Raw genomic sequence first — 115343 nt, forward strand, 5'->3', positions numbered from 1 at the left:
CAGGCAGAGTTTGCCGCTGTGCCAGGATGGGGCATAGCTTCGCAGCGCGCCCAAGGTCTCTGCCCTGGCGTTCATGGTAGAAAAGCGTTTGACGCCGGGCTGCATTTTGGACTTGGGTATCATGCTGTAGGCACCCAGCAGTGCCTGACGATTGCCATCGGTATCATGCACGATGATGGGGGCGTCGTAGTCTTGCCATACCTCTGTACTCCAAGGGCCTATTCCCTTGTCTTTGGCTTTGAAGTGGCTCATGCGTTCTTGCGGCGTGGAAGTGAAATTGATGCACATGTTGATTGATTGTTGATGTCACTGGCTTGATGATGGTCTTATTCTCTCACAACATCTGACATGGTAAAAATCATCACCGATTACCACAGACAAACACTTGCACACTCCATCCAAGTCTGGTTATAGTCCTGTCTTCTTATTATTCAAAAAACAAAACTGGAGACCAAGAGATGACTCTTCATAAGCAAACCAGCCCCCTGCTGTCCAGAACATTGGCAAGCCTGCTCTTGCTTAGTTCATTCACGGCATTCATTGCATCAGATGCCAGCGCGCAAGCCAGATTCAGCATGACGGCCAGCAACCCTGCGCTGTCGGGTGACCCTTTGGGTATTACGCTCAGCGGTTTGCAGCCTGGCCAAACGATCAACATCCTTGCCGAGCGTCGTTTTGCGCCCAATGCGCCCATCCATATGTCAAATGCAGAAATGCGTGCCGATGCGCATGGCAATATCGCGCTGGCCAGCACCCCATCGCTAGCTGGCAGGTATACCGGTGTAGATGCAGCAGGTCTGTTCTGGTCTATGGAGACCAGCAACAAAGTCGACACAGAATGGCAGAAAGCCGAAGTACGCCTGAGTGCCGTTTCAGGTGAGCAAATCCTGGCGCAAATGACATTTGCCCTGCGCAGTTCCAACGTCAGTATCAAGACTGAACCGGTCACCGGGCACACTGGCGCCAAAATCTACCTGCCTGCAGATGCCCCCAAAGACAGCAAATTACCAGTGGTGATCTTGCTGAGCGGCTCTGAGGGTGGTGATGCTGCAGGCCGCCGTTTTGGGCCCAAACTGGCAGCGCGTGGCTTTGCCGCCGTCAGTTACCCCTACTACTCACCGAATACCCCGCGCGGGCAGGAAGTGCCAGGTTTGCCCAAAGACTTTATCGACATCCCCGTTGATGGGCTGGATGCCTTGTACCAGACCCTCGCCAAACGTGATGACATAGACAGCAAGCGCATTGCCCTCATGGGTGGTTCAAAAGGAGCCGAAATGGCCCTGCTGTCAGCCAGCCTGTTCCCATGGGTCAAATCTGTCGTCGCCATTGCCCCCAGTGACCTGGTGTGGGAAGGCTTCGCCATGGACAGGCTGCTTGAAGCAGGTCGCTACGGCAGCTTCAGCTACCAGGGCAAGACTTTGCCCTTTACACCCAATGCCGGGCTGGACAAAGCCTTTGCCACTACCCCGCCCGTGCTGGCCCATATCTACGTAGAAGGCCGCAAGGTCTACCCGGAACGCGCCAAAGCTGCCCGCATCGCGGTAGAAAACTTCAAGGGCAAACTATTGCTGATCGCTGGCGGTGACGACCAGATGTGGCCCTCCGCCGGGATGGCCAGCAACATCGTCGCCAGCCGCAAGGCCGCCGGGCTGGAAACTGAATTGCTGTCCTTCCCCAAGGCCGGGCACCTGGTCGGTGGTGATGGCTATAGTCCCAATGATTACAGCGCACCATTTGCCATGGGCGGCAATGCCAAAGAAGACGGGCAAGCGCAGACCATAGCCTGGCCTGCGACCGTGGGATTCTTGAAGAAGACTTTGCAGGGCGCGAAGTAATGACTATGGTAACAGCGGTGGCCCGGCCCATTAGTCATGTGAATGAAGCCGTGAGTCAGCTTCCGGCTTCTCACCTCACCGCTCTGCACCTATGTCTTCCAGCCTGAAAGCCCTGCTTGTCCTTCTTGTTTTGGGTGCTGGCATGTTCCTGATTGACAGCCTGCTTCCAGCGGAAGAAATCACGACGACCATCGCCCGAAGCGAGGCAGACAGCCTGACTTATAACGTGCCGGATAGTGGCGGTGGCGAGGCTGTCTGCTCACCGTGGAAAAAGGACATTCTCCCATTAGCTGCCCAGACTTGGGTTGCAATACAAAAATCCGCAATATTCGGTTTCTGCATCAGTGTCAAACCCGTTCCGGTCGAAGTGCTTGCCTGCCGCAGCAAGCAGGCAGAGCGTATCTACTGGCAAGCTGTAGAATTTGAAAAACAGCACGCACGGGCGCAAGCCCATGATCACTATGCCGCCGTCTGTTTTTTACACCAACCCCAACCCGGGCAGGAAGACCCCTGCCGCGCAAGCCTGAGACTCTATAAGAGAACGCAAGAAGCATATACTGCCACACTCGCCGCACTGGAAAAATTCAAATCAAGAACAGGGCATTATCCCGAATCACTGTCTGCAGTACAGGCAGACTTGACACCCGTCATGCAAGAGGTAGCGCAAGATTTCAGTTACTGTAAAAAGGACCATCCTGGCGACAGGACTGCACCGTGTTCTGATGGAGGGGAATCTTTCGCCGATAGCGAAATCACAGTTGGCACTGGCCTTAACAGATATCTGCGGGTGCTAGAAAAAAGTTTGTCCATATCGCAGTTTTACCACTGCCGGATTGCTAATACTGCAAAATAATATCGTCTGCATCTTCTCAACAAGATAAGCAATTGAGTTTACATGGATACAAAATACTGGTTTCGATCCGAGCTTTTTAATATCCAGCCCGATGAAGATGGAGAGTCCAATCCGGGGTGTTACGGAAAAGAGCTTGGTCAGTGGCTCTGCCAGAAATTTATTGCACTAGGCTACGAAAATGTCGAACTGATTGCAGAAGACTGGGGCTGGTGCGTCATGTGCAAGCGTGACAGCTATTTGCTTTGGGCAGGCTGCGGCTCCATACTCACCGAAACATCATCTGAAAATCTCGACCCTGCCCTACCCCCGGACAATTCAGAAATAGTCTGGCATGTCTTTACAGAAGTGGAAGTACCTTTTTTCTTTTTCAAATCAAACTTTTTACGAATGCTGGGCAAGCTCGATACCAAGACTGCCTACGAAAAATTAAATCGCGATCTGAAACAAATTCTGGAGCAAGAACCAGGCATATGTCTTTGCGAAGAAGCGTAATTAAAATTGACTTTACTTCCCCCTTACCTTCAATGAAAGAAGGTTCAAGAAAACAAAGCGCAGGTATGCAGTTTGGCAAACGACTCTGACTCCAAACCTGGTCCCAGAGTCGATTGCTATCCCCTCTTAAAAGTTCTAACTCAAGGTTGCGGCGTCAATAAAAATGCCCGCTGCACGCCATTGATTTTGCCTGTGCCAGCCAGTTGGCCTGCGTCGTTGATGCGCAGGCTGGTGTAGTCGATGTCACTCAGGCCGCCAGCGAGGCTGGTGACGTCGGCAATCACACCCTCATTGTAAAAAAAGGCACGGCGTACCTTATTGGGATCACTATTGAGTGTGTAATAACCAATCACCTGGCCCTTGCTATTAATGGCGCGGGCATAACTATTGCCTGCGGCACTAGCGGGCATGCCCAGGTTGCGCATGCCGCCTGCGGCATATAAAAAGGCCCGGTTGTCACCGTTGGCAATATTGGCTGTGCCTGTGACCTGACCCAGGTCATTGATGCCAATGGCTGTACTGGTGTTGCCCCCAAGAGTGCCGAGATCATAAAACTGGCGGCCGTCATATAAAAAAGCATGCGTCGCCTGGCCATTATTTGAACCACCCACGATCATGCCAGAAGAGTTGATCGCCGTTGGCACACAACTGCCATTGGCTGACAATGCCCCTATGTCTGTCAAACCACCGCCATAAGACAAGGCACAACGAGTTTGTCCCTTCACATTACTGGCACTGGCAACAATTGCACCTGCATTATTGATTGCCACCGCCCTGCTGAAGCGACCACCCAGAGTGCCAAGATCAACCAGCCCGGCTGTGGTGGCGACAAAGGCGTGCTCGTTATAATTAGAAAAGACGCCGTAACCTACAACCTGGCCATTATCATTGATGCCGTTGATTTCGACGTAGCCACCACCAAAGCCACCTAGCGGTATCGTGTTGTTGCCGCTGAAGATGCCAAGCTCTATACGCAAACCATCAGCACTGGTGATACGGCCTGCTGCGAGGCCGTTTTTGTTGGCGACCAGCACCACGCCTGTGGTGCTACCTATAGGAGCAAGCTGGCCTGCCTGGCTCAGGAATGGATAAGGCAAGCCATCGGCCCTTGCTGACAAGCCACCAACGCGGCCATCCGCCGTCAAGGCATAGCCGCCGCTGGTACCCGATTCAAAGGCCCCAAGATCAGTCAATTGCCAGCCTGCTGCCTGGCTTGTCCCGCTTATGGCCAGCAACAAGCTGAAACCGCCGAGATATTTTTTCAGATGTAGTTTTTTCATAAAGTCTGGTGTAAGTCCGGCGCACTGGCCGGAGCGGCATTGTGTAAAACATCAGCAACACAATCTGGTGGGAGCCTGCACACCCCTGTTTTATCCACCGTTCATCAAAGCTTGCGACCATGCACAAGCGGATCTGCCTGATGCCGGAAAAACCGTTCATGGCATCAGCGCATGCATGAAACGATAGCAATCGAAGTGGGGTGATGCAAGTAGAATGACGTGCATGTTTACTGAGGCTCAGTGTTGAACTGACCAAGCGTAGCGTCGTAAGTCTGACGCACTTATTGCAGCCATGTACATGGCATGACAGTCGTCACCTGAACAGCAATGTACCAGGAATGAAGCGGCTACTTCAAGGTTGCCTGGCACTGGTGCCTGACATCTGGTCTATACCATGACATCAATACGCCATGCACACCACGAGCAGTGTGCATGGCGTATCTTTAGTCACGCAAAGTTTTGCCTGATTGGGGTTTAAGCACGCAGGCTGGCGCTCAACTGGATTGCATAGGCAGTGGCAGTGCCCGGTGACACATTACCTTCCATGTCGGAGTTATATTCAGACCAGGTCTGCGCAGACGAAGGGGCATTACTCTGGACCAGGTTACCCATTCCTTTGACATTGCTGACGCTGACACCACCACCTGCAATCGCAGTGACTGCTTTTGCCACGGCATTGCCATGCTGGACGTTATAGATTGGTTGATTAGTAATTTGCGATGTGATGCTCAGATATTCTGAATACACGCCAATTGCATATACCGTCAGCGGCACGTTACGGGCTGCAGATCCATAGTCATGGATCATGCCTGTCCAGGATTTGGCGCTGACATCACCATTCGGGTAGCTTTGCATCAGGAATTTGCATTCACCCTCGGTCCAGTTGGCTTTTGCACCGCCGCCTGTCAGGATGAAGCTATCAACGATTGCAGCCGTGGCAGTGTCGCCCCCAACACCTGGATTAGTGCCGCTGGCGCTAGCGAGGCTGACCTTGAGCAAGTTGCTTGGGTCATAGATGGCAACTGCATAGGACGTCAATGTCTGGGATCCAGGGTCGGCAGGGAAACTATGATCATGCGAAGCTGCTGTCCAGCCCGTGATGTTATTGTTTTGGTCAAGGCTGGGGTAGCAACCCAACAAATAGTTGGGGCTGCCCGTCGTTACCGAAACACCGCCAGATATGATTTTGTAGTCTTGGCCAACAGTGACTTCCACCAGATTTTCCTGGCGAGGCTGGACACTGATCGTGCTGGAGAAGTAGGATGGATAATTGATACTCTGCATCAAGACTTTCAATTGCACATAGAGCTGCAGGAATTTTTGCGCGGTGCTGCCAGCGGTTGCCAATTCCCAGAATTCCTTACTCTGACTGACGCCTGATACCGTACTGGCAGTGCATGTTTCAGCCCAGGCAGCATAGGTTTTGGGATCATTCACATCCAGATTGGCGGCAACAGCGCTGCTGCCGCCTATGGCTTTAACCTCAGAATGATATTGATCGGTTTTATAAGTGCTCTCAAGACTGCTGGTGACCTTTGCCGTCGCCGTTACACTGGCGACGCTTTTATACTGTGCAGTAACCGCCAGTTCCATACTGGTTTTGCTGCTTTCACTGGTGGTATTGGCAGAGATGCTGACAAAGAGTGCGCCACCGAGGTAGACACCCAGGACGAGGTGCGTGCCGTAATGATCGGTGAATTTGGCAGCGCTCGCCAAAGAGTTTATACCTTCCAAGTCTGCGAGCAACTCACTGGTCAAATAGCTTTTGATCACTTTCACATCGCTGCTGTGATTGAAATAAACGCTGCCGCAACTAAGTATGGCTCCGAAACCAAAATTGAATGCGGTAGATGATTGGTAAGTTTCCTTGTTGAAGTTAGCTTGCACAGAACCGCTGAAGAAACTGTAGCTGCCTTCTATACCAACGGAGACAGCGAAGCTCGATTTTGTTTCAATAGATGAATTAGTCTTGTCGGTCTGCGAAAGAAATTGTTGTTGGCTGGTTTGCTCGGTAATCTGTGCCGAATCTATCACCTTGCCCCGGTAGTCTTGCAGAAAATTGAGGATATTGTTGGGCGACTGTGCAATATTATTATTGAAGACATTGTAAGACTGCAGGATAAAACTCGCCGGTGTGGATGCTGCTGAGCTCATATTGGTTTCCTTGGAATGCTGCCGTGGACAGATCAATTGACACTCGCTTGACGCAATGAGCATATGGCGCAGCCATTCGTCCATGTCAAACAAGTGACTACGCGCTCTAAGGATATAAAAGCCGTGGGTGCCGTCACCAGGGTAGTTCACACCGCGACCGTTTGTCCGTCTTGATCAGCCTGTTTATTGACAAACCTGGGCCGAACAACAAGCTCTGACAGCATGAGGCATAAGTATACTTATTAACAATATCAAAAAGATAATTTCACCTGCATATTCTTTACATATTTTTATGATTTTCCTTTGCGAGAGTTTTATTGACTGACAGGGGCATTGCTGCAAACAGCGGAGAACCAGATTGCATTAACAGCAGGTTGGGCAGCGCAAGGCCGGCCCAACCTGCGCGTTACTCCCTAACTCTGAAACGAAAAATTAATCTGCCCTGTCAAGGTAGCACTGCCATCCGTAGGCACATACACAGCCTGTATCGCATAACCAACTGAAGCCGCATTTGACGTGACGCTGGTGGATGCCCCCGTCGCATCCGCATTGGCATTCGTGCTCATGGTCACCGTTGTCGGGTTGAACAAGGCTATCGTGGTCCCCGGCGGGATGCCGGTGCCAGTCAGCACTTGCCCCGGTGTCAGGTTATTGGTGCTGCTGACATTCTCGATCAGGTTATTGCCGTTGGCGACGACGCCTGTAAAACTGAGCACATTGGCCGGGATATCAAACGGGATGACATTGGTGACGCTGCTGACGGTGGTAGCAGCGACGCTGGCAGCAATGTTTTGCAGGGAGTCCAGCAGGTTCAGTGCCAGCGTGCCTGCCACGGTCGTCAAAGGCAGCACGACGGTGACGCTGACGTTGGTACCGACCGGGAATTGCGGCGGGTTCAGGCTGACGGCAAAGTCCCCGCTGGGGCCAATCAACTGCACCGTGCTGCTGGCCACGGCAGGCTGGTAATTGGCATCGCCCGAATACACTGCCGTGAGTGTGTAGCTGTGGGTATAAGCACCATCGGGTAAAGGAGGCACGCTGAAGCTGCTCTGCGCTGCCTGGCCTGCTACCAGTGGCACAACGGTAGAACTGCCAGCCACATCCGTCATGACACAGCCATCAATAAAATAACTGATACTGCCAGTTGGTGCTGTACTGCTGCTGCCTCCAGAAACGCTTGCCGCCAGTTGCAGGCTGCCACCTTGCGTGCCGCTGTTGGGTGCTGTCAGTGTCACGGTGGGCATGGGCGTGCTGCCCCAGGTGCTGAGGGTGATGCTGATATTGCCGACACTGCTCTGCTGGATATTGGTGCTGCTGCCAAACTTGTCATCGTACGGAAAGGCATAGGCCAGGCCGTTTTCGGTCAGGCCATTCTGGTGCCAGTATTTGACCCAGTAATTGAAAGGCTGAGCATCGGGATACCAGGTCGTGCTGTCCCCCCAGGTGGATGGGTCATTGAGGATGATGCCACGGTTGAAGGCGGCAGAAATCGAGTTCTCCAGATCGCCCTGCACGGCCAGTGCAGTACCGCTCAAACCACGCAGGGTATTGTCGGCAAATACCGCATCGCAGGCAAAGATCATTTGCGAAGCAGATTCCTTGGCCATGGCGGCGCTGATCCATGAAGGCGGCGCAGCGAGGGGGAAAGCAGGCGTATACGCTACCGGCGTATTTTGTGTCGAGAATGGATAATAAATCGTATAGGTACTGCTGTCAGTGTTGCTGGCATCTGCCAGTTGCAATGCATAGTTGCCGTCTGCCTGCAACACCACACTGCCGCTATAAGTTAATGGTTGGCCATAGGCAGATGACTGCAGACTGAAGGTGTTGCCGCCACCATTCGCAGGCACACCCGCGCCTGCCTGCGCAGGGCTGGTGAAATAACTCAAGAAAAAGTTATCGACCTGGGCATTGAAATAATTGTTCAAAGGGTCAGTGGCGGCGATGGAGGGGTTTTCACAAATGTCTTTCGGCGACACGATGCGCATCGGCACCGCAGCCAGGCATTCAAGAAACAGGCTGGCATTGGTTTTATTGCTTTGCTCCTTGATAAAGGTCGCAAAATTGCTCATGTCTGTGCCGTTGAAAATATCATCGCGCACACCGACCACGCCGACAGGCCCGGCCAGGACGGCAGTGAGCGCTGCGCCGCTGGCAGTAGCCGTGGCTGGCAGGTTCAGCGTCATGCTGGCGGGGTTGGCACCCGTTGGCACACTGACCACCGCACTACCCGCCGCAATGCCGCTGCCAGTCACAGGCACACCCTGGCCCAGGCCAGTGCTGTTACCCAGGCCGGTGACCTGTTCGCTGCCTGTGGTGGTGTCACCCGTGAAATTGTCATTGTAAGTCTGCGTGGCCGCAGCATCCTTGAAGAACTGCAATTGCATGGGCAAGCCAAAGGCATCAACCTGCGAGGTATCGATATCGACATTGATGCTGTCATTGGAATTCGACGCGACGGTAAACTCCAGAAAATCATAGAACGTGCCAGTGCTTGGGTCTTGCGCGCTGGCCGGGCTGGGCGACGATACCGAGGCCGGTGTTGATGTGAACGACACCTGGGCCTGCGCGGGCGCGCCGACGGAAATCAGAATGCGTCCCGAATATTGCTGGTTATTATTACCGTTCGCATCACCCGTATAGGTGGGCGCAGGCAGGCTCAGGTTGTTGCCCCATTGCGTGAGTGTATAACTGGGCAGGATGACGCCATCTGGCGAATTAGGCCCTGGCGGCGACAGATCAGTCACGGCAGTCGGCACCACTTGCGTCTGCCCTGCTGCTGGCGGCACCAGATAATAATTGGTGCCCTGTGCCGGGGTCTGGTTATTGCCGGGGTTGATGATGAGGCTACCATATACCGTCACCCAGACATTGTCGTTATTGGCAGGCGAATTATTGATGATGGTGATGGGTGCAGAAGACTGGATGGGAAAAGAAGACATGGGGACGCTCCTTGAGGGTGATGACATCGTAGAAAGGTAAGCCACAGCGGCTTGCACGGTTGATGCAATATCCTTGCCTATTCTACATGATCAAAACACAATCAAAACGCCTGTCTTAACTTATGGTCAGCAATTGTCTGCTGTAGTCTGTTACAGGTGTGCAATACTGGTTTTAGCTTTACTCCTGCCCCAACGGCAACATGCCAGATGGGATGGATGGGGTTTGCGTTGAACTTGAGCATCTTGCTGCTTTGCCGCTCCTACCCACAGAACGGCGGCGATCATACTGCCAACATCTTAAGCGATGATATAGCTGGTTCCTTTGAAACGAATGCTTCCATCCTGGTATCTGGCAAACGTCATCCACTTGACATAAGAAAAATCCCGGGTCAGAACCGCGCGGTAGCATTGCACAGGCTTATTAAAGGGCCAGATGCGATCCCAATCGTCCAGACATTTCTCCGCGGCTACCGCATGTACGGCCTCTATATGCAGCCTGGATTGATCTTCGAAGTTGCGGCTATAACGCTCCCACGGCAAACCGGCCTTGCGCAAGAGAGCTACTCCGTTGAGTTCCGCCAGATTCTTGATCTCCATGGAAGCTTCCAGCGTTATGTCCGGATAGATTTCTGTCCATTGCTGGCCGGGGTAAAACTGCTCACGATAATCCAGGGAAGGGCATTGCCCTTTGCTATTGATGCGGGCTGCATATTTTTTGTTTTCGCTTTCGCGGAAATGCCAGGCCCGGTCTTCCCATTTGAGACTCACCTCGTCAAACACGCAAGCCTTGCCTTGCACAATGGCAGGTTTGCTGACCACAAACGCTTCCGGCTTGGCAAGACAGCGCACCAGCGTCATGCCGTTTTCCAATTTGAAGCTGGACTGCGCCATGATCTTGACGCTCAGCACTTGCTCAACAGGCGCGATGTCACAGGAAAAATTGGGGACTTCATAAACAATGATGGGTAGCATTACTTTCTCCAAAAATCCCAGATGCTGCGAGGGTGCTTCTTGTCAGGCTGGCTATTTGCGTTATGCTTCACAAGTATTCAAAAAAGATAATCTATCATAACAAACGAAACTATTTTTGATCATGTTACGGTACACCTCAATATTGGTGGATGAACGCCGTACACGAAGCGAGCAGGTTTCTTATATGCATGTCAGGCAGAAAAACTGATTCATGTCCATCATCAACGCACTATTATCATAATGCAGCCGGATTATTCACATAAAGCGTTTCTAATGCATTAATTTTGAGCATCACCAGAAACTACCTTGTGTGCCAGAAAGTAGCTCTGCCATACCTGTTTCATTCTGCTGCAACCCAACATTCCCAGACGCATACTGCCATCAAGAACTACTCCAGCGGACAAGCACATTCTCGTTCTACAACAATGCAAAGCTGTTTCAAGTTGAAACAAAATTTAAATAAATGACGACTCAGAACTAGACTGAACGATACCGTTGTGTGTTTTGTGTCCGAACTCTTCACCTAATTTTTTTAAATCATGATTACGTCCATCGCTCATCTGCAAAAGCAACTGCAAATCAACATGTGCTTTTCTTTTCGACAGAAAAGCATGACATGAATCAACAATCAAAGAGGCATCAAAATGAAAAATTCATTATGGAAACTGTCCTTGCCAGGCATCATACTGGTGACAAGCTTGCTGGCAAGCTGTGGTGGTGGCGGTGGTGGCGACGCAGTCGTATCCACATCAATAGGTGGCCTCCAGAACACAACAGGTACATTGCGGGTGTCGCTGACAGATGCACCGTCTTGCGGCTTTGACGCAGTCAATATCACTGTTGCCAAAGTAAGAGTTCACCAAAGCGCCACTGCCAGCGAAAATGATGCCAACTGGACCGATATCACCCTCACCCCCGCCAGAAAAATCAATCTGCTGAAACTCACCAATGGTGCGCTTGAAGACTTGGGCCAAACGCCGCTGGCAGCAGGTCATTATTCACAAATCCGGCTGGTGCTGGATGCCAATACAGGCAACGCACTGGCCAATTCCGTCATCCCTGCTGGCAGCATTACAGAAGTTTCGCTTGATACTCCCAGCGCAGTACAAAGCGGCATCAAGCTGATCAATGAATTTGATGTCATGCAGGGCCAGCGTGCTGATGTCGTATTGGATTTTGATGCCTGCAAATCCATCGTCGCCAAAGGTAACGGCAAGTTTGCACTAAAACCGGTAGTCAAAGTAGTGCCTACCATCCTCAACGGGATAGACGGGTACGTCAATACTGCACTGTTATTGAGCAATGTCGCCGTTACGGCACAACAAAACGGCAACGTGATCAGCGCCACCGTGCCCAATGCAACTACTGGTGAATTCTACCTGGCACGCCTGGCACCCGGTATCTACGATGTCGTCATTACAGCTGATGGCCGTGCCGCAAGCATCATTACCGGCGTACCGGTTGCCAGCACCAGCAGTACGGTCGTGGTCAGCAGCAGTTCTGCACCGATCAATTTATTGCCCAATGTCGGGCCACAGGCAAGCATCAGCGGCACGGCAACTCTGTCGCCAGCCAGCGCCACAGAAGTCGCTTATGTCGCTGCCAAACAAAGCTTCATACCGGGGCCTACCGTGACCATCAAGTACCAGGGCGCAGACATCCTGAGCGGCGCATATACGCTCTCCAATTTACCAACTTCTGCGCCCCAGCTGGGCACCTACAGCGCCATTTTGCCCATCATCTTCGCAACGCCGGTTGTTGTCGTGCCTGATGTTGGCAAATACAGGGTAGAAGCTGCAGCAACCGGCTATACCAGCAAAGTGATACTGTCAGTCGACGTATCGGCAGCGAATCAATCTGGCGTCAATTTTGTACTGACGCCCTGACCATAAACCGGCGCATGTGAATATGCATCCATGCGCCGGTTATCATCACACTTCTGGTGCCGACACATGCCCCACTTCATAAACCTGCACATCCACTGGCGAACTGGTACCTCGCATTGCAGCTTTTGCCGCCGCCGCATCACGCCATAAAGTAAAGCGCACCAGTGTCCATTCATTGGGATCAAAAGCCGTCAGCGTTGCCAGCACGCCGTCTTGCTGACTCAGTTTTTTTGCGGTGTCGATTTCATGTTCACGCAAGGCACCCAGTACGGTATACGGTGCGATAGGGCTGACCTGGCGTGTGGCAAATTTCGCGCTGCACACCTGCGCATCAACATGGTTATGCCATACCGACCATTGCTTGACCGCAGGCCAGCCAAAGGCTTGCGAGACAGCTTTGAAGCCATCGCCACAGAGGAAATTATTCATGCCTTCGTTATCGCTCCAGAGGTAGAAAGGGGCGTAAACATTCTGGCTGGATGCTGTGGTTTCGCTGCTTTTTCTGGCATGCAGATAGGCCTTGAAAGCCAGGCCAGGGAAGTTGTCGAGCATGTGGCCCTTGCTGGCGATGCGCTGGCGGACGATGTCCATGTCGTAGTCGGCAGGGAGGGTGAAGTTGTATTGCATGGCGATCATGTTGGGTGTCCTCTTGGGATTGGATAGACAGGAAAATTTTTCTCATAAATTGCAAGGATCGTAGGTTGGGCCGGGCCTCGCCAGGCTGATACCTCGTAGTCTGTAGGTTGGGCCGGGCCTCGCTAGGCTACGGTTTATCAACCCAACACTGGGCCTCTGCAAACGTATACGTTATTTAAACGCCGAGTGTTGGGCTGATACCCCGTAGCCCAACCTACAATGCGTAGCCTGGCGAGGCCCGGCCCAAGCTATGTAATTGCAACGACCTCACTCATACCGCGCCACCCCGTCATACATCACCCCACTGCTAAACGACCAATCCTCTGCCGCCGTGGTATTGATGATGACCATCACATCCTCTGCCCGCAAACCAGGTGATTCTCCCAGCAGTTCAACCAGCCGCTGGTAAAACGCCTGCTTGGTGGCAGCACTGCGCTGGCGGCCAGCGGTGATCTGTATCAACACAAAATCATCCGACCTTGGCTTACCCTGATGACTGAGATAGTCGCGGTCAAACACCAGCTCATTCGCTTCATGCTGCTGGATGACCTGGAAACGGTCCTTGAATGGCACTTCATAGGCATCGACCAGCGCCTGATGCAAGGCATCAGACAAGGCTTGCAGGTATTCAGGTGATTTTCCCTTTAACAGGGATACGCGGCTCATGGGCATGATTTACTCCTTTGACTTTGACGTAGTTTGGTTGGCAGCCAATTGACGTAGCACACTGATGGCAGAGGCAGCCGTTGGCCAGCCCGAGTAAAACGCCAGGTGGGTGATGACTTCCACCAGCTCAGCCTGCGTGATGCCATTGTCCAGCGCCCTTTGCATATGGAAGGGCAATTGCTCGCTGCGGTTCAACGCGATGAGTGCGGCGACGGTGATCAGGCTGCGGTCACGCGGTGGCAGGCCCGGTCTTTGCCAGATGTCGTCAAACAAGACCTGGTCGGTCAGCTCGGCAAATTTGGGGGCGATGTCGCCCATCAGTTCGCGGGCGATGGTGCTGGGGATTTGCATGGTGCGACTCCAAAAGCGTTGTTGACAAGTACAAGATACCCTACTATCTTCATCCATAAAATCAGATAATTTCAAACCAATCATTCCAAAAAACGGGATGGATAAAAAAGAAACAAAACACAAGGAGTGTTCCAGTGAGCAAGATCACCTTCGACCTCGACGTCATGCGCACCTTTGTGACTGGCATAGAACTGGGCAGCTTTGCCAAGGCGGCGGACAGGCTGGGTCGCTCTACCTCTGCCGTCAGCGCCCAGCTCAAGAAGCTGGAGGAGCAGGTCGGCAGCCCCATCCTGCGCAAATCAGGGCGGGGCATGCTGCCCACCGCAGCAGGCGAGACCCTGCTGGCCTATGGCCGCCGCCTGCTGGAACTCAATGACGAAGCTGCTGCCGCCGTGCGCGGTGTTGATCTCGAAGGCTGGATCAGGCTGGGCATACCTGAGGACTTTGGCGAACGCATACTCACCGACGTACTGGGCCGCTTTGCCCGCGCCCACCCCAGGGTCAGGATAGAAGCCAAGATCGCCCGCAACGCCACCCTGTTCGACCTCATCACCGCAGGCCAGTTGGACCTGGCGCTGACCTGGGACGCCAACATCACCACCCCGCACAGCGAACACCTGCGCAACTTTGCCATGCACTGGATAGGCGCGGCAGACCCGCAACTGCAAGCAGTGCATACTGCTGACGATCCGCTGCCTCTGGTCGCCTTCGAAGCCCCCTGCCTCATGCGCAGTTGCGCCACCAGCGCACTGGACCGCGCCAACATCCCCTGGCGCCTGTCCTTCACCAGCCCCAGCCTCAGCGGCATCTGGGCCGCCGTCGCCGCGGGCCTGGGCGTGACAGTGCGCACAGCAGCTGGCCTACCACTGCATCTACGCATCATCAACAACCCCGCCCTGCCCGCCCTACCCATGCTGGGTCTGACTTTGCACCGCATGGATGCCGAGCCGGACATGGCAGTGCAGAGATTGCGGGAGATTATTCTGGAGACGCTGATGGGGGAGGATTTAGGGCAATAGCTCAAGGCAGCGTGATGGTTTGATGATTTTGATGACTAGCCCGCGCCGCCCCCTCCTCTGCGATCTGGTACGGCAGTTTGCGCGGCACTAAGGGGTCAGGTAATATCTGTGATCTGTGGCGAATGACCAGTCACATCAATTATTTCTACTTCAATCGATATCTTCCAGGAGGCAATATGAAACGTGTTGTTGGCATAGGCGGCGTGTTTTTTAAAGCGAAAGATCCCAAAACCCTGAGCGCATGGTACAAAGATCATCTTGGTTTTGACCTGAGCGAATGGGGTGGCGCAGTATTCGAGGCCAATGGTGCCAACAACGATGCCAAGACAGCCTGGTCATTATTCCCTGCCGACTCCACCTACTTTGCGCCCAGCCCCCAGCCCTTCATGATCAATTACCGCGTCGATGATTTACACGCCCTGCTCGCAGCCTTGCGTGAGGAAGGATGTGATGTCGATGCCAAGGTGGACGATTCGGAATATGGCAAATTTGGCTGGGTGATGGACCCTGAGGGTAACCGGGTTGAGTTGTGGGAACCGCCGAAAAGCTGATTCATATTACTCCTATACAAGCACACGCCATCATTGAAAGCTGATGGCGTCGAAGTTCAATGAGCTTTTTTGTGATCGATCTACGCAAATAATACCTTTATTCCATCGACTGATTAAGCAGCATAGGGAATTGGAGGGATATCTCGTTTTAACAGGGAATATCTCGAACAATCTCGTCAGCAGAGAACCAGTTCCGCTCCAACACAAAGTCATGGACTTGCTGCGGATTTTTTGAATATGCTACTAACGCTAGGCTTTTTCGTGCGCGGCTACATGTTACATAAAACAATCGGCGAGTATTCTCTACGATCCTCTCCCCTTTAGATTTCCCTCCAAATAAATCTCCGTAATTGAATAGAAAACCACGTGCTTCGTCATCATCCATGATTACCATCACTCGCTCAAATTCCAATCCCTTTACACCTTGGTGAGTATCGAAATGAGCCTTGCCTAAGATATAGTTTGCAAACGGTTCGAGTTGCGAAAATGGCGCAGTGAGGAAAGTAGCAATTGCCATGCTTCGTTCATCTTCAACGTCGCTCTGTTGAGTTTGAGTCTCAATGCGCGGGTCAGTATTGACTTTGGTAGACGACATATGATCTAGCAATATGTCGGGGGCGACGAGAAGTTTGTTATTCACAATGCATTGCAGGACATCTTTCAAAGATGGATCAGCTTGATTTTTCCATAATTCCATCAAATTTAAGAGCGAAGACGATATGTTTCTTAAGTGATTTTTTATATCGTCCGCATTACGAAGTGCCTCTGAAGCCAAAAGTGGCGATCCCGCTTTCAATAAGCGTGTCACTGCGAGATCGTCTTCTGCAATTTTTGCCTTCACAAGTGGTAGTACGTCCTCAGTAAAAAAACGGGATACTGACAGTGTGCCGTTCAAAAAACTCGTGCGCCAACTATTTACTTCATATAGAGGAACGAACATTTCCAAAAATCCCATTCTAGACGCCGCCATTCGATGCTCCAGCGTAAGATTTTTGCAAAATTGTGGTTCCTTCCAAGCTTGATCATTCGTAACGCTAAACATATGAATAGCAATCGCATGCTCTACTTCGAACTTATTAGGTGTATCACTTGGCAAAATGAATAACCGAACTGTGCCTTCAATTGCATCTGATCTCCAGCGCTGTTGCTGCTTGTCCGTATCATCTCTAATTTTGTTAATCAATTTAACCACGCGCTCGGGGCAGCGATGATTTAATTTCTTTCCAGGAGTCGCCCAATCGTCTGGCAAATTCTCGCCCAAACCCTCTTTGCCATCGTTATAAATGCGCTGCATCATGTCACCAAGTAAACCAAGTGCAAATTGATGCTTTTGTTCTTTCTGAACTAGAAAAAGTGCATCAATTAAATACTTGTTTGTATCCTGACTCTCATCAATAAGAAGAATCGGGTAACGACCAACTAGAATGCTTTGCATTGTTGGTTTACTGCTTAAAAATTTCGCAGTAAGCTGAAGTACTTCAGTGTGATTTAAAGCGTCTCTGCCTCGATTATCTCCAGTCGGGCTGTAGACAAAACGCTTTATGCTATCAAGATTCTGCAGTCGCTTTGTTTTTGATTCTATTTTGGCTAAACGTTCTAAAGATGCTTTAGTGCCTTTCCTGCCTTTTCTTTCATCAAGATCAACTTGCGCAATATCGTCTTTTAACTCAACACGTAGCCATTCCCTAATATCATTATTGAGTCCATCTATAAGCGACCAAACAAAACTATGAATCGTTCTTACATCTATTAATGGATCAAATTGTAAGCGACGCTTGATTTCATCACTAGCAGCATTTGTATAAGTGATGACACCAATCTTCTGGCCTCTCCTCCTTAGCCTATCACCAAAATTACGTTGCACATTCACTAGAGTATTTACAAGTGACCTGGTTTTTCCAGATCCTGCTCCAGCAAACAAAAAAAAGCTCCGCAATGAATCTAAATTCAGACAATTAATCATTTCTGCATCAGCAGGCGCATCAATGTCATTATCTTGTTTATAATCAGCAGCATTCATATTTCACTTCCAATCGCATTGCCTGTTACCTTTTCTTCTTTTCGCTTGAGCTGATTTGCAAACCACAACAAGCCCTTGTGAATGTATTCTGGTACAACCAATTTCTCAATATCATCACTCAGTAAAAGATCAAGAGAAAATTCAGCTTTACTTCCATTTTTAAGATCATCACGAATTGATTTTGCCAATTGAGTAATGTCTTTAGATTTAGTAAGTGCCGTTCTAAATTTTTGAATAAGGCCACTGCCTTGAAGCTTCGCGAAGAGATCAGTATTCTGGTATACAAGTGCATCTTCGAAAGTATAGGCAAGTACCTCAACATTTTTAGCAGATTTAAAATTAATCATAATCGGCTGCTGATATGCCACTCTGATTGCGTATCCAGACTTATCATCTACAACTAGATCATCCTCCTTCATATCGAGCGCTGAATCTAAACCCTCTTGCCCTGGCACCCATGACTTTATCGTTTCATTGCGAGTCGTTTGTCCTACTCCGCGCTTAGGATTCGCATTACTCCCGGTGGCAGGATCCTTTGCATCAATATCCGTGATAATCAAAGCGTTTATACCAAGGTGTTCAATAAGTGGCCTCAATCGATGTGCATGACTTCCACCAATTTCAAGCCAAGAAATATAGCATCGCCGGAGATAAGCATATTCATTGCGTGACTCAATGAGATGGGGAATCAGAATACGCTCAGCGGGCCCCTCCACAAGAATAGCGCCATCCGCAAAGAATAGATCGCAATGCGTTGCCTTCAAGTAGCGTTTTACGAATTTTTTAGTTGGATCTGCTCCACCAAAAATCTCTGATAAGTTAACTACGGAAGAGAATGGCACAGACCCAACAGCATGAGGTGCAGGAAGTCTACGGAAATATCGTAATGAGGAAAAATCAGCGGCATGAGCTAGATGACTCGAATGAGTACTCACTATTAGCTGAGTATGAAGTATTTTCGACTCTTTTAGCATCTCATGCTTCCGTAGTATTTCATAAGCCTGCTTGATGAAGACTTGTTGAACTTGAGCATGTAAGTGCGCTTCTGGTTCCTCAATTAAAACTAAATGCAGTGGAGGAATATGATCTCCATACGCAGAAATGCTCAACCCGGCTTTACCAACTTTCATCCACTTATCACGGAAGCTCATAAGCTCAAAAACCATTGACACTAAATTTTGATATCCCAGCCCATTTGAATCTTCAGGGAGACTATGTGATTTTCCTTTCTCTGCTTCATATGTTGGAATCTCATACTTAACGGCCGAGCTGTGATTCAAGCTATCCACTGGCCGAATGTTTGCAGACACTGTAAGCTTGGGATCTGTCACACCTGGATAACCAAGATCCTCAAGCTCCTTTAACGCGTTGAAAAAACTTGCTTCAAGTTTTGTTCCAAATGCGGTTTGTGCATCATGCAGCGCTTGCAATGCTTGAATATCCTTGACCTCCGGGTTATTAAATGGATCGAGATGTTCTGCATAGTATGAGCGAAGTTGCTTAGACAATTTTTTTCCACTACGCTGACTCTCCTGTTCATCACCTAAATTATCACTACGTAATTTCGTTGACGTAGAAATTCCAAATCCTCTTTGTGCATCAATTTCATCAATTTGAATGAGGCCATAAAATGGATCTCCATCTACAGGTTCGCTTCCAACATTCAGATTTTGTGGTATTGCAATTCCATTTTTTGGGGAAACAAGTTTAATCGGGTCCAACAAGTAAGCACGCACTTCAAACATAGTGCGCAATCGACGCGATAAAAAATCGACCAATGAACTTGGCCAAAGTGTGAACGGGGATGTATTCTTTTCCTGCTTTAATCGCGCGGAATCTACATCCCCATTGTCAAGCACCGGCACGGGTTCGGTCGCCCCTACCGCTTTTTCCATTACGGCAACAGCTGCTCTTCTTGCTGCAAGATATTCTTGTTGAATGTCTCCAACTTTTTTCGGTTCATAACGTAACCTGACACCGATACTCTCGCCATTCCAGTCTAGGGAAGGTAACAATTTTTGAACGTAATGCAATTCGTTCATAGGCACCTGAAGCCACACATCAAGGAAAGGAATAACATCGCCCCATTCGAACGACTCTAATTTATCTTCTAGATTGCTGCTTTCCCATTTAGCACCAATCTCATCAATCTTACGCCAATGCGTCAAAGTGAAATCGTTAATTGTGAAATTTCCACGATCAACTAAGAAGCGTCGTAAAGCGATCATCGCGGCGGTTTTTCCGCTGTTATTCGCACCAACAAAAAGAGTTGTTGTCTCAGCGAAATCTATGCGAACAGCTTGAAGTTTTCTGAAATTTCCAATTTCAATTTGTTGAATTTGCATTTCAATCCCCAGAATTTACAAGCATTAATTATTTCCAACGGACACTATCTTTACAAAATTCCTGCATTGGTCATTACCGCATTGGCCCCCAAGTCCAAATTCATGAAAAAAGTACATTAACCTCTTAGTCACTAACAATAGCAATGAACAAACTCCGCCTGCAACTCGTGCAAACCTCGAATTCTTTGTTGTCCCTCACCAGCTTCGCAACACCTTGAATACACCATGCTCAACATCCACGGCAAGCAGTTGCCCTCCGTGCCTACCGTGATGTTGGCCGGGGTGAAAACTTATCTTGCCGAATCCGGGAATCGTAAAATCCCTGAGCTGGTTCAGTTGCTGCAGCAGTTCAGCGCGGCCTAGCTGGCGGCCACTGCGTTTGAGTGCTTCTATGAGTACCATGCCTGCGGCATAGGCGGCGTCGCTGTAGGCGGTGGGCAGGTCAAACACCGGGCTGCTGGTGCGCCAAGGCAAAAGCAGGCGCAGGCGGGATGCTTGTGCGGGTGGCAGTTGCTGGCTGGCCGGGCCGATGTGGATGGCGCTGGCATATACCAGGCTATCACCGCTTGCCGCAAGCACAGCACTCAGATGAGCAGGGCTGCCAAGATAAATCACTGCTTCGCCCGGCTTGCGGACTTTGGCTGACCATATTTGCTCGCGCAGTGACTGGTGATTTGCCCGCGCCTGCTCGCGCAACTCTTTGAGCAATGCATGCAAGGCCGGATCATTGCCAAGATCATGGATCAGGGTCAGTTGTAGTGTCGCTTTATTGCCAAGAACATTGCCGGAAGCAGCGCCAGCATTGCCACGAGCATCAAGCACAGCCTGAGTCAGCAAAGCGCTGGCTTGTTCGCGTATGGAGGGCAAGAGGTGGAAACTGTTTGGTGCAGACGGGTCAGAAAAATTGGCAAGCCCAGGCATGGGTAAGGTGCCGATGACAGCCAGCTTGTTAGCTTCAGTTGCGGAATTGGACGCAATTTGCAGCCCGGTTTGCAAGCTACTTTGTAAACTGGCGACCTCGACAAATACCTCGTCCGGCGCAGAATTGACGAGCAGTTCCAGCTTTCGCCCATACACTTGCTGATCAAAAGCCTTGTTCAAGCCTGCCTGTATGGCGGCACCGTAGACACTGTCAGGCAAAGAGACGCCGACACGCAGTACGGTGTCAGTGAGGCCCGGGGTATCCTTGCCGATGACGCTCAGGTAAGCGAGCAGATCATTGAGGCTTGTTGCGTCGATTTGATAGCGTGGCATGAGCGGATGCAGGCTCTGGCCATTGCTGCCTATACCCTCTGCCAAGGCGCGTTGCAAATGCTGACTGTCTGGTTTGCCTGCGATGGCCGGTGCACGCAAGCCGCCCTCTTCGCGTCCCTGACCTTGATTGCCATGGCAGCGCACGCAGGCGGCCTGGCCGTTCCAGCCTTTGTGGTACATGGTCTGGCCACGTTGCCAGGCTTGATCATCGGCGGCGTTGGCAATGTCAGCACAGAACAGCCAGAGCAAAACGCAAAGTGCAGTCCAAAACCTTGACATCATCTTGCTGGCAACAGCTTTCCTACGGCCAGGGCAATATCTTCTGGTTTTGCTGTCGCATAGATTTTTTTCCAGTCACCGGTCTGTACATTGCCTGCCAATAAAATGCCGCTGTGGGCGTCTTTGTCTTCACCACTGCCACCGAGTTTTTTGGCGACAGCGCTGATGTTTTCTGAACTGCCAGTCAAAAATAACCAGCCTGGGCGCACCTTGAATTTGCTGGCAAAGTCTTTCAAGACCTTGGGGGTATCGGTGTCGGGGTCTACCGTGATGCTGACCATCTGCACGCGCGGGTCTAGCAGGGGCTGTACCCTGGCAAGGTTGGCCGTCATGGGTGAACAGATACCGGGGCAAGTGGTGAAGATGAAATTGATGAGTACGACTTTGTCTTTCATGACGTCATCAAAGAAATGCACGGTTTTGCCATCTTGCGTTTGCAAAGGCAAATTGGGGAAGTAGCGGCCATTGGCGGCCTGCATGGCGGGGTCAGGCCCTGCCACTTGTTCTACAGTGCTCTGGATCAGTTTGGCCTCTGGCATGCTGGCGAGTTGTTGCCAGGCCTGTTTTTTTTCATTGATGACCAGCACAAGGCCACTGTGATTGCTGATGTCGCTGACACCGGCATTGAGGGATCGCAATAATTTGTCGACAACAGATTTATTACCCGTCAAAAACTGCCAGCCCGGGCCAGCCTCAAACTGCTGTGCAAAGGCTTTGAGGCGTGCGGGTTTGTCAGTGTTGGGGTCTATGCTGACGGATATGAAAACCACGTCACGCCCTACCCGTGTGCCCAGGTCGCGCTGTACCTGGCGCAAGGTGGCGGTTTGAGTGGGGCAGATCATGGTGCAGGAAGTGAAGATGAAATTGACAACGGCTGTTTTGCCCTGCACCAGGTCACGGTAGAAGGCGACGTTCTTGCCATCCTGGTTGATGAGCTGGGCTTCAGGAATCGCACGCATGGCAGCTTGCGCAGATGGCATTGCCAGGAACAAGACGCTGTACACCATAAGTAGCATAGACAGCAGCGCTTTGTTCATCATGCCTGATACGTGTTTCATCACTTGCTTCATATTGATCCCACAATAAGTCTTTATTTCACCGTCAATACCAGTCGTGCCGATTGATTCCAGCTCATGCCCAGCGATGCCGCCTGGAAGTAGACATAGTAATGCCCGCTGACGGCTGGTGCAAAGCTGATGCCATAGTCACCGTTTTTTTGTTCCTGCGCATCCAGTTGCAGTTGTTGATTACCCGTTGTATTGAACAGCAAGACCTGCAAGTCAGGGATGCCAGACATAACCTGTCCGCTAACCACATCGCGGATGACGAATTGCAGGTTCTGGTTTTCACCTTTGCTTAAGGTGGGCGTAGCTCCCGCCAGTGTCACAGCATAAGGTGTTACAGGTGGCTTGGCTGGATCAGCCTGTACGGTGATCGGAAAACAATGCAGCATTTTGGGTGAATCGAGATAAAACACTACCTGGTAATTGCCTGCCTTGGGCAAGCGGGCACTGGCCTGGTACATACCGGGCTGGCGTTCTTGCAGGCTGTGGTCCAGCACCAGCACGGCGCGCGGCTCGTGGCCATAATTGCGGAAGCTGCCTGCGGGTGCGCTCATGCCTTCCTGGTAGTAATAGATGGTGCGGTCAGCAGGATTGGCCAGCAGAGCGGCTGCGCCATTAGGCACCATCACCGTGGTGTCTGCCAGGCTGCCTGCGCTGCGCCCCTTATCCAAGGCTTTTTGACCATTGCTGACCGATGCCAGCGCCAGTGGCTGCCCGGCCTGTATATTATGTGCAATTGCATCGAGCGGCACCAGTTGCATGATTTCACTGTGACGTCGCCGGATATAGGCCATGCGGTCAGAAAACGTAACCTGGTCCGGGCCATGCGTGATGTCTGCCCCTTGCACGATCTGGTTGGTGGCTGCGTCGAGCAAATCGAGTTTGTTTTTTTGCGGGTTGAGGATAAAACCATAGCGGCCATCGAGTGTAAAACGGATAGTGGATATGCCGGGCAGCGCCTTGATACTTGCCGCCTGCTTGCCTGCCACATCAAAGGCAATAATCTGGCCATCGCCTTCATGCGCAACATACAGCAGTTGTGCCTTGGATGACCATGCCATGGCGACAGGCTTGCTACCACTGGCAAGCTCAGCGCTTTTCCTGAGGCTGCCTGCGTCGATGAGGCTGATGCTGTTGTCTGCAGCATTGCTGACAAATGCGCTCTTGCCGTTGTCACTGAAGGCGATGGTGTGGCTGCCCTTCCCTGTCTTGATGTTTGCCAGCACCTGGCCATTGGATGATGAGAGAACCGTCACACCATCATCAGTCAATACCCATAATTGCTGCGCGCCGGGTCGCAAGGCTATTTGTCCCGGATGGCCAGGCACGGATACATGGGTTCTGACTTGCCAGTTGCGGGTATCTACCAGCGCCACTTCATGCACCTGCGGCTGGCTGACCCAAAGGTTTTGTTCAGGCGTCAGCAACCAGTCTTGCCCTGTGCCATGCAGTATCACCATGGTCAGCAATTTGGAACCACCAAAACCGGTTTGTGGATTGATGACGGAGATGGAATTATCTTCATTCAGGGCCAGCACATAATAGGCATTCAAACTGAGTGCTGGCGCATGCAGCAAATCGCCACCGATAAAGGTGGCAACCTTGCGGCGGCAAGCCTGTTCACTGCTTTCTTCTCCCTGGGTTTGTCCGTCGTGCCCATCAACCCAGGCGATAGGTCGCGCATTGCGGATGGGGCTAGCACTGGCGGCATCACGCAGGCTCAGGCTGAAGCGGGCTTCTGCGCCTTCTTGCATGGGCTGCGACATGTCCAGTTGCAAGGAGACGCCATCCTTGATCACTTGATTTGGCGTGGGCTTGAGTTCTGCTATCGATGCTGCCCCCACGCTACCAGCAAAAACAGTCGCCAGCACCAGTCCGGTAAAGGCTTGATGCCAGCAATTGCGTACATTGACTTGCCTGCTAAGTATGGTTTCCCGCATTAACGCTTCCGTCGCTCTATTTTTTTCAATGGCAACACTGGTGGTTCGGCCTGTTTGTCTATCGCCTCGATTGCATTAGTAGCCGTGAGGATGGCCGCTACCGGTCTGTGCTGTGCCAGGCCACCAAAAGAAGATCGCACTTCCAGCATGCTGGGCATTACGGCACTGGCATTGGCCTTGAATTGCCAGCGCCCGGTCTGGTCAACTGCAACCTTGCCCAGTTCTTTGCCGTCGGCCACGATGGTGACAGAGTCCGCCTGCTCCCATTGCACACTGCCGGGGCGCATCGTGACACTACCGCTGACCTCAAGAATACCCTCTATGGACACGACTTTGTCAATCACGACGATATCGGCGAACACTTCCTGTACTGCTGCTGTGACTGCTGTAGCTCCGGCAGCACGAGTTTGAGCAGGACTGACGCGGAACACGCCCCAGCCACCGGTGCTATATTGGCCATTGGGCCAACTGCGGTACAAGTAATCGCCCGGTACCGAGAATGTGCCGCCAGCCTTATCGACAACAACGTCAAAATGTGATGTCGTGCCATAGCCGGACTGCGTGCCCGTTGATAGTGATGCCGGGTTACTGTCTATCCTTCTGGAGTTATCGGCATACGGTTCAAACTGCCATTGATGGCCAGTCAGTTCAAACACATTCTGGTTATCCGCCAGCCCCGGTGGGCCAAACAGGCGGAAGCGTACTGGCGTGCCTGCATTGGCACGGAAGACCGGTGTTTGAGGATCTCTGCCTATGAGGGTGTTTGATACTTCAGCCGTAGTATCGGTGCTTGGCAGTACTTCATTGATATTGCTGCCAATATTACTCAGGTCAGCAGCCTGCAGATTGTTCCAGTTGGGGATGGGCAACTTGTTTTGCGTGAACCCTGGATTTAGCTGTGTGCCAAAGCGATAGAAGAAAGGCTCGGTACGGTAATTGACTGCCATTAATGGCATACCTGCGCCGTACAGTGAATTACCCCCTAACTGCATGGCGATATCGGTTTGCATGAAGACCGCAAAATCACGGAAAGGCTTGCCCACCGCAGGCGACACCGTGCTGGAGACATGCGTGCCTGGATCGTCTTGCCATTTCGCGCCCAACGGCTCGATGATCATGCCGCCAAACAGGCCATGGTAAGCCTGCATCAGCGGGTCGGCAGGTGCCAGGTTGAGGGCACCAAATTCTACCGGTGTGGCGCGGGTGACGCCGTTCTCGTTTTGCAGCGTGCCGGCATACCAGGTGTAGATGGTGGATGGTGGCGTGCCTGTGCAAGGCGCGGGGTTGCAGGCAGCCACGGTTTGTACTGGATTGTTACCGACGTTCATGCCATCGGCATTGCTGACATCCATCGCCAGCAATTGCGGGTGCAAGCCTGCTTGGGTGGAAGGCAGCAGCTTGATATTGGCGTAGGCATCGGTAAAGCCCAGCGTTGGCCGTGCGGCAGATTCAGGCGTGGTAAATACAGGCGCCCTGGCATTGACACGGTTGGTCAACTGCAGCCGGATGACATCGCCAGCAGCGGCGCGCAGGGCCAGTGGTTCAATAGTGAGCCCGGCTTTCAAAGTGCCGTTGGGGTTCAAGTCCTGGTCTTGCACATACACGATGGCATTGGGGTCGTTCAGGGTTTGATCCGAAAACTTGCCATTCGTCAGTTTGGCACCACGGCTGTTGTACAGCAACGGGCTATTGGAACCCAGCAGTTGTTGTATGGTCGTGGCCGATACCTTGAACTGGCGCACACAAGGGCCGCGCGCAGTGCAATCGGTGGGCAGGTTGGGCATGGTGGTGGCAACCGGCCTGATGCTGGAATTGCCAGGCAAAGGTGACAGCCATGACACCTGGTTGTTATAGCTGCGCATCAGGCTCCAGGCACCGCTGACATTGCCGTCATAGGCATTGCTGGTGTTGACCAGATAATCCAGCGACTGCGCCTTGCCGGTTTGCGGGATGGTGAACAGGGTTTCAAAATGCTCGGACAAGCTCATGGTCTGGCTGTCGCGGTAGCCAGAGTTGGTGTTGAAGGGCTCGAACAACCATTTATTGCCATTCACAGTGACAGTATGGTTACCCACCAGTGCACCATCAATGACGCGCAATTGCACGGGGTCATTTTCATAGACATGCAAGATCGGCGTGAAAGGATCAGTGCCGCCCATCTGTGCACTGACAGGCTGTTTGGGGAAGGTGAAGCAATTATTGGTCGCAGTTTTTACGCAACGCGGATTGATGTTCGCACCACCTGCAGGCTGCACGTTCAGTTGTGCATCATTACGCAAAATGGAACTGTAAGAACGTGCCAGATCCGTGCCTGAATTGACTGTGCCACTATTTGCAGCCACCCGCAAAGCCAGCGACTCATTGCGGTAATTGAGCACAGAGACACCGACACCAAAACCACCAATGATACTGGGCGTGGTCGTTGGTGGCGTAACTGGATTGACTGGATTGCTGATCGGCACCGGCAAGCAGCCAACGCAGTTGATGCCGTTAAGCGGATCAGCCCAGCCGGTGTAAGTGCCATTCACACTGCGTTTGCAACCGCTGTATATCGGATCTTGCCCAGGATAGCAATCAAAGCTGGTACGGCTGGCTGGCAGATAGGCAAATTGTGAGTCTGCAACAGAAAGCGCAAATTCACGATAGGCTTTGCCCTGGCGCGGCACGATGTTGGCGGCATAGCTGGTGGGGCCGCCATCACTGCGGTTGCCAAACAGGGTTTTGCCATCAGCCGAAGTCCAGCGCGAATCTGTGGGTTCTACCACCAGCCCGGCATACAGGCCCACCATCTGATGAGTAGACGGGCCAAAATGGTCATGCGTGAATACTGTCAGCAAGGTGCGGTCGGCTTTTTGTTTGTCCATCACAGGGTCAACCCACCAGCGCTGCACTGTGGCCTGCGCGCCCACCCACTGCATGCTGCCGGGTGTAGGGCCATTGCCAAAGCTAGGTATGGCTTTGGGGGTCAGCCTGACTTGCTTGCCATTCACCGCAATACCGCCAGCCTGGTTGATGCCATTGATGCGGGCGCGCACTTCATCCGGGCTGAAGGTGCCGTCTTCATAGTTGAAGCCATTGGCTGCGCCATCAGAGGCAAGCACATCAAACTTCACCAGGTGGATATGCTGGCCGATGATGTCGGTCGGCGTGCGCACCTGGAAATCATCCAGCTCATAATAACTCGGTACCAGATTGGTGTGCCAGTATTCAACCACGTCATTGCTGTTGGCGCGGAAGAACAGGGGTTCTGGTGGCTTGTCACCATTCAGTATCGGTTTCACATCCTGCCACAAGGCCAGTATGCGTTGCTGCGGGAAGTGCCAGCCTTTTTTGTTGAGCACAACGTCAGTCTGCATGGCGGCACCCTTGTAGATGCGCACTGGCGGCGTGACGGTAGCACCCCGGGCGGGGTTGGCAAACGGTGCGCCGGGCGCACGCTGCAAGCCATTCATGGCGAATTGTGCGAGGCTGCCGTCGGGCATTCTGGTGGCGACAGATTTTTGTTCATGCATGGTCATGGCCGCCTGTTCTGTGGCGGTGCCCTGCTCTGGTAATTCTATGGCGTTGATACGGCCCATTTCTTTGGTAAAGTCAGTCTGCGTGTATTTATCAATGGAAATCGTGCCACCGGTAATCAGATGGCGTGGCAAGCCGCCATTCAATGCCACACCATTTTCCACCGCAAAATCATTCGGCGGATGAGGCGCACGGTGCCCGGCGATGCCGGGGACAAAGAAGGGGTAGCCTGGGTTGCCAGCACCTGTCACCTTGACCTGGCCTTTGTCAATTTGCACTGCTGCGGGCAATGGTGCCATGGCACGGGTTGGCAGGGGCACTAAACCAGGAATGGGTGTACCGGCCAGAATCTCGGCATCCGGCAAGGCCCGTGAACCGGCCCTGGGCTTGCCATCTGCACCAAGAGGCGTGCCCAGTTCCAGCACATCATGCACGCGGAACAAAGCCCACATGCCGCTGGCAAAATGGGGGTAGAAATGGCAATGGAAGATAGAGTCACCCGGCGTCAGGTTGCGGTTACCGCTGCCGTCATAGACAAGGTCCATGGTATAGGATGAACCAGGGCCTATGGTCTGGCTGTCGAGATAGCTGCTGGTATCACTGTCTGGCGAATACAACCACTGGTGGGCATGGTGATGATGCACGTGGAAGATACCCTGCCCCGCATGCAAGACACGGAAGCGCGCACGGTCACCCTGGTAAGTGTGATACACATTGGATGGATCATCCGGATAAAAGGCCTTGGTAGCCTTGGGCGGCGTGCAAGGTTGGGGCGAGCATGGCAGGTTGGCCGGATTATCAACCACCATGGCAGGGTCACCACCCGCCCAGGAGCTCAGGAAAAATTCTTCAAATTTGCATTCAGGGCAATCAGCAGTCGGCCCGACCTTGAGCCGGTTGGCGAGAATTTCAGCAGAAATGCCTGCTGAACCATAATTGATGGAAAACGCATCATTGGCACCACTGAGCACATTAGTTTGATCGGCCAGCTGAGGAAATGCCTGCACCAGCGTGAAAGACTCGTGGTACATCACCGTCACTTCACGGTATGGTGATTCTGGATTGGGGTAAGACGGATTGCGTGTGCCACTGACAGTGAAGGGGCCATGGTTAGGCCCGGTGATGATGGCCGTCAGGTCGCTATGGACGATATTATTTCTTGCATCCAGCATTTTCAGCACTGGCTTGCTGCTGTTTGGTAGCAGCGCATCATAATTAATTACTGGGTAACCCGTAGCACCAGTAACCGACGCCTGTTGCATTTCAGCCTGCGTAACCTGGCTGCGATACCATTCTGAACCGCGTGGCTGCACATTGACAGAACCAAACAGCCCATACGTCAACTGCTCTTGCCCTGCCATGCTATACAGTAAAAAACTGCCCTCTTCTGCCGCGAACAGGCGGTAGCTGATGGCTTTGCCCGGTGCGATGATGCCGCTGTCAGTGCCACTTGCCGAGACCGCATTATTGCCTGCAAAGCTGCCATCATCCCTGATGGATGACACCAGCTCCATGCCAGCGACATGGACAGAGGCATTTTTTGTCACCGGTTTAGGATTGACAGAAGCAGGCTTGAGCCAGTTCTGGAAATTGACCATCAGGCAATCACCCACATTCGCCCGCAAGACCATGGGCCGCGGACGTTTTCCTGGCCGCAATTGCGCATTGCCCGGCCCTGGCGTGTTGCCGCTGACAGCAACCACATCACCCCGCAGCGCATACACCATGCCACCCGGTTGCGCCGTGCCCAGGCGATTAATCATCATGGCCTGGTCTATCGCCACCACATCTGCAGTAATGAAGCGCTCACAACGCGCAGCGGCTAAATTATCCGGGGCAGCCTGGGCTTGAGCCTGAGCAGCGAGCATGAGTAGCATGGGAGCGAGGCTACCGCCTATCATAGAAAGGATTTTCATCTCTGTTCCATTTCAAGAAAGTGGGGGTGTGATAAAGCTTGGCGTAGCCATGCAGGCTTGCTGGCCGTTTATATTTTTGAATGTATTTTTTATAATACAAAGTCCACTATACTCCTGATTCTTAAGTTTTTAACAATCAGGGGAAATATTTTAGTGATGCTTGAAATGACGTTGTGTTTTTAATACAGGTTGGGTAGCGGTGGCGGCGATACGTAGGTTGGGCCGGGCCTCGCCAGGCTACGGGTATCAGCCCAACACTGGGCCTAAGCAAACGTATACCTTGTTTAAACGCCGAGTGTTGGGCTGATAAACGTAGCCCAACCTACGAGGCTAAATGTTCTCGGCTAAAGCTACTCCTACAAAACACATGATCAAAGGTGCGGGCGTCAATCTCACTCAGCAAACCCAAACACCAAACACAAAATTCCCACCGGCAAACCCAGCGCAAAAAATCCTGCATACGTATACGCAAATGCCCCGCCCACTGCCCCCACGCCAAAGGCCAGCACCGGCCACAAGAATTTCCACAGTCGCGCCTTGGTACCTGCCACCGCACTGCCCCTGAGAATATCAACCAGGTCAATCACAATCTGGGTGACGTTGCCCGTCATCACGGTGGTAGGTGCCAGCTCTGTCCACACCAGGCGGCTGGCGGCGTTTTGCACGCCCATGGCGGCGGCACCGGCTATGCCTGCGACCAGCGGCAAGATGGCATCAGTGCTTTGCACGGGAGTAGATAAACAGCCCAGCACCATAAACACCAGCAAAAACAATAACTGCATGCCAGTCAGTGCACGCGCTGCAGATTTGCCGCTGGCCTCAAGCTTGACGGCGACGATGCGTGCCAGTGCCACTGCGAAGATAAACGCAGGAAAAGCCAGGAACTTGATCAGCACACCATGGCTGGGATGAGCCAGCTCGCTGCCGATAAGCACAAAGTTGCCGGTGACATGGGCGGTGAACAAGCCAAACAGGGCAACAAAACCCACGGTATCGACATAGCCTGCGGTAAAACCCAGGGCAATGCCCAATATGTGTTTGCTCGTCATGCGATAGCACCCTTGCTCAATAGATTTGCATCACGCCCATGCAACGCGATGCTGTTGAAAACAAACTGCGTCAGCAATAGCGCCGACGGCTCAATGCTGCAATGCTGATATTGCTTCGCTTTAAAACGCAAAACAACTGCAACCCAGCGCACCCCAGAATCCAGAAAAATCAGAGACCGGCACGTTCGCACCACGCGCCACATCATGCCTGTGCTCATGCACGCCACAAGCGCCACGGCACTGATGCGGCAATGTCGTTTTTTGCGTACCTGTTACCGCACGATAATGGCCGCTGACCTTGCTGACGGGCGACCAGTCAGGCAGCACCGGTATCGCAGGTGGTGACAAGGGGCCAAATTCTGCCGCGCCATAGACTATCTTGCCATCGACGATGGTGAGTACAGCTTCTATGTGTTTGATGCTCTCTTCATCCACGCTGAAATAATCGGCAGACAGCACGGCCAGGTCGGCGAATTGCCCTTCTTTGATCTGACCTTTCTTGCCCTGCTCATTCGAGAACCAGCTACTGCCCAGCGTCCATAACTCCAGCGCGGCATCGCGTGATAGTTGCGCATTGACACTGGCCAGACGCAAGCCGCCAACGGTGCGGCCAGAGACCAGCCAGTACAAAGCAGTCCAGGGGTTGTAGCTGGCCACGCGGGTGGCGTCAGTACCTGCGCCGACGGGCACACCCATCTCCAGCATCCTGGCGACAGGCGGGGTGGCGCGGGCTGCATCGGCACCATAGCGCTCGACAAAATACTCGCCCTGGAAAGCCATCCTGTGCTGGATGGCGATGCCGCCGCCGAGATTACGCACGCGTTCTATATTGCGTTCTGTAATTGTCTCGGCATGGTCGAACATCCAGTGCAGGCCATCGAAAGGGATGTCGCGGTTGACCTTTTCAAATACATCCAGCATACGGCTGATGGATTCATCATAGGTCGCGTGCAGGCGGAAAGGCCAGCGCTGGCTGACGAGATGGCGCACAACTTTTTCGAGTTCATCTTCCATGCCTGCGGCCAGATCGGGGCGCGGCTCCAGGAAATCTTCAAAGTCGGCGGCAGAAAACACCAGCATTTCACCCGCGCCATTGTGGCGGTAAAAATCGCTGCCATCGCCAGGCTTGATCATGCTTGTCCAGCGCTCGAAGTCTTGCAGTTCCTGCCCCTTGTTCTGGGTGAACAGGTTGTAGGCAATGCGTATGGTGAGCTGCTGCTCTTTGGCAAGCTGGTCTATGATGGCATAGTCTTCAGGATAATTCTGGAAGCCGCCACCGGCATCAATGGCACTCGTCAAACCCAGGCGGTTCAACTCGCGCATGAACTGACGTGTAGAATTGACTTGCAAGTCCAGTGGCAGCTTGGGGCCTTTGGCCAGGGTTGCATACAGTATCATCGCATTTGGTTTGGCGATGAGCATGCCGGTAGGGTTGCCCGCGGCATCGCGCTGGATTTCGCCACCGGGCGGGTTGGGGGTGTCCTTGGTGTAACCCACGGCCCGTAATGCTGCGCGGTTGAGCAGTGCCCTGTCATACAGGTGCAGGATAAACACCGGCGTATCTGGTGCAGCAGCATTGATTTCATCCAGCGTGGGTATGCGCTTTTCTGCGAACTGGAACTCAGTCCAGCCGCCCACTACCCTCACCCATTGCGGCTGCGGCGTACGCAATGCCTGCTCTTTCAACATGCGCAAGGCATCGGCCAGCGAGGGCACGCCTTCCCAGCGTAATTCGAGATTGTAGTTGAGGCCGCCGCGTATCAGGTGGATGTGCGAATCATTCAGGCCAGGGATGACGCAGCGCTTTTGCAGGTCGATGACTTGGGTATTGCCGGCCTTGAAGCGCATGACGCTTTCTGTATCACCAACCGCCAGGAACTTGCCATCCTTGATGGTGACTGCACCAGCGAGCGGCTGGCTGCGGTCCATGGTGTGGAACTGGCCGTTGTGGAGTATCAGGTCTGCGTGCATAAAAACGCCTTCTGTAAATTCTTAAATTCTGTCAATTCAAATATACCGTACGGCCCATGTGCGGCCCGCGTGCGGCCAGATCAGGTTCAATGCCAGCTGTAACCAGTTCAACGAAACTGATGATGCTTTACTTTCGATGTGCAAGCAGCAGTTTTGGCAAAGAATGCTATATTCTACTTTCTAACAATAACAGAAAATGCATGAGTTTTCGTGCATGCAGCTCATGCCACAAAAAACACCCGAACTTCAACAAAGCCGCCTGTAAAAAGCAATTTGATAACAAGCAAAAATGACCACCATGTTCGACCAATTAAAAACCCTGCTGCAAACCAATAACGCCCGCTTTCGCGTAGTTGAGCATTCCGCCGAAGGCCAGTCAGAAAAAGTCGCCGCCATACGCGGCACAGAAGTTGGCCAGGGTGCCAAGGCCATGCTATGCCAGAGCAAGGATGAAGCCGCAAAACTGATACTGGCAATCTTGCCGGGTGACCAGAAGATCGATTTCAAGAAACTGGCAACTGCCGTGCAAGTGAAAAAGACCAGCTTTGCAGCACCAGAAGCAGCCATGGAAAAAACCGGCTGCGTCATCGGTGCGATACCTCCCTTTGTGTTTTCTGATGAGATACAACTAGTGCTTGATCCTTCGCTGGTGGCACGCTATGCCGAGATCGCTTTCAACGCAGGGCGGCTGGATACCTCCATCATCTTGAATACGGAAGATTATCTGCGCATTGCAAAACCGATGCTGCATGATATTTGCGCGGCTTGATGCAATAACTTAGAACAAAACATATGCATCTATTGACACAGGCGCGCCGCCATCCCGACCTGATTGGGACATGGGCAGTTCTCACTTTTATTTGCAGTGCTGAGCATGCGGGTTTCATGATTTACTTGATCGCCCTACCCTGTCTTTTGTATGCCGTCATTCGATGCCTTTTCAACCTGCGTTCGCCAGAAGTGCGTGGCAAATACGTATTCTTCATAGGCCTCATACTGCTGTCGTCTACCATCGTGGCGGGCGTGCATGTATGGCGCCATCATCAGGCACGCGACTATGCGGATAATATTCTTGTAGAGCTGAAAAAGCATCAACAGCAACATGGGAAACTCCCGATCAGCCTGGATGAAATTCCTGCGCTGGCAAGCGATGGGAGGCGCCCGCACATGCTCTATTACAGCAACGACAAGGAAGGCCCATCCTTGTTATATGCGGCCACCTTTGTACCGTTTGAATCCTGGCATTATGATTTCAAGGAAAAGCATTGGGTTTATGACTATGACTAAATCTCTATGCGATATATACGCCACTGACAAAATTTTTCTCAAATCCACAAGGACATCCCATGCAACAAACCACCTGGACCACGGTTGATGATTATTTTTGTGAACGCCTGATCCCTGCCGACCCTGCATTGACTGCGGCCTTGCAAGACAGTGATGCGGGCGATTTGCCGCAGCATCATGTGGCCCCCAACCAGGGCAAGTTCCTGCACTTGCTGGCGAAACTGCAAGGCGCAAAGACCATACTGGAATTTGGTACCCTTGGTGGCTACAGCACGATATGGCTGGCGCGTGCCCTGCCAGAAGGCGGGCGTGTGGTGTCGCTGGAGTTCAGCCCGCACAATGCGGCGATTGCGCAAAAAAACATAGAACGCGCCGGGGTGGCACATTTGGTGGACATACGCATAGGCAAGGCGCTCGACACCCTGCCACAGCTAGAAGCAGAAGGCATACACCCATTTGACCTGATCTTTATCGATGCCGACAAACCCAATAACCCGCACTACCTGGAATGGTCGCTGAAACTCTCCCGTCCCGGCACCCTCATCATCGGCGATAATGTGGTGCGCAATGGTGCCGTGGCCGACCCCGCCAGCACAGATGCCAATGTGCAGGGCGTGCGCAGCTTCTTTGATTTGATGGCGAACAACCCGCGCCTGTCGGCAACAGCCTTGCAAACCGTAGGCAGCAAGGGATATGACGGGTTTTCCATGGCCTTGGTGATTGCCTAGCGTTTGATAAACCATGGATCAGTAGGGTGCGTTGTAACGCACCGTTTTTTGCATCCGCGTGGATTGTGAAGATGGTGCGAACGGCGCACGCTACTAAGATATTCGCTACCAACATCCTTACTCAATGTCGCCCTACATGAAGCGTACTGTCGCAATGACACTCCCTCTCATCCTTGCATTTGCCGCCTACCTCGGCCTGAAGCCAGTCCCCATAGAACCAGTTGCCTGGCAGGCACCAATAGCAGCGGGCTATACCGGTGTGCATGCAGTCAACAGCAAACTGCAAAGCTTGCACACGATAGACCTGCCCGGCGAAGTGGGGCCAGAACACATAGTCACGGGCCCGGATGGCAAGCTCTATACTGGAGTGGAAAGCGGTAAGATTTTGCGCATGCAGGCCGATGGCCGTGCGCAAGAGATATTCAGCAGCACCGGCGGCAGGCCCCTGGGCATGGCATTTGATGCAGCTGGCAAGCTGATCGTGGCAGACGCCTTCAAGGGTTTATTGTCCATCGCTGCTGATGGCAGCATCACGGTCTTGCTGGATATCGTTGAGGGCGGGCCTGTCCATTTCCCTGATGCTGTCGTCATCGCCAAAAATGGGAAAATCTATCTGACCGATTCATCCACCCGCTTCACCCCAAAACAATGGGGCAGCACGACCGAGGCTGCCATGCTGGATATCTTTGAACAATCATCAACCGGGCGCGTATTGGAATACGACGCGCCAAGCAAGACCGTGCGCGTGGTCGCACAAGGCCTGAGTTTTTCCAATGGCATTGCACTCAGCAGTGACGAAGCCAGCCTGTTCGTCAGTGAGAGTGGCAAATTCAGGGTCTGGAAAATCGCCATTGCAGCTGAGCGGCTGGACGTATCAGTAGCTTCGCCACAAGCCACCATCTTGTTCGAGAACCTGCCCGGTTACCCTGACAATCTCATGCGCGGACAAGACGGCAAGATATGGCTGGGCTTTGCCGGCCAGCGCAACTTTCTGGACCAGACTGCACAACGCCCTTACCTGCGCAGCATGGCCTTGCGCATCCCGCGCATGCTGTGGAAGTTACCAGCCCCTTACGGCCATGTGATTGCCTTTACCGAAGACGGCAAGATCATCGCCGACCTGCAAGACCCCAGCGGTGATTCACCGACGGTAACAGGGGTGACGGAGACAACAGACAAGCTGTACATTCACAATGTCAGCGGCAAGGGGCTAGGGTGGGTGACGAAATAATTATTACCCCATTGGATTCCGCAGTGCTGGCGTGGCATTCCCCAATCCACTTTTTGACGTGTATGATGAAAAGCAGTGATTGATCAGACATGATCATCATTAATGATATGCAAAAGGAGGCACGATGCTCAACGATACTTTCTTCCAGAAGTTTACCAGCGAATGGCTGGCTGCCTGGAACACGCATGATCTTGAGCGCATACTCAGCCACTATGATGATCACTTTGAATTCTCTTCGCCAGTGCTGGCGCGGGTCAGCCCGGCGTCAGGCGGCAAGCTCAAGGGCAAGGATGCGGCGCGTATGTACTGGAGCCGCGGGCTGGCAGCGCGGCCTGATTTGCACTTTGAATTGATTGCTCTGCTCAAGGGTGTGAACACGGTTGTCATCCATTACCGCGGGCTTGATCATAAGCTTTGTGCAGAATTTTTTGTCTTTGGCGCTGATGGAAAAATCCTCAGTTCGCATGCACATGGTGAATAAATTGATCGTCCTGCTGCTGACATCGGCCAGCCTGCTGCTTGCACAGACCGCGCCAGCTCTTGCGGCTGAAGCAAAGACCGGGGCACAACCTGCAAAGGCTGAGATAGCAGCACAACTCCAGCAACTCGTCAGCCAGTACCAGGTCTGCTCAGCAGCGCTGGTCTATATCAAAGGTGGGCAAATACAGGAACCGTCTTTTGCCCAAGGCTGTGCAGATGCCGCCATGCCTGATGCACGCAGTATCTTCCAGGCGGCATCCCTGGGCAAACCGGTATTCGCGTACGCGGTGCTGGGCCTGGCTGCACAAGGCAAGCTGGCGCTGGATGAGCCGCTGATGCAGTACCTGCCACAAGGTTATCTGCATGCAACGCGGGCAGGTGAGATCAATAGCCCGCAAGAACTGGTCACTGACCCGCGCTTGCAAAAAATCACTGCACGCATGGTTTTGCAGCACATGGCAGGCTTGCATAACTGGTCTAGCGGCAAACTGGAATTTCAATCCGAGCCGGGTACGCGCTGGCAATATTCTGGTGAAGGCTTCATGTTGCTGCAGGCTGTGGTCGAATCCATCACTGGCATGGGTTTGGAAGCCTGGATGCAGCAGCAAGTGTTTACGCCATTGGGCATGCTGCACAGCAGTTATGAACCACCCAGGGAATGGCAGAATCAGCTCGTCACTGGCAGCATACAGGGCAAAGCCCTGCCCTTGCGCCCGGCACGCAAAGCTGTAGCCGCGGCCAGCCTGCACACCAGTATCAGCGACTATGCACGCTTTGTGCAGGCGGTGTTGAAGGACACCAGCCTGCAAAAACAGATACTCGATAAACCTGTCATGGCAAACCAGCGCAGCAAGATTGAGTGGGGCCTGGGCTGGGGGCTGAGCTGGGGAACAGGCCGCACCGCTACGGCAGAACCTGCGCCACTGTTCTGGCACTGGGGTAACAACTACGGCTACCGCGCCTTTGTCATCGCTGCGCCGCTAACTGGCGATGGGATGATATTGCTGACGAGTGGTGACCAGGGCTTGAAACTGGCAGAAGCATTGACGGCCAATGTGATCCCCGGTCAACTGAGCCTGTTTCAATTTCCTCTACTGGGGCTGAAGCCTGGACTTTTATGCCAGGTCGTGGGTATCTGTGGATGATGGACTGATACTTTCATTGTTCGCCCCGATGAAATCATCAATGATGGCAAAGGTTTTTACCGCCTGCTCAAGATGCGGCAAATGGCCTGCCAACGGTACGGGTACAAAACGGGCGCTGGCAAAAGCGTCTGCATAGGCTTGCCCGTACAGGGTCGTGACTACCCTGTCGCTCGTGCCCCATGCCACCAATACCGGAATAGTTATCTGCCTGAGTCGCCCGCGCAATTGCGGGTCATGCATGAAGGGTGAGCCAGCGATGATGCGCATGGTTGCCATATTGGCGCGCTGCATGGCCTGTTGCTCTGCGGACAGGCTGGCGGGATCGGTAAAGAATTTATCTGGCTCATGGAAGGCATGTTCAGCCAGACCGCGCGGGCCAAGCACGTAGGGATCAGCAATAGGCTGGCCTTCGACATGAATGCCAACAGCATTCACCAGGATCAAACTGCTAATGCGTTTATCGACATCATGCAGGGCCATTTCCGAGGCAATCCAGCCGCCTATCGATGAACCGATGACGATCACATTGCGCAGGTCAAGTTTGTCCAGCAAGGCCAGATAGGCTTTGGCCAGATCGGCAACCGTTTGCATATCATCCGGCCTTGCTGTGCCGTTCCAACCGGGGTGGGTGGGCAAGATCGTGAATGCGCTGGCTGACAGATGGCGGGCAATGCCAGCCACGGTAGCCATGCCGCCACCGCCATGCAAGATCAACACAGGCCGCCCCTGGCCTGCCTGTTCAAAGTGCATGGACAAACCGGGGCGCAAGTCTGCAATATGGGTTTCTGAGGTGTATGACATGGTTGTCTCTCCAATTTTGAATCAAGGCGCATTATATGCACATATTTATATAAACATATTGATATAAATCTGGTTATATCAGTATATTTAGACTTTATGCTAGACTGGTCAGATGTTAAATCACATCCAACAACTGGGCAGGGCCGTCAAGCAAGCCCAATACCGCCAGCACCGCGCCCTGGAAACTGCCCTGGCAGCTGCCGGCACCACACTGGCCCAATGGGATGCCTTGCGCGCCATAAGCCACACGCCGGGCGCATCATCGCATGATCTGGCCGTTGCCACTTTCCAGACTGACCAGGCTTTTGGCACACTGGCCAACCGTCTGGTAGCACAGGGCCTGATAGAGCGCCGCGCAGGCGAAGGGCGGCGCATAGAACATTTCCTGAACAAACAAGGCGAACGCATACTCGCCGCTGCGAATGACATCGCCACGCAGGTGCTGAGCAACAAATTTGCGGTCCTTAATGCAACCGAGCAAAAGCAATTGCTGAAACTATTGACGCGACTGGTGGAAGCAGACGAGGGCGACTTGGGCTAAGATAGTTGGCAATCCTCATCGATGGAAAAACATCTCAGGCGACGCCACCATGAACAATAGCAAACTGCGGTCTATCAAAAAGAACATCACCCATCCTGCGGCCAAGCCTGTAGATGTAAACGCAAACAGCATATTGAAAGTCAATCATGCCGGTGAACACGGTGCCGTCCATATTTATGCCGGGCAAATCCTGATAGCCCGTTTCACCGCCCCTGCCATGCTGGCTGAATTGCGCGAGTTTAAAGCGCATGAAGAAAAACACCGCGCCCTGTTCGCAGCAGAATTGCAGCGCAGGGAATGCAGACCGTGCCGCAGTGCTTTTTTATGCGCGGCGGGTGGTTTTGTACTTGGTATTGTCACTGGCCTGTTTGGCCGCCACGCCATTGCTGCTACTACGGTAGCGATAGAGCGCGTCGTCTTGCGGCATCTGCAAACACAACTCACTATACTGACCTCTGTAGACGAAGCGGCAGTGAAGGTCATTGCTGCCATCGTCGCAGAAGAACAATTTCATCATGATCAATCTGCTGCGCATCTGGATAAATTGACTTTGTGTAGCAAGTCCCTGCAGGCCCTGGTATCTGGTGCCACCGAAGCCGTGATCTGGACTGGGATGCGCGTTTAGGACGATAGGACAACAGGACACTAACAGGCGCATGCGTGATACGGGCAATGATCGAACTTGCACAAGCCTGTATCAGATCAAGCAAAAAAAAAGGGGCAGCCGGGCAAATGATAGATGAGCCTGTCAGTTTACCCGCAACAATACCTGCCATCTTCATCATTACCCATCACTCATTACAGGGATATGGAAAAACAAGCATATAACCCGGTTTTACCTATGATAATGCGATCTGCTACAGCCTGATAATCTCGACAAAGCGCCTGAACAGGCAAGTCTGGCAGGCTTACAAAAACCAATTTAAATTAACTGTTTGACAAATAGTTGATATATTTACTTAAAAGCAACATAATGCAGTAGAGTTGCTTTTTTGAATATATAATTAATTTGATTCAAGCAGAGGCGAACATGCACAACCCTACTTTCATCAGCAATACCGCAGGCGGCGCCGACAAGACTGACCAGCTGCTCAGTGCCTGGGCGCATGGATGGACGATTTCACGCGGCACCGATGCCCCAATTCCATTGGCAGATTTTGGCTATCGCATACAGGTAGGCCTGCCCGGCCATCTTGAGCGTTATGTCCTGCAAGGCCACGTACTGAGCGCCATACAAAAACTGGCACAAGAGCTGGACACACCCGATACCTGGCTCAAGGTGTGCGCGCCGCACAGCAGCGTGGCCCCAATGCTGCCTTCACGCTGGACAATCAAACCCATTGAATACCTGATGACAAAGCCCATCGAAACTACGGTGGTCGCCATGCCCGATGCCTATGACATCAGCCTGACATTCGATGGTGATGCCGTCACCGCACGCGCCTGCAGTTGGGAAGGCCATCACGCAGCCACGGGCCGCATGGCCATCTTCAAACAGTATGCGGTCTTTGACCAGATCGTCACCGAACCGGCACACCGTCGCCGTGGCCTGGGTAACGCCATCATGCAAAGCCTTGCTAACTATGCCTGCAGCAAAGACGCCAGCATCGGCGTGCTGGTTGCCACCGACGAAGGGCGTGCGCTATACACTGCGATGGGTTGGACGCTGGCTTCAGAAATGACGGCGGCAGTGCTGGTTGAGTAAAGATGGCAAAGGAGTTGAAGCAGCTTGCTTCCAGCGACTTGCTAGTAAGCGATGCACTGTATTTCGGCCAGCGTGGGCCAGATGGCCTGGCGGCAATCCATATTCGTGTCAGCGTACTTATTGCTGGCGAAGAACATGACACCAGCATCAGGCTGGATCACATCCCAGGCCTGGGTGCTAACCCGCGCAAGCTGGCTGGCCGGCATTTTACATTTCCAGTCAATCCGGCAGAAGGCTATATCGACGGGTCCGTCTATCTGCATGGCAGGCATCATCCCGTTGATGTCACTACCCTGAATTTTGGTCAGGATTTTGGTGCTGATTCTGGTACCGGGCATGCCACGCAAATGCCGCTGGAAGTTGAAGGTAGCATACTGCTGGAAGAACAGGCACAGCCACTGGCATTGCGCTTCGTCGCCCCCTTGCAGTTGCCGCTAACGCCCACCGCCCTGCAAGCCCTGCTGGAACAGGGGCTGCGTGATACTGCTGCCAATTCCCCAAAAGACATGGGACGGCTGATGGCTTATTTTAAACAGCAGTTGCATTATGAAGAGCAAATCGCAGACATGGCAGTGTTGGCAAAAATGCGGCTACAACAGCCTTAAAGGTAACTAACTACCTCCGGCGGTGTGTCCCAATTATCATTGATGCCGTCTACATAGCTGACCGGTGCCTGCGCCAGCTCTGCGACGGTGATGTCATCAAGACAGCTGACACTGACGCCATAGAATTTACCGCGTCTGGGTGAATGGGCGATGCCAAACGGGCGCACGCCACAATGTTTGCAAAAGAAATGTTGTTCATTCTTTGCGCCGAATTGATATTCAGCCAGATCAGCCTCACCCGCCAGCAGGCGAAAAGATTCTGGCTTCACCGCTGTTGCCCAGCAGCGTATCTTCAAACAAAAACTGCAGTTGCAACGCATGGTACCGTCCGCCAGATTAATGTCTGCTTCAAAACGTATGGCTTTGCAGTGGCAACTGCCGTGGTAGGTTTTCATGATGTTTTATTCGTGTATACGAGCTGTTATTGTACACAGACTTTCCTGAAGTGCAGTCCACCCATACACGGTTATAATCTGCCTACTTTCCACAAAGGAGCCCTGATCATGCCTGCCTTTAACCAAGTTACACTAGACACCCTGCGCCTGCACCTGCGCCCCCTGTGCATGGACGATGCCGCCGCCATCCTGCGCATGCGTTCCAAACCAGACGTGATGCGCTACATGACCACAGCACCGTGGACAGACATTGCCCAGGCAACTGGCATGGTAGAACGTGACCAGGCCGCCATGGTCAGGGGCGACCTGTTGCGTCTGGCCATGATACGCAAATCAGACCAGCAGTTTATAGGCAGTTGCATCCTGTTCCACTTTGACGAAGGCTGCCGCCGTGCCGAAATCGGTTACGACATGGACACCACCTTCTGGGGCCATGGCTATATGCACGAAGCCCTGGTCGCCCTGCTCGATTATGGCTTCAATGAACTGAACATCAATCGCGTAGAGGCTGACATCCACCCCGACAATGTCAATTCTGCCCGCTCGCTGGAAAGACTGGGCTTCATCCGCGAAGGCTACTTGCGCGAACGCTGGATCATTGATGGCGTAACGTCGGATTCAGCCTGGTATGGTCTGTTGCACAGTGATTGGGTCAAGCGGGGTGAGGCCCGTTAAATTAGGCTTGCATGCGCAGCATCAAGACATAGACTGAGTATCCTGCGCAAACGCCCAATGATCAATGACAAGCGGCGAATATCACTCTCACTTTGATTAGATCAAATGAACCACTACTATCCTTGCTGGTATCGCCTTGCAGGCAAAGATGCTTACCTGTTGTGGCATGACTCACCAAAAAATCACGTCGCCACAGATATCTTTAAAAGAGCGCTGCACTTTAAAACCATTGCAGAGATTGAGAATTACGCCCATCAACATGGATTGAACCTGCAGGTCAATGACCCCGCGCTGTTTGACCTTGATGCAATGACCGCAGACTTGCCAGGTGCTATAGAGACATCGGCGGCCTGTCAAAACATGCTGAGCGCATGGAATTTGTTTGATGATGTAGCCCGCTCTTGCAACCAACGGTTCGACCGTAACCAGCGATTAACCAATCGTATTTATCTCAAGTTGGTATGGGGAAGTAATTTGCCTGCGTTGACACCCTTCAATAAAGAATATCTACCCGTCTGGACAAAGGGCCAGTTAAAAATTATGCGCAAGACCCTACGTAAGGGTTTGAGGCTATTTAAAGAATCCGCCGTTACTTAGTTTTCACCAACGTACAGCACTCCGCAGGGCCGTATAGGGTACGCAACTACGCGCCGTATGGATATCCGCATGTATATACCTGCTTTAAGGGGATGCTTGCAACCACATCTTGAAGACAGAGAACCTCACATCACAGGGAAAATATTTTCTCCTTGCAGCACGTACACATGCTACGCATTACAACGCGCCCTACGACTATCCTTTTTCGACGATCGCGGTGCAATTCAAAATCTGCCCACTTGCTTCATATAAAACTACCGGAGTGCCTTGATCAATGCCGTCACGTAGGGTGCGTTATAACGCACCGCATGAGAATGCCGCATACCAAAAGAAATATTTCTGTGGTGCGCGTTAATGCAAGCACACCGCAAAAGTCCTCAAACAGGCAATGCTTCTGCATTTGCCGCAAGTGCTGCATTCACTTTGCGTATCAGCCGCCAATGAATAATCCACAGCGGTAATGCCAGAAACCCGGCAAAAGACCCCAGCTCATTCGGCAACAAAGACACGATCTGCATCCCGCACCAACCCATGCCAGACCACATGCCAAAGCTTTTGAATGATTGCAGTGCCGCATTCGTTTGCGCCTCTAGCTGCAAGGACCTGGCGACATTGGCGATGATGAAAAAATCTTCGACAAAATTATAGGGCAGTAAAAACATCAGCCAGACACTGCGCGGCTCTGCCTTGCGTGCCGCTGGCTGCACCAGGGCAAGCGATTGCTGCAGATCACGGCAATACAAAAAGACCAGGGCTAAAAATACCAACACCAGGACGATGGCACCAAATATGCCCAGCATCTCTACTTCTTTGAACACCCCGCCTGAAGTGCCAGGATGTAAAAAGGGATAAGCCAGCGCATAAGCAACCGGAACAGTCAGGGCAATCTTGAGCAGGATGAGAACAACATGCCTGTTCATGCCTGTGCCGCCGCCTTCAATGCCAGCACCAGATAGGTGTGCACATGCTTGTCGCTGATATCCTGTTCAGACGTCAGTTTGATGTGACGGCGATATTTGCCCTCGCCTTCCAGCATCTTGTACTTGTCCGGCAGAGATGCCCCCAGACCAAACTCCAGCGTCACATGTTTGGCGTAAGAAAAAATACCGCAGAATGGTTTTGTGCCTGAGAATAGCAAACCACCGTATTTCACTTCCTCGGTCACCGTATCATCAAGCTTAAGGACCAGTTCCCGCAAAGTTTGCACCAGCGCGTAACGGTCTTCGTCCAGCAAGCGTATGTCTTGCAGTAATTTGTTGACTCTGTCTGTACTCATGGGGTTTGGCTCCTTCATCATTTACAGTTTTATGGTGATCGCTATCGGTGTGCGCAGCCCCCCTTACAAAATAGGATGACCTGCGGGGTGTGCCTTGAATATGTTTTCAATCATCATTTAGTCCGCCGATGTTGATCTTGGAGTAGCGTCATCAACTTTTCAGCGATGAGTCGCGCTTTATCGCTGCTGTCATTGTAGCTTGCACAGCCTTCTGGCAGTAATTGCTCTGCCTTTTTAACCGGCTGTGAAAAATACAGCTTATCCACATCACAACGCAAACGTGCCCTGACCTGGCGGGTGGATTTTTTGCGCACTTCGGCGACCCAGCAGGCATCTGCGCAGCCGCTGGAATGATAGGCGAGCAGCTCGCCGCGTACTGGCCAAGCCAGGGTGTATTCGCAGGTGCCGCCAGATGCCCAAAGCCCGCTGCTGCCTGCGAGCAGGGCCATGAAGGCAAAACATTTGAAGTGGCGCACAGGTTTTTGCATCAGCCAATATCAGTACAGGTCTATATCAAAACTCAGGCTCTTTGCACCGCTGGCTAGTATGCGTATGCGCTTGGCGATAAAACTATCGCCCTCATATTCAGGATCTGCGCGGTAGTTCTCTATCAAGCCCTGTTGCACCAGTTCGCCTATCTGTTTGTCAGCAAACAATTTGCGCATATACGCCTGGCGCGGCATATAGGCAATATTAAAGGCTACATCTTCGCCGCCAAACTGGGGCGGGAATAAAAACCCGCGCCGCAACAAGCCCTGCTCTGCCAGGGCCTCGGCCTGCTCCCTGCTCTTGATGCTGGCACAATCGATTCCTTGCGGGTGTAATACCGAGGGACGGTCCGGCTTGCTGAACTGGCCTACGCCTGACTTTTGCAGGATGTTCATGAGGGCATTGCGGCCATTGCTCTTGGACCAGATCATTTCATCATCAGTAATCGTGGTTGCCACCAATAAGTTCATTTCACCATTGGGCAATTTGAATGCGGCTGGCAGTGGTGCACGCGCTCTGGTGATGAGGATATTCACCATCTGCTCGCCACCGACATAAATATCTTCGACTGTCATGCCCTGGTATTTATCGACGCGACCCAAGAAATCGACATCCTGCTGTATCTCGCTATTGACTGCCCACTGCAAGAGCCACAGTGGCCATTCTGCCTGCCCATGTGTAAAGACCATGAACTCATAGCCATAACCCGGGCGGCCTGGGTAAGTAGCGACTTTGTCCTTACCCTTGATTTGCATACTGGTTTTTACTGGGCGACCCAGTTCATCATGCTCGACAACCACTTCCTCAGCTGCCAACGTTGTCGGCATATCTGGATTGCTGAGTCCGAAACTGGAAGTGAGCCAGCTAGTCGGCGATAACTGTGGAGCGGCCAGCTGATACAAGCCGCCGCCTGGCCAGACTACATTCAAATTCATCACTTTGAGAATATCATCAGGCAGCGGGCCAAATTGCTCTGAATAAGCTGCCGCACGCGCCTCATACACAGTTTGCCACAATTGCTCGTTCTTTTCTTCTGCGTTCATATTTTTTATTTTCCAAAATTCGTTTGAGCTATGTTCAAGCTATGTTTGGCACATGTTTCTATTATTGCGGGTTTGTCCAACATTCTAATCAACCAGCACTTCTTCCACCTGCCTGGCTTGTCTGATCGCATCCAACATACTGTCAAAATTGGCAGAGCTGCCGGGAATGATAATGGAAAACCCATTGACCAGGATCAGTTTCAGGCATTGCACTTCCATGCCTTTGATCTGGTCCCAGTTATCATCACTGACCAGAGCAATTTTCTTCACAGCGTTGAGGTCAATCTCAGTACGCCCCCATCGTGCATTGATGCTAATTTTCTCATGCTCCAATGTCAGTTGCCATTGCCGTCTTGGAGTATCGATCAGACCCTTTGAATATGCAGAAATAAACCAGGCCAGATAGGCCAATGCCAGCCCGGCCGATGACAAAACCATGAAGATCGTATCAAGCAGTTTGCCTATTAGCAGGTAACTGCCCAACATGATCAGCAAGAATACGGCCAGTGGCATAGCCCTGTACAGCAACTGGCGCAAGGCAAACACGGTGGGTGTATATGCTTTCATTGCCTGGTCTGTGCTTGTGCTTCAGTTTCAGTATCCGCCAGCTTGCCCCGGTACAAAGCCGCCACCAGGTCTGACTGGGTCAGCATGCCGATCAAACGTCGTTCTTCGTTGATGACGGGGACATGGTGCAGGCCCTGGTCGGACAGCAGGGGAACCAGTTCAACGATGTGCATGTCATGGCGGACGGTACGTACCGGGTGGCTCATGATCTGGCCGACGACTTCTGGCTTGGTGGAGTGCATAAGGCGGGTACGGCGCAGCATCTGGCGCAGTTTTTCGTCAAACTTTTCATAGACATCCAAGTTGGCGTTCTTCATGAAATCAACCAGGGTGACTATGCCAATGACGCGGCGCGCCTTATCGATGACAGGCAGGGCCTTGATCCTGTGCTGACGCAATAATGTCCAGGCTTCTTCCAGGGTGGTGCCATATTCTGCGGTGATGAGATCTCTGGACATGATATCGGCACAGGTGATTTCACCAAAACGGCGGCGGTAGGCATGCATCTCTGTTTGCAGGAACAGGGATTCAAGATCATCGCGGCTGACATCAAGTACCTGATTGTATTTTTGCAGCACTTCATCAAGGTCACGCGATTGAAAGCCCAGCCTGTCTATGGGCCGCACATCGCCCGTGCCATGCTTGCTGGAATGATCAGGCTGGGCAGCATGCGGGTAACGGCGGCCAGTGGCATTGTTATACGCCAGCGCAAACAGCATCAGCAAGATGGAATTGATACCCGTCGGTATCAGCACAAACTGATAACCCAGGCCAAGTATGACCGGCCCACCCAGTACCGCAGTCAGCGCCACCGCACCGCCGGGTGGATGCAGGCAGCGCAGCAAGAACATGGCAGCCACTGCCAGCGCAGTCGCCAGTGCTGCCGTTGCCATCGATGGCCCCAGCAAATGCACGCATAGCACGCCCACCAGAGCCGACAGCATATTACCGCCAACGATAGCCCATGGCTGCGCCAGCGGGCTGGCAGGTACGCCAAACAATAGGACTGCTGACGCCCCTATCGGTGCCAGCAACATGGGGATCATGGGGATGGCGGCATAAGAACCCAGCATGGCCCCGGTAGCCAGGCCCGTCAGTAATAATCCGGCCAGCATGCCAGCGCAGGCGCGCAGGCGTTCTCGATTGTCGGTACCGATTTGGGCAGGTGCGAAAGTCTTGCACCAGGCAAGCAGGCTTTCCAAAGTAGACCATTTTTTTTGCATGGGTTTTTAGGGCTTACGCCAAACCGCCCCAAAGCGTTGTAGCTCCTCTCTCAGGAGCCGCGTACTAAAGTACTTTCGCCTTGTTGGGACAATTTTGCGCAAGCCCTTTTCTTATATTTTGCAACAAAGTGCAATGAGTTTAGGGAAAACAAAAGCTTTATCGCAGTATATGATGATGCGATGCTAATTTTAACAGTGATCGCAAACTCAGTTTTTGCACGGCAACATAGCCTGGCCTTGCTACCTCACCACTCCCTGGAGATTTGAATGAACAAAGACTTATCCCGCGCCCTGGTCATACTCGGTGTTTTGCTGGCCCTGGGCATGTCGGCTGCTGCCTTTATTTTTGGTGTGCAGGCCAAACACATAGGCGCAGGCAAGCAGAGTATCTCAGTCAAGGGCCTGGCAGAAAAAGCCGTGCAAGCCAATTATGCTGAATGGCGCATAGGTGTCGCCGTAGTCGCGCCCAGCTTTGCCGAGGCCCTGGTCAAGCTGCGCAAGTCGCGCCCGGTACTGGATGAATTCCTGGGCAAACAAGGCTTTGAAAAAACTGCCTTGAAAGAATCCGAAGAAGCCGTAGAACCAAACATGGTCGTCGAAGAACTGCCTGATGGCCGCAGCCGCCAGGTGCAGCGCGGCTTCAAGGCCACGCAAAGCATACTGGTCACCTCCAAGGATTTGACCAAGGTGACCAACGTCAGCCGCGCAGCCCTGCAACTGGAGGCTGATGGGCAGCCAGTGTTCCACAGCGCGCCGCAATTTTTGGTATCGAACCTGGAAGACATCAAGATGTCACTGATCGGTGCCGCCACAGAAAACGCCAACAAGCGCGCCACTGAATTTGCCAAATACGGTGCAGTCAAGGTAGGCAGCATGCGCTCTGCCTCACAGGGGGCATTCTATATCCTGCCAGTCGGCACAGAAGTCAGTTCGGATGAATACGGCGGCACTTACGACAAGACCACGATAGACAAGGTGGCGCGGGTGGTGGTGACGATAGAGTACAGTATTGAGCGTTGAAAAAATTGGATTGCGTCCCAAACCAAAAGGTTCACCACAGAGACACTGAGACACAGAGTCAGCACAGAGAGAGATAATCGTATCCGGCAGGATGGTCCGATCTGGCCAACCTGCGTTGCGCATCACTTTATTTAAGTTAAAAAACACTCGTAAGAAAATGCACTACCCTACCCAAAAAGACATAGATGACGCCCGTGCTGCTGGTTGCGATGAAACCACCATCGCACAAGCGCAACACAGGGTCAATCTAGGCTTACGTGTTGTCACACTCAGGCAAGCCATAGACCAAGCATTTGCTGATGTGCAGTTGGGCGATGGCATAGGCTTGTATGAAGCGCAGGGAATTGATGACTATGCCAGCAAAGAAGACTGCGCAGCCTACAGAGCCAAGGATGAGAAAACTGACTGGCGACGTATTAGGTCAGAGGATCTTAATCGATGTGATAGCAGCCTGTCTTTTTTTGATGCAGCAGGCATGCGGTTTCATCTGCCCGCCCTCATGCAGGCAGACCTGAATCAGGAAGTCAATTTTGATTTAATCTACCATCTGACATCAAGCAACAGCATGGAAGAGAAGCAAGCGCTATTGAATGACGCTCAAAGAGCAATCGTCATCGACTATCTCAAACTGAAGCTTGACGATAACGACCATAGCCATGAGTGGGATGCCATTTTCAATGCCCTGCTTGGCTACTGGAATCAATAGCTGCCGTACTCACCGCAACCTCTGGTTTCAAAACAACTCATCGAGTTGCATGAAAAACTCCCGCTTCGCTGGCGCATCTGCATACCCTAGTGAAGCCAAGAATACATCCGCCACTTTGTCAGACACTTCTTCCCGCAAATTGCGGTGGGCAAAGGCGATGTCCATCCAGCGGTCGGCAATGCCTGCTCGTCCCAGGTCGATGAAATAGAGCTGGTCGTGTTCATCAACAAAGACATTACTGTCACCGAGGTCACCGTGGGCAAAGGCCAGGTCTTGCGGGTTTTCTGGTGGCAGGGTCGCGTGCAGTAGCCTGATCAGGTCTTGTACGCTGTGCAGGCCAGGCCATTGGTCAAGCTCATAGTCTTGCTCATGCAAACCCTTGCTGACCAGATATTCCAGTTCCTTCAGGCGAAAGGCCGCGCCCGCATGCAAGGGGCAATCCTTGATGGGCAAGCCCTGCAACTGATGCAGGGCTTCGAGGAATAACTGGCTGACTGGCTGCCCGGCCTCTATCCGTGCAGACAAAGGCGTGCCGGGTACGGCACGGGTGATCATGGCTTCGCCATGTTCATTGTCAGCCACAGCCATCAGTTCTGGCACGCCTATGCGCCCGCTCAGCCATTGCAGCGCCTGTGCTTCGCGTTTGACGCTATAGGTGGTCGTTGCCAGCACAGGTGGCGAAGTCTTGAGGAAGAAGTTTTCACCGCCTTTGCTGAAGCGATACACACTGCTTGGTGATTCACCAATGTCGTCGGCGGTCAGGGTGGCGTCTGCAATGAAGCGGGTGATGGCGGTCGGTAGTTGGTGCATGGGCTGCTGTTCTGATTTGCTGTCTGGTTTGCTGGTGCCCTTGATCTTTGGGCTGCACAGCTTATTTCAAGTTTTTTATTCAAAATTGATCTGCCCTGCCATACATGGCCTTGCTGGGCGGTTTCGCTGTCAGCCCCATGCAAGCACATTCCGATGCCATCGATGATTATGTACGAGCCGAGATGCAAAAGCGGCATATACCTGGCATGGCAGTGGCGGTGCTGCGTGATAATAAACTCATCAAGGAAAGCACTTATGGCCTGGCCAGCATAGAACACAATGTGGCAGCCAGGGCAGATACTGCTTATCCGCTGGCCTCGATGACCAAGACCTTTACGGCGAGTGCCATCATGTTGCTGGTGCAGGATGGCCGTATTACACTCGACGATTCCATCACAAAAATCCTGCCACAACTGCCTGCGGCCTGGTCTGGCATCACGCTGCGCCATTGCCTCTCGCATACTTCTGGCTTGCCGGATGCGATTACCGATGACGTCAATATCACCACCATCAGTGGTGACCGCCACATACTCTTGCAGGAGCTGGCAAAATTACCGCTACAGCCCGCCGGTGAAAAATCTGTGTATAACCAGACTGGCTATGTGCTGCTGGGCATGGTCATAGAAAAAATCAGCGGCATGCCGTATGAGCAGTTCCTGCAGACCCGTTTGTTCCAACCCATGGGTATCACTGGCGCAAAGTTTGGTGATGCCTAGTCCATCATCCCTGGCCGCAGTGACTTGTATACTTCGCTCGAGATCAGCAAAGACCATAGCAAGCTGGAGATGAAAAATGGCCGCCCTGTCGTCATGCAAGACAAGATTTACCATTATGGCGCGAAGTTCATGCCCGATTATATGGCTCCTGCCGGACTCTTGAATGGCAATATCCGCGACCTCGTCAATTTTGAACAAGGGCTGGCCAGCGGCAAGCTCATCAAGCCTGCGCTGCTAAAGGAAATGAGCACTTCCTACAAACTGCGCAATGGCCAGGATGGTGACTTTGGCCTAGGCTTCATGTTCATGCCCTTTGGCAAACAGCCTGCCATTTCTTACGGTGGCGGCGCAGCCACCTGGCGTGTGCACCTGCCACAAAAGCATTTGACTGTGGTGGTGCTGACCAATCTGCAAGGCGCACAACCGCATGCGCTGGCGGGTGGCATTGCTGCACTCTACGACGACGAGGCGAAGTAATCTGGCCTGCCCTTGCCTGATCATGGCAAGGGCAATGATCAGGCGCCACAAGCTGGCGCATTTGTTAGCATGGGTAAAAACACTGGCAAAGCCACAGAGGCTCGTATAATTTGGCGGGTCTTATCACCGCCTTTATTTGTCAGAATAAATCAATCCAAGCTGCGTTTTATCTTCATCGCTGCTGCACTCATGGTGGCAGTATTTTCCTGGCTGTTCTGGCTCCAGGATGAGCCCGTCGCCCGCTCTGGTGGCACCAGCCAGAATGTCCGTCATCCAGTATTGCTGACATAGAATGGGCAGAAGTCATCTTTGACATGGAAGAAAAACACAAGTCACACCTGATGAATGGTCCATAGGTGACGTCCCGGGCTTGATCTGATTTTTAAAACTATTTTCAATTATTTTGAAAAAACCTGAATCCTTTTAAGCGTCTGAACACTTCTGGTCAGTGTCATTCATTAATTACAAAGAGGAGTTCACCATGTTTCATTTCAAACGCAATCTGCCCCATTGGGAACGCGCCCCGCGCATTATCAGCAGCCTGCTGAGGTCAAGCTCAACAAGTTGCAACTATCAACAACATAAGCAAACATACATGGTTTTACATATCACAGCATTGTATTACCAGAACTCATTTCATTAGAACTCATCCTATTTATGAAATGCGTTCTGGCAGAGATGAGTTCTAATGAATTTGAACACTATGCAGTGACGGTAAATTACATTCAGGCATATTTTGGCAAAGTCATGATCGTTTCTTCCGCAAGCTCGAAATGCATGCTGTCAACAGAGTCTCCAGAAAATTCAGCCCCCCAGTACCAGCCATATTTCTCAAAATATGGAGCCAGAAGAAGTATTCCACGCTGAGTTTTAGGCACTCCCTGGTCAATCGCTGCATCACCAAAATATAAATCAATACTTGCACCCCAGCTATGATTTGAAAACTTTGAAGGATTTCCTCTTCGGTGTCGAACACAAAGAAGTCCGTCGGTTTTCACTTCAGCGTAGACTTGCGGCAAATCTCGTTTCACTTCCGAAAATATTTGCGCCAGTGTTTCTACAGCATGGTCAAGCCCACTTACCTTAAATGGGCCAACGTCAACTTTATACTTTACTCTCTTCAAAAATTCACCACTTGGATCAGAACAAGATTTACTCAATTTTCCTGGGATCCCCAAGATTTTTAGCATACTCCCTTCGGTCGCTGACGAGAGATTGCGGTTCATCTGATCCTTTGGTGGAATTGGAACTTCATCGGCTAGATTTGGCATAAGAATCTCATGGCTAAGTTTTGTCGGGAAAAAAAGTACTGTTATGTCGATTAAAACAGTGATTGATGCGGCAGGTCATTTACCCATCGCTGTCAAACAAGTTGACGCATTTGCAGGTAATAACAGGGTTTTATCAAAGAAGCCCGATTTTAATAACGAGGCAAGCAACTCAAGCTTATTCCTCTCTTCTTGAATCGATTTTGTATCGGCTTCGGCTTGAAACAACTTTCCCCTGGCGTCAGTTGCGTCGTCTTCAGCTTTTTTCTGAAGCTCAACGTAATTTGCCAATTTTCTGCTTTCCTTTTCGAAGCTGGCAATTAATTTATTTTCCTCAGCAATTGTCTGAGCATCTCTGGCGATCTCTCTGTTTCTTGTTCCCTGCAGTGATTCCTGAGCAGAATTGACGCTGGACAATCTCGACTGTGTCAATTCATTCCTTTTTAGTTTCAGGTTTTCAACGATGTTTTGTTGCTCAGGGATCTGGCTCGACATCTTTTGCTTATAGCCTTCAGCCTGTGTCGATCTCTGGCGCGCCGCTTCGGCAACAGATGCGGCACGACCAGCTTTGCCTGCGTTTTCAAGAAGCGCCGGTTTCAATTCAGAAGATATTTTTTTCGTTGCCCCATCTGCCGTTGCCTGAGCTTTGCTCTTATTGGTAACAGCTGCCTGTATGTCAGACACGTCCACTTTGGCAATGGTGACACTGGCCTGTAGCGACCTTAATTTCTGGTCGATTGCATAAACCGTATCATTGAGTTTGATGTACAAATTCGACAAAGTTTCGTAGCCCTCTGCGACCGCTTTATCCGTTTCCGTGTTCTTGGCGAATTCATCTTTGGAAAATATAAACATGCCGTTGCTGCTATATGCCTGCTGTAATAAATCTTGAGGTATCGCATCAAAGTCGCGGTAAACACAATCTAGTGCATCAGCCGCAGTTTTATAATTGATTGCCTGCTTCATCGTCTGGAAGTGATCTGACCAGAAGGAAGACAAACCTGCTATTCCCGCGCCAGCATTACGCGTAGTGACATCTCCTATCCCCACACCGATTGCAGAAATCACGATGCCGGCCAACTGCGACATGTTAAGACCATCCACTTCATTTAATAGCTTTTTATTTCTTTCACGATAAGCTCCACGGAGTGCCATTATTTGAGATTTAATGCCTTTAGGAGTTGTTTCAACCGGGAGAATTCCTGTTGCCCAGTCGCTGGTTTCACCGGCAATAATTGATTTATCGTTGAGCTTGTAATCTGCTTTTAGCTCGCTGTTGTTTTGAGGTGGATTAATTGTAGGCCCGGCAATCTGATTGGGAAATGTGCTGCATCCAGAAATCACGAAAACTGTTGCCATCAAACATTTAGACGCATTAGTACTCATAAACCCTCCGGCGTTGTGAAAATACCTTACGAATAACAAATGACTAACCATAGTTACAAGACAGATCAATCCCGGAGCCCGGCCTAACAAATATATTGCAATAAATATTACGCATAATTACAATGTTATTCAATGATTAATGTAATGAAATTAACAATTAGTGACTATTCTCATGCTGCAATATCTTGATATCTATTTTTGCAACTGTACGGCCCCTATCTTCCCCATGTCTTCAAACTCCTAATGGGTTCAAACTTGATAAGCATGAAGTTAGTCACCGCTGCCCGATGTTCCACTACTGGAGATAACATGAAGAAAGTTTTGAAAGCTCTATTACTTATTCCATCCTGTCTGGTTCTGGTTTCTTGCGCATCCGATAAAGTATCTGCGAAATCAGACCCATGCTTTGAACCACGGCTCGTAAGTGATGCCATCAAAAAACGCATAGAAGAAATCGGCGCCAGAAACAACCCCATCAATATCAAAAGCACGGGTGATGTTGTCATATATCTTGCACCTGGCTTCAACATTGATAATGCGAGATGTTCAGGATTTACAACTGAAATTCGGTCTGCATCGAACAAAATAATCCGTGAGCGTGAAACCGAGATTCTTCCTTATCTGAGAGATATCTGCATGCGCCAAACAGAACCTGGAGAAATTGATACCTCCCTGCTTGCACGGATGCAGGAAGAAAAAAAAGGGGCCGGACAGGCATTGATTTTTTTAGGCAGGCCGGGAGAATGCATTAGCAGTAATTGAACAAATTGGCGCTAGAATGATGTGCGTTGACACGGCTGGTTTGAAGAAAATCACATGCATTAATCTGTATATGCAAATCATGTGTGAACTACGAGATTAGTCATTCTTTTAACGCACTATCAAGCGCCACCTTTAAGGGAATTGTTTTTTTTCACCTTGCGTTTCTTTCTGCATATTTTGATCTGGCAGCTTGCAAATATCTTCTTAAAATTCTAAATTTGCTCAAACATTCGTCGATCTGACAAGACTGTTCAGCCCGTCCCCCAGCATGCATAATGTCCTCTCACCAAGGACACCTATCATGAAAAACTGGCTCTTCCTGGCTATCGCCATCGTTTCAGAAACCATCGCCACATCCGCGCTCAAATCCAGCGAAGGTTTCTCGCGGCTTGCACCTTCGGTGCTGGTGGTTGCGGGATATGCGCTGGCTTTTTACTTTTTGTCGCTGACGCTGAAGGTAATACCAGTAGGTATCGCTTATGCTGTATGGTCGGGTGTGGGTATCGTGCTGATTACTGCCGTAGGCTGGTTCATGTTTGGGCAAAAGCTGGACATGCCAGCCTTCATAGGGATGGCATTGATCATTGCAGGCGTCATTGTGATGAATGTGTTTTCCAGCTCTGCCCAACATTAACATTGAAGCAGGTTATCATGTCCAATACCCCCATCAACGCCCTCTTCGTCTGCAGCCGCAATCAGTGGCGCAGCCCGACTGCTGAGCAAGTCTGGCGCAAGCACCCCATGGTGCGCGCCCGCTCTGGTGGCACCAGCCCCAATGCCCGCCACCCTGTCTCTACTGCTGACATAGAATGGGCAGAAGTCATTTTTGTCATGGAAGAGAAACACAAGTCACGCCTCATGGCCAGTTACCGCAACCTGATAGGACACAAGCCTGTGCATGTGCTGGATATACCCGATGAATACAAATACATGGATGCCGAGTTGGTAGAACAATTGCAACAGGCAGTGGGGGATATTTTAGGTTTGAACTGATTTATTTCAAAATAGCTGAATCCTTTTGCGTGGGCGGACACTCTTGCTTAGTATCATTCACGACCAGGAGTTCACCATGTTCCATTTCAAACGCAATCTTCCCCTGTGGGAACGCGCCCTGCGCATCGTCAGTGGCCTGCTGCTGTTCTGGCTGGCATACAGTGGTAAAGTTGGCGGCATGCTGAACTGGGCCATCATTGCCAGTGCTGTCACCATGCTCATGACAGCCTTCGTCGGCTTTTGCCCCGCCTGCGCCATGGTGGGGCGCAAATATCTGGATAACTGAGATGAACCTGTCCCGCCCTCAATTAATTGAAGCTGCCCGGCAAGGTGACGGCGCTGCCATTGCCGAGCTGCTGACGGTCTGTCAGCCAGACCTCAAACGCTTTGCCCGCCGAACCTGCTCAAATGCCGAGGATGCCGAAGACGCAGTGCAAATGGCCTTGTGGTCGCTGTACCGCAAGGTAGGTGCGCTGCGTTGTGCTGCCACCTTTGCCACCTGGATGTTCCGCATCGTTGAACGTGAATGCTTTCGTCTGTTCCGCGTCAAGAAATACCATGATGCTCTTGATGAACTCAGCGAAAACGACATGCCCACTGCTGCCACAGTACCAACCGATCTGCGGCTGGATCTGGTGCGCGCCATGGAACGCCTGTCACCACCTTACCGTGAAGTGCTGATATTGCGCGACGTGCATGAACTGACCGCCCCCGAAGTTGCAGCACAGCTGGGCCTGAGCCTGGAAGCCGTCAAAAGCCGTTTGCACCGCGCCCGTGCACAGGTCCGCGAGCAACTGCTCAACAGTGGTTACTGGCTCAAGGACGGTGCGCCTGAGGATGCGGGATTTGCCGGAGTTGTTGAGCGTGACGGAGGCAATCATGTTTTGTAGTACGTCCGTGACGGTGCATTTGCTGCGCGGTATTGGTGCGTTGGGTTTGGTGATTGCCGCTTTCCTTCTCGAACCTTTTGGCATGATATGGTCAGGGTTGGCACTCATTGGTGCATTTTTGTTGATGCGTGGGTGTCCCATGTGCTGGACGATGGGTTTGATTGAGACTTTGTATCAAAGGCGGAAGAAAAAATTATCGTAGGTTGGGCCGGGCCTCGCTAGGCTACGTTTCATCAGCCCAACCTACGATGCCCCTCCAACCCAACTCTGGCACTTGTGATAACTCCCCGAATCATGGATACTTGACTCACCCCTACCCCCACAGTGAGGCTAACCATGACACCTGATCAGGCCACGTCAAGCACGACTGCGCAGTTGAAACCTACGCTGGGTAGTTTGCAGTTGTGGGGTATTGCGGTGGGGCTGGTCATCTCGGGCGAATATTTTGGCTGGAGTTATGGCTGGGCTTCTGCAGGGACTTTGGGTTTCACTGTCACAGCGCTGTTCATTGCGGCGATGTACACCAGCTTTATCTTCAGCTTCACTGAACTGACCACGGCCATACCGCATGCGGGCGGGCCGTTTGCCTATAGCAGGCGCGCCTTTGGCCCTCTGGGTGGTTTCTTTGCCGGGGCGGCTACCCTCATCGAATTTGTGTTTGCACCGCCGGCCATTGCGCTGGCGATAGGTGCTTACCTGAATGTGCAATTTCCTGAAATCAATCCCAAGACGGCGGCGGTGGGGGCTTATCTGGTGTTCATGACGCTGAATATCCTGGGCATACAGATCGCCGCCAATTTTGAGCTGGCAGTTACCTTGCTGGCGATATTTGAATTGCTGGTGTTCATGGGCGTGGTGTCGCCGGGGTTTAGCATGAGCAATTTCACCAAAGGTGGCTGGGCCGGGCAGGATCATTTCAGTATCGCCTCACTACCAGGCATGTTTGCAGCCATCCCGTTTGCGATCTGGTTCTTTCTGGCGATAGAGGGTGTGGCAATGGCGGCAGAAGAATCGCGCAACCCGCAACGTTCCATCCCCATCGCCTACATAGGTGGCATCATCACCCTGGTGGTGCTGGCGATAGGTGTCATGGTGTTTGCCGGCGGCGTCGGTGACTGGACCAAATTATCAAATATCAATGATCCCTTGCCGCAGGCGATGAAGCTGGTGGTCGGCAATAACAGCAACTGGCTGCACATGCTGGTGTGGCTGGGCCTGTTTGGTTTGATTGCGTCTTTCCACGGCATCATACTTGGTTATTCACGGCAGATTTTTGCGCTGGCGCGCGAGAATTATCTGCCGCATTTTTTTGCCAAAATCCATCCGCGTTTCAAGACGCCACACCGCGCAATTCTGGCGGGTGGTGCCATTGGCATCGCTGCGATTTATAGCGATGAACTGATCAAGGTAGGCGGCCAGAGCCTGACAGCGAATATCCTCACCATGAGTGTATTTGGCGCGCTGTTGATGTATATCGTCAGCATGCTGGCCTTGTTCAAACTGCGCCGCAGCGAGCCTGATACGGTACGGCCTTTCCGTGCGCCGTTTTATCCTTATTCACCAGCGTTTGCACTGATCAGTGCCTGCATCTGCATGGCAACCATGATTTATTATAATGCTTTGATATTCGGGATTTTTTGCCTCTTCCTGGGGCTGGCTTATATTTACCATGTCATGACTGTTGGCAAACGTGTTGCGACTACGCAGGATGAAGAAGACAGCAATCCCATGACGACAGAAACCGCAGCAAGATGAGCATGAAGGCAGCACAATTTACCCACATCGTCGGCACGCGCACTTACCAGTTTCGCGACCTCAAGGACTTGCTGGCCAAGGCCACGCCGCTGCGTTCTGGCGACTTGCTGGCAGGTGTTGCCGCAAACTCAGCAGAGGAACGCGTGGTGGCGCAAATGTGCCTGGCTGATTTGCCGCTGAAAATATTCCTCAATGAAGCACTGGTGCCTTACGAAAGCGATGAGGTGACCCGCCTCATCATTGATGAACACGATGCCGCCACCTTCGCCACCATCAGCCATTTAAGCGTGGGGGATTTTCGTAACTGGCTGTTGTCGGATGCGGCAGATACTGCGACGCTAAGCGCACTGGCACCCGGCATCACGCCCGAAATGGCAGCCGCTGTCAGCAAGCTCATGCGGGTACAGGATTTGATTTTGGTGGCTAAAAAATGCCGCGTTGTCACCGCATTCCGCAATACCATTGGCCTGGAAAACCGCATCGCCACGCGCCTGCAACCTAATCACCCTACTGACGATACCACCGGCATCGCCGCCAGCATACTCGATGGCTTATTGTATGGCAGTGGTGACGCAGTGATAGGCATCAACCCCGCCAGCGACAACGTGCCGCAAGTGATCAAACTGCTGCACATGCTGGCTGCCATCATAGAACAATATGCGATACCTACCCAGTCTTGTGTACTCACGCATGTGACCAATACCATGGCGGCAATCGAGCGTGGTGCGCCGGTGGACCTGGTGTTCCAGTCGATAGCGGGCACCGAGGCGGCCAACAGCAGTTTTGGCATCAACCTGGCCTTGCTGGCAGAAGCACGCAATGCCGCGCTGTCGCTGGGCCGCGGCTCGGTGGGCCAGAATGTCATGTACTTTGAAACCGGCCAGGGTAGCGCCCTCTCAGCCAATGCGCACCATGGCATGGACCAGCAAACCTGCGAGGCACGTGCCTATGCCGTGGCACGCAAATTCCAGCCACTGCTGGTGAATTCTGTGGTTGGTTTCATCGGGCCTGAATATCTGTACGATGGCAAGCAAATCATACGCGCAGGACTGGAAGACCATTTCTGCGCCAAGCTGCTGGGCCTGCCCATGGGTTGCGATGTCTGCTATACCAACCATGCCGAGGCTGACCAGGATGACATGGATATTCTGCTGACTTCACTGGCGACAGCAGGCTGCAATTTCATCATGGGCGTGCCGGGTTCAGACGACATTATGCTCAATTACCAGAGCACGTCTTTCCATGACGCACTGTATCTGCGGCGCGTACTCGGCTTGCGAGCAGCACCTGAGTTTGAAGCCTGGCTCAAGCAGATGGAAATATACAAGCACGATGAGCAACTGCATTTGCACGATGCCCTGCCTCGTGGTTTTGAAACTGCCTTGCGACGTTTGAAATAATTCAATAAAGAGATGAGCACAAACAAGCCCCCCGTCCATGCCAACCCCTGGCAAGCCCTGCGTCAGTTCACCCAGGCGCGCATCGCCCTGGGCCGTGCCGGTGTCAGTGTGCCTACCGGTGCGCAACTGGCTTTCCAGCTCGCCCATGCGCGTGCCCGCGACGCCGTGCATCAGGCGCTGGATGTGAACGCGCTGGCGCAGGCCTTGCAACAGGCTGGGTACGAGAGCCTGCACGTCAACAGCGCCGCGCTCGACCGCAATATTTATTTGCAGCGACCCGACCTAGGTCGCAGATTGAATGAGGAATCGCGTCAGCATCTGGGGCAATTGTCATCACCACCAACTGACCTCGCCATCGTCATTGCAGATGGTTTGTCAGCCCCTGCCGTCGCACAAAATGCCTTACCCTTCATGGCAAGCTTGCAGGCCAGACTCACGCCTGAAAACTGGAGCATGACACCCATCATCATCGCCACCCAGGCCAGGGTTGCCATCGGTGATGAAACAGGCGCGCTACTCAACGCCCGCGCCGTGCTGGTACTGATAGGTGAAAGACCTGGCCTGAGTTCGCCTGACAGCATGGGTGCCTACCTGACCTGGGCACCACAGCCAGGTTTAACAGATGCTGCCCGCAACTGCATCTCCAACATCCGCCCGGATGGTCTAAGCTATGATGAGGCTGCCTATAAATTGCATTACCTGCTGACTGAAGCGCGCAAGCGTGGACTGACGGGGGTGGCCTTGAAGGACGAAACCGAAGCGCCGGTTCAGCTTGGCAGCCAGACCACATCCAATTTCTTGCTGGGAAAATAAGATGCATCAACAAATATCGCCAGATCATGGCTGTGATGTAGGGCTGGCATTGCCCCGTACACCACGCCTGCATACGGTGCATGACGGCTCAGGGACAGGGTCTGCCATCTTCGCCTCCTTAAAAGAAACAATGCCTGGCACTCTGCCCTCCGCTTAAAAAAGTAGGGTGCGTTGCAACGCACCGCTTGGGCGATCAACTACCCTAAGGAACTATTTTTCATTAAATCTCTCAACCAGCTGATCATTCGCATCATTTTTAGGTCTCATGCGGTGCGTTATAACGCACCCTACAGTACGAAAATTCGATTTCTGCCAACAGGCTACCAACAAGCCCATACTTTTTAAAACCGCGCTTTCAAATAAACAGAAGGCCCTGTCAGACGCAGATTCAATTGTGCGCTGTCTTCGCGGCCAAGGTCGCGTGTGAGGTCGATTTTGGATATGCCGTAGTCCGCCACGATACCGATATTCTCAACCGGGAACCACTCTGCGCCTATCGTCGCCGTGTAGATATGCCCGTTGATACTGCCGCCATTTTTTTTGATGCCTGAAGCTTCTGTAAACATCCGCACCGCTGGTGAAAATGCATGGCGCCAGCCAAGTTCAATCAAGGGGGCAAACGTGCTGCGCTCAAACGTATCTGCGCCATTGCTGTTTACGCCAGCCACTGTGCCACTCACTGTACCGCCTACCCTTGCCCGGTAATAGGCTGCGCCCAGCCCCAAGCCCACGACATCTGCGCCCTGACCTATCCACCATTTATAAGCCACCTGACCAATTTCCAAACGCGCTTTGGCGGCAAGTGCGGCAGTGCCACTCAGGGGCTGGCCATTCAGGGTAGTGCTACCGTCCAGGTTGGATGAGTAGGATTTATCGTAGCGGTAATAGTCAAGGGAAATACCCTGGCTGTGACCAAGCAAAAAATCTGCCTTCACTCTGGGTATGATAATTCTCTCGCCATCATAAGACGGCGTCTCATACCGGCCCGAGGGGGTATTGACACCCAGTTGAAAACTGGTGTCGGCATTAAATGCGCCGATTGATACGCTGGCACGATCCAGCGCGGGAGACACAGTGGTATCAGCCGCAGATGCTGCTGCCATACAACTCAAGAACAACATTGCCAGGCCAGGTCTTGCGAACTGCCTGCGCAAGTTAAATTGAGAAATAAATTCCGGTGTAAATCCAGCCATGGATTGCTCCTGACAATAAGTTGTTCTTGAGAAAATTTGCGCGCATTCTATGCATTTTTACGCATCTGTAATGAATGAAGGATAGCAATCCGGCACGGCAAATTAAATGGCGTCTTTCTCAAAATCAGGTCGGCGATTTCCTACATGCATAGTCCTTTTTAAATCCCTCGTCCGTTTCTGGCGAGACATAGCGCCCTCCAAAACCAATACTGCAATCTCTTACCAACTAGAAGCAAAGAGAAAACAGTATGAAAGTCTTGAACAATAAAGTCGCCATCATCACCGGTGCCAGTTCCGGCATAGGCCGGGCAGCCGCCTTGCTGTTTGCCAGCGCGGGAGCAACAGTGATCGCAGGTGCGCGCCGACAGGCTGGGCTTGACAGCCTGGTGGCACAGATACAGCAGGCAGGTGGCCGTGCCGTTGGTATTGCAGGCGATGTCCGCCACGAGCAGTACGCGCAAACCCTGGTTGATTTTGCCGTCAGTGAATTTGGTGGCCTGGACATTGCATTCAATAATGCAGGCACCATGGGTGAAATGGGGGCGACGCCGCAAGTGTCTGCGGCAGGCTGGCAAGATACGCTGGACATCAATCTGAACAGTGCATTTTTTGGTGCCAAATATCAAGTCCCAGCCATGCTGAAACGTGGTGGTGGCAGCCTGATTTTTACATCCACCTTTGTCGGCCATACTGTTGGCTTCCCTGGCGTTGCTGCCTATGCCGCCAGCAAGGCCGGGCTGAATGGATTGACACAGGCACTGGCGACAGAATTTGGTGCGCAGGGCATACGCGTGAATGCGATCTTGCCTGGCGGTACAGAGACGCCGATGGCGCATGAAATGAACCACACAGCAGAAGCAATGGCCCATGTCGCCAGTCTGCATGCCTTGAAGCGTCTGGCGCAGCCAGAAGAAATCGCCCAGGCTGCATTGTTTTTGGCATCGGATGCGTCTTCATTCATGACGGGTTCCTCCATGCTGGTGGATGGCGGGGTATCGGTGAACAGGACTTGAAGTAGAACTTGAAGCGAATCTGATATAGGTGAACCGACACTTGCGGCAGCAGGTGTCAGGTAGCCCTCTCTTGCTGCATCCTGCGCAGCATGTCTCATCAGGACAAAGGTGCCTGCATGTATACATTCGCCCTGTTTTTTGCGATGATGCCGACTCTTTTGGCATGTCTATGCCATGCACCTCACTCTGCATCAAGGTTTTTTTACATGGCCACTGAAGTCGACATCCAGAATCTGTACATTGCTTATTTCAACCGCCCTGCCGACAAAGCGGGCCTGGCTTACTGGAAGGATGCGAAGCTGAGCCTGCTGCAGATCGCACAAAGCTTTTCTGAACAAAAGGAATATGCCAGTGCCTTTGCCGGGTTCACGACTGAACAAACCATCAATGCCCTGTATAACAATCTGTTCAACCACAAAGCTGACGCAGAGGGTCTGGCTTATTGGAGCACCCAGATCAAATCCGGCAAGGTCAGCATAGGTGCGGCAGCGATTGCGATTTTGAGTGGTGCTACCGGGGCAGATTATGTGGCAGTACAGGCCAAGAATGCGGCGTCAATTGCCTTCACTCAAAAACTGGCAAAGGATGCAGCGGCAAGCTATGCCTATAACATGGGTGGCACTGTATTTAACCTGGCCAAGAACTGGCTGGCACCCGTGGTTGATAATGCAAGTGGCACCGATGCAGTTAACAACCTGGGCATAGCGATAGAAAAGATAATTTTAAGTGCCCCCTTCGGTAGCGACAGACTCGCCAATACCACGATAGTTCAAGTAATTCCTGGTCAGAATAATACAGGCAAGAATGCTGACTTCAGCTTCTCTGCAGATGATGCTCAGCTACTCAAACCCAATACCGGCCTGACCGGTGGTGGGGGCAATGTTGCATTGAATGTGAATACCTATTTTTCACCAGTCAGCCATGCATCAACCACCGTCACGGGTGTACAAACCCTGAACTTGCAAGCGGGTTCGGACACGAGTTTTGCTAGCGCAGATTTCATGAACAGCTTCAAATACATCAACGCCAATAAGCTTAACGGCGGCGACAATATCGTACTGGGCAATCTGGCCGGCCAGACCGTGCAACTCAATAATATTACCGGCAGTTCATCGGTTACATTGGGTGGGGCTAATCAGAGCGTGATTCAGGCAGCAGAACAGGGGCGCGCCTATATCAGAACAACAAATGCCAACCTGACGACCGCGACCCTTAATTTCATCAATGCGACAGCTGGTGAACATATACTGGAAATTACAGATAGTGGCGCTGCGACTGTCGGCACAGCCAATATGCTGGGTATCAACAGTATCATTTTGCGGGGTGACGAAAGCGGACTGACGCTCTCGCCTTCGCGCGCCATAGCTATCAATATGTACGGCACCAATGATAGTGCGCTGACGGTGAACAATGGCCAACAGGTCAACATCACTTCTGTCAAGGCATCCAGCCTGACTTTAGGTGGTAATGGCAAGTTCTTCATAGAGAATAGCCAGTTTCGTGATATCCGCCTGACGGATAAAGGTGGCACGCTTAAGCTCAGAGACAATAATGACGGACTGCATTCAATAGTGAGTAATGGGGCAGCCACTGTCGATGTCAGCAATATGACTTCCATGCTCAAACTTGGTGGCGCAGGCTCTTATACCATCACTGGCCTGGGAATGCGGGCGGGGTCTTATATCTATAATGACGCAGCAACAGGTGCTGTCAATGTCAGCATGACAGGACCTCATAATTCTCAGTATTCCACTTTCTTGCCTACTGCAGCAGCTCTTAGCACTGGCCCTGTCATCATTAACCTGGATGGCACGGGCATGCTATCACTGGGCGCGTCGGCAAGCAGTTCTTCTACCAGGGTGAATGTCAATGTGCCGGGAGCCTCCGTCAACGTCCTAGGTGTCAGCGGCATAGTAGACATAGTCGAAGCAGAAGGCAAATCAGGAACATTCAATTTTAGTACCAGTGGCTTTAGCGCAACAAATTTACTGCTTGCTACGACCGGTGATGGGAACGATCTGTTAAATATAAAAACTAATTCATTCAGCAACATCAAAAATACGCTGACGACGATCAGCAATTTCAATGCTACTGGTACAGACAAGTTCATCACAGGATTGGCGGCGACAACACTTGGCTATTTCGCGATCACTACTTCTGACTTCGACAGCCTGCCAAAAAATATTATCGATGGCGCTATCGCGTCAAAGCAAGCATTATTATGGGCAGCCGGACAAGCATATATCATCGCCGTAGATAGCGGCGAAGCGGCTGGCGTCTATCTTTATCAGCATAAAAGCAATATTGGTAATTACGTTGGTTACGGTGACGTCCTGGTCAAACTCACAGGCATTGGTCACATCGATGTAACTGATATTATTTCTTCCTGAGCGGGTACACTGAGGTCGGCGCCTGGCGTGGCTTGGCCGCATGCAGGCCAGCAGGCAGTTTTTCCTGTTGACGCCATCGCTCACTGCTGGCACACTACGACTTCCATCAACTACCACAGGAGACAACATCATGAGAACCACGGATATTGCCCTCTTGTCGGCTGCCTGATCTGCACACATCGCTGCCTACATCATTTTCTGGCGTCTTAAAATTTCATCGCTAGTGTATTGATGCGCGCCTGATTGCGCGCCGACTTCCATTTTCTTTTTTTCGTTCCTGCACGCCCAGTTTTTTGCTGTGCCTGCGGGATGGTTTAGTGCATCCAAAAAGCGATGCACGCCTGAATCTGGACACACACTTATCATGATCAATTTTGATTTCGCATCCCTGCGCCTGATCGGCCTGACACCTACTATCGCCAACCAGCTGCATGCACTGGCAGCAGATTATGCTGACGCCGCCCATCCCGACAATGCCACGTTGCAAATGGTGCGCATTACTGAAGTACACCGCGACAGCCTGGTCGCCCACAATGGCATGAACACCATGCAAGCCCGCGCCCTGCCGCGCCTCTTGCATGAACTGGCAGCAGACGATGACAGCCTGGCCGTTGGCGACTGGGGCTTGCTCAGCAACATCAGCGGCGATGCCGCCAGTGGCTACCACTTCATCGCCCGCATACAGCCCATGACGCATCTGGCACGACGCAATAATGAAGGGCGGCGACAAGCACTGGCCAGCAACATCGATACTGCCCTGCTGGTGATGGGGCTGGACAGCGACTTCAACCTGCGCAGGCTGGAACGTTATCTGGCACTGGTACATGCCGCCGCAGTTGCGCCCGTCGTAGTACTGACCAAGGCCGACGTGCATGCAGATGCGCAGGCTCGCCAGGCAGAGGTAGAGCAGCGCCTGTCCGCCAGTGTGCCGGTGTTTGCCGTCAACGGCCAAAGCAGCATGGCCGCAGACATGCTGGCACCATGGATGGCGGCGGGCCAGACGCTGATCTTGCTGGGTTCATCCGGCGCTGGCAAATCGACGCTAACCAATACGCTGACCAGCAGCGCGCAAGATACCGGTGCAGTGCGCGCCAGTGATGGTCGTGGCCAGCACACCACCACCGCACGTTCACTACACCTGTGCCCAGGCGGTGCCTGCATCATCGACACCCCCGGCCTGCGCACCCTGCAACTCAACCTCGACGAAGAAGCCCTCAGCGCCAGCTTTGCCGACATCGACGCCCTGGCCGCAGAATGCCAGTTCCGCGACTGCAGCCACCAAAGCGAACCCGGCTGCGCCGTGCGTGCCGTGGTCGATGAAGACAGGCTCAGGAACTATCAAAAGCTACTACGCGAAACCCGCCGCAACCAGCAAACCCCGCTAGACAGGATTGCGGCAAGGTCCAAGTGGAAGGTCTTGATGCGCTCGGTGAAGGAGAGGGATAAGGTGAAGCGGGGATAAGCTGGAATAAAGTCATGAGAGTCACCCAAGCGCAAATAGCCGCGTGCATTTCCAGTGCACGGAGTATCTACTAAGGTACCAGATATCCAAAGACGTAAATGCTCAATGCAGTTTCTCAAGGCTTTTTGTGGCAACGCTGATTTCACATGACATTGGCTACTTCGGGCCTTACCTGATGTGATAGTGAAGACCGTTGCCATTGATTGACATACTCTGGACTGGAAGCTTGGCTAAGTGTGATTGCGCCAGGCTGTCTCCGCTGTACCATGCAATGGTCATCAGTGCCTCCGGGTATGGCACTGATGGCCAGGCCTACAAATGCTGCTAAGTTTTATTATATGTTCCAGCGAATAAATAAATTGATCAGACTGCCATGACACTTACACAGCATCTTAACCCTTCCATTTCAGGGAAACACAGATCACCATTTTCATCAGCCATTTTCCAGTATGAAACTACCAAAGCGGGCGTTTCGGGAGCAATAAATTCAACCTCTAGTGCCACAGAATCGCCTGGCAATGTGTTAGGAACAGGTATTTCCTGATACTCAGGTACTAATGAATAACTTAATTGCACATAAGAATCACCCAGTTTTCTATAAATAATAAAGTTTTGATCCTGGCAAACGAGTTTGCGACCTATCCAGGGCAATTCTCCCCGATTTGCAATTTCCCATATTTTGAGAAACTTTTGCCCAATTAAAACGATATCGCCATCAGGGAAAGTGACATCCTTAACAAAGTGACTGGTGTCATTTCGCCGGGTTCTACGCCATGTCCCTCTTGGTGGTGAAGATGTTCCTGCCAGATATAAACTGACCAAATGATGTGGATTGTGGTCAAGTGCATACGCCAGATTGGCCAATGTCCTGACCGTTGGTTGTTGGACTTCACCATTCAGTATTTTCAATAGCGCGGTCCTGCTGATCCTGGCTCGTCTGGCCAGTTCAGAATCACTGACTAATTGTTTTCTTGCTTCAAGTCTAAGAAAATTCCCCAAATCCAAACTACTCATAGATGTCCCCCGTATTAATCAGCAAAGCTCTGGGCATGAAATACAGCAAGCGATGCAGCAGCATCATGACCGAGGATGAATGTACGAAACCGTGTTTGATCAAAGTTTCGCTGAAAATTGATTTGCTCAAAAGATTAAAAAAGAATCTACTTTCAATCATACAATTAAGTTATCAATTAATCATTCTATTTCTGATATTGAGGTCAAATATACGAGCTGCAGTGGCTGATACTTTTTATCGAAAGGAAAGACCGAAGGAGATCATCACAACTGGCGCAAGATGTCGCGGGTGCCGATCTTCAACTGGAGTTGAATAATAAATTTTTCATTAACCTGAACATATTCAGGCGCGTAAACCATCACCCTTACTCCCTGCCATTAATTTTTTTTAAATATCAATGCAAAACGCCCCATTTTATTGGGGCGTTTTTCAGGCGATGAGAGATCACTCCTCATCAAGGACGTCAGATTCAAACCACTGTTCACAACTGCGATTGATTTGAAAAACTACAAACGCATCGACGATACTTTCATGGTTAAAATATCTGGAACAGCTACTTCAAGTAATATACCCAAAGTACCACCACTGGCTACCATCATACCAATATAGCTCTCTGGTCGAAACATACATAGCGATGATCTTGCCACCACCAAAATTCTGGCATAGGAAGCTAGTGAAGCATCCATAATTTGAACCAGATTTAAACCCGAAATATCCTTGGTATTTGGCATACATGGCATCGATAGGACTAGCGGCAGTATTGCCGCCATTGGTATTACTTGTCGAAATTTTTTCAAATTTGACAGCGTCAATTGCAACTTCTTCAGAAGTGCTTATTCCTTTATTTCTATCATCACTTGCTGTCCCCAGCGACAGTCCAACATAGCCAAGCGCATTAAAATCAAAGATATCCGTATTATCTTCTGCTACCAATTGAACCCAATTATTACCGTTACTTTTTTGATCGACCGGTTTCGAGATCAACACTTTGGAGCCGTCAGGTTTTATTTTATAAAAAACAGACTTTGCACTCGGGCCCCGCTCAGGAATATGTACATAAATCTTGTATTTGGCCGCAGTCCCTGGCTTCCATTGCGCAAATGCATCACTCTTCCCTTTGAAGAGATTGGCAGTCAGATAATAGCCAGGTACCTTACCAGCGCCAAGATTTGAAGGTCTTGTGCCATCAAAGACTGACCCAACTGATACCCCATTCTTTGTATTGAGCTGATCATTATCGACAATAATGTCCCCATCATTGACGATTGAAAACTTCAGAGGATATCCATAACGGGAATCGCTTCCATCCAGAGGCTCCAAAAAAGGCAGAAACATATAGTCGCCAACATCATAACCATCGCTTGTAACACCTGAAATACCTGAAGATGGAACTGTACCTACAGTATTCCCAAGAAATTTCTGTTTTTCAGTCAGGCTACTTGATTTTGTGTAATCTTCGGCTTCACTACGGTTGCCAGTTTTCCGCACCACTATACTTGAGCGCTTATGATTGCCCTGAATTGGAAGAAAGCCATACAACGCCTTTTTGGCAATGCCAAATACATCATAATCTGCTTCGGACGTGGTACTGGTTCTCCCAAGAGATGGTATCAACTCTCGCTTGTTCGCCGCAAAAACCAAAGGATCGTAGTAGCGCAAATTGATATCCGTCGTAGAGTAATGCGCAGTTAGCGATGCTTTAGAATACAAACTATTGTTTGCAGCAAGCTCTCCAGGGCGAGCACTAATTGTATAAATCCATGCAAGGCTTACGGTATCAGCAATCTCTACATGCAGATGCGGGCTGTAGACGGTGACTCCCCCCGCCCCTATTCCACCTTTTTTTCCAATATACTGGCCTTTGGCAATATAGTTGCGCTCCACGATGACGTCGGACAGACCGGAACTGTGCAATAGATTAACCTGGAAATACTCGCCAGACCTGATCAAGTTGCGGATGCTTACCTGACCATACGAATCCTTTTTTTTCCCGATTACCTTGCCAAACCCGTATGACATGACGGCATCTATATAGTCTGGATTATTGACTGCGTAGTCCATGCCAGTATGAGTGGCCGTATTAAATTTGCACCCGTCAAAACGGCATTCGTCTCGCGACTTGGCGGGATTCCAGTATCGATGAGCCCAGAAGTTACTCGAGCCTCCCCAACCCGGTGAGCCATACTCCTTGAAGCTATAGGTACTAAATGACTCTTCAGCTTGTGCGTTGAATGAGACTGCCAGCAATGTGATCAATAGACGTTTCACGTTCAACTCCTGTTAGAGGGATTTATAATAAATGCTGTTTCTTGCGTAGGCATCAGCCCATTTCTACTATCAGGTACTGAAATTAGTCTATCCAGAAATATGTAATCTCCAGTTGTCATATTTTGATCTTTTGCTCTTAAAATCATGGATGCCATGCACGGATTGCAGCATTAGCTACGTCCATGCAATTTGCGAAACCACGGTTCTGGCCAGGCACAATGTCATGCTCAGCCCAGCAACTTAAATTAAAAACACAACCAAGTTAGTTGCAATTAATAAATAAGTAAACTATAGTCGGCACATTAATATCCAGAAACCAATCATCATGACCACGCACAACATCACCACCGTCACACTCTACCGCCCTACCGGCCCAGAAGAGCTCGCACTGGTGCGTGACAGCGGCAACAAGAAATGGCCACCCCGTTTGCCAGAACAACCGATTTTCTATCCGGTGACGAATGCTGAATATGCGATTCAGATTGCCAGGGACTGGAATGTGGCCGCAAGCGGCGCAGGTTACGTAACGCGCTTTGAGGTCAACAAAAGCTTCATGGACAAGTATCCAGTCCAGACAGTTGGCGGTGCCATTCACACCGAATGGTGGATACCGGCTGAAGATGTTGAGCTGATGAATGACAATATCGTTGGCGAGATTGAAGTCATTCACAGCTTTACTGCCTGACGAGACTCCACATTTATCATGTGCAATCCGCAACATGCTATAGTCGCAAAGTTGCCAACAAATTCCTTGGTTTGTTGGTAGCAATCACGCACACAATAGAACTGCAGACGACACCTTGACCAGCACAAACCACAGCAGCCTCAGATTATTGCCTGCACATGCTAGGCAAAATAAAGCAAACCTGACCCGGCTGTTTTTCACACTATTCAGTTTCTCATTCACCAGCACCGCATTTGCCTTTGCACCCAGCACCGGCCTGGAAGAACTCCTCGTTGCTGCCGCTGGTAGTTTCGTGTTCAGTGTCATTGCGATGATCGTGATTTTCATCAAACTGAAGAAGAATTTCTTGCCGCGCCTTCTGATTGCGCTGGCTTCACCTTTGCTGGTTTTCCCGGTATGCATGGCAGGTAGCATGGCGACCAGTTATGTCATGCACCAGATCAGCCAATTAAAGAAAAACCAGGAAATAGCACAAGCCTCTCAAGATGAACAGGATGCCTGGCAGCGTAATCTTTTGCGCATCAGTGCCTGTGACGGTGACCGTGCCGTGCTGGAAACAGAACTGTCGTCAGGCAGGCACGATCTGGAGACCAAGAAGCGTGTGCTGGAAGAATGCGTGTTGCCCAAAGCCGATGCCACCGCGATGCGTGCCATGCTGACAGATCTGCTGGCACAGAATGCCGCTGACAATGCTTACTGTAGCTACCTGAACCCGGCGTTGTTGCGCATGGATACTGGCTTGCTGGACGTGTTTGTCGAGCAGAAGCTGTCGCTGATCTGCCCTTCCACAAGGTATGCTTATGCAGTCGGCATCGAAAAGACCGCACCGTCATGGTGGGAGATATTTCAGGATGGGCAAGCGGCAGATGCAGATCAACTACTGAGAACTTTGCGTTATTTACAGACGCATGGCGTGGACATGAAAGTGGTGGTTGATGGACGCTCCCTGCTGTCGCTGGCGATGCAAAGCGGCAAGGCTGAACTCATTTTGTATGCGCTGGATACCGGTGTTGATCCCTACGCCATCCCTGCTGATACAAGTATGCTGTCGCCGCAGCAAAGCTGGACGCTGCAACGGTTTTCTTTTCCTGACATGGGGACTTATAGTGAAGCGGACAAGAAACGCATACAGTCACGCCTGCGCGAAATGAATGGCAAGGAAGCAGAATCACTGGCCCACAGGCTGAGCATCAAAGGCGGGCTGGAAAGTGCCAAGGATGGTGGTGCCGGTTTGCTGGCTTACCTGATACAAAGCGGTGCCAATTTGCGCCGCTTGAACCAGGATGGCAATGGCGTCATGAGCGCTTACACCCGTGTATCACCGGCAGTGGTAGAAGTCCTCAATAAACTCAGCGACCAGCAGTTAAAGGATTTTATCTGCCCGGAAGCCGGGGAATACGGCGATAGCTATCAGCTGTATGCAGAAGCCATCAATGGCGACAACCAGCCCCTCGTCAGCTTGCTCAAGCAGCGCAATATGCCAGCGACTTGCCCGGATACGAAGAAGCAAGAGTAGCTAACAGCACCAGTCTGCGGCAGATTGCTGCGGACTGCAATCCCAGGTATCTTTATGTCAGTGCTGGCGCTTGTTTAATCTCAGGCAATGGTACGTCCTTGCCATTGACTGTCAGGGTGAAGGTCTCGCCTTTGTGTACCAGCCGCACTTTGAGTACGCCTTTCTTTTTATAGACGACAATGCCGTTGAGACTTAACTCGCCATTCTTGAGTTCAAGCACATTACCGTTTTCATGCACGGTGCCACCCACGCCATCAAGCGTGGATACCATGGCATCGCCCTCGACTTTGACGCTGCCACTGTTATTTTGGGCGGCAGACGCCGGGGTAGTCGCCGACAAGGCGGCCAGCATGCTGATCAAGACAAATGTGGATTTCATAAACGAAAACTCTCGCAGAAGAAAACAGCTACCCTATGCCATGGCGAATAGTTTGTCAAACAGATAATTAAAGATAATTAAGCAGGCCCACAGATGCCATCAAACGCATTGCATGCCTGACTGCCTTCAGACGCTTAAGCACATCCAGGCATGCCAAGGGCGGCAGCACGAACACGGGTTCAACACGAAAAAAAACCTGCCGCTGGCAGGTTCTTTTAGAGTCACCCAACTGACATAAACGCCCGTACTATCTGTACGATGAATCGAAATCCGTGGATAACAAGTTCTAAGACGTGCCTCGCTCTGCTCCCTAGCTTATCTGCCAGATGATACCGATCTCTGCAACGTAAAACCATACTAAAGCGCCACGGCGAACGGGTCTGTGCGCTGGCACACACTATCTACGTTCCTGTAGTTTTACCAAATGTAATTAAAGCTGCTTCCGGCCTGCATTTACGTATACTCGCAGCTTATAGAAAAAATAAGTTTATTTGACATGCTTTTTCGCATCAGCCGCCCTGCATGCTTTTCATTCGTCGCCGCTGTGGCCTCTATCGCCTGGTGTTCATCTGCGCAGGCCATGCCCGTAGAGGTGCACAACCGCATCGCTACGCCTATTAGCACAAATAAAATCGCAGACAAAAAAATAGCACTGACGCTGGATGCCTGTTCGGGCAAGTTTGATGCGGAGTTGCTGGACTTTTTAATACGCAAACGCATTCCCGCAACCATCTTTGTGACCAAGAAATGGCTGGATAAAAATCCTGCCGGTGTTGCCATCATCAAGGCCAACCTGGATTTGTTTGATGTTGAAGACCACGGTGAAAAACACATCCCCGCCATCATCGGCCCCGGCAAGAAAGTCTATGGGCTGGCGGGTGAACCCGACATCGCAGGCCTGCAACGTGAAGTCACCGAAGGTGCCAAAGCCATCACCAGCACGATGGGTACTACCCCGCAATGGTATCGCGGTGCCAGCGCAAAATATGACCCGCAGGCCATGGATGAGATCAAACGCATGGGCTACAAAATCGCCGGTTTCTCACTGAATGCAGACCAGGGTGCGACGCTGCGCAAGCAAGCCATCATCAATCAATTCAAACGCCTGCAAGCGGGTGATGTGATCATAGCGCACATGAACAAACCGGCATCCGACTCTGCCGAGGGTCTGGCGGTAGCACTGGCAGAAACCCTGAAGCAGGGCTTTGTGTTTGTACGGCTGGATCAGGTGGAGTTGCAGCGGGTCGAATTGCAGCGTGTGAATATGCAAAAGTTACAGATTGCGCGGCGTAGTCTGGCGTCATCCAATTAATGGGATAGCGGAAGAAGCGCGCAATACATACACAGTATGTGTGCGTCATGTACGGCACACATGTTTGCCCAAAAACCATGGAACACCATGCGGCGCATTGCAATGCGCCTCACGTTACGGCTACATCACGGCGATGGTTGACGCATTACTGGATGTAGGGTGCGTTGCAACGCACCGATTTTGCGTAAAATAAGCTGCGCGCCAATCAATCTCTTTGTTTAGGATATCTTTTAACGAAACCACATTGCGCGACTGACACTCATCAATAAATGGTGCGTTACAACGCACCCTACCGGGCTTCACTCCATCGCATGCATCGCCACAGAATTCCAGGCAGCCTGCGTCAGGTGTTCACGGTATTTTTTTGGTGAAGTGCTTACCCGCCCGGACAGCCAGGCACGGCAGTAATTTTCTGCCTGCCCTATCAATAGCGATGGCAGTAAATCATCCGGTATGTGTTTGATCAGATCGCGCCTGCCAGGCGCGGCCCACCATGTATGCATGTTTTTATTGCGGGTACGGTTCCTGGCTGACAATTCATCTGCTTGCGGCCCTTTGGCAATCGCTGCCCGCGCCTGGTATTGAAAGCGCGCCAACTCTGGCTGCTCTGTCACCCAGTCTACATAGGCGCAGACAATCGCCGCCACACCTTCTTGTGCCGAGCGGGCCTTCTCCAGATAGTCTGCCAGCAGGCGTGCCTGGTCTTCCAGCGCACTAAAAAACAGTGCTGCCACCAGGCCTTCTTTACTGCCAAAGTGATGATAGATATTGCCGACGCTGGTATCACAGTGCTGCTTGATGATTTCTATCGTGGTCAGGTCAAGGCCATGTTCATTGAAACATGCGAGGGCACCCAGCAGGATATCGCGCTTTAACTGCGCGCGCCTGCCGGGGTAATTGCGTTCGAGGACGTCTGCTGTAGCCAAATCAATACTGCCAGAAAATGAGTAATAGGATAGTTCGATGGCGATGATACCGCAGCTCGCCCACGAGTAAACCGCTTGACACAGAAAAATGTTCTAGAATATTTTTCTTAAATAGAATTTAATTCTATTTTAGAATATTATTCTAATTATAGGTATTTCATTTACACTTCAGGAGACAAGAAAATGAGTCAAGCGCTAGAGATGTTCAAACTCGGTGGCCCCGAGCAGTTCAGCAAAATGGTATGTCAGATGGCTCCTTACTTCAGCACCATCAACCCCACTCTGAGTGAACTGCGCCCAGGCTATGCCGAGGCCAAAGTCCCCTTCCGCCGCGAAATCACCAACCACCTGGGCACCATCCATGCGATTGCGCTGTGCAATGCGGCAGAACTGGTGGCAGGCACCATGACCGACGTCTCCATCCCCGCAGGCGGGCGCTGGATACCAAAGGGCATGACGGTGGAATATCTGGCAAAAGCCAAGACCGATGTCACGGCTGTGGCAGACGGCAGCGGCCTGGACTGGACAACCGCAGGCGACAAGATCGTCACCGTGGATGTGGTCGATAGCGGCGGCGTCAAAGTCTTCACGGCGCGCATTACCATGAATGTGAAACTGGCAGAGTAAGCAGGCTTGGGGAAATAGCTTCCCCACTTGCCGTATCTCATGGGATGCATATCCTATACAACACAGGATACTCAAATCACTACCTTGATGTAAGACGCATTGCAATGCGCCGTATGGTGCTCAAATGCCGCAGGAAAATATATGTGCCGTACATGACGCACACATGCGGCGCATTATTTATTTCCAAGCCTGCCGTAATCAAGTTGCTGGCAAGCTGTTTAGTCCATTTCAATCGCTGATCAAAAGCTGAGGCTACGGCCTGATCCAGCCTTTGGCAATAGGCCAGGCCAACAGATAACGGTAGAGTTTTTCTATTGCCTGCATGAATGGGCCACCCCATCTTGCCCACACGGGTGACAACAACAAATAGGCAAACAGCGATACCCCGAGAGCGCCCAGCATATCCAGCGGAAAATGCACGCCCAGGAATATCCTTGACCATGCCACCGCAATACCCATGATGGCAGTCGGCACACCCAGGGCCAGCTCACCCGCCAGTAAAAGGCTGCAAGCCATGCTGGCAAAAACGATACCGTGATCACTGGGGAAAGAGGCAACGGCAGCATGCGGCATCCAGGCATGCCCCAGCCCTATCATGAAGGGACGGGGATGTGGCCAGAACACAGCCAGCAACTGACCTATGCCAAGGGCAATGCAGCACACCAGGAAGGCCCTGAGTGCCAGATGGCGGCGCTCAGGCTGCCATAACCATGCAAGCACAAGAGCCAGCGGGATAAGGTAAATCAACACTTCGGCTATCAGCGTTGCAATGCTGATCACGCCAGCGCCAGTCTGTTCACCAGCATTCAATTGTAAAAACAGGCTACGGTTCAATACTTCCAATACTTCCAATACTTTCATCAGCTTTATCCTGTGCAGGTTTCATGGGCTAATTATAAAACGGTCAGCAAGCAAATCGATTTGCTTGCTGACTCAGAGCACGTGCGAGTGCATTTCAAGGACTGCATGCAAAATCTAGATCTTCCAAACACTTTCCAGCATCGCATACCCACGCGCATCATATTGCTTTAATTCTGCATGTTGATAGGGGTAGAAATCGTTCTCCCCAAAAAAGGCTTCGCTGAGTTCTGCAAAATATTCGTGGTGATTGCTGATGGCGTAGGCTTCTTGCAGTGCTGTGCCATGGTCACGCGTGACCTGGCGGTATAGTCCGGCGGCTTTGGCGTTTTCATAGGCGCGCAGGATGGCTGCATCGAGTTCTGGATGCTGGAAGTGGTAGGCATGTGCCATTTCATGTAACAAGCCATAAGGCTGGCTGCGCACCAGGGTGGCGAATTCTTTCCAGTTGCAGATTTCTATATTGCCAGCGAATTCAACGGGGTAGTCATGTTCCTGCAGCCATTGTGCAGAGGGGTGATGTTGTGCACCAAAGGCGCGGTAGGTGCCACTGGAGACATAGATGCTGACCTTGCGCAAACTGTCCTGCGCCTGGGCTGGCAATTTTCTGAGTTTGTCCAGTTGATCAGTCAAGGCACTGATAAAGGCAGATCTGGATGCCGCATCTGCCGTTTGCAAACCCTGGTCAAACATCAGGGTCCAGCCATCAATCCGGGTTTTCTGGTAAGTGCTGGCGGCGCAAATGGGGGATGAGGCCAGCAAGAGTAATACGGGGAAAAACAGCAGCGCACGGCGGCGGCTGTTGGTAAGGGCAGATGGCATGGGATTGATCAACTGATTTTTGTCAGCAAGATTAAAGCATGCCACCTGCCACGGCGCAATAGTCTGCGCCATGCTCTCATGCAGTAGCCGGGATTAACGGCGATGCGGTGCCCAGTGCCCTTCCCTGAAATGCCAGGAGTGGCCGACATATTCCCAACGGTGCCCTACCCAGACGTGGCCAACACGTGGTGCCGACCAGTAACCGCGATGCCAGACATGGCGGCCACCTTCCCAGAACCAGGCACCGCCTATCCAGACATAATCAGGGCTGGGTGCCACACCTATCACTTCAGCGTAGGGTGCAGGTGGTGCAGTTTCTACCACGACGACGCCAGGTGCATACGCTGGTTGCGTATACACAGGCTGAGGTTGTGCATGATAATAAGGGCGCGGTGCCACGACGCAACCTGTCAACGCGGTTGCGGCAGCTATCGCCGTCAGACCAAGTGCGATTCTTTTCATTTTTTTCTCCAGATCAATGTCCGCACGATGCGGCAGTGCAGGCATTTGGTATGCCTGCTATGTGATGACATTAACGGCCATGATAAAAGCCTTGTTGACTGGGTTTTGTAATGATTTGTAGCAGAAAATTGCAAGCCGCCTGCGCTGGTAAGTAAATGAAACCACAGCATGGCTTGCACATGGCAAACAATACCGTCGTGACAATGAAAATCTCTTGCCGGACATGGCTTTGTATTGCACACTTTGCATTCCACTCTGCCCCCTATCCGACACTGACAACCTGGAGACATCATGCGCATCAACAAAACATCTGCCATCGCCGCCGCTTTTTTTGCCGGTCTGGTCGCTTCGCCCTTGATACAACATGCCGTCAGCGACGCCCGCGCCGATGCACCTGCCCTGTCTGCCACCATCATTGATTTGCTGGCCATCAAGCATGATGACTTGCCCAAGACCGGCAATGCCGACTTGAATGCACGCGCCCTGGTCATTACCGACCATGCCACGGTCGGTATACAATCAGGCAATGTCGCCAAGCACATGCATCCACAGACCGATGAAATCCAGTACATCATTGAAGGCAGCGGCAGCATGTGGCTGGGCACAGAGCGCAAAGACTTCAAACCCGGCAGCCTGATCATCATCCCCAAAGGCACGGCCCATGCCGGCAGCATCGTCAGCAATGGCCCGGTAAAAGCCATCGCCATCAAGATCCCGCCTCAGGGCAAGACTGATACGGTGTTTGTGGATTGATGAGCGTAAAGCTATTGGCAGGAAAAAAACGGCAATCAGCAGGGTGCGTCGTGCGCACCGTTTTTTGACGCACCGATTCATGACTACGGCTCGTTGAAATTTGAATGGTGCGCGCGGCGCACCCTGCCGCCTCTTTCACCCAACTCCAAATAACAGGAAAAAAATGCCCACCGGTTTTACCTGCGCCACATGTGGTGCATTCCATGAAGGATATTCACTATGTTATGGGCCGTCTGCCCCAGAAATCTGGTACAACATACCAGAGGCCGAACGTGAATCACGCTGCGAGCTGTCATCCGACCAGTGCATCGTCGATGACAAGTATTTTTTCGTGCTCGGTCGTGTCGAAATCCCCATCATCGAGACTGGCGAAGAATTCGTCTGGCTGGCCTGGGTATCGCTGAGCGAAAAGAATTTTGAACGAGCTTGTGAATTGTGGGAAACAAAGGGGCGCGAAACCGAACCACCCTGCTTTGCCTGGTTTTCATCTGCCCTTCCGTATGAACAAACCACACTGCACCTGGAAGCTATCTTGCACACCAGACCACTGGGTGAACGGCCTGCGATAGAGCTGCAGGAGTGCGATCACCCGCTCTATTTGCAGCAAAAGCTTGGCATGTCGTTAGCAGAGTTGCAGGTTTTGACGGGGAGGCTGCTTCATGGACAGGGAACGGCACAAAGTATTTCCCTCTAAAATTTGAGGCACCATGCGGCGCATGGTAATACGCCTCACTTTACGGCTACGCCACGGCGATGGCTTGAACATAGGCCACTAGCCTCCCCAAATCATGAAATGGCCTGACTTATTCACCTTGCACCCAGCTCTTCCAACTTTTTCTCACCCGGCAGCAGAATCGTTGCATAATTGCTACTGCGCAATTGCTTGCTGACATCAGCAAGATCAGCGACAAAAGAAAAGTGAACCAAAAGTTCACGCAAAATACGGAGACTTCATGAATAAAAAAATCGCAAGTGCACTGGCAGTCGGCTTATTGGCAACGACCCTGGCTGGATGCGGTGGCGGCTCAGGTGGCAGCGGCAGCAATGCACAGAATTCCGCCATACAAAACCAGGTCAGCACCAGCCTGGTGCCGGTAATATTGCCCGGGCCTGTTCCTGCGGATTCGCCACCTCCGCCAACTGGTGCCACCTATGCGATGTCACTGGCGATTCCGCCACGCCACCAGTGGAATGCCAATTACGGTTATTGTGGCGAAACAGCATTCATCAGCGCCGGTTTGTATTACGGCCAGTATGTATCGCAATACACGGCACGCGCTGCCGCGACACCGGGCGTGAATCAAACCGACGTCAACAGCCAGTTGCTCGTTTCGGTCAACGATTTGACGGCAGCAGCCAATATGCACCTGACTGCGGTTGAATGGAATGGGCAATCCAACGCTGTCACCACCAACCAGTACCTGGCCTGGATCAAGGGCTACGTGCTGGCAGGTTATCCGGTAATCATGGGGATCTATGTCAATCAGTATCAGCCTGGCGGCAATCCCTCGGCTGGCTTCTCCAGTTACGATCATATCGTACCGGTCAATGGCATCGCCTCCAACCACCCTTTGGTACCGGGATTGAACCAGACCTATTACCCCGACGATATTTTGCAGCTCAGTGACAATAGCGGCACTAATAACGTCAACTACCCCAACCAGTTTACTGCCCCGCCGGTGGCAGCTGCTTATTTGTTTCAATATGGTTTCGACAAATTCCAGATGACACGTGTGCAAGCTAACTCCTCAACTGCACCACCGTATTCGCTTGCCTTGCATACCAGCATCAACAATCAAAATTCAGCCGTCGCCATCACCGGTGTCACCGACCTGAACAGGGAAACTGTTCCGGTGCGCCTGGCGACCGACTTGAATTACGAAAACCCGGCAATGAGCAAAGACTCGAATACCCCACCGGCAGCAGCACCATTGACCTTGACCGCAACCGTCTACGGTTTGACCGCCGGTGTTAAATACAATGTATATCAGTACAACTCACTGGCAGCCATCCCCAATTCATCCTTCAACGCCAATGCTGCCGCTGCCTCGCAGATATTTACTTTCACTGCCACGGATTCCACGTATGTGCTGCCTCCAGTAAAGATCATGTCGAACCAGACTGCTGCTTTCCGTGCTGTGCCTGTATCGGCGCGTTGAAGCAAGACCTTAAACCGCGCATTGGGTAAATATGCAGTCATCAGCGATTGTCTGCATTAACCAAATACCCAGTTGCGCAGATGCAGCTTCACCAGTTTCATCTCCACAACATGCAAGCAACCAACCTGAAATAAACCGATGATAAATAAAAGCATATTGGCAATTTTATTTGCTGCCCTGATTCCATTTTCTGAATGTACAGCGCAAGACATGAACCAGACCAAGGCTCAAAACATGTCAATAAAAATCGACAAAATGCTGACCCCGGAAATTGGTGGAATAAAGCAGTTTGTGGAAATTAAAACAGATGATGCAAATAAGCCTGTCCTGCTATTTTTATCAGGCGGCCCCGGAAGCTCGATGATGAATAATGCGGCTTCTTTCACGAATATCCTGAAAGACAGATTTACGATAGTTCAATGGGATCAAAGAGATGCTGGGAAAACATTGAAATTAAATCCTTCACCCGTCCAGCCCTCTGTTGAACTCATGGAGAAAGACACCTATCAAGTCATAGAATTCATCAGAAAAGAGTTAAAGCAGGAAAAAATATATTTATTGGGCAGTTCCTGGGGCAATGTCCTGGGTTTTTACATCGTCAGAAATCATCCTGAATTATTGCATGCTTATTTTGCAGCAAACCCGGTTATCAGCCAGCTGGCGAGTGAGAAAGAATTGCTTGCCGCCCTGAAAATCCATTTCAAGGATAACGCAATCGCCAGCCAGGAACTGGCCAGCGTCAACATCCCATTTAAAATCGACGAAGACCTGTTCTATCTCAGAAAGTGGCTGTTATACAAAGAAGGCAAAGAGTTTGTAACGAGTGCTGATTTCAAAACCGGTTTTCTGCAATGGTCAAAAACCTGGTCACCAGTATGGAATGCAGTCATGAATATGGACTTACCAAAGACCTTGAAAGAAGTCGATTGCCCCGTCTATTTTTTCGTGGGTAAAAACGATATACAAACATCAGCTCAAATTACAAAAGACTATTTCGTGCAATTGAAAGCACCAAAGAAAGCCCTGTTTTTATTTGAAAATTCTGGGCATCAAATTCATAAAGACGAAGCAGAAAAATTTCAGCAAACTATCATCAGCACCTTGCCTGCTACTTCAACGGTGAAGTAGCAGCTACTTTTAAGCCGGGGTTACCCAATAACCCCGGTAGCTTGTAGGTGCGATTAGTGTAACGTAATCGCACGTATTTCAATCACTGCTGACTGTTCATTCCAGGTCTATTCCAGGGTTATACTGGTGATGGAATTTATGCGTGTTGTTCAGCATGCGTGCGATTACGTTTCACTAATCGCACCTACGCACTGATTCAAGAGCAGGTGTCTATTCAAATTAATAAACTACCCCTACCTCGGCAATCGGCCCCCGAAACGCAGTGGACAGTTCATTGACAAAATCGCGTGCGGGCAGTTGGCGTAGCTTTTCGCAAAAACCCGGCAAGCTTTTCCCAAAGTCCAGCATGACAGCGCCGCGCCAATAGCCGGCATAGTCGGTCCAGTCATACAGTCCAGGGAAATTTTTACCCAAATGAATGCGCATCTCAGGTGCATCTGAATACTCCCCGTGAACCAGGTAGGCATCAAAGGTTTTTGAAACCGGCCAGGGAATTGCATCCAGGTCATACACAAAACCCGTGCACGCCTGGTCCTGCGCAGGTGAAATCTGTTCGAAATAACTGTATTCGTCAGACTGCTGGATACGGATATCATTGCCAGCGACGACAATGATTTTTGAAATGTAATGATCCTCATCCTCTACGGTATCGTAGTAACACGGCCCGGCGATGTCTGCTACGGGCTTGCCTTTGGCTTCATCGTAGATAAGCGCCTGGCCAGCACCCGGCATGAAGTTGGGAATGGTTTTTTCTGATGATTCTTTCATCGTCGATAAATCAAACACCGTTGTCGGCGTATCGATCAGCGACCATTTATGCAAGACCGCATCGACACGTGCCAGGGTATCCGCCGCTGGCAGCCAGTCCTTGTCATTGACGACCAAAAAATGCCGGTATTCCACGCCCATCTTATGCTCCCTTAAGTTCCCTTAAAAAGAAGGCATCAGTGTACCCGCTTTCGCATTATGCGAGTACGATTGGGAACCCCAGAGTCATGGCCGCTTCTCGAGAGTCTTCTGCAAACGTTTTATACCAATAGCTGCCCTTTTGCGTAATACGCTCCTGAATAAATGCAAGAGCGTGGCTTTGAATATAAAGCTATCGTTGCGACTGAACATCTTCCATGTGACGCTACAGGATTCAGCACCGGTAGCCTGAAAGCGTATCTCCATTCTTGGCATCAAAGGCGGAAACTCACCTTCCGTAATAAACACTTTGCCAAATTCAGCCTCTTTGACACAGATTTTTATTTTTCTCTTGCCTCTGAGCGGGGCCGCGATTGTTTCCAGATATTCCTTGCCACGCTGCCCATGCTCGAGTGTGTTGGCTGACTCTATCGATAAAACCCCAGGAAACCACTCAGCAAAATGCTCAAGATTTGTCGCGTACTGATATGCGGCCTCGACAGATCTGGCGACGGTTGTAGTCTGTTCAGTGAGTAGTTGCAATGCAATCTCCTTTTTGGAAACTAACTAAGCTGGTAAAAAATTGCGCGCACTTGATTACAGCACGATTTTGGGGGTATCTTACCTGACTTCCCTGATACTACATCTATTATGCACAGCCTTAAGGTTAACAGGCCCGGGCAAATGCATGATTTCAGGCTGTGCTTGAATCAGTGTGCGAGGCAACACCATAAACTGCGGCAGATATAGGCAGTGCCGCTCGTCGTGGCACTCTGGTAATTCTCGTTCGGCATGAGTATTAGGTTTGCCCCTAGATTTGCTTTACCTAATAAAAAGCCACTCGTACCTTATAGAGGAGTGAGTGGCTTTTACTACAAGGTCTGAGTTTTGGCGACGTGTAAAGCTCGTAGGTGCGATTAGTGTAACGTAATCGCACGTATTTCAATCACGGCTATGCACATGTATGCGTGCGATAACGGTGCACTAATCGCGCCTACACTAGCCACAGTCCACGGACTGAAATCGTATGAATATTCGACCTGCCCCAAAATTTCTTGGAATTCAGATAATTGGGAGACGTCCTAGTCGATCAATCTCGCTAACACCTGGCGTTATCATCCATTCAAAAACCTCCTTCGCACTTTTACTGCCAGAACGTAGTAACAGCATTGCTTCGACAAAATACGAATGCTGAAGTAAACTGATTTCAATGGAAGCACATGCTTTGCTCGCGGAAAAGGTATCGAATCCTGGTTTCCCTAGAGTGACTTTATGAACATTAGCAATATCTGCCGCTTTATGCAGTACAGCGAAAGCCTCCTCTTTATTAATTTGCGGGGGTTTCTTTGTAGTTGTTTTACACTCCAAAACAAGCGAAACTTCGTCCATAGTAATCATAAAATCCGGCACGCCTTGACGCATACCATCGTCTAATTTTTGAATTACCCATGTAGTCTCGAGAGACAAAATTCTCTCCACTGGATTTTCATATTCACCTCCAAGCAATGAATACAATTCCTCAACCAACTCTTCTAACCCTAAAGTCTTTGCAAATCGCATATGTTGACGTTCCATTCGCTTATATGGATCCGACTCACTATTTTCAATTGCTTTAAGTAGTAATTTAGTACGCTCTCGGTTCACCAAGACTCCTTCAAGTGCATCAAAAGGGGCTTCCAGAATTTTTTCTGGACTGTCGAAACCAACTTTCCGAAGAGCTAGCGCCCTTTGACGGCCGAAACCGGGAACTTTTGCTCGTTGGGCAATAGTAACCAAGTCAATTAATTCCATCGGCACGCCTAACTGAACCCTGCGCGCAAAAATTCCTATTTGATTCATCACTTTTTGTGATACCAATATATTTGGCACAGTTGCGATTTGTCGAATACCATTTAAAACCCATTGAATATCCCCGGCAAAACGGTGCAATTGCCCTGACGGGACTCCAGACCAAGCGCCTATCTTCCTTTCACTTTCTCCAGATATAAAAAGGTATAACGCATATACACATTGTGCGACGGTTTTATCTATATTCTGACTTTGGATCAAAGAATAGGCCGATGCTTCATTCAGAAGTGAGTATGCTTGTTCGCTGGGAGCGCCATATGTAACGCCTGGAAGAAACCGTTGACCAATTTCCTGATTAAACTCATCGGAATGACACACAGCTAAAAGCAACGCGACTTCGAAATTTTCAAAGTTCACTTCAAGGCTTGCTGAGTTTTGACGTAGCATAACCCCGAAAAAAAGCGCCGTGGTAGGCAGCAATCCCGTTTGCGCCACGACTTTCCCAAATTTCGTTGCTCTCAATCTTCCTGCATCATTGACAATCATTTCCGCTTCAACCAGCCACTGAATAGCATCCTCAATTTTCAAAATCAGTTCGTCTAATTTGGTCGGATTTTTATCTTGAACTTGATACCAAAATAATGTGTTCTCCAAAAATTCCCGGGTGCTTACCGAATCGGTAGCGTTTTCACAGGCAATTAATTGTAAAACTATTTTTCTGACACTTAAGGATGCCAGTTTCGAATAGAGCAATTCATTTTGAGTACCCACTAAATAGTTGGCATGCTTCATTTCAAGATTATCTCGAGGAATCATAATTGCATATCCCTCATTGTGCATACCAAGCCTGCCGGCCCTCCCAGACATATTACGATACGCCCCTAAAGGTATGTCAGCGGGAGGAATATAGCGGCGTCTAATTCTATCGAATAAAACCGTTTTAAATGGAAAATTAACTCCAGCAGCTAATGTAGGAGTCGCAAAGCAAACCTCGAAATGCCCCTCTGTTAATCCTTGCTCTACAACAGTTCTCTCACTGGATGTTAGATCAGCAGTATGAAATGCCACATTTGTTTCTGAAGAGGATTTCAATCGGATAGAGAATTCAGTTGCCTCAGAAAATAGTTCCAGTTGTTCCGCAAACTTATAGCCAGCAGCAGTCTTTGAGCATCTAGCTGAATACTCTGTCGCTAGCTTCATCGCATCGGCTCGCGTTTCGGTAAACACGAGAATTGGCCCTCGCCCTTCTTTCCTTAGCTGATCAACGGCGTCCAGCGTTGTAGTTGGCAGCCTAGTAAACTGAGTTGAAGCACCTTGATCCTGTCCAAATTTGACTTTGTAGATTTGATCTCTTGCCCATATTTCTTGTATGAGATCTACATCACGATGAGTCGTTTGAACAAGCTCACAATTCAACCATCCAGCCAAATCCTTACCGTTTTCAACTGTAGCAGTCAGAGCAACGAACTGCTTTGGATTACGTTGCCTAAGCGCTGCACATAAAACTTCAATCTCAGGCCCTCGTTTGTCCTCACCAAGAATCTGTAATTCGTCCGCTATGATGGTTGTCTCAGATATAGATAAAACACCCATCATAACCAGAGCTATTGCTTTCTCATAAGTTGTAACGAGTACATCTGGGTCAGGATCTCCGTCATCTCGGTCACCAGTTGAAATGCCGATTCGAGCAATTGGATCTTCTCCACTCAGGCCGTAACGTAGCTCAAAATCCTCAAACTTCTGATCCGCCAACGCCTTGTGTGAAACAAGGTAAAGGGTTTTTGCACCAGCACGAATTGCGGATAACATAGCCAATTCGCCAATTAGAGTTTTCCCAGATGAAGTCGGTGCGCAAATAACTAAGCTTTTGCGCTGACAAACTCCGGCGTCAATGGCTAATTGCTGAACCTTAGTAAAGGTTTTAATTTTTTGGAAATGTAGTCGGCTAATGAGCCAAGGGTCGAAAACGATTCCAGTTTGTTCTGAAATATTCATGACATCCTCAATCAAAATTTTCCCCATTCAACTTCATGATTGACACGAAAATCACCGCGTTACTGTTATGCAACTAGTAATTTCATTAAATACTACACACATTGGAATATTTAATTGTTAATTAATGTAGAAAATAAGATAATTAATAGCGAGATTGTTTTGCGTGCACAGCTTATGAAATACATGAATGTGAAATTTGCCCCCTGCCACAATGAGGCAGCATAAAGGTTTAAGGGCAGTCTTTCAGGCAGAGTGCGTCAATCTTAATACGCAAAGAAAGCTAAAAGTCATTCAAATGGACAAAGAACATTTAGTTTTTACTCCTTCGGAGCTAAATTTATTGACTTATGAAGAGGCATTAACTCTCACGAATGAAAGAATCTTATGATTGAAAAAGTTGGCCACATAAAGAATCCGCTTACGGTAATTGCTATCTTTGCAGCATTAGCAGAAGTGAGTGGAACTGTAGTTCTCCCCTTTCTAAATGCCACGACGCAAGAGCGCTATGTTTGGTTTCTGATGGGATTCCCACTATTTCTCGTGGCTATCTTTTTTTTCGTTCTTTATAAAAAAAATCACGTACTTTACGCGCCATCGGATTATAAAGACGATCAGACCTTCAGAGATATGCTCGTAGGTGCTTCCGTCGCAAAGGTCGACAAGATATTTGGCGAGATTGAGCAACCAGCCTCAGAGTCAAATGAGGAAACCACTTCATCGGCTTCTAATGGCACGCATCGAATCCCCGCTTCACCACTTACACCGTCCTCCGAGGCTTTAATTCGCGGTTTCCGTGGAGAAGGGCTTCTAGCTGAGGAATTGGTTCTCGCAAAATTTTCCAAAGATTTGGGCATGCGGTTTGAAAGAAACGTTGCTCTAAAAGATCAACCGAAGATCGTGTTTGATGGAGTGGCTATCTCGGCCTTGAAGGCAATTGTGTTAGAAGTTCGATTCACTCGTATGGGAGCAATCCCCATCACTTCACTTGAGGAATTTTTCGATCGAGCAAACAAATTCGCCAACGCACTTCCAGACAATCTAAAGGGAAATTTGGAATTCAACTATGTGATAGTGTCTGATCGAGAAGAAAAAGCGAATCAACTTGAAAGGACAATAAATCGCATCAACGAGCTTGCCCTAAATTACTCCTTCAGAACCAAAGTTCAGCTTTTCAAGCTTCAGGAGTTAGAGAGTGAGTTTCAAGTAGAACGCTAAACCAGCAGTAAGCGTGAGGAGGCGACTCTCAAATTGCAGCATTTGAATGGGTCTCAACTTTGACAATTCAATCTTCTCAACTAAAGGCAATTTTTAAAAAATTGCCTTTAGCAAGTCTGGGTACAACTGAAACATATGCAACTCAACGCTTTAGCTACAATAGCTTACACCTGCTGCTCAGCAAATCTTGGCTCATCACGAAACCCTCCCCAAACAAGCCCCCACCACAAACCAAGGCAAATGCAAACCCCCTTTGTGCAAAACAACACAAGCCATCCCACCTGCCGCAATACTTTCATAAACCTCACGCTCAACAGTCACATCATCCGCATGCCTTACTGGCCCCCAGGGGGCGAGTTGCAGGTGGTAGGAGGTGTGTTTGCCGTGGGAGATGTGCTTGCTTAACACTTGCACCTGGTAGGTTTCTGCGGCGGCGTGGTCAAGCTGGCTGTTGAGCAGGCCTGTTGCGCCGTAGCCGTAGGCGAAGGAGATTGCTGTGAATACCAGTATCATCATTGGTTTGCTGCGCAAGGGCCAATCGAGGTGCAGGGCCAGGGCGGTGAATGTGAGGCTGCAGGCGAGTGCCATTTGTAGTGCCGGGGTGTAGTTGACAAGGTTGAAATCTGTCACTGCGCGCATCATGAGGGCCAGGCCGGGCATGAAGATCATGATGGCGAGGTTGGGTTTGATGTCCTTGGTATTGCCGTCGATCTGGTAGACGCCTTTTGCGGTCTTCATGAGCAGCAGGGCTAGCCAGGGCATGACCAGCAACACCAGCATCAGTATTTGGTAAGACTGCGGGTAGATGATCATCCAGATGGATAGCACGAAGGCTGCGCCGTTGAGTAGATTGGCTCTCTTTTTTGCGGTGGCGAGTTTTTGCAGGCGTTCTTCTTTGTTGCTGCCAAGGTTGGTGTCGGCGGCAATTTCAGCTAGTGTTTTTTGCTGGTCTTGCAGGTCGAGGTCTGTGATGGTGCTCATCCATGCCTGGAAGGCGGCATCGATTTTGAGCATGCTGGGGACGTGGATTTTTTTCTCATGAGATTCTCGTGGGATGAGTTCTATCTCTTCCGGGGAATTGTTACGGCGCACCATGCGGCGACCATGCAATTGGGTGCGCAGCAGGCGGGTAGTGGCGGATATCTCCTGTATTTCTATGGCATCGCTGTGCAGCACTACTTTATACCTGAGGGTTTTGAGCAGCATGTACAAGCCCAGGGCACTAATGACCAGGCTCAAAACCAGCACGATCCACATCAGCATGCCCGCTTCACGCAACATGGCTACTTCCAGTACTGTGGCAGTCAAACCACCGACGATAAAGATAAATGCCAGCAAAGAAATTGAGACGCGCCAGATGGGCTTGATGCGATATTCGCGTGGGTAGGTGTATCTGTCTTGTAAAGGAAAGGGATATTTGTCTTCTGTCATGCTGCTTCCTGTGAATTCCGTAGTGGTATCAGAGCCTGCCTTGCTTGCCAGGATGGCAAAACTGAGGCTGATTGTATCGAATCCTTTGTTATTGCAAAACGGGAAATTTGACAGTGCTGGCAGCAATCCACTCCGCACAAAATTACAACCCTGAAAGCGGATATGTTTACCTGCCTGAATTCTTACATGACGAGGCATTTTCCTACATACAAAAAAAAACCGGAGGTGCATTATTACTTCACGGCAAAATCAACTCTAACCACAAAAGAGTCAACAAATGCAAATTAATCATATCAATATTGCAGCGATATAGACAATTGCATAATATAAATGTAAATTTGGTAATCATGATATATTTGCACTGGTTTGCAAGCAGGTAACCAGGGCTGGTTTCATAGGTAAATTGTGCTGCGGTGGGCTTGTTACACATACCGTCTTACAGATGTTATGTTACAAATTTCGCGTTGCAACAATGTTGCCTTAGAGTATTATTAATTATTGTGCGCAGGCGAAAGGTGTCAAATGAATGACAGCATTCCGCAAACCAGACCGGTCACTATCCTGGTCGTCGATGACGACGATGTTGATGTGCTGGGTATAGAGCGCGCACTGAAAAAACTCAAGATCGCCAACCCCATAGTACGTGCCCATGACGGCGTCGAAGCGCTGGAAATCTTGCGCTCGCCCGAGGGCTTGCCACGTCCCTATCTGATTTTGCTGGACATTAATATGCCGCGCATGAACGGGCAAGAGATGCTGGCAGAACTGCGGCAGGATAAAAACCTGTCGTCCGCAGTTGTATTCGTACTGACCACTTCACAGGATGACCAGGACAAGCTCATGGCTTATTCCAAACACGTGGCCGGTTATATCGTCAAACAGCATGTGGGTGATGGCTTCATGCGTGTGACTGAGATGCTCGACCATTACTGGCGGGTAGTTGAACTACCCGTCGCCTGAGGTGTAATCATGATGCTGACCGCTCCCCCACAAACCTCTACCCTTGATATCCTCATCATTGACGATGATGAAATCGACAGGCGCAATGTTATCCGTGCGCTGAAACAGGTTTCTGTCAGCGTAAAAATCGTTGAAGCCAATAATGCCCTGGATGGTTTGCTGAAAGCCAAGGAGACCCTGTTCGACGTTATCCTGCTCGATTATCGCCTGCCTGACCGTGACGGCATTGAAGTATTAAAAAGCCTGCGCCTGGATAAAACCCATCACACTGCCATCATCATGCTGACGCACCAGGAAGATGTGAGCCTGGCCGAGCAAGCCATAGAAGCCGGTGCGCAAGATTTTTTGCTGAAAGAAGAAGTCAATGCCCGCCGCCTGATGCGCGCCGTGCACCAGGCACGCCACCGCCACAAGCTCGAATCTGAACTCAGCCGCAGTTATAACCAGTTGCGCGAGCTGGCCGAACATGATGCCCTCACTGGCCTGGCCAACCGCTATGATTTTGAAAGGGCGCTGGCCTTTGCCGTCAGCCGTGCCAAGCGTGAGAACCTGCATGGCAAGATGGCGGTGCTGCTGCTTGATCTTGACCGCTTCAAGAATGTGAATGACACCTATGGCCATGCGATTGGTGACCAGTTGCTCATCAAGGTAGCACGCCGCCTGGGCACCACCACGCGCGGCAGCGACTTGCTGGCGCGCCTGGGTGGGGATGAGTTTGTGGTGCTGGTGCAGGATATGGACAGGGTTGACCAGGCTATCTTGCTGGCCACCCGCGTGGTCGAGGCATTCAAGAAACCCATCGTGCTGGATGGCCTTGAATGGCACGTGACCATGAGCATAGGCATTGCCGTGTTTGGTTCTTGCGCCAACGATGCGACTGAACTCATGAAGTGTGCCGACATTGCCATGTACCGCGCCAAGCAGGAGGGCCGCAACCAGAGCCATTTTTATTCTGACCAGTTGCATCAGGCCGTGCGCCATCGCATGTACCTGGAACGTGATTTGCGTCACGCCCTGCGCAATGAACAACTGCAAGTGTATTACCAGGCCAAGATCAATCCTTTCGATGGCAGCATAGGTGGCATGGAGGCGCTGCTGCGCTGGCACCATCCGGTAGAAGGTGTGCTGACACCGGGCATCTTCCTGCCCATGGCTGAAGAGCTGGGCCTGATGTTTGAAATAGACCAGTGGGTCATGCGCACTGCCTGCGCGCAGTTGCAGGAGTGGCGTTCGCTGCCGTTCTTGCATGCGCAAGACCTGACGATGGCGGTGAATGTATCAGCCATACAATTGCAGGGTGACAACCTGATCTATACCGTGGATGAAGCCTTGCGTACCAGTGGCCTGGACCCGCGTTATCTGGAGCTTGAGATCACCGAGAATGCCCTGATCCGTGACCCCAGCCATGTTGCCGCGATCTTGCACAAGCTGGTGGGGCGCGGGGTCAAACTGTCGCTGGATGATTTTGGTACTGGCTATTCATCCTTCGGGCATTTGAAGTTATTCCCTATCCATGTGCTGAAGATAGACCAGAGTTTTGTCGCCGGTGTCGGCAAGGGTGAGTCACAAGAACGGCTGCTGTCTGCCATGATCGCCTTTGCCCAGACCATGGAATTGTCGCTGGTGGCCGAGGGTGTAGAGACTGAGCGACAGGCACTGTTTTGTGCTGAACGTGGTTGTGAACTTTTGCAGGGCTTTTTGTACTCACGCCCTATTCCATCGAGTGAATTTGAAGATCGCTACCTGACCGGAAGCTTCCGCCATGACCCCATCGGACCGCAATGAAGCAGATAGCAATCACCAGTCAGATTACGTGAATGAACAGCATGCTCTGCTGGCTGCCATTGTCAATTCGTCTGACGATGCCATCATAGGCAGCGACCTCTGCGGCAATATCCTGAGCTGGAACCATGCGGCAGAAATCCTGTTTGGCTATAGCGCCACGGCGATCTACCAGCGCCCTTTTGCCAGCCTCTTCCCCGCCGGACAATTACCTGACCATCTCTCGCTGATCAAGCTCATGCAGCAAGGCGCTTCGATAGGCCATTTTGAAACCATGCGGCGCTGTCAGGATGGGACTGAGTTACCAGTAGCATTGACCATTTCTGCCATGCGTGACGAGGGCGACAATATCATCGGCCTGTCGCTGATTGCGCGTGACTTTAGCGTCGGTTACCGCATGGCTGCCCGTCTGACGCAAAGCGAACGCCATTTCCGCCAGGTGGTGGATGCCGCACCGAACGCCATGGTGATGATAGACCGTCGCGGCCTCATCGAAATGGTGAATTCGCAGACCGAAACCATCTTTGGTTATACCCGCACAGAACTGCTCGGCAAGCCTCTGGAAATTTTAATCCCTTCACGCTTCCAGCGCCATCACCCCAGCCTGCGCACCGGTTATTTTGCCAACCCTGTCAGCCGCGTCATGGGCCAGGGGCGTGAGCTGTATGGGCTGCGCAAGGATGGCACAGAATTCCCGGTAGAGATAGGCCTGAACCCGATAGAAACTGCTGATGGCATCAAGGTCTTGTCTGCCATCGTTGACATCACTGAACGCAAGCGCCAGGAAGAACGCTTCCGTCTCGTGGTGGAAGCCGCGCCGAATGCCATGGTGATGATAGACAACCAGGGCATGATAGAAATGGTGAACACCCAGACTGAAGAAATCTTTGGCTATGAACGCGAAGAATTACTGGGCCAACCCATGGAAATTTTGATACCTGAGCGCTTTCGCCACCACCATCCCGGATTACGCACGCATTTTTTTTCTCAACCCAGCAGCCGCAGCATGGGCACAGGACGTGACCTGTTTGGCTTGCGCAAGGATGGTACAGAATTCCCGGTGGAGATAGGCCTGAACCCGATAGAAACTGCGGATGGTCTCAAAGTCTTGTCTTCCATTGTTGATATCAGCGAACGCAAGCGCCTGGAAGAACGCTTCCGTCTCGTGGTGGAAGCAGCGCCGAATGCCATGGTGATGATAGACAGCCAGGGCATGATAGAAATGGTGAATGCCCAGACCGAAGAAATCTTTGGCTATGAGCGCGAAGAATTGCTGGGCCAGCCCATGGAAGTATTGATACCCGCACGCTTCCGTGCCCATCACCCCGGTTTGCGCACACACTTTTTTGCCCACCCCAGCAGCCGTACCATGGGTTCTGGCCGCGACCTGTTTGGCTTACGCAAGGACGGTACAGAATTCCCGGTAGAGATAGGCCTGAACCCGATAGAAACTGCCGACGGCCTCAAGGTCTTGTCCGCCATTGTCGATATCAGCGAACGCAAGCGCCAGGAAGAACGCTTCCGCCTCGTGGTGGAAGCCGCGCCCAATGCCATGGTCATGATAGACAGCCGTGGCATGATAGAAATGGTCAATGCCCAAACCGAGCACCTGTTTGGTTACCAGCGGGCAGAACTGCTGGGCCAGCCTATGGAAGTACTCATCCCTGCCCGCTTCCGGCCACAGCACCCTGGCTTGCGCACCGGCTATTTTTCCAGCCCCAGCACCCGCGCCATGGGCACAGGCCGCGACCTGTTTGGCTTGCGCAAGGACGGCAGCGAATTCCAGATTGAAATTGGTCTCAATCCCATACAAACTGCCGATGGCCTTAAGGTCTTGTCAGCGATTGTCGATATCTCGGAACGCAAACGCTTCACCGATGAGCTGTCGAGGCGCAACCAGGAATTGAACAATTTTGCCTATGTCGCCTCGCATGATCTCAAGTCGCCTTTACGAGGCGTTGATCAACTGGCTACCTGGCTGACAGAAGACCTGGCCGGCAAGATCGATGACGACACCAATGAACACCTGCGCCTGATGCGCGTACGCATCAAACGCATGGAAAGGCTGCTGGATGATTTGCTGCTCTACTTCCGCGCCGGGCAACTGGGTGGCACGGTAGAGCACATCGACTTTGCCGACCTGGTACGCGATGTGTTTGACCTGTGCTGCCCTGACCAGTCTTTCAGCCTGGAACTGCAAGGCGATTTCCCGCGCTGCCATACCCACAAGGTGCCGCTGGAACTGGTGTTCCGCAATCTCATCAGCAATGCCATCAAACATCACGATACCAAACGCGGCTGCATCGCCATCCACTCCATCCCGAATGATCAGTGGCTGGAATTTGCGGTCTGTGACGATGGCCCCGGCATCGCGGCTGAACACAATGACCGCGTCTTCGCCATGTTCCAGACCCTGCGCCCGCGTGATGAAGTCGAAGGCAGTGGCATGGGCCTGGCCATCATCAAAAAAACCATAGAGTCACTGGGTGGCAACATCAAGCTGAGCGCCAACCAGCCACGCGGTGCCATGTTCAAATTCACCTGGCCACGCAATACGGCAGAGGCGCTTTAAGATTATGGCCAATACCAACGCAAATACCGGCACAAATGCCAGCACAGATACCGGCAACCACGATGCGCCGCTTTCATTATTAGCCGCCATCGTTAACTCATCCGACGATGCCATCATAGGCAGTGACCTGAATGGCCGCATCATCAGTTGGAACCATGCCGCCAGCACCTTGTTCGGGCATGCACATGATGTTATTTTTGGCCAGCCGTTTGAATCGCTCTTCCCTGCCGGGCAATTACCTGATCATGTCGCCCTGACACAGCTGCTGCAGCAAAACAGTGCCATAGGCCAGTTCGAAACCATGGGCAGGCGTGCCGATGGCAGCGAGATACCGGTGTCACTGACCATCTCAGCCATACGCGATGCCAGCGGCAATATCTTTGGTCTGTCGCTGAGCGCACGCGACTTCAGCAATGGCTATAAAATGGCCGCCCGCCTGACACAAAGCGAAAGACATTTTCGCCAGGTCGTGGATGCCGCCCCCAATGCCATGATACTGGTGGGCAGCAATGGCCTGATAGAAATGGTGAATGGCCGCGCCGAACAATTGTTTGGCTATACCCGCACAGAACTCATGGGCCAGCCACTGGACATGCTGGTGCCCGAACGTTTTCGTGAACAAAATCCCGGCCTGCCTGCCACTTACTTTGCCCAGCAAGAAGCAGCTACCATTGCCAAGGCCAGTGAGCTGTATGCCCTGCGCAAGGACGGTACAGAATTCCCGGTTGAAGTGGGGCTCAATCCCATCGACACTGCTGATGGTGTCAAGACCCTGTCGGCCATCGTCGATATGTCGGAACGCAAACGCTTTACCGACGAACTATCTCGCCGCAATCAGGAACTGAAAGATTTTGCCTATGTCGCTTCGCATGATTTAAAAGCGCCACTACGGGGCGTCAACCAGTTGGCCACCTGGATCACCGAAGACCTGGAAGGCCAGATCAATGAAGAAACCACCGAACACCTGCACCTTATGCGCGTGCGCATCAGCCGCATGGAAAAACTGCTTGATGATTTATTGCTCTACTTCCGCGCCGACAACCTGGGCGGCGGCACAGAATGCATAGACTTTGCCGAGATGGTACGCGATGTCTTTGAACTATGCTGCAGCGATGCCTCGTATGCGCTGGAACTGCAAGGGACTTTCCCCAAAGACCATACCCACAAGGTGGCCCTTGAACTGGTCTTGCGCAACCTCATCAACAATGCCATCAAACACCATGACAAAGCCAGCGGCCACATCATCGTGCGTTCACTCCCTTCCCCTGACGAACAATATTACCTCTTCGAAGTCGCCGACGACGGCCCCGGCATCGCCCCCGAACATTACGAACGCGTGTTCGCCATGTTCCAGACCCTGCGCCCCCGCGACGAAGTAGAAGGCAGCGGCATGGGCCTGGCTGTCATCAAGAAAACCATAGAGTCACTCGGCGGCGGCATCAGCCTTGCCGCCAACCAGCCACGCGGGGCGGCGTTCAGGTTTAGCTGGCCAAAGGTGGTGGGATAGCTTGGCTGCCATGACTCTCGTTTTTATCCCGCCGACGGTACGCGATCCATAACAAGCCCAACGCGCCCTACACACTGCTCACGGTACTCCCACTTCAATCCAGAACAGGCGCTTTGCCCGACAAAAGCACAAAACGCCTGCATAGCCACTACTTGGGTGGGAAGGTGTAAGTCACCGTGTAATTCCCACTGCCAGAATACGATTTGACCTGCACATAGTAATAGCCCGCCGCGCCTGCATAGCTGATAGATTCGGTCGATGAACTGCCTTCGCTGCTGGCTACCTTGACCCAGGCGCTGCCCGAATATTTATACAGGTAGAGGTCAAAGTCGGTGCCTGCCGGGCCGCTCAACTGTACGCTATAGGTGCCATTGCCTGCCTGGACATAGCCAGGTGATGCACTGGGCGCATTGGCCGTGGCGCCGTTGGCCAGGCTGCCGGTCTGGGTGACTGGGCCGCCCGCTGGTGTGTACGAAGCAAACACTGTCCTGGCCAGGCCTTCGTTGACCGCGTGCCATGGATAGCCAAGCGTGCGCATGCGCGAATTTTCTGTAGGGCGGTATTTCCCGGTCTTGCAATATTGCGCTCCCTGGAATATGCCTACCGTCCCGTTGGGATACTGCCCCAGGCCAGTTGGTACCGCAGTGGCAGACGAGATCAATCCACCCCATTTGACATTGCGCGTGCCGTTCAGTGATACATCACCGGAGGTGGGCTCAGCGCTCAGGCTGCAGGTGCCATAGTCATATTCGTCAGCCAGGGCAAAGGCGGTGTGGCCTATCTCATGCAGGGCAATTTCCACTGACTGGGCATGCATGGACAAGGTCGCTATCTCGCCACCAGAACCGCCATAGCGGGTGGAATTGGACACCACCACGATGACATCGCGCTGGTCAGGTGCCAGTACCGAACCAACGATGTTGTAGACCTTGGTCGAGTTAACGCAGAGCAGGCGATCGATGTTATAGCAATAGAAGTTGCCATCCATGGCGGTGTCGCGGTAGATGCCTCTGTCCGGCTCGTCCACTCCCGATTGATTGCTGGCGATATCGACGCGGTGCACGTTCATGCTGGCCCGGTTGGCTGCAAACAAGGGGTCGTTCATGAAGCCATCAATGACTTTCTGCGCGTCAGTGTGCCATTTACTCATCTCGGCAGCCGTGTAGCCGTCACCGACAAAGACAATATCCATGCGCGCATTGGCCGGGCCGTTATTGATGATGGTGGTGGCAGTCGCTGCAGGTGGCGGGGCCTGCATGCGTTCTACCTGGCTGCTACGCAGGATTTTCTCCAGTGAAGAGCGGCCAAATACCACTGGCTGCGGCGGTGGCAGCGCCATACGTGCATCACCCGCGGCTTGCTGCTGGATTTCTATACTGGCGATCTTCTCATCAAAAGGCATCGAAACCTCAAAGACACCATCGGCTTGTCTGACCTGCTGCGACACATCAATGGCACCGGTCTTGGGGTCGAATACTTCAACATGCCGCTGCTGGGCGTTACGCACCAGCACTTCATGGATGACCGTCCCTTGTGCATTTTTGGCGACGACACGCCATTTTTCACTTTGGCCACCGTCTGCCAAACTGGGCGTGAGGGCAAATTCGCCAAGCTCAGCGTGAACCGGCGTAAAGCTCGTACCCTGTCTGCCATCGCTGTAAGCGACACGTAGGGAAATATTCCCCGCATAGGCCGTACTGATTTGAAACACTGAAATTGCAACGGACATCAAAATAAGTTTGAATGAATTCATATTGTCTCCGAATAAAATTAGGTGAATATCTGAACTGTCGATGCTGCTAATGCTAATGCTGTTGACTAAGGAAGAGCCTCCCCCGATGTTAGAGAGCAGTTGATGGAAGATGTTATCGGGGCAGTCGCTGCGCGTGATGCTGGCAGCTGGAGATCAGTATAGTAAAATAAATATATTAAACAAATATTAGTGTAAGAAAATGTGAATAAGCTGGATGGATGCAGGCGAACCGGGCCAGCCAATTCTGACATTGTCTATATTCGTTACTGATTTGAAATTCAAAAAAATTGAGATGACCCTAACCCAATTCAAGGTCATCCCAGCGCAGGCTGGGACCCATCTGCGCAAAGTCCGGTTACATGGAATAACCAGCAACTTGCAGGGTGCACCATGCAAGTTGCTATTGCCATGCTCACAGCTGCAGTTAGCAAAGGCCCGGTCGTAGGGCGCACGGATACGATTAGCAGAGTTCTATCTGACGTTAATGCGGCGTACACCATGTTCACAATGTTCGAGCGCATGGCTTTGAATACAATGGATTCCTGCCTGCGCAGGAATGACGATAGAGAGGGCATCCAAATAAGTAGATGGCACAGTTTGCCCAGACTTATGTAACCATAAGCGCAGGCAAAATTAGATAGTCGCCTCCAAACTGTGTTTGAGAATACCCACTAGGCATTGCCCAACAACGGCAACTCCAGTCCCCTCCCATACACCCTTATCAACTCGTCGACAGGCTTGGGGCGGCTCAGCACAAAACCCTGTATTAGCGTATCCCCAAACTGCCGCAAGAAGGCAAGCTGGTTGTCGGTTTCTACGCCTTCTGCAATGACATTCAGGCGCAGGTTACGGCCCAGTTCTATGATGGTGCGGACGATGGCGCGGTCTTCGCTTTGTTGTGGCAGGCCCTTGATGAAGGAGCGGTCTATCTTCATTGATGAGATGGGCAGGTTTTTTAAGTGGGCGAGTGAGGAATAGCCCATGCCAAAATCGTCAAGGCTGATGCCAAAACCCAGGCGCCGCAAGGTGCTCATGATGGGGATGACGTGGTCTGGCTGGTGCATGAGCATGCTTTCTGTCAGCTCCAGGCAAAGGTGATGGGGCTTGATGCCGGATTTGTCGACGATGGCGCGCAATTCATCCGGCAAGCTGCTAGAGGTGAATTCAGAGGCGGCCATGTTGACATGCACTTTCAGGTTCTCAAAACCGCAACGGTGCAAACGTGCCAGGTCGTGGCATGCGCGGTGCACGACCCAGTTACCAATCTGGATGATGAGGCGGCTTTCTTCGGCAATAGGGATGAAGACATCAGGCCGCACGATGTCACCATTGGCGCGACGCCAGCGTATCAGGGCCTCTATCGCATGGATCTGGCCGTTGCCAGCGAAGATGGGCTGGTATTCCAGGTACAGGCCATTGTCGGCAATGGCCTGATGCAATTCGGCTTCCATGGTCAGGCGCTGGGCCAGGTCAGATTGTTGCACCGCCAGCGTATACGAGGTGCTGCTGGAAAAATAGCTCATGGCATTGCGGCCATTTTTTTTGATGCGGTACATGGCGGTGTCGGCACCGCGCAAAAGTTCGGGGCCGGTCAGACCATTGTCAGGATAGATGCTGATGCCTATGCTGGCCGAGACGGTAATTTCATGGCCATTGAACATGAAAGGCAATTGCGCAGCATGCAGCACTTGCTTGACCAGGCTATCAAGCTGTTCAATAAATGGCATGCCGGAGCCATCGGGTTGGTACAGTATCGCAAACTCATCACCGCCCAGCCTCCCGACCAGTTTGCCAGGTATAGACAGTGCCAGCACTCGTTGCGAAAAGCCGCGCAAGACCACATTGCCAGCTTCATGACCAAAGGCATCATTGACAGGTTTGAAGCGATCAAGGTCAATAAAAATCAAGCCAAATACCGTGCCATTGGCGGCGCTTCTTTTACAGGCGGCATCCAGTATCTGATAAAAATGGCTGCGATTGGCCAACTCAGTCAGGCCATCGATTTGCGCCAACTGGCGTATGGTTTCTTGCTGCTCCAGCCTTTGTGCCGTTTGCGCGATGAGTGCGCCTATGGTGGCCGACAGGGTCGGTAATTGCGCTTCGCTCTGACGTGTCAGGCGGCTATAAAATTCCAGCACACCGGGGCAATGACGATCACCTTCATCGGTGATATACGCCACCGGGAAGATATAGCCAGAACGCAACTGGCACAGGGCCGCGCTTTTATTGCGTAAAAAATCTTCATCGCTGTTCATGTTTTCGACCCAGCGTGGCTCGCCCTGCTGCCACACCTGCCCTACCAAACCAGTACCCGGGCGCACTTGCAGGGCCTGGCTTTCTTGCGTGAACAAACTCAATGTCTCTTGCTGAGCATGCCAATAATTTTGCAGCTTCAGTTGACTATCCTCAAGCGTATCTGTCTCAACAGTCCAATACGCGCCCCAATCCCAGCCCAGGTTCTCACATACCAGTTGTATGACCTTGGTGACGGCGACTCCGATGGAATCCGCTCCGACAAACAATCTGGTTGTTTCAAAACTCAGGCGCTCACGCATGGCTGCGTGCTTGGCTGTCGTAATATCTGTCAGGATGCCTTCGCAAATGCCAGATGCACCAGACTCAGGCACTTGCGCTGGCGGCAGGGATTGCAGACGCAACCAGCGCAGCCCGCTGCCTTCATTGAAAATACGGAATTCATACTCTATCTGTACCCGTCCGGCAGCCGCATTGTGTAGCATGGCATGCAGTTGCAACAAGTCATCCATGAGCACTTTGGTAAACCCGGCCCCCAGCGCGGCATGCCAGCCAGACGCCACACCCAGCATATTCGCCGCAACCATGGAAAACACAATCTCATCACTAGCAGCGTGATACCACCAGCGCCCAAATGCTGCCGCCTGCTCGACCGCATCCATGCTTGCTGTCTTTGCAAGTAAAGCCCGCAGTTCAGGTGTGCTGCAGTGTTCTACATATTCTGGCAAGAATGAAGCATGGGATAGAGAGATGGATTCATGCATGGCGTGAAATACTTCCAGATATGCAATGGGAATATTTATAGCCAGCAATTTTTGTACCAGTCAATTCGGCAGGAATGCTGGTCTTTGGTGCGAAGAAACTTAACTAACCTACCATCAAAAGCAGGGTACAGGAAAAGATGCACCATGTGCGTGCTTGCAAGAATGCGCTGGAGCAAAAAGGGGTGAAACCTGTTACCACCAAATCACATTTCAACAAACCAACTACACAACTTATCACCAATAAATGTCATATCTACAAACAGCACTGTTTAATACTAAAATTACCAATAATTGAAAAATTGTGCATCCTGCATACATAAGCAATTGAAATGCATCGTGTAACGTTATAAGATACAGCTAATGATAAAAAAATTTTACTCATAAAGGCCTGGAGAAATTCTTTACTTCTGGCAGCAAGGCTGGCATCAATGCCGCCCATGCAAGCAAGCTCAGCCGCCAACTCGCCATGCTGCATATTGCTAAAGAACCCAGGGATATGGATATACCCGGCTGGCGTTTGCATCCCTTGTCCGGCACTTTATCCGGCCATTGGTCAGTATGGGTGAGCGGCAACTGGCGACTGACATTTCGCTTTGTTGGTGAAGATGCAGAAATTGTGGATTATCAGGACTATCACTAAGCTATCACGAAGGATAATGATGAAGATGTTTAACCCTCCCCATCCGGGGCTGACAATACGTGAAGACGTATTACCTGAACTGGGCCTGACCGTAACCGACGCCGCCACACAATTGGGAGTGTCCCGCGTCGCTCTGTCCAGAATGATCAATGGCCGCTCTGCCATCAGCGCTGACATGGCATTACGCCTGGCGCAATGGCTCAATGGTGATGCTGAGACCTGGCTAAGGTTGCAGATGCAATATGATTTGGCACAAGCGAGGAAAGGTGGGGTGCCTAAGGTGAAACCGGTTAGGCAGATACTTGTTTAAAGATACTGTAAAGCAGCACGGGAACTGATTGATTCAATCGCGAGCTAAGAAATTATTTCTGAAATAGGTCACGAACGCGAATAAACGGTACTCCAGTTTCTGCTGCCCATCGAACCTTGCGCTCTAGCACGTGATTAAGTGGGATTTCTCGGTCCAGCATATCGCAGATATCTAAACCATCCATACAAATGACGCGCTTGCCTTTTCCAAATGCCACTAAACCATCCTCTGTAAAACCACAATTACTCACAAATAGGCCGCGTGTCCAAGCTGCCTTTTGTTCGATTTTTCCATGAAATGTATGCAGGTCGGCAACGCCAGTCGGCTGCCCTTCCCATTTTGCTTCCAATAAATAAATTTCACTTGCCAGTTGAAAACTGCCATCAATCTGCTCGCCCTTCTGGCGAAATGGCTCACGTGCGGCCAATCCATAAGCATTGAAAAGTCGGGTAAGAAATTTCTCAAACGCATAACCTCTAGCTTGAGGTGCAAGCTCATACAGTGCAAGCAATTCAATCTTCAATTGTGCTAGTACTTGACGATCAAAAGCTGGGACTGGTGGGATTGCTGGCTTTGATTCCGGCACAACGTTATTAGTTTTCCCTTCCAGTAGGTTAATTAATGCAAGAAGACGGCCTTGAGCATTCTGGACGGTTTCTTCACGCCCAACACGCTGACGTAGTGCTTCGCGATACTCCCATAAAACTTTGAGTACGCGAACGACAGTTAACTTATCCACTGTCTGAAGAAAGCAACGTAATCTTTTCCCCTTCGAACGACCATTAACAGAGTAAATCGGGGCATCAATATCAACATTAAGCTCTTCAGCAAAAAAGAGCGAAAAAGTCCTATCACTAAAATTGAGGACGTAGCCACCACTCATATCGAAAATATCGTCAAGAAACATCATGTCGATGGAGCGGATGTTACTCATGTTAAAGCCTCCAAAATGTGGCTTGGCATCTGGCATCGCTCATCGCTCGTGTCACCAACTAGTTGTATATTATTTCTAGTTTATCAGAGGTAAACGGTTACGATGAAATTAGCAGTATTAATTCATATACAACAAATTACAGTATTAAGGCATCAAGACATGGAATTCAAACCGCACTTCCGTAGGTTGGGCTTCGCTTCATCAGCCCAACATTGGGCGCTTCAGAAACGTATTCATTTAATTGGAAACCAAGTTTTCGCGGACAAACCGCAGCTTAATGGAATTAAAAAATACTAAGTAACTAAATCACATGCTGCACTTATTATTAATCAACAAGCGCCGTGATATCCCTGACTTACCCATTGAAAATAAGATAACGAAACAGATTTGGCGAATCATAATTCATTTGAATTATTATATAAAAATCTTAAAAAGCAATTGTTTATATAATTTATGGCGGATGATCTGGCGAAACACGTAATCCAAGTAAATGACAATTACCCTTACCCGACGTAGCTTGCAACTTAACTCACCGAAAAACATGACAAAGAAAAAAGCCAGGGCACACGCCCTGGCTTTTCTCATTCTACCTTGCAGACAACAGGCAAACCAAACTTCAATCCACCCGTCATCCACCTTCAATACAACTTACACGCCTTACACAAACGACGCCTCATTCACATCACAAGCAGCATGACGTGCATAGATTGCACTCGCAAAGGCCCTGCCCTGTGACAAAGAACGCAGGTCATTCGTATGACCGAACAGCTTGGTCAAAGGTACATCAGCTATCACTTCAACACGACCGGTGTTTTCTGTGATGCCCAAGACGCGGCCACTGCGTTTTTGCAAGTCACCGATGACATCGCCCGTGTTGATCGCGGGAGCATCGACGGTCACTTTCATGACGGGTTCAAGCAAGACCGGGTTGGCCTTGCGCAAGCCTGTCAGCACCGCTTCTTTGGCGGCGATGATGAAAGCCATTTCGTTACTGTCAACGGCATGGAAATCACCATCCAGCAAAGTGACTTTGACGCCTGTCACTTTTTGCCCCAGCGGGCCTTGCTGCATGGCCTGCTGTACGCCTTTTTCAACAGCCGGGAAAAACGCTGTTGGTATCACACCGCCTTTGACAACATTGGCAAAGGCAAACTCACCGTCTTTGGCATCCAGCAATTCCAGCCTCACAACGACGCGGGCATACATGCCTTTGCCGCCGTTTTGCTTGTCGAGCTTGCCCTCTGCTTCGACCATAGGCAAGCCCATGGTTTCCTTGTAAGCCACATGCGGCGCACCGACACGTATATCCACCGCAGCTTCACGGCGGGCACGTTCGAGCACCACATCCAGATGCAATTCACCCATGCCCCACAAAATGGTCTCGCCAGTTTCAACATTGTTTTCCAGACGCAAAGACGGATCTTCACGGCGAAACTTGTCCAGCGCTGCCAACATCTTGGCACGGTCAGTGCCACTGCCTGGTTCAACCGCCAGGGCCACTACCGGTTCGCCTGCATGGATGGTTTCCAGCGTCCACGGCTGCGCCTTGCCAGACAAGGTTTGCCCTGTCAGCGCGTCTTTCAGGTTGGCGATGGCGATGATACTGCCCGCGCCAGACTGCGTGGTACTGGTACGTTCATCCGCATGCACGACATACAAACGGCCTATGCGCACAGAGCTGTCCAAACTAGCATTCCAGATGGTTTCACCTTCATGCAAACTGCCACCATAAATACGCACAAACGCCAGCGAGCCATGTTCATCATGCGTCACCTTGAACACCAGCGCCGCCAGAGGATCAGCATCGCCAGTTGCCACGGTCACGCTGTCACCGTTCAATGTCGCAACGGGAGCAGCACGGTCATCAGGCGCAGGCAGCCAGGCTATCACGGCATCAAGCAGCGGCTCTATGCCTGCGTTTTTATACGCAGAACCGGCCAGCATGGGCGTGGCTTTTCTGGCCAGCGTCAGGGTACGCAAACCTTGCAGGATTTCTGCATGGCTGAGCGTGTCGTTCGCCAGATAGGCATCCGTCAGCGCATCACTCGCTTCTGCCGCGACCGAGGCTGCATACACATAGGCAGCCTGGGCTTGTGCCTGCAGTTCTGCGGGCAAAGCCGTTACCGTCATATTGCCCTTGGCATCCCATTGCAAGAAACGCTGTTGCAAGACATCGATAACGCCAGTGAATTCATCTGCCGCACCAATCGGTATCGCCAACGGCACAGGGCGCGCACCCAGATGCTTGCGCACTTGTTCAGTCACGCGGGCAAAGTCGGCACCGGTCTGGTCCATCTTGTTGACGAAGATGATCATGGGCACGCCATGTTTCTCGGCCTGATGCCAGACAGTCTCGGTCTGCGGCTGCACGCCAGCGACGCCGGACAAGACTGTGATGGCACCGTCAAGCACGCGCAGCGAACGTTCAACTTCAATCGCAAAGTCGATATGGCCGGGTGTATCAATCAGCGTGAACTCATGGCCGTTCCAGACGCAGCGGGTCGCCGCTGCACCAATGGTGATGCCACGTTCTTTTTCCAGCGCCATGGTGTCCATGGTGGCATTGCCTTCATGGACTTCGCCAGTGCGGTGGATTTCGCCGGTTTTAAACAGGATGCGTTCTGACAGCGTGGTCTTGCCAGCGTCTATGTGCGCGATGATGCCAAAGTTGCGCCAATGCTTACGCGCAGTGTGAGCAGATGCCTTGTTGGAAGCGGCACGGGGTGTGGTGTTCGTCATGATGGTACTTTCTACATAGCGAGCGGTCGTGGGTTGTCTTGGTGACAGCGCCGCGGGGCCATGCGACCACCCTCATTTCAGTGGACCCGCGCGCGTTCTACATCTGCTGACTTCATGTTATATGGCTCCTCAATAAGAGAGTATGTTGGTCAAAGTGCTGACTAAAGTGGTGCTGAGTTTTTGGATATCAAGGGCAAAAACAGAGCGCCGGAAACAAAGTGCTGGAAAACAAAAAAGGCCCTTGTGGGCCTTTGTTTTTTTACTCTTTACAGAGTTTTCAACGGGCACACATCAGCGGCCCCGGGATGTCGTCTGACATGCCGGGAGGGCGGAGGTAAAAAAGAGTATGCTCAGTGTTTTCATCTCTACAGAATAATCCTGTTTTGCAGGCTTGTCAAATGGGTTCATACTCGTTACACAATAGGAAAAGCGTACTTTTGCAAACTACTTCATAGGGCAGATACCTGTATTTTCGCATTGAAGTATGAGCCGATAATAATTATTGATCGGCCTGATATAAACTACCTATCATAAGGATGTAAAGCAAGTTGTTAGCATAAGAAATCAGCGGGTAGAGTGCGTTGAAACGTCGAATGGAGCAGTATGGTGAACTACCAAGAATTTAAAAAAACCTACTTCAAAACCTTGACAAGCCGCATGGCAGATCTGGGGTTTATCAAAGGGAAAAACGATACACCAATATACTGTCGTTTTCCATGCGACGATCAAAGACTGGTCTGGGTGATTGGTTTCAATTTTTCTGCGAGAGGCAACCCGTACTTCGATATTTTGATTGGGCCGTATTGGATGGGATACCAGTTGTCGTCTGGCGACTCTTTCCCTCGCTGCGTTGGATTCAGCAACCATTTATGCGCGGGTGGTATAGATGCCGGGTCAACTTCATGGACTGCGGCAGAGAGTCAGTTTGAGCGTGCGATAGATGCCGTTGCTAGGCATGGTATTACATTTCTTAGTCAATATGATTCCCCACAATCTTTGTTATCAAAACAGCCGAGAGGGATTTTGGCATTCGATTTAGGAAACTATGAACTGGCTGAGAAACTCCTTTTCCGTGAGCTGGTAGGCTTGTATGTCGCTGACTATACACATACCGCTTGCTCAAAAGCGGGGCAACTCATGCACAAAGAAGAATTGCAGCGTACCGAAGCATTGTTCAATGAAACTGCAAAATTTTTGTCAAAAGAAAGCGAAACCAATCAACGATTACTGCTAGCCAAAGGCGAAGCAGCAATAAGGATGATCAATACCCTGCGCAATCATCTCAAGCGAGACCCCAAGTCCCGCTGGATCAAAAGTACGCTCAAGACCTGCGAAACTCAAGTACTTGCCAGCGGTTTGCTCATGCCCAAACCAGTACCATAGCCCTTGTAGGTACGATTAGTGCAACGTAATCGTACGCATGCTGTGCCGTAAATGACTAAGCGTCACTGGCAAGTTCCATGGTCGCCACTTATTCATCTCAAAATGGATGAGATGCATGCTTGATTAAGTCGCATAAAGCTCCCGTTATTATCAAGTAGCATGGAGAGTTTCTGTCAAACATGCGTGCGATTACGTTGCACTAATCGCACCTACTTTCTTACCCTTAGGAGCAGTATAGAAGATACGCGACTCGCTCAATATTGCTGATGACATCCCCTATTCCACCCGATAAACCGCCGACACCCGCGTCCCCAGCACCAGTAAAAAATGCGTGACTGCACAGGCACTCAATATCCACGCCAGCGGCAAGTCGCCCACCAGTGCCCCTGACAACACCAGGCTCACCGGCATCAGCAATTTGAATAGCGAACCCGTCAGGCCAGATATCCTGCCTATGTAGCGGCTGTCTGTGCTTTCCTGGCGGTAGCCCCAGATGCAGACATTGCCGATGACGGTGCAAAAGCTGTTGATGCCCAGGGCAAGCAACAACAAGGGGATGCTGTTGCCCCAGGCCAGCAAGAGCATGGAGCAGGCTTCGACGCCCAGTTCCAGCGCCAGCAGGCGGCCCAGGCCGAAGCGCTGGCGCAGGCGGCTGGCGACCAGGCCGCCGATGACGCCACCTGTGCCCGCCACGCCATACATGAGGCCGACTTCTGCCGCACCCAGTTGCAACTGGTCACGGGCGCGGAATAAAAAGAGTACATCCACCACGCCCGCGCTGCCATTGATGATGACCACCAGCCAGGCCAGGTGCCACAGGGGTTTGTTGGCGATCAACACGCGCCAGCCGTCGCGCCATTCATTCCAGTACCCTTCGGCATCCGGCTTGCGCACCGGCAGTTGCAAGTCCCTGAGCAGCCAGGCAGCCAGCAGCATGGCCAGCATGGGCAACCACAGGCCCAGGTCCATGCGTATGGAAATCACTGCACCAGCCAGTGCCGGACCAAGAATGCTGAACACCTGGTTTAATACCGTCAGATGCCCGGTGGCGGGTAACAGCATTTGTTCTGGCAACATTTCCTTGAGCATGCCCATGCGGCAAATCGCATACACATAATGCAGGGTCATGAGCAGGAAGGCAGTAATAAAGAAAAATGACAGCGCTCTAGCGCCATGGTCCAGCAACACCGCCTGCATGCCGGTCAGCACGACGATGCCGACGATGGCAAAACGTGCCCAGCGGCCACGGTCTATGCGGTCTACCCAGACGCCAATGAACATCGCCAGCAACAGGTTGGGCAGCAATTCAACGGCACGCATGCCTGTCATGACCCCGGCTGATTGCGTCAACTGGTAGAGTATCAGCGGCATGGCGAGCTGGTAGATTTGCGTGCCTAGTGAAAAGCTGATGGTCGATGCATACAGGCGGCGAAAGCTGGCGTGCTGCCAAAGCGAGGGAGTGGTCATGAAAAATGTAAAGGCTGGGTTGAGTAATGTCACTAGCGTATATCAAAGGCGGAAGGACAAAAACGGATAGAATCAGGTATTTCTTTCCTCCTTTATTCACACTACCGTAATGCGCCTGCTTGATCACTTCCAGCGCCTGGCCGAATGGCACCCCAGCGCCAATGCGCCTGACCTGGCCCAGATTGCTGCCGCCCTGTGCTGTAGCGAACGCAATGCCCGCCTGCTGCTCAAACGCATGCAAGAGCAAGGCTGGATAGACTGGCAGCCAGGCAACGGGCGCGGCCACCGCTCAAGTCTGATCCTGTTGCAAGACCACGAAAGCCTGCGCCTGCAAAGGCTGCATCACTTGCTGGCTGACGGCAAACTGGAAGCCGCCTTTGATGGCTTGCCCAGTGCGGGGCGTGAGCGCCTCAAGCAATCGCTGCCTGGTTATCTTGGCAGTGGCCGCGCTGGCACTTTGCGCATGCCCTTCTATCGCCCCCTGCATGCGCTAGATGCCATTCACATCAACCGCCGTACTGAACAGCACATCATCATGCAGATTTGCGCTGGCCTGACGGAATATGACCGAACCAGCGAACAGATCATCCCTGCACTGGCGCACAGATGGGATGCCAGTGCCGATGGCAGTAGCTGGGAATTTGTCTTGCGGCCCGGCCTGCAATTCCACGATGGCCGCCCTGTGCGTGCCGAGGACGTGGTCTATTCACTGCAACGCGCCCGCGATAGCGATGGCCCCTACCGCGCCATGTTTGCTCACCTCGTCTGCATCAGTGGCACTGAGCGTAGCGTGAAGCTGCAACTCAACAAGCCTGATCATTTGTTGCTGCATCTGCTGGCCCATCATGCCGCCGTGATCGTGCCTGCGGATGATGCCCAGCGCGCAGATTTTGCCACGCTGCCCATAGGTGCCGGGGCTTTCCGGCTGATACGCAATAATGAACACAGGGCGACGCTGGCGGCTTTTGATGGCTATTTTCGCGAACGCGCACTGCTTGATGAAATCGATTTATGGGTAGTACCACACGGCAGCCCCTTGCCTGAAGTTGACCTGCACCTCGCACATGCATCGCCCGAACAAATACCCGCACGTGCTGATAGCTGGTCGCAGATACGTGCTTTAGAACAAGGCTGTGACCTGGTCATGCTGAACCCGGCGCGCACAGAATTTGCCACGCCTGCCGCCCGCCTTGCCATCGGTGCCTGGTTGCGCCCCGCTGCGGCTGAGTTGGCTGCGAAAGAAACCCGCCCCATGGCTTTTGGCATGCTGCCTCAGTGGAATCATTTACCTGAACAATCGACGACAACAGCACCAGCATTGCCAGGCCACTTAGACGTAGTGACCTACGAACTCGACAGCCACATCGCGCTGACGCATTGCGTGGCAGCCAGGCTGCGCGAGGCAGGGGCAGATGTCACCATCCACATCCTGCCCTTCCCAGAATTTGGCCCCTATGGCTGGCGGGATTGGGCTGACGTGGTGATTGCCGGTGACGTGCTCGACAACGATATGGAATTTGGCCTGTATAGCTGGCTGGCCGGAGAGTCACTGGTCAAGCAAATGATGGATGCAGCAGAACGAAACTGGCTGGCGCAAGCCAGTACAAGAATCGCTGCGGAAGCAGACGTGGCACAACGCGCCGCCCTCATCGAAGCCTGCTTCGCCCGCATGGTAAAACAAGCCTGGATACTGCCCATGCGCCACACCCGCCACGGCATAGATTATGGTCCGCAACTGGGCGGCGTCACTCTGGCACGCTGTGGCTGGATGGATTTTCGCAAGCTGTGGTTGCGGCCTTGACTATTCTGCCGGCAAGTGTCTCTCAAAAAATTTCGTCATTCATAAACGGTGCGTTGCAACGCAAGCTACACAGTAATCCATGCGCCACACCTGTTGCGATCTACTTATTTCATTTACAATAAATCTTCCCCCATCAATGACCGAGATGTCCATGCGCAAAATAATCCCCCTCCTTTTGTTATCAACTGCACTCCACACGTCCCTGGCTTATGCAGATTTTGCCGCCGGACTTACCGCAGCAAAAAACAAGGACTTTGCAACAGCATTCAAAGAATGGAAGCCCTTGGCAGAAAAATGAGATGGCAGCGCACAGTTCCATCTTGGGTATTTGTACTACATGGGTCTGGGTGTGGCTAAAAGCCATGCTCAGGCCCTAGACTGGTTTAGCAAAGCAGCAGATCAGGATATACCTTTGGCCCAGTTCAGGCTTGGTGTCATGCATGAACTTGGGGAAGCTGTCCCGGCAAATCCATCACAAGCGATCATTTGGTACCGCAAGGCCGCAGAACATGGCTATGCTGATGCGCAATTCAATCTTGGCTACCTGTATTACCTTGGACGAGGTGTCCCCAAGGACGATGCGCAGGCGATAACCTGGTACCGCAAAGCGGCTGACCAGGGTGCATCAGGTGCCCAACTCAATCTGGCGCATATGTATGACAAAGGTGAGGGGATCACCCAGGATCGTGTACAAGCCATGAATTGGTATCGCAAAGCCGCTGAGCAAGGTCAAGCTGTTGCTCAATATAATCTGGCGCTCATGTATGACACTGGCCAGGTTGTGCCACAAGACTATGCACAAGCGCTAGTCTGGTATCGCAAGGCGGCGGAACAGGGAGACCCACGTGCACAACTCAACCTTGGCTACATATACAACAAAGGGCTTGGAATAAAGCAGGATCATGCACAAGCCCTGGCCTGGTACAGCAAAGCTGCAAACCAGGGCAATGCCAGCGCACAACACAACATTGCCACCATGTATCGTGATGGCGAAGGTATGGCACCGAATATCACGCAAGCCTACAACTGGTATCGCAAAGCTGCAGACCAGGGGCACGCCAAGTCACAATTTTCTTTGGGATATATGTATGCACACGGCATAGGCGTGCCCAAAACATTCTCTTTGGCCTTGAGCTGGTACCGCAAATCGGCTGAACAGGGCAACGGCAGTGCCCAGACAGAATTGGCTACGATGTATGAAAATGGTCAGGGCGTACCAAAAAACAAAGTGATTGCCTGCGCGCTTTACACGCTGGCAGCCAGCTCGGATACTTACAGTGCAAAAAAAAAATCGAGACAACATCCTGGCGACGATGTCTGCACAATCAGCCGATGCAGCGCAAAAATTGTCAATGCAGATGGCTGGGCCTGGCAACTTGCTCAAGGCAATTGATCAAAACACGGCGCAGTGAGTTGGGTTAAATAAGCGGATCAAAACAACTCACATGCAAAACATCCGCCCCATCACCCGCGCCGATATCAGCAACGGCATTGTCATCATTACCATCGGCATTCCGTATGCCAGCTTCGTTGACAGATTTGGTGAAAAGCATGCACATCATCCCAGTGACTGGGATAGCCCAGGCCCGGTAGAACTTTGGTTTTTTGAGCTACCTTGGGGACATAGAATCACGCTGAAATATCATCTCAGCATAGACCAGTGCAATATCTATCTGGACTTGCTGGAAATTGATGCGGTGCTGGATTATCTGCAGTTGCATGCATATGAAGTTCACTTATGGACAGCCAACATCACCTATATCAAGAAGTCTCATCCTGAAACGCAAGCAGCACTGCAAGCCCATGATTTATATCGTCTGGATGACAATGGCAACCGCATCTTGATGCATACTTACGAAAGCTTCAGGATCGCTGACTATTACAGAAAACTGTATGAAGAGCGCGAGCACAAGCAGCTGTACATTGTCGAACGGGCGGCGGATTGAAGTCGTTCAATTTACCTATTGGCAGGCTTGCAAACATCAAATGTATATGAGTGGAAAAAAATGCCTGATATCATTCATGATATCAATACGACTCTCGTGTAATTGGCTGAAGATGAGTGAGCTGAAATCAAGAAAATGATTGGTAAAGAATTTTCTATTTATGAAATCGATGAGTATGGCTCTGTTTGGGTAGGGCAATGGTGGGATGGAGCAGAAAAAGGGGCAATGTATGCCATTCTCTTGGCCTGCTCCTCAATAAATTTGAGCTCGTCGTCAAAAGAAATGCACTAACATAGCACGCAAGTCGAACTGACCAAATATGGTACAGTTCATTTTATTTCTCTGGGCGGCCAGCCGCTCAGTTCAACGTTAATCTCTCACTTCCATGCTGTCATTACCTTCTGAAGAACTCCTGCAAAAAGCCATCGCCGTGCTTGGGCGTGACGGCATTTCTAAAGATGAAATAAAAGTTGAAATTGCTGCACTTGCTCAAGAACAAATGTTAGCAAGGCGCTTGATAGATTGGCTTCCTGAAGTCTTTGGCATTGTTCTAATTTCCCACACTGTGGATATTCAATTGCCGGATACTTTTAGTGCACAGGACAAACATGGCAATTGGTTTCGGTTGGAGTTTAGGCATGAGCCTATCATTCAAATGGCAGGTAAAGTAGCAGATGAAATGTATCATGTCGGGCCGCGTAATACCTTCAGCAACATTGCGTTTCGCAGTGCTTTGCTTGGTGCTGTAAATAGTGCTTTCAACGAATCAGGATCCTTCAATGGAGGATACTTATCCGGGCCTGCACTGATAGGTATTCCTGCTGAGGTTTATCTACCACCGGCAAAGCCATTTTTACAGAGATTCTTCAAGTGAACCTTATTAAGGCTCACTGGATGGTCGATCTGGCTGGCAGCGATGCTGCTCCATATTTTATAAACTTGTGGGCGGTCAGGCTTGCCGATCAACTTAGCGTTATACGACATGAGTTCTGTACATGAAAAAGCGCTGCGCCAGATTACTAGCCGGAATCTGGCAAGTCACACGAACAACACCAAATGGAGCTTATTGCTTCCGGCTCTCATAGATATTGCATTAAGAATTGATGTAAAGTGGCTATTGCAAGAGGAGCCAAATGGATGGACCACGCGATATTTAATTCCCAGTCCAACATATTTTGAACCGCTACCTCCAGGCCCAGTTACATTTCGTGAACTAGAGTGGCTGCTAATCGACCCGATCGAAATAGAACTGGCCAAGTCCCATTTGGCAGAGCCAAAAATCCCCTTCTCCTTGGAGGGCAGACTTCTAAAGGTATGGGGGTATTCAAGCCATGCCGTCAATTTCGTTTAACATGGCAGTCGGGGTCGCTACAGCCTGCGCTTGACATCCAGCAAGCGGGCCGCCACCAATCTAAAACATTAAACATCATGAAAAGGGTTTTCAATGCCGCAGTTTGAGACATGGCCGCACAAAGTTGAAGTGGATCTTCGAATTTTCCGAAGAGATGGGGATGAAGAACAAGATTATCGAATGATCTACAGCTATTCGATGGATGCATTGACTCCCGCCTCTCTGGAAGATGTTTTGAAACTTCAGCAGGCTGGCGTGATAGAGATTTATGAATTACCTGAGTGAGTATTAAAACTATGCTGTTTAACAGGTCAGTCGTCTCGAAACAATTGCCTGATGATGACTATCACGCCACACCCGTCACGGCATAGACTACACCCCGCCACTGGGCGTCACTCTGGCGCGTTGCGGCTGAATGAATTTTCGCAAGCTGTGATTGCGGCCTTGAGTAAAGAGATCATATGAAAACTTAGGAGATTTACGATCAGGTGTCGCGGACACGGCAAGCAAAGATAACTTCGCACAAGACTTAGGCGAAGGCCTTTTCATCTCGCCGCAAAAACACCTGTCTTCACTCTAGATATTGCATAATTACAAGCACGGAAAAACTGAGGTAATGATCTTATTCCCTATAATGAAAAACTCCTACAACGACGCAGCGTTTTTCTTGTTGCTTCATATCGCGGCTCTACTCATCCTTATGGGTGGTCAGCTCATGGGGGTGACCTGGCCCATCGCTCCAGGAACAGGCGTTGGACGCATGTTGACGCACCCGGAGCTGGTAGCAGTACATCTGATTTTTTCCAGCAGCCTGCTATTTTTATTCTGGCTCAAGAATGAGAAGACATATAAGCTCATGCTGGGCATTACCGTGGCAGCCTGTATTTATGGTTTATTTACTGCTTTTTACTTTGCCATAGGTCCGGATTTTCTATTAATCTTTGGTGCAAGCAGGATCGCCCGCTACAGCGCACCTTTAGCTTTTCCAAACGGTCTGGGCATTTTTGCCAAACCCATTCATCGTGCTGATGAAGATAGAAAATGAATCCGGCGTTCACCAGCGACAACCCGAATACCCAGATGCAGACACACACATATTACCGTCACGGCTATCACGTTATCGTATGGACAGATATCTTCGATCCCTCGCTGGCAACACTGATCCAGAGTTGCCCTGAACTGGTTATGGGGCAGCATATAGCAATTGCTGCTTGTGATGGCGGCCCTTACATGCCTGATCAGCCAGAAATAGCAAAAGGCTGGGTGTTGCACAATAAGCTGGCCGTCAGTCCGCGCGTGCAAGACATAGCCGATTTGCCGACGCCTGGTTTTGATGAATGGTATGTGTATGAGGGTGAGGTACCTCGTGCGCAGCATGTGATATCTGTGAGTCACTTTGAGTTTTCGATACTTGATGAGCAAAGTGAGCAAGCGCAGGTTTTCTGGTCACAAGTCGAGAATTTCCAGCCTTTGCATGTATTGGGGGCTGGTGTCGGTTCCATGTTTGTGCTGAGCCGTGATGAGCAGGCCCACAAGCAATTGCAAAAGATATTCATCATGCACACTGACATACCAGATCCCGCGGCGTTTTTTCTCACGCTTGGCGGGCTGCATGATGCCCGGTTTCATGCAAGCGCAAATCCGTCTGACAGGACACTGACGTTAGAGCTAGATGACATCAATATCAACTTGCTAGGTCTGCCTGAATATCCTGGAAAACAGCAGGCCATCTTCATTTTCTCAAATGTGGCAGGTGTAGATATGGATTATGATGTTGACGATGCTCGCAATTACCGTATCTACGACCTGGAAATAAAAACAGAATGGGATGCACGCAGAAGCACAATGAACATTTCCATATCCCCGGGTGGCAGGCTGTCTTTTCTATTTTCAACTGTAAAGCGCGTCGAATATTTCAGCAAGTCTCAGCTTTGAACATCGGCCATACACAAAGCATCTACATGAAAAACGTCCACAGCAAGGCACTTATATTTTTGTCAATCCACACGGTCGCAACCCTGGTATTGAGCCTGGGGTAGATGATGGATGTGCATTGGTTCAACCTGAATGAACGCCAACTCAATAAACTTCATTTACATCCAG

General features: G+C 51.3%; 101 protein-coding genes and 3 pseudogenes (2 of these 104 cut by a window edge). 60 read left to right on the plus strand and 44 right to left on the minus strand.

What is annotated here, in order from left to right; translation table 11 throughout:
• Nucleotides 1–288: the 5' end (the start) of an SOS response-associated peptidase gene (locus AC3WQT_RS00270; RefSeq protein ID WP_492701092.1), read on the minus strand. It extends 426 nt beyond the left edge of the window; only the first 288 of its 714 coding nucleotides appear in the window; the start codon lies at nucleotides 286–288; the stop codon falls past the left edge of the window.
• A 170-nt stretch (nucleotides 289–458) separates the two neighbouring features.
• Between AC3WQT_RS00270 and AC3WQT_RS00275 the strand changes: the two genes are divergently transcribed.
• The 3 genes from AC3WQT_RS00275 (at nucleotide 459) to AC3WQT_RS00285 (ending at nucleotide 3180) form a co-directional block, all read left to right on the plus strand.
• Nucleotides 459–1835, plus strand: coding sequence for an acyl-CoA thioester hydrolase/BAAT C-terminal domain-containing protein (locus AC3WQT_RS00275; protein WP_492701094.1), 1377 nt, complete (start codon nucleotides 459–461; stop codon nucleotides 1833–1835).
• Between the two features lie 142 nt (nucleotides 1836–1977).
• Complete coding sequence (locus AC3WQT_RS00280) at nucleotides 1978–2688, plus strand: hypothetical protein (protein ID WP_492701096.1); 711 nt, start codon at nucleotides 1978–1980, stop codon at nucleotides 2686–2688.
• 42 nt (nucleotides 2689–2730) lie between these two features.
• Nucleotides 2731–3180, plus strand: coding sequence for a hypothetical protein (locus tag AC3WQT_RS00285; protein ID WP_492701098.1), 450 nt, complete (start codon nucleotides 2731–2733; stop codon nucleotides 3178–3180).
• A 140-nt stretch (nucleotides 3181–3320) separates the two neighbouring features.
• Here AC3WQT_RS00285 and AC3WQT_RS00290 read toward each other — a convergent pair whose 3' ends face one another.
• From AC3WQT_RS00290 to AC3WQT_RS00305, 4 genes are all read right to left on the minus strand, one after another.
• Complete coding sequence (locus tag AC3WQT_RS00290; RefSeq protein WP_492701100.1) at nucleotides 3321–4460, minus strand: hypothetical protein; 1140 nt, start codon at nucleotides 4458–4460, stop codon at nucleotides 3321–3323.
• A 474-nt stretch (nucleotides 4461–4934) separates the two neighbouring features.
• Nucleotides 4935–6614 carry an MAC/perforin domain-containing protein gene (locus AC3WQT_RS00295; protein ID WP_492701102.1) on the minus strand — a complete coding sequence of 560 codons (1680 nt, stop codon included), beginning with the start codon at nucleotides 6612–6614 and terminating at the stop codon, nucleotides 4935–4937.
• A gap of 413 nt (nucleotides 6615–7027) precedes the next feature.
• The gene (locus AC3WQT_RS00300; RefSeq protein ID WP_492701104.1) at nucleotides 7028–9556 is read right to left on the minus strand and encodes a beta-1,3-glucanase family protein; all 2529 of its coding nucleotides are present in this window, start codon (nucleotides 9554–9556) and stop codon (nucleotides 7028–7030) included.
• A gap of 297 nt (nucleotides 9557–9853) precedes the next feature.
• Nucleotides 9854–10528 carry a hypothetical protein gene (locus tag AC3WQT_RS00305; protein WP_492701106.1) on the minus strand — a complete coding sequence of 225 codons (675 nt, stop codon included), beginning with the start codon at nucleotides 10526–10528 and terminating at the stop codon, nucleotides 9854–9856.
• Nucleotides 10529–11172: 644 nt separating this feature from the next.
• Here AC3WQT_RS00305 and AC3WQT_RS00310 point away from each other — a divergent pair.
• Nucleotides 11173–12414, plus strand: a complete 1242-nt coding sequence (locus AC3WQT_RS00310) for a DUF4382 domain-containing protein (protein WP_492701108.1) — start codon at nucleotides 11173–11175, stop codon at nucleotides 12412–12414.
• 45 nt (nucleotides 12415–12459) lie between these two features.
• Here the strand turns inward: AC3WQT_RS00310 and AC3WQT_RS00315 are convergent, their stop codons facing one another.
• The 3 genes from AC3WQT_RS00315 to AC3WQT_RS00325 all read right to left on the minus strand — a co-directional run bounded on the left by AC3WQT_RS00315 (nucleotide 12460) and on the right by AC3WQT_RS00325 (nucleotide 14067).
• Nucleotides 12460–13050: a DUF4865 family protein gene (locus tag AC3WQT_RS00315; protein ID WP_492701110.1), complete on the minus strand. Its 591-nt coding sequence runs from the start codon at nucleotides 13048–13050 to the stop codon at nucleotides 12460–12462.
• A 267-nt stretch (nucleotides 13051–13317) separates the two neighbouring features.
• Complete coding sequence (locus AC3WQT_RS00320; RefSeq protein ID WP_492701112.1) at nucleotides 13318–13722, minus strand: tautomerase family protein; 405 nt, start codon at nucleotides 13720–13722, stop codon at nucleotides 13318–13320.
• 3 nt (nucleotides 13723–13725) lie between these two features.
• Nucleotides 13726–14067 carry a carboxymuconolactone decarboxylase family protein gene (locus tag AC3WQT_RS00325; protein ID WP_492701114.1) on the minus strand — a complete coding sequence of 114 codons (342 nt, stop codon included), beginning with the start codon at nucleotides 14065–14067 and terminating at the stop codon, nucleotides 13726–13728.
• A gap of 134 nt (nucleotides 14068–14201) precedes the next feature.
• Between AC3WQT_RS00325 and AC3WQT_RS00330 the strand changes: the two genes are divergently transcribed.
• Nucleotides 14202–15086 carry a LysR substrate-binding domain-containing protein gene (locus AC3WQT_RS00330; RefSeq protein ID WP_492701116.1) on the plus strand — a complete coding sequence of 295 codons (885 nt, stop codon included), beginning with the start codon at nucleotides 14202–14204 and terminating at the stop codon, nucleotides 15084–15086.
• A gap of 176 nt (nucleotides 15087–15262) precedes the next feature.
• Nucleotides 15263–15637, plus strand: a complete 375-nt coding sequence (locus tag AC3WQT_RS00335) for a VOC family protein (protein WP_492701118.1) — start codon at nucleotides 15263–15265, stop codon at nucleotides 15635–15637.
• 148 nt (nucleotides 15638–15785) lie between these two features.
• On the opposite strand, the gene AC3WQT_RS00340 is transcribed toward AC3WQT_RS00335, so the two are convergent.
• From AC3WQT_RS00340 to AC3WQT_RS00375, 8 genes are all read right to left on the minus strand, one after another.
• Nucleotides 15786–17657: a UvrD-helicase domain-containing protein gene (locus AC3WQT_RS00340; RefSeq protein WP_492701120.1), complete on the minus strand. Its 1872-nt coding sequence runs from the start codon at nucleotides 17655–17657 to the stop codon at nucleotides 15786–15788.
• The gene (locus tag AC3WQT_RS00345) at nucleotides 17654–20002 is read right to left on the minus strand and encodes an AAA family ATPase (protein ID WP_492701122.1); all 2349 of its coding nucleotides are present in this window, start codon (nucleotides 20000–20002) and stop codon (nucleotides 17654–17656) included. The genes AC3WQT_RS00340 and AC3WQT_RS00345 overlap by 4 nt, the downstream gene beginning before the upstream one ends.
• Nucleotides 20003–20197: 195 nt before the next feature.
• Entirely contained in the window at nucleotides 20198–21538 is a 1341-nt protein-coding gene (locus AC3WQT_RS00350; protein ID WP_492701124.1) for a cytochrome c/ABC transporter substrate-binding protein, read from the minus strand.
• Entirely contained in the window at nucleotides 21535–22593 is a 1059-nt protein-coding gene (locus AC3WQT_RS00355; protein ID WP_492701126.1) for an SCO family protein, read from the minus strand. The genes AC3WQT_RS00350 and AC3WQT_RS00355 overlap by 4 nt, the downstream gene beginning before the upstream one ends.
• Nucleotides 22594–22625: 32 nt before the next feature.
• Nucleotides 22626–24539, minus strand: coding sequence for a YncE family protein (locus AC3WQT_RS00360; protein ID WP_492701129.1), 1914 nt, complete (start codon nucleotides 24537–24539; stop codon nucleotides 22626–22628).
• On the minus strand, nucleotides 24539–29971 hold the full coding sequence (locus AC3WQT_RS00365) for a hypothetical protein (protein WP_492701131.1): 5433 nt from the start codon (nucleotides 29969–29971) through the stop codon (nucleotides 24539–24541). The genes AC3WQT_RS00360 and AC3WQT_RS00365 overlap by 1 nt, the downstream gene beginning before the upstream one ends.
• A gap of 392 nt (nucleotides 29972–30363) precedes the next feature.
• Nucleotides 30364–31020: a YoaK family protein gene (locus tag AC3WQT_RS00370; protein WP_492701133.1), complete on the minus strand. Its 657-nt coding sequence runs from the start codon at nucleotides 31018–31020 to the stop codon at nucleotides 30364–30366.
• A gap of 120 nt (nucleotides 31021–31140) precedes the next feature.
• Nucleotides 31141–32991, minus strand: coding sequence for an amidohydrolase (locus tag AC3WQT_RS00375; RefSeq protein WP_492701135.1), 1851 nt, complete (start codon nucleotides 32989–32991; stop codon nucleotides 31141–31143).
• Between the two features lie 298 nt (nucleotides 32992–33289).
• Between AC3WQT_RS00375 and AC3WQT_RS00380 the strand changes: the two genes are divergently transcribed.
• The 6 genes from AC3WQT_RS00380 (at nucleotide 33290) to AC3WQT_RS00405 (ending at nucleotide 37862) form a co-directional block, all read left to right on the plus strand.
• A complete protein-coding gene (locus AC3WQT_RS00380) occupies nucleotides 33290–33760 on the plus strand; it encodes a YbaK/prolyl-tRNA synthetase associated domain-containing protein (protein WP_492701137.1) in 471 nt (156 codons plus the stop codon).
• A 23-nt stretch (nucleotides 33761–33783) separates the two neighbouring features.
• The gene (locus tag AC3WQT_RS00385; protein WP_492701139.1) at nucleotides 33784–34278 is read left to right on the plus strand and encodes a hypothetical protein; all 495 of its coding nucleotides are present in this window, start codon (nucleotides 33784–33786) and stop codon (nucleotides 34276–34278) included.
• A 59-nt stretch (nucleotides 34279–34337) separates the two neighbouring features.
• Entirely contained in the window at nucleotides 34338–35006 is a 669-nt protein-coding gene (locus AC3WQT_RS00390) for an O-methyltransferase (protein WP_492701141.1), read from the plus strand.
• Between the two features lie 136 nt (nucleotides 35007–35142).
• Nucleotides 35143–36237, plus strand: a complete 1095-nt coding sequence (locus AC3WQT_RS00395; RefSeq protein WP_492701144.1) for an SMP-30/gluconolactonase/LRE family protein — start codon at nucleotides 35143–35145, stop codon at nucleotides 36235–36237.
• Between the two features lie 124 nt (nucleotides 36238–36361).
• Nucleotides 36362–36718: a nuclear transport factor 2 family protein gene (locus AC3WQT_RS00400; RefSeq protein WP_492701146.1), complete on the plus strand. Its 357-nt coding sequence runs from the start codon at nucleotides 36362–36364 to the stop codon at nucleotides 36716–36718.
• Nucleotides 36681–37862: a serine hydrolase domain-containing protein gene (locus tag AC3WQT_RS00405; RefSeq protein WP_492701148.1), complete on the plus strand. Its 1182-nt coding sequence runs from the start codon at nucleotides 36681–36683 to the stop codon at nucleotides 37860–37862. The genes AC3WQT_RS00400 and AC3WQT_RS00405 overlap by 38 nt, the downstream gene beginning before the upstream one ends.
• Here the strand turns inward: AC3WQT_RS00405 and AC3WQT_RS00410 are convergent.
• Nucleotides 37833–38663, minus strand: a complete 831-nt coding sequence (locus tag AC3WQT_RS00410; RefSeq protein ID WP_492701150.1) for an alpha/beta fold hydrolase — start codon at nucleotides 38661–38663, stop codon at nucleotides 37833–37835. The genes AC3WQT_RS00405 and AC3WQT_RS00410 overlap by 30 nt on opposite strands.
• Nucleotides 38664–38775: 112 nt before the next feature.
• Here AC3WQT_RS00410 and AC3WQT_RS00415 point away from each other — a divergent pair, with 112 nt between their 5' ends.
• The 4 genes from AC3WQT_RS00415 (at nucleotide 38776) to AC3WQT_RS00430 (ending at nucleotide 41514) form a co-directional block, all read left to right on the plus strand.
• Nucleotides 38776–39204 carry a MarR family winged helix-turn-helix transcriptional regulator gene (locus AC3WQT_RS00415; protein ID WP_492701152.1) on the plus strand — a complete coding sequence of 143 codons (429 nt, stop codon included), beginning with the start codon at nucleotides 38776–38778 and terminating at the stop codon, nucleotides 39202–39204.
• A 49-nt stretch (nucleotides 39205–39253) separates the two neighbouring features.
• Nucleotides 39254–39829, plus strand: a complete 576-nt coding sequence (locus tag AC3WQT_RS00420; protein WP_492701154.1) for a demethoxyubiquinone hydroxylase family protein — start codon at nucleotides 39254–39256, stop codon at nucleotides 39827–39829.
• A 405-nt stretch (nucleotides 39830–40234) separates the two neighbouring features.
• Entirely contained in the window at nucleotides 40235–40909 is a 675-nt protein-coding gene (locus AC3WQT_RS00425) for a GNAT family N-acetyltransferase (protein ID WP_492701156.1), read from the plus strand.
• Nucleotides 40910–40911: 2 nt separating this feature from the next.
• Entirely contained in the window at nucleotides 40912–41514 is a 603-nt protein-coding gene (locus AC3WQT_RS00430) for a hypothetical protein (protein ID WP_492701158.1), read from the plus strand.
• Here the strand turns inward: AC3WQT_RS00430 and AC3WQT_RS00435 are convergent.
• A complete protein-coding gene (locus tag AC3WQT_RS00435) occupies nucleotides 41511–41909 on the minus strand; it encodes a GFA family protein (RefSeq protein WP_492701160.1) in 399 nt (132 codons plus the stop codon). The genes AC3WQT_RS00430 and AC3WQT_RS00435 overlap by 4 nt on opposite strands.
• A 108-nt stretch (nucleotides 41910–42017) precedes the next feature.
• On the opposite strand from AC3WQT_RS00435, the gene AC3WQT_RS00440 reads away from it, so the two are divergent.
• Nucleotides 42018–42584 (plus strand): GNAT family N-acetyltransferase, encoded by a 567-nt coding sequence (locus AC3WQT_RS00440; protein WP_492701162.1) that lies wholly within the window; start codon nucleotides 42018–42020, stop codon nucleotides 42582–42584.
• 105 nt (nucleotides 42585–42689) lie between these two features.
• Complete coding sequence (locus AC3WQT_RS00445) at nucleotides 42690–43181, plus strand: hypothetical protein (RefSeq protein ID WP_492701164.1); 492 nt, start codon at nucleotides 42690–42692, stop codon at nucleotides 43179–43181.
• Between the two features lie 377 nt (nucleotides 43182–43558).
• Here AC3WQT_RS00445 and AC3WQT_RS00450 read toward each other — a convergent pair whose 3' ends face one another.
• The 6 genes from AC3WQT_RS00450 to AC3WQT_RS00475 all read right to left on the minus strand — a co-directional run bounded on the left by AC3WQT_RS00450 (nucleotide 43559) and on the right by AC3WQT_RS00475 (nucleotide 47779).
• Nucleotides 43559–44101, minus strand: coding sequence for a hypothetical protein (locus AC3WQT_RS00450; protein ID WP_492701166.1), 543 nt, complete (start codon nucleotides 44099–44101; stop codon nucleotides 43559–43561).
• Nucleotides 44098–44457 carry a DUF1801 domain-containing protein gene (locus tag AC3WQT_RS00455; RefSeq protein ID WP_492701168.1) on the minus strand — a complete coding sequence of 120 codons (360 nt, stop codon included), beginning with the start codon at nucleotides 44455–44457 and terminating at the stop codon, nucleotides 44098–44100. Before AC3WQT_RS00455 ends, AC3WQT_RS00450 begins: the two co-directional genes overlap by 4 nt.
• A 113-nt stretch (nucleotides 44458–44570) precedes the next feature.
• Nucleotides 44571–44945, minus strand: coding sequence for a hypothetical protein (locus AC3WQT_RS00460; RefSeq protein ID WP_492701170.1), 375 nt, complete (start codon nucleotides 44943–44945; stop codon nucleotides 44571–44573).
• A gap of 9 nt (nucleotides 44946–44954) precedes the next feature.
• A complete protein-coding gene (locus AC3WQT_RS00465; RefSeq protein WP_492701171.1) occupies nucleotides 44955–45989 on the minus strand; it encodes a suppressor of fused domain protein in 1035 nt (344 codons plus the stop codon).
• Between the two features lie 84 nt (nucleotides 45990–46073).
• On the minus strand, nucleotides 46074–46556 hold the full coding sequence (locus AC3WQT_RS00470; protein ID WP_492701173.1) for a hypothetical protein: 483 nt from the start codon (nucleotides 46554–46556) through the stop codon (nucleotides 46074–46076).
• Nucleotides 46553–47779: an HPP family protein gene (locus tag AC3WQT_RS00475; protein WP_492701175.1), complete on the minus strand. Its 1227-nt coding sequence runs from the start codon at nucleotides 47777–47779 to the stop codon at nucleotides 46553–46555. The genes AC3WQT_RS00470 and AC3WQT_RS00475 overlap by 4 nt, the downstream gene beginning before the upstream one ends.
• A 267-nt stretch (nucleotides 47780–48046) precedes the next feature.
• On the opposite strand from AC3WQT_RS00475, the gene AC3WQT_RS00480 reads away from it, so the two are divergent.
• Nucleotides 48047–48799 carry an SIMPL domain-containing protein gene (locus AC3WQT_RS00480; protein ID WP_492701177.1) on the plus strand — a complete coding sequence of 251 codons (753 nt, stop codon included), beginning with the start codon at nucleotides 48047–48049 and terminating at the stop codon, nucleotides 48797–48799.
• A 157-nt stretch (nucleotides 48800–48956) separates the two neighbouring features.
• A complete protein-coding gene (locus AC3WQT_RS00485) occupies nucleotides 48957–49505 on the plus strand; it encodes a DUF6714 family protein (protein WP_492701179.1) in 549 nt (182 codons plus the stop codon).
• Nucleotides 49506–49532: 27 nt separating this feature from the next.
• On the opposite strand, the gene AC3WQT_RS00490 is transcribed toward AC3WQT_RS00485, so the two are convergent.
• Nucleotides 49533–50315 carry an APH(3') family aminoglycoside O-phosphotransferase gene (locus tag AC3WQT_RS00490; RefSeq protein ID WP_492701181.1) on the minus strand — a complete coding sequence of 261 codons (783 nt, stop codon included), beginning with the start codon at nucleotides 50313–50315 and terminating at the stop codon, nucleotides 49533–49535.
• Nucleotides 50316–50452: 137 nt separating this feature from the next.
• Here AC3WQT_RS00490 and AC3WQT_RS00495 point away from each other — a divergent pair.
• Both AC3WQT_RS00495 and AC3WQT_RS00500 read left to right on the plus strand, forming a co-directional pair.
• Nucleotides 50453–51508: pseudogene (locus AC3WQT_RS00495) on the plus strand (serine hydrolase domain-containing protein).
• Nucleotides 51509–51577: 69 nt separating this feature from the next.
• Nucleotides 51578–51799, plus strand: coding sequence for a hypothetical protein (locus tag AC3WQT_RS00500; RefSeq protein WP_492701183.1), 222 nt, complete (start codon nucleotides 51578–51580; stop codon nucleotides 51797–51799).
• 434 nt (nucleotides 51800–52233) lie between these two features.
• On the opposite strand, the gene AC3WQT_RS00505 is transcribed toward AC3WQT_RS00500, so the two are convergent.
• Complete coding sequence (locus AC3WQT_RS00505) at nucleotides 52234–52779, minus strand: M15 family metallopeptidase (protein ID WP_492701185.1); 546 nt, start codon at nucleotides 52777–52779, stop codon at nucleotides 52234–52236.
• A gap of 75 nt (nucleotides 52780–52854) precedes the next feature.
• A complete protein-coding gene (locus AC3WQT_RS00510; RefSeq protein WP_492701187.1) occupies nucleotides 52855–54162 on the minus strand; it encodes a hypothetical protein in 1308 nt (435 codons plus the stop codon).
• 309 nt (nucleotides 54163–54471) lie between these two features.
• On the opposite strand from AC3WQT_RS00510, the gene AC3WQT_RS00515 reads away from it, so the two are divergent.
• The 9 genes from AC3WQT_RS00515 (at nucleotide 54472) to AC3WQT_RS00555 (ending at nucleotide 60932) form a co-directional block, all read left to right on the plus strand.
• Entirely contained in the window at nucleotides 54472–54924 is a 453-nt protein-coding gene (locus tag AC3WQT_RS00515) for a hypothetical protein (protein WP_492701189.1), read from the plus strand.
• A 301-nt stretch (nucleotides 54925–55225) separates the two neighbouring features.
• On the plus strand, nucleotides 55226–55558 hold the full coding sequence (locus AC3WQT_RS00520; RefSeq protein WP_492701191.1) for a DMT family transporter: 333 nt from the start codon (nucleotides 55226–55228) through the stop codon (nucleotides 55556–55558).
• A 17-nt stretch (nucleotides 55559–55575) separates the two neighbouring features.
• Entirely contained in the window at nucleotides 55576–55917 is a 342-nt protein-coding gene (locus tag AC3WQT_RS00525; RefSeq protein WP_492701193.1) for a low molecular weight protein tyrosine phosphatase family protein, read from the plus strand.
• Nucleotides 55918–55993: 76 nt separating this feature from the next.
• The gene (locus AC3WQT_RS00530) at nucleotides 55994–56203 is read left to right on the plus strand and encodes a YgaP family membrane protein (protein ID WP_492701195.1); all 210 of its coding nucleotides are present in this window, start codon (nucleotides 55994–55996) and stop codon (nucleotides 56201–56203) included.
• Nucleotide 56204: 1 nt separating this feature from the next.
• A complete protein-coding gene (locus AC3WQT_RS00535; RefSeq protein ID WP_492701197.1) occupies nucleotides 56205–56807 on the plus strand; it encodes an RNA polymerase sigma factor in 603 nt (200 codons plus the stop codon).
• Between the two features lie 336 nt (nucleotides 56808–57143).
• Nucleotides 57144–58562 carry an ethanolamine permease gene (eat, locus tag AC3WQT_RS00540; RefSeq protein WP_492701199.1) on the plus strand — a complete coding sequence of 473 codons (1419 nt, stop codon included), beginning with the start codon at nucleotides 57144–57146 and terminating at the stop codon, nucleotides 58560–58562.
• 2 nt (nucleotides 58563–58564) lie between these two features.
• Nucleotides 58565–59962, plus strand: a complete 1398-nt coding sequence (locus AC3WQT_RS00545; protein ID WP_492701201.1) for an ethanolamine ammonia-lyase subunit EutB — start codon at nucleotides 58565–58567, stop codon at nucleotides 59960–59962.
• Nucleotides 59963–59974: 12 nt separating this feature from the next.
• Complete coding sequence (gene eutC, locus AC3WQT_RS00550; protein WP_492701203.1) at nucleotides 59975–60775, plus strand: ethanolamine ammonia-lyase subunit EutC; 801 nt, start codon at nucleotides 59975–59977, stop codon at nucleotides 60773–60775.
• A gap of 1 nt (nucleotide 60776) precedes the next feature.
• A complete protein-coding gene (locus tag AC3WQT_RS00555) occupies nucleotides 60777–60932 on the plus strand; it encodes a hypothetical protein (protein ID WP_492701205.1) in 156 nt (51 codons plus the stop codon).
• A gap of 184 nt (nucleotides 60933–61116) precedes the next feature.
• Here the strand turns inward: AC3WQT_RS00555 and AC3WQT_RS00560 are convergent, their stop codons facing one another.
• Complete coding sequence (locus tag AC3WQT_RS00560; RefSeq protein WP_492701207.1) at nucleotides 61117–61968, minus strand: hypothetical protein; 852 nt, start codon at nucleotides 61966–61968, stop codon at nucleotides 61117–61119.
• 248 nt (nucleotides 61969–62216) lie between these two features.
• On the opposite strand from AC3WQT_RS00560, the gene AC3WQT_RS00565 reads away from it, so the two are divergent.
• The 3 genes from AC3WQT_RS00565 to rsgA all read left to right on the plus strand — a co-directional run bounded on the left by AC3WQT_RS00565 (nucleotide 62217) and on the right by rsgA (nucleotide 66833).
• Entirely contained in the window at nucleotides 62217–62981 is a 765-nt protein-coding gene (locus AC3WQT_RS00565; protein ID WP_492701209.1) for an SDR family oxidoreductase, read from the plus strand.
• A 206-nt stretch (nucleotides 62982–63187) separates the two neighbouring features.
• A complete protein-coding gene (locus tag AC3WQT_RS00570) occupies nucleotides 63188–65371 on the plus strand; it encodes a DUF4214 domain-containing protein (protein WP_492701211.1) in 2184 nt (727 codons plus the stop codon).
• Nucleotides 65372–65735: 364 nt separating this feature from the next.
• On the plus strand, nucleotides 65736–66833 hold the full coding sequence (gene rsgA, locus AC3WQT_RS00575) for a ribosome small subunit-dependent GTPase A (RefSeq protein WP_492701213.1): 1098 nt from the start codon (nucleotides 65736–65738) through the stop codon (nucleotides 66831–66833).
• A 363-nt stretch (nucleotides 66834–67196) separates the two neighbouring features.
• Here rsgA and AC3WQT_RS00580 read toward each other — a convergent pair whose 3' ends face one another.
• Nucleotides 67197–67847, minus strand: a complete 651-nt coding sequence (locus AC3WQT_RS00580; protein WP_492701215.1) for an NBR1-Ig-like domain-containing protein — start codon at nucleotides 67845–67847, stop codon at nucleotides 67197–67199.
• Nucleotides 67848–68406: 559 nt separating this feature from the next.
• A complete protein-coding gene (locus AC3WQT_RS00585) occupies nucleotides 68407–70116 on the minus strand; it encodes a carbohydrate-binding protein (protein ID WP_492701217.1) in 1710 nt (569 codons plus the stop codon).
• 325 nt (nucleotides 70117–70441) lie between these two features.
• Here AC3WQT_RS00585 and AC3WQT_RS00590 point away from each other — a divergent pair, with 325 nt between their 5' ends.
• Both AC3WQT_RS00590 and AC3WQT_RS00595 read left to right on the plus strand, forming a co-directional pair.
• A complete protein-coding gene (locus AC3WQT_RS00590) occupies nucleotides 70442–70801 on the plus strand; it encodes a hypothetical protein (RefSeq protein WP_492701219.1) in 360 nt (119 codons plus the stop codon).
• Nucleotides 70802–70916: 115 nt separating this feature from the next.
• A complete protein-coding gene (locus AC3WQT_RS00595) occupies nucleotides 70917–72317 on the plus strand; it encodes a hypothetical protein (protein WP_492701221.1) in 1401 nt (466 codons plus the stop codon).
• Between the two features lie 52 nt (nucleotides 72318–72369).
• Here the strand turns inward: AC3WQT_RS00595 and AC3WQT_RS00600 are convergent, their stop codons facing one another.
• Complete coding sequence (locus tag AC3WQT_RS00600; RefSeq protein ID WP_492701223.1) at nucleotides 72370–72696, minus strand: hypothetical protein; 327 nt, start codon at nucleotides 72694–72696, stop codon at nucleotides 72370–72372.
• Between the two features lie 496 nt (nucleotides 72697–73192).
• On the opposite strand from AC3WQT_RS00600, the gene AC3WQT_RS00605 reads away from it, so the two are divergent.
• On the plus strand, nucleotides 73193–74008 hold the full coding sequence (locus tag AC3WQT_RS00605; RefSeq protein ID WP_492701225.1) for a polysaccharide deacetylase family protein: 816 nt from the start codon (nucleotides 73193–73195) through the stop codon (nucleotides 74006–74008).
• A 299-nt stretch (nucleotides 74009–74307) separates the two neighbouring features.
• On the opposite strand, the gene AC3WQT_RS00610 is transcribed toward AC3WQT_RS00605, so the two are convergent.
• On the minus strand, nucleotides 74308–74934 hold the full coding sequence (locus AC3WQT_RS00610) for a TetR/AcrR family transcriptional regulator (protein ID WP_492701227.1): 627 nt from the start codon (nucleotides 74932–74934) through the stop codon (nucleotides 74308–74310).
• 183 nt (nucleotides 74935–75117) lie between these two features.
• On the opposite strand from AC3WQT_RS00610, the gene AC3WQT_RS00615 reads away from it, so the two are divergent.
• Nucleotides 75118–75561, plus strand: coding sequence for a hotdog fold domain-containing protein (locus tag AC3WQT_RS00615; RefSeq protein ID WP_492701229.1), 444 nt, complete (start codon nucleotides 75118–75120; stop codon nucleotides 75559–75561).
• 252 nt (nucleotides 75562–75813) lie between these two features.
• On the opposite strand, the gene AC3WQT_RS00620 is transcribed toward AC3WQT_RS00615, so the two are convergent.
• The 3 genes from AC3WQT_RS00620 to AC3WQT_RS00630 all read right to left on the minus strand — a co-directional run bounded on the left by AC3WQT_RS00620 (nucleotide 75814) and on the right by AC3WQT_RS00630 (nucleotide 77703).
• Entirely contained in the window at nucleotides 75814–76422 is a 609-nt protein-coding gene (locus AC3WQT_RS00620; RefSeq protein ID WP_492701231.1) for a phosphatase PAP2 family protein, read from the minus strand.
• A 114-nt stretch (nucleotides 76423–76536) separates the two neighbouring features.
• Entirely contained in the window at nucleotides 76537–77313 is a 777-nt protein-coding gene (locus AC3WQT_RS00625) for a hypothetical protein (protein WP_492701233.1), read from the minus strand.
• Between the two features lie 21 nt (nucleotides 77314–77334).
• Nucleotides 77335–77703, minus strand: coding sequence for a hypothetical protein (locus tag AC3WQT_RS00630; RefSeq protein WP_492701235.1), 369 nt, complete (start codon nucleotides 77701–77703; stop codon nucleotides 77335–77337).
• 291 nt (nucleotides 77704–77994) lie between these two features.
• Between AC3WQT_RS00630 and AC3WQT_RS00635 the strand changes: the two genes are divergently transcribed.
• From AC3WQT_RS00635 to AC3WQT_RS00650, 4 genes are all read left to right on the plus strand, one after another.
• Nucleotides 77995–78456: a cupin domain-containing protein gene (locus AC3WQT_RS00635; protein ID WP_423009522.1), complete on the plus strand. Its 462-nt coding sequence runs from the start codon at nucleotides 77995–77997 to the stop codon at nucleotides 78454–78456.
• Nucleotides 78457–78619: 163 nt separating this feature from the next.
• The gene (locus tag AC3WQT_RS00640; protein WP_492701237.1) at nucleotides 78620–79150 is read left to right on the plus strand and encodes a DUF2199 domain-containing protein; all 531 of its coding nucleotides are present in this window, start codon (nucleotides 78620–78622) and stop codon (nucleotides 79148–79150) included.
• Between the two features lie 259 nt (nucleotides 79151–79409).
• Complete coding sequence (locus AC3WQT_RS00645; protein ID WP_492701239.1) at nucleotides 79410–80615, plus strand: hypothetical protein; 1206 nt, start codon at nucleotides 79410–79412, stop codon at nucleotides 80613–80615.
• A gap of 138 nt (nucleotides 80616–80753) precedes the next feature.
• Entirely contained in the window at nucleotides 80754–81743 is a 990-nt protein-coding gene (locus tag AC3WQT_RS00650) for an alpha/beta fold hydrolase (protein WP_492701241.1), read from the plus strand.
• A gap of 219 nt (nucleotides 81744–81962) precedes the next feature.
• On the opposite strand, the gene AC3WQT_RS00655 is transcribed toward AC3WQT_RS00650, so the two are convergent.
• The 3 genes from AC3WQT_RS00655 to AC3WQT_RS00665 all read right to left on the minus strand — a co-directional run bounded on the left by AC3WQT_RS00655 (nucleotide 81963) and on the right by AC3WQT_RS00665 (nucleotide 86432).
• Complete coding sequence (locus AC3WQT_RS00655; protein WP_492701243.1) at nucleotides 81963–82652, minus strand: hypothetical protein; 690 nt, start codon at nucleotides 82650–82652, stop codon at nucleotides 81963–81965.
• 84 nt (nucleotides 82653–82736) lie between these two features.
• Complete coding sequence (locus AC3WQT_RS00660) at nucleotides 82737–83192, minus strand: SRPBCC family protein (RefSeq protein WP_492701245.1); 456 nt, start codon at nucleotides 83190–83192, stop codon at nucleotides 82737–82739.
• Between the two features lie 519 nt (nucleotides 83193–83711).
• Entirely contained in the window at nucleotides 83712–86432 is a 2721-nt protein-coding gene (locus AC3WQT_RS00665; RefSeq protein WP_492701247.1) for a DEAD/DEAH box helicase, read from the minus strand.
• 384 nt (nucleotides 86433–86816) lie between these two features.
• Here AC3WQT_RS00665 and AC3WQT_RS00670 point away from each other — a divergent pair, with 384 nt between their 5' ends.
• Nucleotides 86817–87647 carry a hypothetical protein gene (locus AC3WQT_RS00670; RefSeq protein ID WP_492701249.1) on the plus strand — a complete coding sequence of 277 codons (831 nt, stop codon included), beginning with the start codon at nucleotides 86817–86819 and terminating at the stop codon, nucleotides 87645–87647.
• A gap of 195 nt (nucleotides 87648–87842) precedes the next feature.
• Here AC3WQT_RS00670 and AC3WQT_RS00675 read toward each other — a convergent pair whose 3' ends face one another.
• Nucleotides 87843–89078, minus strand: a complete 1236-nt coding sequence (locus tag AC3WQT_RS00675; protein ID WP_492701251.1) for a hypothetical protein — start codon at nucleotides 89076–89078, stop codon at nucleotides 87843–87845.
• A gap of 522 nt (nucleotides 89079–89600) precedes the next feature.
• On the opposite strand from AC3WQT_RS00675, the gene AC3WQT_RS00680 reads away from it, so the two are divergent.
• The 4 genes from AC3WQT_RS00680 to AC3WQT_RS00695 are packed head-to-tail and all read left to right on the plus strand — an operon-like array spanning nucleotide 89601 to nucleotide 95899.
• On the plus strand, nucleotides 89601–90038 hold the full coding sequence (locus AC3WQT_RS00680; protein ID WP_423009480.1) for a response regulator: 438 nt from the start codon (nucleotides 89601–89603) through the stop codon (nucleotides 90036–90038).
• A 9-nt stretch (nucleotides 90039–90047) separates the two neighbouring features.
• Nucleotides 90048–91823, plus strand: coding sequence for a GGDEF/EAL domain-containing response regulator (locus tag AC3WQT_RS00685; RefSeq protein WP_492701253.1), 1776 nt, complete (start codon nucleotides 90048–90050; stop codon nucleotides 91821–91823).
• Nucleotides 91801–94392: a PAS domain S-box protein gene (locus AC3WQT_RS00690; RefSeq protein WP_492701255.1), complete on the plus strand. Its 2592-nt coding sequence runs from the start codon at nucleotides 91801–91803 to the stop codon at nucleotides 94390–94392. Before AC3WQT_RS00685 ends, AC3WQT_RS00690 begins: the two co-directional genes overlap by 23 nt.
• A gap of 4 nt (nucleotides 94393–94396) precedes the next feature.
• On the plus strand, nucleotides 94397–95899 hold the full coding sequence (locus tag AC3WQT_RS00695; RefSeq protein WP_492701257.1) for a sensor histidine kinase: 1503 nt from the start codon (nucleotides 94397–94399) through the stop codon (nucleotides 95897–95899).
• 148 nt (nucleotides 95900–96047) lie between these two features.
• Here AC3WQT_RS00695 and AC3WQT_RS00700 read toward each other — a convergent pair whose 3' ends face one another.
• Together AC3WQT_RS00700 and AC3WQT_RS00705 are read right to left on the minus strand one after the other, a co-directional pair.
• Entirely contained in the window at nucleotides 96048–97652 is a 1605-nt protein-coding gene (locus AC3WQT_RS00700) for a M64 family metallopeptidase (RefSeq protein ID WP_492701258.1), read from the minus strand.
• Between the two features lie 671 nt (nucleotides 97653–98323).
• Nucleotides 98324–100669, minus strand: a complete 2346-nt coding sequence (locus AC3WQT_RS00705; RefSeq protein WP_492701260.1) for a putative bifunctional diguanylate cyclase/phosphodiesterase — start codon at nucleotides 100667–100669, stop codon at nucleotides 98324–98326.
• A gap of 379 nt (nucleotides 100670–101048) precedes the next feature.
• On the opposite strand from AC3WQT_RS00705, the pseudogene AC3WQT_RS00710 reads away from it, so the two are divergent.
• Nucleotides 101049–101309, plus strand: a pseudogene (locus tag AC3WQT_RS00710) (type II toxin-antitoxin system RelE/ParE family toxin); the annotation flags it as partial.
• Nucleotides 101310–101325: 16 nt separating this feature from the next.
• A complete protein-coding gene (locus AC3WQT_RS00715) occupies nucleotides 101326–101619 on the plus strand; it encodes a HigA family addiction module antitoxin (protein ID WP_492701262.1) in 294 nt (97 codons plus the stop codon).
• A 52-nt stretch (nucleotides 101620–101671) separates the two neighbouring features.
• On the opposite strand, the gene AC3WQT_RS00720 is transcribed toward AC3WQT_RS00715, so the two are convergent.
• Together AC3WQT_RS00720 and fusA are read right to left on the minus strand one after the other, a co-directional pair.
• A complete protein-coding gene (locus AC3WQT_RS00720) occupies nucleotides 101672–102553 on the minus strand; it encodes a restriction endonuclease (protein ID WP_492701265.1) in 882 nt (293 codons plus the stop codon).
• A gap of 657 nt (nucleotides 102554–103210) precedes the next feature.
• Nucleotides 103211–105292, minus strand: coding sequence for an elongation factor G (gene fusA, locus AC3WQT_RS00725; protein ID WP_492701267.1), 2082 nt, complete (start codon nucleotides 105290–105292; stop codon nucleotides 103211–103213).
• 603 nt (nucleotides 105293–105895) lie between these two features.
• Here fusA and AC3WQT_RS00730 point away from each other — a divergent pair.
• On the plus strand, nucleotides 105896–106675 hold the full coding sequence (locus AC3WQT_RS00730) for a hypothetical protein (protein ID WP_492701269.1): 780 nt from the start codon (nucleotides 105896–105898) through the stop codon (nucleotides 106673–106675).
• Between the two features lie 276 nt (nucleotides 106676–106951).
• Here AC3WQT_RS00730 and AC3WQT_RS00735 read toward each other — a convergent pair whose 3' ends face one another.
• Nucleotides 106952–108142: an MFS transporter gene (locus AC3WQT_RS00735; RefSeq protein WP_492701271.1), complete on the minus strand. Its 1191-nt coding sequence runs from the start codon at nucleotides 108140–108142 to the stop codon at nucleotides 106952–106954.
• A 109-nt stretch (nucleotides 108143–108251) separates the two neighbouring features.
• Between AC3WQT_RS00735 and AC3WQT_RS00740 the strand changes: the two genes are divergently transcribed.
• The 10 genes and pseudogenes from AC3WQT_RS00740 to AC3WQT_RS00785 all read left to right on the plus strand — a co-directional run.
• Nucleotides 108252–109943 carry an ABC transporter substrate-binding protein gene (locus tag AC3WQT_RS00740; protein ID WP_492701273.1) on the plus strand — a complete coding sequence of 564 codons (1692 nt, stop codon included), beginning with the start codon at nucleotides 108252–108254 and terminating at the stop codon, nucleotides 109941–109943.
• 316 nt (nucleotides 109944–110259) lie between these two features.
• Nucleotides 110260–111096: pseudogene (locus AC3WQT_RS00745) on the plus strand (SEL1-like repeat protein); the annotation flags it as partial.
• The gene (locus AC3WQT_RS00750) at nucleotides 111073–111336 is read left to right on the plus strand and encodes a tetratricopeptide repeat protein (RefSeq protein WP_492702505.1); all 264 of its coding nucleotides are present in this window, start codon (nucleotides 111073–111075) and stop codon (nucleotides 111334–111336) included. The pseudogene AC3WQT_RS00745 and the gene AC3WQT_RS00750, both read left to right, overlap by 24 nt.
• A 52-nt stretch (nucleotides 111337–111388) precedes the next feature.
• The gene (locus tag AC3WQT_RS00755) at nucleotides 111389–111889 is read left to right on the plus strand and encodes a hypothetical protein (RefSeq protein ID WP_492701275.1); all 501 of its coding nucleotides are present in this window, start codon (nucleotides 111389–111391) and stop codon (nucleotides 111887–111889) included.
• Nucleotides 111890–112274: 385 nt separating this feature from the next.
• Nucleotides 112275–112763 (plus strand): hypothetical protein, encoded by a 489-nt coding sequence (locus AC3WQT_RS00760; RefSeq protein ID WP_492701277.1) that lies wholly within the window; start codon nucleotides 112275–112277, stop codon nucleotides 112761–112763.
• Between the two features lie 108 nt (nucleotides 112764–112871).
• Complete coding sequence (locus AC3WQT_RS00765; protein WP_492701279.1) at nucleotides 112872–113240, plus strand: DUF6678 family protein; 369 nt, start codon at nucleotides 112872–112874, stop codon at nucleotides 113238–113240.
• Nucleotides 113241–113333: 93 nt separating this feature from the next.
• Nucleotides 113334–113525, plus strand: coding sequence for a hypothetical protein (locus AC3WQT_RS00770; protein WP_492701281.1), 192 nt, complete (start codon nucleotides 113334–113336; stop codon nucleotides 113523–113525).
• A gap of 349 nt (nucleotides 113526–113874) precedes the next feature.
• Complete coding sequence (locus AC3WQT_RS00775) at nucleotides 113875–114285, plus strand: hypothetical protein (RefSeq protein ID WP_492701283.1); 411 nt, start codon at nucleotides 113875–113877, stop codon at nucleotides 114283–114285.
• Nucleotides 114282–115175 (plus strand): hypothetical protein, encoded by an 894-nt coding sequence (locus AC3WQT_RS00780; protein WP_492701285.1) that lies wholly within the window; start codon nucleotides 114282–114284, stop codon nucleotides 115173–115175. The genes AC3WQT_RS00775 and AC3WQT_RS00780 overlap by 4 nt, the downstream gene beginning before the upstream one ends.
• A 104-nt stretch (nucleotides 115176–115279) precedes the next feature.
• Nucleotides 115280–115343: the 5' portion of a hypothetical protein gene (locus AC3WQT_RS00785; protein ID WP_492701287.1), read on the plus strand. Its footprint extends 269 nt past the window's final position; the window shows 64 of its 333 coding nt (coding positions 1–64); the start codon lies at nucleotides 115280–115282; its stop codon lies beyond the right edge, outside the window.

It is taken from the genome of Undibacterium sp. FW305-107 (assembly GCF_058788535.1).

What these genes read in the sequence shown, in the direction of transcription:
- AC3WQT_RS00455 (WP_492701168.1), bottom strand. Translation starts at nt 44,457, where the DNA reads ATGAGTACAGACAGAGTCAACAAATTACTGCAAGACATACGCTTGCTG.
- AC3WQT_RS00770 (WP_492701281.1), top strand. Translation starts at nt 113,334, where the DNA reads ATGCCGCAGTTTGAGACATGGCCGCACAAAGTTGAAGTGGATCTTCGA.
- AC3WQT_RS00630 (WP_492701235.1), bottom strand. Translation starts at nt 77,703, where the DNA reads ATGAAAAGAATCGCACTTGGTCTGACGGCGATAGCTGCCGCAACCGCG.
- AC3WQT_RS00350 (WP_492701124.1), bottom strand. Translation starts at nt 21,538, where the DNA reads ATGATGTCAAGGTTTTGGACTGCACTTTGCGTTTTGCTCTGGCTGTTC.
- AC3WQT_RS00775 (WP_492701283.1), top strand. Translation starts at nt 113,875, where the DNA reads ATGAAAAACTCCTACAACGACGCAGCGTTTTTCTTGTTGCTTCATATC.
- AC3WQT_RS00705 (WP_492701260.1), bottom strand. Translation starts at nt 100,669, where the DNA reads ATGCATGAATCCATCTCTCTATCCCATGCTTCATTCTTGCCAGAATAT.
- AC3WQT_RS00700 (WP_492701258.1), bottom strand. Translation starts at nt 97,652, where the DNA reads ATGAATTCATTCAAACTTATTTTGATGTCCGTTGCAATTTCAGTGTTT.
- AC3WQT_RS00685 (WP_492701253.1), top strand. Translation starts at nt 90,048, where the DNA reads ATGATGCTGACCGCTCCCCCACAAACCTCTACCCTTGATATCCTCATC.
- AC3WQT_RS00340 (WP_492701120.1), bottom strand. Translation starts at nt 17,657, where the DNA reads ATGAATGCTGCTGATTATAAACAAGATAATGACATTGATGCGCCTGCT.
- AC3WQT_RS00325 (WP_492701114.1), bottom strand. Translation starts at nt 14,067, where the DNA reads ATGCAAATCCCCAGCACCATCGCCCGCGAACTGATGGGCGACATCGCC.
- AC3WQT_RS00520 (WP_492701191.1), top strand. Translation starts at nt 55,226, where the DNA reads ATGAAAAACTGGCTCTTCCTGGCTATCGCCATCGTTTCAGAAACCATC.
- AC3WQT_RS00675 (WP_492701251.1), bottom strand. Translation starts at nt 89,078, where the DNA reads ATGACAGAAGACAAATATCCCTTTCCTTTACAAGACAGATACACCTAC.
- AC3WQT_RS00405 (WP_492701148.1), top strand. Translation starts at nt 36,681, where the DNA reads ATGGAAAAATCCTCAGTTCGCATGCACATGGTGAATAAATTGATCGTC.
- AC3WQT_RS00475 (WP_492701175.1), bottom strand. Translation starts at nt 47,779, where the DNA reads ATGCAAAAAAAATGGTCTACTTTGGAAAGCCTGCTTGCCTGGTGCAAG.
- AC3WQT_RS00765 (WP_492701279.1), top strand. Translation starts at nt 112,872, where the DNA reads ATGAGTTCTGTACATGAAAAAGCGCTGCGCCAGATTACTAGCCGGAAT.
- AC3WQT_RS00690 (WP_492701255.1), top strand. Translation starts at nt 91,801, where the DNA reads ATGACCCCATCGGACCGCAATGAAGCAGATAGCAATCACCAGTCAGAT.
- AC3WQT_RS00470 (WP_492701173.1), bottom strand. Translation starts at nt 46,556, where the DNA reads ATGAAAGCATATACACCCACCGTGTTTGCCTTGCGCCAGTTGCTGTAC.
- AC3WQT_RS00570 (WP_492701211.1), top strand. Translation starts at nt 63,188, where the DNA reads ATGGCCACTGAAGTCGACATCCAGAATCTGTACATTGCTTATTTCAAC.
- AC3WQT_RS00505 (WP_492701185.1), bottom strand. Translation starts at nt 52,779, where the DNA reads ATGCCAAATCTAGCCGATGAAGTTCCAATTCCACCAAAGGATCAGATG.
- eat (WP_492701199.1), top strand. Translation starts at nt 57,144, where the DNA reads ATGACACCTGATCAGGCCACGTCAAGCACGACTGCGCAGTTGAAACCT.
- AC3WQT_RS00410 (WP_492701150.1), bottom strand. Translation starts at nt 38,663, where the DNA reads ATGTCATACACCTCAGAAACCCATATTGCAGACTTGCGCCCCGGTTTG.
- AC3WQT_RS00640 (WP_492701237.1), top strand. Translation starts at nt 78,620, where the DNA reads ATGCCCACCGGTTTTACCTGCGCCACATGTGGTGCATTCCATGAAGGA.
- AC3WQT_RS00320 (WP_492701112.1), bottom strand. Translation starts at nt 13,722, where the DNA reads ATGCCCATGAGCCGCGTATCCCTGTTAAAGGGAAAATCACCTGAATAC.
- AC3WQT_RS00435 (WP_492701160.1), bottom strand. Translation starts at nt 41,909, where the DNA reads ATGAAAACCTACCACGGCAGTTGCCACTGCAAAGCCATACGTTTTGAA.
- AC3WQT_RS00535 (WP_492701197.1), top strand. Translation starts at nt 56,205, where the DNA reads ATGAACCTGTCCCGCCCTCAATTAATTGAAGCTGCCCGGCAAGGTGAC.
- AC3WQT_RS00285 (WP_492701098.1), top strand. Translation starts at nt 2,731, where the DNA reads ATGGATACAAAATACTGGTTTCGATCCGAGCTTTTTAATATCCAGCCC.
- AC3WQT_RS00615 (WP_492701229.1), top strand. Translation starts at nt 75,118, where the DNA reads ATGAGTCAAGCGCTAGAGATGTTCAAACTCGGTGGCCCCGAGCAGTTC.
- AC3WQT_RS00360 (WP_492701129.1), bottom strand. Translation starts at nt 24,539, where the DNA reads ATGCGGGAAACCATACTTAGCAGGCAAGTCAATGTACGCAATTGCTGG.
- AC3WQT_RS00545 (WP_492701201.1), top strand. Translation starts at nt 58,565, where the DNA reads ATGAAGGCAGCACAATTTACCCACATCGTCGGCACGCGCACTTACCAG.
- AC3WQT_RS00390 (WP_492701141.1), top strand. Translation starts at nt 34,338, where the DNA reads ATGCAACAAACCACCTGGACCACGGTTGATGATTATTTTTGTGAACGC.
- AC3WQT_RS00430 (WP_492701158.1), top strand. Translation starts at nt 40,912, where the DNA reads ATGGCAAAGGAGTTGAAGCAGCTTGCTTCCAGCGACTTGCTAGTAAGC.
- AC3WQT_RS00730 (WP_492701269.1), top strand. Translation starts at nt 105,896, where the DNA reads ATGGTGAACTACCAAGAATTTAAAAAAACCTACTTCAAAACCTTGACA.
- AC3WQT_RS00555 (WP_492701205.1), top strand. Translation starts at nt 60,777, where the DNA reads ATGCATCAACAAATATCGCCAGATCATGGCTGTGATGTAGGGCTGGCA.
- AC3WQT_RS00525 (WP_492701193.1), top strand. Translation starts at nt 55,576, where the DNA reads ATGTCCAATACCCCCATCAACGCCCTCTTCGTCTGCAGCCGCAATCAG.
- AC3WQT_RS00370 (WP_492701133.1), bottom strand. Translation starts at nt 31,020, where the DNA reads ATGACGAGCAAACACATATTGGGCATTGCCCTGGGTTTTACCGCAGGC.
- AC3WQT_RS00485 (WP_492701179.1), top strand. Translation starts at nt 48,957, where the DNA reads ATGCACTACCCTACCCAAAAAGACATAGATGACGCCCGTGCTGCTGGT.
- AC3WQT_RS00355 (WP_492701126.1), bottom strand. Translation starts at nt 22,593, where the DNA reads ATGAAACACGTATCAGGCATGATGAACAAAGCGCTGCTGTCTATGCTA.
- AC3WQT_RS00580 (WP_492701215.1), bottom strand. Translation starts at nt 67,847, where the DNA reads ATGAGTAGTTTGGATTTGGGGAATTTTCTTAGACTTGAAGCAAGAAAA.
- AC3WQT_RS00715 (WP_492701262.1), top strand. Translation starts at nt 101,326, where the DNA reads ATGATGAAGATGTTTAACCCTCCCCATCCGGGGCTGACAATACGTGAA.
- AC3WQT_RS00300 (WP_492701104.1), bottom strand. Translation starts at nt 9,556, where the DNA reads ATGTCTTCTTTTCCCATCCAGTCTTCTGCACCCATCACCATCATCAAT.
- AC3WQT_RS00305 (WP_492701106.1), bottom strand. Translation starts at nt 10,528, where the DNA reads ATGCTACCCATCATTGTTTATGAAGTCCCCAATTTTTCCTGTGACATC.
- AC3WQT_RS00500 (WP_492701183.1), top strand. Translation starts at nt 51,578, where the DNA reads ATGGGTAAAAACACTGGCAAAGCCACAGAGGCTCGTATAATTTGGCGG.
- AC3WQT_RS00755 (WP_492701275.1), top strand. Translation starts at nt 111,389, where the DNA reads ATGCAAAACATCCGCCCCATCACCCGCGCCGATATCAGCAACGGCATT.
- fusA (WP_492701267.1), bottom strand. Translation starts at nt 105,292, where the DNA reads ATGACGAACACCACACCCCGTGCCGCTTCCAACAAGGCATCTGCTCAC.
- AC3WQT_RS00670 (WP_492701249.1), top strand. Translation starts at nt 86,817, where the DNA reads ATGATTGAAAAAGTTGGCCACATAAAGAATCCGCTTACGGTAATTGCT.
- AC3WQT_RS00760 (WP_492701277.1), top strand. Translation starts at nt 112,275, where the DNA reads ATGCTGTCATTACCTTCTGAAGAACTCCTGCAAAAAGCCATCGCCGTG.
- AC3WQT_RS00290 (WP_492701100.1), bottom strand. Translation starts at nt 4,460, where the DNA reads ATGAAAAAACTACATCTGAAAAAATATCTCGGCGGTTTCAGCTTGTTG.
- AC3WQT_RS00460 (WP_492701170.1), bottom strand. Translation starts at nt 44,945, where the DNA reads ATGCAAAAACCTGTGCGCCACTTCAAATGTTTTGCCTTCATGGCCCTG.
- AC3WQT_RS00590 (WP_492701219.1), top strand. Translation starts at nt 70,442, where the DNA reads ATGACCACGCACAACATCACCACCGTCACACTCTACCGCCCTACCGGC.
- AC3WQT_RS00465 (WP_492701171.1), bottom strand. Translation starts at nt 45,989, where the DNA reads ATGAACGCAGAAGAAAAGAACGAGCAATTGTGGCAAACTGTGTATGAG.
- eutC (WP_492701203.1), top strand. Translation starts at nt 59,975, where the DNA reads ATGAGCACAAACAAGCCCCCCGTCCATGCCAACCCCTGGCAAGCCCTG.
- AC3WQT_RS00345 (WP_492701122.1), bottom strand. Translation starts at nt 20,002, where the DNA reads ATGCAAATTCAACAAATTGAAATTGGAAATTTCAGAAAACTTCAAGCT.
- AC3WQT_RS00565 (WP_492701209.1), top strand. Translation starts at nt 62,217, where the DNA reads ATGAAAGTCTTGAACAATAAAGTCGCCATCATCACCGGTGCCAGTTCC.
- AC3WQT_RS00720 (WP_492701265.1), bottom strand. Translation starts at nt 102,553, where the DNA reads ATGAGTAACATCCGCTCCATCGACATGATGTTTCTTGACGATATTTTC.
- rsgA (WP_492701213.1), top strand. Translation starts at nt 65,736, where the DNA reads ATGATCAATTTTGATTTCGCATCCCTGCGCCTGATCGGCCTGACACCT.
- AC3WQT_RS00425 (WP_492701156.1), top strand. Translation starts at nt 40,235, where the DNA reads ATGCACAACCCTACTTTCATCAGCAATACCGCAGGCGGCGCCGACAAG.
- AC3WQT_RS00510 (WP_492701187.1), bottom strand. Translation starts at nt 54,162, where the DNA reads ATGAGTACTAATGCGTCTAAATGTTTGATGGCAACAGTTTTCGTGATT.
- AC3WQT_RS00375 (WP_492701135.1), bottom strand. Translation starts at nt 32,991, where the DNA reads ATGCACGCAGACCTGATACTCCACAACGGCCAGTTCCACACCATGGAC.
- AC3WQT_RS00515 (WP_492701189.1), top strand. Translation starts at nt 54,472, where the DNA reads ATGAAGAAAGTTTTGAAAGCTCTATTACTTATTCCATCCTGTCTGGTT.
- AC3WQT_RS00650 (WP_492701241.1), top strand. Translation starts at nt 80,754, where the DNA reads ATGATAAATAAAAGCATATTGGCAATTTTATTTGCTGCCCTGATTCCA.
- AC3WQT_RS00665 (WP_492701247.1), bottom strand. Translation starts at nt 86,432, where the DNA reads ATGAATATTTCAGAACAAACTGGAATCGTTTTCGACCCTTGGCTCATT.
- AC3WQT_RS00605 (WP_492701225.1), top strand. Translation starts at nt 73,193, where the DNA reads ATGCTTTTTCGCATCAGCCGCCCTGCATGCTTTTCATTCGTCGCCGCT.
- AC3WQT_RS00480 (WP_492701177.1), top strand. Translation starts at nt 48,047, where the DNA reads ATGAACAAAGACTTATCCCGCGCCCTGGTCATACTCGGTGTTTTGCTG.
- AC3WQT_RS00655 (WP_492701243.1), bottom strand. Translation starts at nt 82,652, where the DNA reads ATGGGCGTGGAATACCGGCATTTTTTGGTCGTCAATGACAAGGACTGG.
- AC3WQT_RS00625 (WP_492701233.1), bottom strand. Translation starts at nt 77,313, where the DNA reads ATGGCGCAGACTATTGCGCCGTGGCAGGTGGCATGCTTTAATCTTGCT.
- AC3WQT_RS00275 (WP_492701094.1), top strand. Translation starts at nt 459, where the DNA reads ATGACTCTTCATAAGCAAACCAGCCCCCTGCTGTCCAGAACATTGGCA.
- AC3WQT_RS00420 (WP_492701154.1), top strand. Translation starts at nt 39,254, where the DNA reads ATGAACAATAGCAAACTGCGGTCTATCAAAAAGAACATCACCCATCCT.
- AC3WQT_RS00780 (WP_492701285.1), top strand. Translation starts at nt 114,282, where the DNA reads ATGAATCCGGCGTTCACCAGCGACAACCCGAATACCCAGATGCAGACA.
- AC3WQT_RS00450 (WP_492701166.1), bottom strand. Translation starts at nt 44,101, where the DNA reads ATGAACAGGCATGTTGTTCTCATCCTGCTCAAGATTGCCCTGACTGTT.
- AC3WQT_RS00280 (WP_492701096.1), top strand. Translation starts at nt 1,978, where the DNA reads ATGTTCCTGATTGACAGCCTGCTTCCAGCGGAAGAAATCACGACGACC.
- AC3WQT_RS00490 (WP_492701181.1), bottom strand. Translation starts at nt 50,315, where the DNA reads ATGCACCAACTACCGACCGCCATCACCCGCTTCATTGCAGACGCCACC.
- AC3WQT_RS00400 (WP_492701146.1), top strand. Translation starts at nt 36,362, where the DNA reads ATGCTCAACGATACTTTCTTCCAGAAGTTTACCAGCGAATGGCTGGCT.
- AC3WQT_RS00380 (WP_492701137.1), top strand. Translation starts at nt 33,290, where the DNA reads ATGTTCGACCAATTAAAAACCCTGCTGCAAACCAATAACGCCCGCTTT.
- AC3WQT_RS00695 (WP_492701257.1), top strand. Translation starts at nt 94,397, where the DNA reads ATGGCCAATACCAACGCAAATACCGGCACAAATGCCAGCACAGATACC.
- AC3WQT_RS00310 (WP_492701108.1), top strand. Translation starts at nt 11,173, where the DNA reads ATGAAAAATTCATTATGGAAACTGTCCTTGCCAGGCATCATACTGGTG.
- AC3WQT_RS00645 (WP_492701239.1), top strand. Translation starts at nt 79,410, where the DNA reads ATGAATAAAAAAATCGCAAGTGCACTGGCAGTCGGCTTATTGGCAACG.
- AC3WQT_RS00740 (WP_492701273.1), top strand. Translation starts at nt 108,252, where the DNA reads ATGCGCCTGCTTGATCACTTCCAGCGCCTGGCCGAATGGCACCCCAGC.
- AC3WQT_RS00295 (WP_492701102.1), bottom strand. Translation starts at nt 6,614, where the DNA reads ATGAGCTCAGCAGCATCCACACCGGCGAGTTTTATCCTGCAGTCTTAC.
- AC3WQT_RS00365 (WP_492701131.1), bottom strand. Translation starts at nt 29,971, where the DNA reads ATGAAAATCCTTTCTATGATAGGCGGTAGCCTCGCTCCCATGCTACTC.
- AC3WQT_RS00440 (WP_492701162.1), top strand. Translation starts at nt 42,018, where the DNA reads ATGCCTGCCTTTAACCAAGTTACACTAGACACCCTGCGCCTGCACCTG.
- AC3WQT_RS00530 (WP_492701195.1), top strand. Translation starts at nt 55,994, where the DNA reads ATGTTCCATTTCAAACGCAATCTTCCCCTGTGGGAACGCGCCCTGCGC.
- AC3WQT_RS00600 (WP_492701223.1), bottom strand. Translation starts at nt 72,696, where the DNA reads ATGAAATCCACATTTGTCTTGATCAGCATGCTGGCCGCCTTGTCGGCG.
- AC3WQT_RS00385 (WP_492701139.1), top strand. Translation starts at nt 33,784, where the DNA reads ATGCATCTATTGACACAGGCGCGCCGCCATCCCGACCTGATTGGGACA.
- AC3WQT_RS00635 (WP_423009522.1), top strand. Translation starts at nt 77,995, where the DNA reads ATGCGCATCAACAAAACATCTGCCATCGCCGCCGCTTTTTTTGCCGGT.
- AC3WQT_RS00315 (WP_492701110.1), bottom strand. Translation starts at nt 13,050, where the DNA reads ATGATCGCCATGCAATACAACTTCACCCTCCCTGCCGACTACGACATG.
- AC3WQT_RS00680 (WP_423009480.1), top strand. Translation starts at nt 89,601, where the DNA reads ATGAATGACAGCATTCCGCAAACCAGACCGGTCACTATCCTGGTCGTC.
- AC3WQT_RS00415 (WP_492701152.1), top strand. Translation starts at nt 38,776, where the DNA reads ATGTTAAATCACATCCAACAACTGGGCAGGGCCGTCAAGCAAGCCCAA.
- AC3WQT_RS00560 (WP_492701207.1), bottom strand. Translation starts at nt 61,968, where the DNA reads ATGGCTGGATTTACACCGGAATTTATTTCTCAATTTAACTTGCGCAGG.
- AC3WQT_RS00735 (WP_492701271.1), bottom strand. Translation starts at nt 108,142, where the DNA reads ATGACCACTCCCTCGCTTTGGCAGCACGCCAGCTTTCGCCGCCTGTAT.
- AC3WQT_RS00445 (WP_492701164.1), top strand. Translation starts at nt 42,690, where the DNA reads ATGAACCACTACTATCCTTGCTGGTATCGCCTTGCAGGCAAAGATGCT.
- AC3WQT_RS00620 (WP_492701231.1), bottom strand. Translation starts at nt 76,422, where the DNA reads ATGAAAGTATTGGAAGTATTGGAAGTATTGAACCGTAGCCTGTTTTTA.
- AC3WQT_RS00335 (WP_492701118.1), top strand. Translation starts at nt 15,263, where the DNA reads ATGAAACGTGTTGTTGGCATAGGCGGCGTGTTTTTTAAAGCGAAAGAT.
- AC3WQT_RS00395 (WP_492701144.1), top strand. Translation starts at nt 35,143, where the DNA reads ATGAAGCGTACTGTCGCAATGACACTCCCTCTCATCCTTGCATTTGCC.